Raw genomic sequence first — 97,205 nt, forward strand, 5'->3', positions numbered from 1 at the left:
AATATCGGAATGGCGGCGATGCAGCAGGCTAACCAGTTGTTTGACCGATTCTCGACTGGGGTAGGTCATGCCGTATTCGCTGGCGACCGCCAGAGGCCCAATAATACTGCTACCCGCATCAATAAGCTGCTTCTGCAACTCGTTGTAGCGATGCACAACAAAGAAGGTGCTGAGCAGTGAACCGATCAATAATGTCGGTGCCAGGATCAGGATCATCATGCGCGCGCGTAAGCTGTATTTGGTCATGGGATTCCAATTTGGGAGAATCAGTTAGCTAATCCTAACAATGAACCAGCATTCGATCGACAACTATGGCTCAATTCTACTCTTCCAAACGCCGTGTGACGACCCGAGCAACAACACAATTATTAACCGTAACGGTCATTGAGCTTGATTCATTTGGCCAAGGGGTGGCTCGTTACCAAGGTAAAACCGTCTTTGTGATCGGTGGTAGGGATTGAAGGTGTTGCCACACTGGTTGCTAATGGGCAATATAACGCCCATAAGAATTTACTGATGAATGTGTCATTTTCCATGAGGATCTGGAGGGGGTTGTCGTACAGCAACCTTGGGCAGTTCAAGGGTTTGATAAGGTGATGCTGGATCCTGCCCGCGCTGGCGCTGCCGGTGTGATGTCACATATTGTAAAATTGGCACCAGAACGTGTGGTTTACGTTTCCTGTAATCCATCGACACTGGCTTGTGATAGCAAAGTGTTACTGGCCGCCGATTACCATCTGGTTCGTGTGCGGATGTGGTACCCAAGTTTAATGGAGTTGCAGGTAGGCAGCAAAGGAGTGAGTCTCTGGGAGCATAGATAACTATGTGACCAGTGCGAAGGAGTGTAGCCAACACCGCTGCTGCTTCATTGGTGACGGGTATAGACATGTTTCCACATACGGGGCATCTTGAATCCATGGCGCTGTTTATCAAGGCGTCAGGAGCGCTAAAGTAGGGGATAGTTATGGTTGCGGTAAGAAGTGCACATCTGAATACGGCGGGGGAGTTTGCGCTTGATGATTGGATAGCTAGCTTAAAGCTTCCCAGCCTGCAGTCATGTGAGCGGTTAGCCACAACCTGGAATTATTGTGAGCAACAGACCCAAAGCCACGGAGATAGGCTGTTATTGCTGGGGCGAGGTCTGGAAATGGTGGAGATCCTCTCCACCCTCAGTATGGATAACGACAGTATGCGCGCCGCGCTCCTGTTCCCGCTGGTGGATGCCGGTATTTTGCCGGAAGCGACGCTGACTGAAGAGTTCGGTTCTGATATCACCTCGTTGGTTCACGGCGTGCGTGATATGGATGCCATCCGGCAACTGAAAGCGACACAGAACGATTCGTTGGGCTCAGAACAGCTCGACAACGTGCGCCGTATGCTGCTGGCGATGGTAGAAGATTTCCGTTGTGTGGTGATCAAGCTGGCTGAGCGGATCGCTCACTTGCGCGAAGTGAAAGATGCTCCTGAAGATGAGCGGGTGCTGGCAGCTAAAGAGTGTTTCAATATTTATGCGCCATTAGCCAATCGTCTCGGTATTGGTCAATTAAAATGGGAATTGGAAGATTTCTGCTTTCGTTACCTGCATCCTGACGAATATAAACGTATTGCTACGCTGTTACATGAACGCCGTATTGATCGTGAGCAGTATATCGATGACTTTGTCGCTTTACTGCGTACTGAGATGAATCAGGAAGGGATCAAGGCAGAGATCTATGGCCGCCCGAAACACATTTATAGCATCTGGCGCAAGATGCAGAAAAAGTCGCTGGCGTTCGATGAGTTATTCGATGTGCGTGCCGTGCGGGTGGTGGTAGAACGCTTGCAGGATTGCTATGCCGCATTGGGTATTGTGCATACGCACTTTCGTCACCTGCCAGATGAGTTTGACGATTATGTCGCCAACCCGAAACCGAACGGCTATCAGTCGATTCATACTGTGGTTTTTGGGCCGCGAGGCAGGACGCTGGAGATCCAGATCCGTACCCGTCAAATGCATGAAGATGCTGAACTGGGTGTTGCTGCGCACTGGAAATATAAAGAAGGCGCGGTGGCGACAATACGTTCGGGTTATGAAGAGCGTATTGCCTGGCTACGTAAACTGATTGCCTGGCAAGAAGAGATGGCTGATTCTGGCGAAATGCTCGACGAAGTTCGCAGCCAGGTTTTTGATGACCGTGTCTATGTGTTTACCCCTAAAGGTGACGTGATAGATCTTCCCACCGGTTCCACGCCCCTCGATTTTGCCTACCACATCCATAGCGATGTCGGCCACCGTTGCATTGGTGCCAAAATTGGTGGTCGTATCGTGCCCTTTACCTATCAGTTGCAAATGGGCGATCAGGTCGAAGTGATCACTCAGAAGCAGCCGAATCCTAGCCGAGATTGGTTGAACCCGAACCTGGGTTATATTACCACCAGCCGTGGGCGTTCGAAGATCCACAACTGGTTCCGCAAACAGGATCGCGATAAAAATATTCTGGCCGGGCGGCAGATGCTGGACAATGAGCTGGAGCATCTGGGCATCAGCCTACGGGAAGCTGAAAAGCTGTTGATACCACGTTATAACGTTAACTCGCTGGATGAAGTGCTGGCGGGGATCGGCGGTGGTGATATTCGTCTTAATCAGATGATCAACTTCCTGCAAAATAAGCTTAACCAACCCAGTGCTGAAGAGCAGGATCGCCAGGCATTGCAGCAGTTGACCCAACATAAAGCACCTGGGGCAGGGGTTCGTAGTAAAGATAATGGGCGCGTGGTGGTTGAAGGTGTCGGTAATCTGATGCACCACATCGCCCGCTGCTGTCAACCGATCCCGGGTGATGACATCGTTGGTTTTATCACTCAGGGTCGGGGGATCTCGATCCACCGTTCCGACTGTGATCAACTGGCCGAGCTCCGGTCTCACGCGCCAGAACGTATTGTTGATGCGGTCTGGGGGGAAAGCTATTCCAGCGGTTATTCGCTGGTAGTGCGGGTGTTGGCCAATGATCGTAGTGGCTTGCTACGGGATATCACCACCATCTTGGCTAACGAAAAAGTTAATGTATTGGGTGTTGCCAGCCGTAGCGATACGAAAAAGCAGTTGGCGACAATCGATATGGACATTGAAATCTACAATCAGCAAGTGCTGGGGCGTGTATTGGCCAAGCTCAATCAATTACCTGATGTGATAGATGCCAAGCGCCTGCATGGCAAGTAAGTGCGTTTGGTTTCGTCATTCAAGCGGCTTGGGGCGGTATTTATCCGTTCCCTTTGGTGCTTGGTTTGCCCTGCGTTTGGGGCGTGTTGTGCCTATTTTTGCTGAGATATTAACATGAGCCAAACCTCTTCACTGCAACGCTTGCTGGCCATTATGAGAACCTTGCGCGACCCACAAGCGGGTTGCCCTTGGGACCGCAAGCAGACTTTCGCCAGCATTGCTCCCTATACGCTGGAAGAAACTTACGAAGTGTTGGATGCTATTGAACGCCAGGATTACGCCGATCTGCGCGATGAACTGGGTGATCTCCTGTTCCAGGTGGTGTTCTATGCTCAGATGGGGCAGGAGCAAGGGCTGTTTGATTTCGAACAGGTGTGTAATGCCATCAGCGACAAACTGGAGCGCCGCCATCCACATATCTTTGGTGATGCCCACGCGGCGGATAGCCAGGCCGTTTCTGTGCGTTGGGAACAGCTGAAGGCTGAAGAACGAGCAGAGAAAGCGTTGCATTCAGTGCTGGATGATATTCCCAATGCCTTACCCGCATTAATGAAAGCGCATAAGATTCAGCAGCGTTGTGCGGCGGTGGGGTTTGACTGGCACACCTTGGAGCCAGTCGTGGCTAAAGTGCGCGAAGAGCTTGACGAAGTAATGCATGAAGTACGGCAAGCGGTGGTGGATGAACAGAAACTGCAAGAGGAGATCGGCGATCTGCTGTTTGCTACCGTTAATCTTTCCCGCCATCTTGGGCACAAAGCGGAAAATGCCTTACAGGTGGCCAACCGCAAGTTTGAGCGCCGTTTTCGTCAGGTAGAAGAGATCATACAACAGCAGGGGTTAGCCCTGCAGGAAGCGACGCTGGAGCAGATGGAAGCTGCCTGGCAGCAGATAAAAAAACAAGAAAGCCAGCAGGAAACGTGATGGACAAACCCTGTCGGTTGTTTGATCGCCGACAATACTTGCTTAAGCTGAAACGGTTAAGCTCGGTTGCATGTCGTTGCTGAATCGCGCGGTGGTGATGTTCCGCCGGCCCCATTCAGGTTGCAGAGTGCCAGATGATGGGCGAGACGCTAGCTAAGGTTAACAAACTGAATTTCAGGTGTTTTATAGCGTTTTATAAAGAAATAGTCACAGAAGACGGATTATTGGCTGATTTTTGCTTTATTTTTTGTTTTTAAAGCATTTTTATGATTTCTTGGGCGGCTTTACCTGGATAAACTCGTGGCGGTGATAGAGATGATGGATGGCAAAACGATCATTTGTAGGTCAAGAGAGGTTCGGGTATACTACTTTCCCGTCTTGGTTCTTCCATCGTCTTTAAACCTAAACTCTCAGGTTCAGCATGACAACTAATTATATTTTTGTGACTGGCGGGGTCGTATCCTCTCTGGGTAAAGGCATTGCTGCAGCCTCTCTGGCAGCTATTCTTGAAGCCCGTGGCCTCAATGTTACCATCATGAAGCTGGACCCATATATCAATGTGGATCCGGGCACCATGAGCCCGATCCAGCATGGGGAAGTTTTCGTCACCGAAGACGGCGCAGAAACTGATCTGGATCTCGGTCACTACGAACGCTTTATCCGTACCAAAATGACGCGCCGTAATAATTTCACCACCGGCCGTATCTACTCTGATGTATTGCGTAAAGAGCGCCGTGGTGACTATTTGGGGGCGACGATACAGGTCATCCCTCATATCACTAACGCCATTAAAGAACGCATCATTGAAGGCGGCGAAGGCCACGATGTGGTTCTGGTTGAAATTGGCGGCACCGTTGGCGATATCGAATCCTTGCCGTTCTTGGAAGCTATCCGTCAGATGGCCGTTGGAGTAGGCCGTGAACACACGCTGTATATGCATCTGACGCTGGTGCCTTATCTGGCTGCTGCGGGTGAAGTGAAAACCAAACCGACCCAACACTCGGTGAAAGAGTTGCTTTCCATTGGTATTCAGCCAGATATCCTGATTTGTCGTTCGGATCGCACCGTTCCAGCCAATGAACGTGCAAAAATTGCGCTGTTCTGTAATGTGCCGGAAAAGGCAGTTATCTCCCTAAAAGATATTGATTCTATTTATAAAATTCCTGCGCTATTGAAGTCTCAGGGGTTGGATGACTATATTTGTAAACGATTCGGTTTGACGCCGCCTGAGGCGAATCTCTCTGAATGGGAACAGGTGATTTACCAGGAAGCCAATCCGGGTGGTGAAGTGACGATAGGTATGGTGGGCAAATATGTCGAACTGCCCGATGCCTATAAGTCAGTGATTGAGGCGCTGAAACATGGGGGCCTGAAAAATCGTGTGACCGTCAACATCAAGTTGATCGACTCACAAGATGTGGAAACCCGTGGTGTAGAAGTGCTGAAAGATCTGGATGCTATCCTGATCCCCGGTGGTTTCGGTTACCGTGGCGTAGAAGGCAAGGTAATGACTGCCCGCTATGCCCGCGAAAACAAAATTCCTTATCTTGGCATCTGCTTGGGTATGCAAGTGGCATTGATGGAGTTTGCCCGCAATGTGGTGGGTATGGAAAACGCCAACTCCACTGAGTTTGTGCCAGATTGTAAGTACCCGGTAGTGGCCTTGATTACCGAATGGCGTGATGAAGAAGGTAACGTCGAGGTCCGTACTGAAGAAAGTGATCTCGGTGGCACGATGCGTGTTGGTGGTCAGCAATGTCATCTGACGGACAATAGTCTGGTGCGTAAAATGTATGGCGAACCCACCATTACTGAGCGTCATCGCCACCGTTATGAAGTGAACAATATGCTGTTGAAACCGATCGAAGCGGCGGGTTTACGGGTTGCTGGTCGTTCTGCAGATAACAAGCTGGTTGAAATTATTGAGCTGCCTGACCATCCATGGTTTGTCGCTTGCCAGTTCCACCCTGAATTTACTTCGACGCCACGTGATGGTCACCCGCTGTTTGCTGGCTTTGTCAAGGCAGCGGCCGATTATCAGAAGCGTCAGGAGAAATAAGAGTTTTAGTCGACAGCGCGCGGTAAAACCGCGCGTTGTTTGTCTGGAGTTTTAATTTAACTTGTGACTTGAGGAAAACCTGTATGTCTAAAATTGTGAAAGTCATTGGCCGTGAAATTATCGACTCACGCGGCAATCCAACTGTTGAAGCTGAAGTTCATCTGGAAGGTGGTTTTGTCGGTCTGGCTGCTGCGCCATCAGGTGCATCTACTGGTTCTCGTGAAGCACTGGAACTGCGTGATGGTGACAAGTCGCGTTTCCTGGGTAAAGGCGTGCTGAAAGCCGTTGCTGCAGTAAACGGCCCAATTGCTCAGGCAGTCATGGGTAAAGATGCTAGCGATCAAGCGAACATCGACAAGATCATGATCGATCTGGATGGTACCGAGAATAAATCTCAATTCGGTGCTAACGCTATCCTGGCGGTTTCTCTGGCTAACGCCAAAGCAGCAGCTGCCTCTAAAGGTATGCCGCTGTATGAGCATATTGCTGAACTGAATGGTACTCCAGGCAAATTCTCTATGCCATTGCCAATGATGAACATCATCAACGGTGGTGAGCACGCCGACAACAACGTCGACATCCAAGAGTTTATGATTCAGCCAGTAGGCGCAAAAACCCTGAAAGAAGCGGTACGTATCGGTTCTGAAGTATTCCATCACCTGGCAAAAGTGCTGAAGGCCAAAGGCATGAACACCGCAGTGGGTGATGAAGGTGGCTATGCGCCAAACCTGGGTTCTAACGCAGAAGCATTGGCAGTAATTGCCGAAGCGGTGAAAGCGGCAGGCTATGAGCTGGGTAAAGATGTGACTCTGGCGATGGACTGTGCAGCCTCTGAATTCTATAAAGATGGTAAATACGTCCTGGCTGGCGAAGGTAACAAGGCGTTTACCTCCGAAGAGTTTACTCACTTCCTGGAAGACTTGACCAAGCAATACCCAATCGTTTCCATTGAAGATGGTCTGGATGAGTCTGATTGGGCCGGTTTTGCCTACCAGACCAAAGTGCTGGGTGACAAAATCCAGTTGGTGGGTGACGATCTGTTCGTAACCAACACCAAAATCCTGAAAGAAGGTATTGATAAAGGCATTGCTAACTCTATCCTGATCAAGTTCAACCAGATCGGTTCTCTGACCGAAACCCTGGCTGCTATCAAGATGGCTAAAGACGCCGGCTACACTGCGGTGATTTCTCACCGTTCAGGTGAAACTGAAGATGCGACTATCGCTGATCTGGCGGTGGGTACAGCAGCAGGTCAGATCAAGACTGGTTCTATGAGCCGTTCTGATCGTGTGGCTAAGTACAACCAGTTGATCCGTATCGAAGAAGCACTGGGTAACCGTGCACCGTTTAATGGCCTGAAAGAAGTTAAAGGTCAGTAATCAGTCTTTGATTGTGAGTTAAGTAGAGAGTTAAGTAGATAGTTAAGTGAAAACCCGCCGCAGTATTTGGCGGGTTTTCTATTTTAATGAAATAGGCTGTATCTCTCTATTGCAGCAGGATACAGCCTAAAGAGGTTACGCCTGGCTAGGCAGTAACTTGGCAGGGACCAGAGCGGTCAGTTGGCCGGTCATTAATAGTTGACTGGCCACCTCGATATCCGGGGCGAAGAAACGGTCTTTATCGTAGAAGCTGACGTGTTCTCGTAGCAAGCGACGAGCTTGTTCCAACCCCTCACTGGTTTGCAGACCTTGACGGAAATCGAGCCCTTGGCAGGCCGCCAGCCACTCCACCGCCAGAATACCGCGCACGTTATCCGCCATTTCCCACAGGCGGCGACCGGCAGCCGGTGCCATCGAAACATGGTCTTCCTGGTTGGCAGAGGTAGGGATACTGTCGACACTGGCCGGGTGAGCCAACGCTTTGTTTTCGCTGGTCAACGCCGCTGCAGTCACTTGGGCTATCATAAAGCCAGAGTTCACGCCGCCATTCTCCACCAGGAACGGCGGTAACTGTGACATATGTTTGTCCATCATCAGAGAGATCCGACGTTCAGAGAGGGAACCTATCTCGGCGAAGGCCAGCGCCAGATTATCGGCGGCCATCGCGACCGGTTCAGCGTGGAAATTCCCCCCAGACAACACATCCCCTTGCTCAGCGAAGACCAACGGGTTATCGGAAACCGCGTTGGACTCAATCTCCAGCACTTCTGCCGCTTGACGGATCTGAGTCAGGCAGGCACCCATCACTTGTGGCTGGCAGCGCAGAGAATAAGGGTCTTGTACTTTGTCACAGTTTTGGTGTGAGTTAGAGATGGCACTGTGTGTGCCCAGCAGATGGCGGTAAGCCGCAGCTGCATCGATCTGGCCACGTTGACCACGGACTTGGTGGATCCTCGGGTCAAATGGGCTGCGTGAACCTAATGCGGCCTCAACCGTAAGACTACCGGTGACGGTGGCTGCGGCATACAGATCTTCAGCATCAAACAAGCCACGCAGTGCAAAAGCGGTGGAAACCTGGGTACCGTTTAATAACGCCAAGCCTTCTTTGGCCGCCAGTGTTAAGGGCTTCAGCCCCGCTTTGGCAAGTGCCTGAGTCGCTGGTAACCACTCCCCTTGATAACGGGCTTTACCTTCCCCCAGTAGCACCAGACTCATATGCGCCAAGGGTGCTAAATCGCCAGAAGCACCAACAGAACCTTTTAATGGGATGTGGGGATAGACTTCGGCGTTGACCAATGCCATCAGCGCCTGGATAACCTCCAGACGGATACCTGAGAACCCACGAGACAGACTGTTGATTTTCAGCACCATAATCAGGCGAACCAGATTATCATCGGTTGCAGCACCAACGCCGGCAGCATGTGACAGCACGATGGAGCGTTGCAGATTTTCTAAATCTGCACGGGCGATACGGGTGGAAGCCAGTAACCCGAAACCGGTGTTGATACCATAGCTGGTGTGGTTTTCTGCCACAATGCGTTCAACACAAGCCACGCTCTGTTGGATAGCACCGTAGGCATGGTCATCCAGAGTCAGTGAGACCGGGTGTTGATAAACTTGGCGTAATTCGGCTAGGGTCATTTTGCCTGGGCGAATCGTCAATGATTTCATGCTTTAGCCCCCTGAGTTGCAGCTACCATAGGTAAGTTAAGGCCTTGTTCGCGAGCACAGTCAATAGCGATGTCGTAACCAGCATCGGCATGGCGCATTACCCCGGTCGCGGGGTCGTTATGCAACACACGAGCGATACGTTCAGCGGCTTCATCCGTGCCATCACAAACAATGACCATCCCGGAGTGTTGGGAGAAGCCCATACCGACGCCACCGCCGTGATGCAGAGAAACCCAGGTTGCACCGCTGGCGGTGTTAAGTAAAGCGTTGAGCAATGGCCAATCAGAGACCGCGTCAGAACCATCTTTCATTGATTCGGTTTCGCGGTTAGGGCTGGCAACTGATCCTGAATCCAGATGGTCACGACCTATCACGATAGGCGCAGACAATTCACCACGGCGTACCATTTCATTAAACGCTAAGCCAAGTTTGGCACGCTGCCCCAGACCAACCCAGCATATACGCGCTGGCAAACCCTGGAAACTGATGCGTTCACGGGCCATATCCAACCAATGATGGAGGTGTGCATCGTCAGGGATTAACTCTTTCACCATCGCGTCTGTCTTGAAAATATCCTGCGGATCACCGGAGAGCGCCGCCCAACGGAATGGGCCGATACCACGGCAGAACAACGGGCGAATATAAGCCGGGACGAAGCCAGGGAAATCAAAGGCGTTGTTGACCCCCATTTCTTTCGCCATTTGGCGGATATTATTGCCGTAGTCAAACGTTGGAACGCCCATTTTTTGGAACGCCAACATGGCTTCAACGTGTGTGGCCATTGACTGTTTAGCAGCTTTTACCACTACTGCGGGTTCGCTTTGTGCACGGCGACGATACTCTTCCCAGCTCCAGCCGGCTGGCAGGTAACCATTAAGCGGATCATGGGCACTGGTCTGGTCGGTGACCATATCCGGGCGTACGCCACGTTTAACCAGCTCAGGCAAAATTTCTGCTGCATTCCCACATAGGGCAATAGAAATGGCTTTACCTTCTTGGGTATATTTCTTGATACGTGCTAATGCATCATCCAGATCCTTGGCTTGCTCATCGACGTAGCGGGTTTTTAAACGGAAATCAATACGGCTCTGTTGGCATTCGATATTCAGTGAACAGGCACCCGCCAAGGTTGCTGCCAGTGGCTGAGCGCCGCCCATGCCACCCAGACCGGCGGTTAATACCCAGCGCCCTTTGAGGTTATCATTATAATGTTGGCGTCCCGCTTCCACGAAGGTTTCATAGGTGCCCTGTACGATGCCCTGGCTGCCAATGTAGATCCAACTGCCCGCCGTCATCTGGCCATACATCGCCAGGCCTTTGGCATCCAGTTCGTTGAAATGCTCCCAAGTCGCCCAGTGCGGAACCAGGTTCGAGTTGGCAATCAGCACGCGTGGTGCATTGCTGTGAGTTTTAAACACGCCTACCGGTTTGCCAGACTGCACCAGTAACGTCTCGTCATCTTCCAGTGTTTTAAGCGTTGCAACAATTTTGTCGTAGCAATCCCAGTCGCGGGCAGCACGGCCAATGCCGCCGTACACCACCAGCTCATGGGGGTTTTCTGCCACTTCTGGGTCGAGATTGTTCATTAACATACGCAGTGGCGCTTCGGTCAGCCAACTTTTAGCGTTTAATTGTGTGCCACGTGGTGCACGGATATCAACGTTGCGAATTTTGTTATTTGTCGTCACAGCTATTTCCTCTAGCAGTTTATACCCGTCGCCATTCAAGCTGCAGCAGTGTTGGCTTGCCTCGTTCATGGGATTGACCCATGGTCGGGGCTTGGTTGCGTTGCTGTCGACCTGCAACTTGAATGAACTTAGGTATCGGTACAAATTCCACGACCTGGTGGTGAATAGCAGCACCAAGCCATAACAATGCGGTGGGCTTCTTAACATATACTTGTATGTACAAGCATATGCAACCATGAGGGGTGTAGGCGTAAAAATAAGCAACAAAAAATTATTTTAATTTAAAATCAAATAATTAAATTATTAAAAGATGATGAAATAGGCGTTTTAACCGAGGAAAATAGTGAGATGAACTGCAAAAATCAGTTAAAATAGTGTCGTTTTTGAGCGTTAAGTCACAATGGATTTACATAGTTATTACAATTAAACCGAAGAATAGCGCCAACATATTGCGGATAGCCAAGCTTGATCTCATTCGAGCAAGGTTTACCGGTATCCGGTTTGGTCATCGCGGCGGGATCTGCAATAATCCCTTTTTTTGCCCTTGCCAACATTGAGAATGCCATGCTCTACCCAATTAACGAGATGTTCCAGACTTTGCAGGGAGAAGGTTATTTTACTGGAGTGCCTGCTATCTTTATTCGTTTGCAGGGTTGCCCGGTGGGGTGTAGTTGGTGTGATACCCAACATACTTGGGAAAAGGAAGCACATCAGGAAGTGGATATGCAGCAAATTCTGCTGAAACCCTCTGAAAGCCGCCAATGGGGCAGTGCCAGTGCTGAACAATTGCTGATGTTGATCCAACAGCAAGGTTATACCGCTCGCCATATCGTTATTACGGGTGGGGAACCTTGTATCTATGATTTGATACCACTGACCACCTTGCTCGAGAGCCAGGGTTACAGTTGCCAGATAGAAACCAGTGGTACTTATGAGGTTCTCTGTTCGCCTAATACCTGGGTGACGGTTTCGCCAAAAGTGAAGATGCGTGGTGGCTTGCAGGTCTTGCCACAGGCGCTGATACGAGCCGATGAGATCAAACATCCGGTTGGGCGTGAACGTGATATTGAAGCATTAGATCAACTGCTGGCGGCTTTGCAGGATGAAAAGCGGCGTATTATCGCTTTACAACCCATCAGCCAGCAGGAAGAAGCAACGCGTCTATGTATTGAAACCTGTATTGCTCGTAATTGGCGGCTTTCAATGCAGACGCACAAGTACCTCAATATTGCCTGATACCCTAGCCCATATGGGCTATTTCCTTACAGCCCAATGAGTTACTGACATCGGTTTACTCACCTTTGTACACACAGCCAGCGCTACAGGTCTCTTTGATCATCACCGCCGACAGAATTGGCAGTTGCGGCTTCAGTTGCTGCCAGATCCAACCGGCGAGGACTTCGCTGGTTGGGTTTTCCAACCCTGGAATATCGTTCAAATAATGGTGATCAAGGCGCTGCCAAATCGGTTTGAATATCCCTTTCAGCTCGGCAAAATCCATTACCCAGCCAGTGTGGGGATCGACTTCCCCAGTGATTTCTAAACGCACTGTAAAAGAGTGCCCATGCAGGCGGCCGCATTTGTGGCCTTCTGGTACATGAGGTAGGAGATGTGCGGCTTCAAACTGAAAATCTTTAAACAACGTAGTGACCATTGACCCAGCCTTATTGATTTAAAACTGTCGAATAGTACTGGAAAGCGGTTCCCGTTGCCATCTATACCCATTCAGCAATCAAGCTGCGGCGGTGTTGGTTACAATTATTTGCCTCTTCCCTGAGGCTCACCCCGTTGGGGCCTCGCTCCTTCGGAGCCAGCGCAAGCACTGTTCAAAACGCACTGCGTTTTGTCCTGCAACTTGAATGAACTTGGGTATATGTTAAATAGCCAATCCTCAAGCGCCGATCACGCCACCATCTTCACGAGTAATCATTAACACAGACGAGCGTGGACGTGGGCTATTATGCGGGAAGTGAGAGTCTCCTTCTTCCCCTGGGTGCTGAACGTTAACAAACATCGTTTTATAGTCTGGAGTAAAGGTGAGTCCAGTCAATTCGCATGACTTTGGCCCGACCATAAAGCGGCGGATCTCACCACTTTGCGGATCGCCCGCCAGCATCTGGTTATTGCCTTGCCCCAGATAATCACCTTTGTTGCTGTATTTACCATCGGTTAAGATCCACAAACGGCCAGCACTGTCGAATCCCAGGCCGTCAGGGCTGTTAAAGGTGTTATCTTCCGTAATGTTTGGGGTGCCACGGTTAACGCCTTGCGGATGGGCTAGTGGGTTGCCAGCCAGTGCATACATGTCCCAAGTAAAATTATCGGCTGTCGCATCGCCACTTTCATTCCAGCGAATAATCTGACCATAAACGTTATTGGGGCGAGGATTCGCCGCGTTGAGCGGCATGTTAGCTTCGCCACGTTTGTTGTTATTGGTCAAGGTGCAATAGACACGGCCATCGTGCGGATTGACTGCTATCCACTCAGGGCGGTCCATCTTGGTTGCGCCAACGTGTGATGCGGCTTTGCGCGTGAAAATCAATATTTCCGCTGCATCTTTGAAACCATTTTCCGGTGTTAGGCCATTTTTGCCAAACTCCAAAGCAATCCAACGTCCTGTGCCCTTGAGCGGAGTGCCATTGCTGTCCCCGTCAAACTGAGCCACGTACAAATTACCTTCATCCAAGAGGTTGCTGTTATTTGCCGGGTTGGCGCTATCGAACTTGTTTTTGGAGACAAACTTGTAAATATGCTCCCCGCGCTCATCGTCACCCATATAAATTACGAGACGGCCATCTTTGGCTATCGTCACGGCGGCATTTTCGTGTTTGAAGCGCCCCAGAGCAGTACGCTTTATGGGGGTAGATTTCGGGTTCATCGGATCGATTTCAACAATCCAACCGAATCGGTTGAGCTCGTTGGGGTTCTTCACTACATCGAAACGCTCGTCAAACGTTGACCAGTTACGTTCTGGCTCATTGGCCTTCAATGTATAGCGTTTTTGCTCTGGCGTATTTTTGTAATCAGTTTGCTGAGTGCCAAAATAGGTTTCGAAGTTTTCTTCACAGGTCAAATAGGTGCCCCAAGGGGTTTTGCCGTTGGAGCAGTTATTGAGTGTACCTAGGACACGGCGGCCAGAGGGGTCGGCTGCAGTTTGCAGTAGTGGATGCCCCGCAGCCGGGCCGCTGAGTTGCATTTCAGTATTGGCGGTGATGCGGCGGTTATAGCGCGAAGGACGCTCAACTTGCCAGCGTTGGCTATCACCAATGCGTTTTACCGCAACGATAGACACACCATGTGCGGCTTGGGATTTACGTACATCGTCCAGGCTGGTGGCTTGGGTGCCACCGTGGGCGAACAAGTATTGCTCGTTGACGTATTCGTTATTGATCGCCATCACGCCATGATTTTTATCAATTGGGAAGAAACTCATACCGTCATTGTTATCACCGAACTGTTTTTCTTGGTCGGCTGCACTGTTGCCACCGTTGGCATCGAATGCGGCAGCGCCATTCACCAAAGGGTCACCCCATGAGATCAACACCTCGGCTTTGTAACCTGGGGCAATAACCACCTCATCTGCGGTGGAAGCGGCAATGCCTTTGAATCCCAATAGATTACTGGTTGGTAAGTCAGCTGCTAGCGCTTCACCAGTCATCCCGAGTACACCACCAGCGAGAAAATGGGTGATGCCAATAGCGCTGGCACTACCGATTAACAGTTTGCGGCGAGTAGGATTGCTCAGTGTAGGGTCGTTAAATTGATTCGGATTATTCTTCATGGAGTTAGCTTCCTGCGAGTAGATACCATAAACAAATTTGATTCTTATAATAGTGAGCAATTGTTTCATAAATGTTACACCGCAATATGAAAGCAATTCATTCTTGCTGTTTGGGGGTAATGATAGCTATCAAACTCACTTAAGTGATAACGATGCTAATAGATAGCAATAGATGTCAGTGGAGGGGGTATTTTTCTGTTTTATAAGGTTTTTATGACAGGGCTAATACTAAATAGGCAGTGTGTCCGTCACCGTATATTCAACGTTTAATCAAGATATTGGGGGGCTCGTAATTCGGCGTTCCCCTGAGGCTCATCCCATAGCGCCTGCTATATAGTCATTTTGGTTATTATTTATTGCTATCACTTATTTAGTCATTGCGATGGAGCTGGGTAACTTTACAGACTTCCCTCGGTCTGTTAAGGATAAAGCCTTAAAAATGACAATGAAACAGCTGATACTGGCTAAGCATAGGATATCCATACCACGATGACGACTCAGGTTTCTGCAACATCTTTACTGCCACTGTCAGCGGAACAGTTGACGCGCCTTCAGGGGACGATTAGTGAATACTCACCAACACAGTTGGCGTGGTTGTCCGGTTATTTATGGGGCTTGGTGAATCCGCAAGCGCAGAGTGCGGCTCATGTGCCAGTGGCAGCTGAAGCCGCCAGTATCACCGTGATCTCTGCCTCGCAAACCGGTAACGCACGCCGGCTGGCGGAGCAACTGCGTGACGACCTATTGGCAGCCAAGCTGAACGTCACTTTGGTGAATGCCGGTGATTATAAGTTCAAACAGATTACTCAGGAACGGCTGTTGGTGATCGTAGCCTCGACTCAAGGGGAGGGCGACCCTGCAGAAGAAGCGGTGGCACTACATAAATACCTGCATTCAAAAAAAGCGCCCAAGTTGCTTGAAACGGCCTTTGCGGTATTTGGTCTGGGGGATAGTTCTTATGAGAATTTCTGCCAGTCTGGTAAAGATTTTGATGGCAAACTGGCGGAACTGGGTGCAGAACGCTTGCTAGATCGCATTGATGCTGATGTGGACTATCAGCAACAGGCCGTCGCTTGGCGTCAACAGATTGTGACCATCCTGCAGGCTCGTGCTACAGCGGGAACGCTGGTTCCTGTTACGCCGCTCGGTGATGCGCGCATTCAACCCACCACTTCCCCCTATGATAAACAACACCCATTGACGGCAGAATTGCTGCTGAATCAAAAAATTACCGGGCGCGGTTCGAGTAAGGATGTTCGCCATATCGAAATTGATCTGGGTAGTTCCGGCTTGTGTTACCAGCCGGGGGATGCGCTGGGTGTCTGGTTTGATAACGATCCCGCGCTGGTGGAGGAACTACTGCAACTGTTGTGGCTGAGTGGCGATGAGTTGCTGGCGGTAGAAGGGAAAACTCAATCACTGCGCGATGCTTTGTTGCACCATTTTGAACTGACACAGAACACCGCACCGATTGTGGAAAAGTACGCCGCGCTGTCGCGAGATGAGCGGTTGATAGGCTTGCTGGCGGATAAACCCAGTTTGCAACACTACGCACATTCTACGCCGATCGTCGATATGGTTCGTCAGGCTCCTGTCGATCTGGCAGCGGAGCAATTGGTTGGTTTACTGCGTCCACTGGCACCGCGTTTGTATTCTATCGCCTCCTCACAAGCAGAAAATGAAAGCGAAGTGCATATTACCGTCGGGGTGGTGCGCTATGAGGTGGATGGTCGTGCCCGTGCGGGTGGTGCCTCTAGTTTTTTGGCGGATCGCCTGGAAGAGGAAGCAGAACTGCGGGTGTTCATTGAGCATAACGACAATTTCCGCCTGCCCGCAGATCCACAAATACCGATGATCATGATTGGCGCGGGTACCGGTATCGCGCCATTTCGCGCTTTTATGCAGCAGCGCGAAGCGGTGGGTGCCAAAGGGGATAACTGGTTGTTCTTTGGTAATCCCCATTTTACCGAAGACTTTTTATATCAAGTTGAATGGCAGCGCTATGTGAAAGAAGGGCTGTTAACCCGAATTGATCTGGCCTGGTCCCGTGATCAAGCGCATAAGGTTTATGTGCAGGACAAATTGCGTCAACAGGGGGCTGAAGTTTGGCGTTGGATCCAGCAAGGGGCACATCTTTATGTGTGTGGCGATGCTAACCATATGGCGAAAGACGTTGAAGAGACCTTGGTAGAACTGGTGGCCGAACACGGTGGGATGGATACCGAGCAGGCAGATGAATTTTTAAGTGAGCTGCGCCAAGAGCGCCGTTATCAGCGGGATGTGTACTGATGAATGATAAACACGTTGGGCCTGTACAGGTAACAGGCAAATTGGTTGATGCCGAACGCATGAAGAAAGAGAGTAATTTCCTCCGTGGCACCATTAGCGATGATTTAACTGATGGCCTGACGGGCGGCTTCTCTGGCGATAACTTTTTATTGATCCGTTTCCACGGCATGTATCAGCAAGATGATCGAGACATCCGCGCTGAACGTGCCGAACAAAAACTGGAACCACGCCACGCCATGATGCTGCGTTGCCGCTTACCTGGGGGCATTATCACGCCACAGCAATGGTTAGGTATCGACAAGTTTGCACAGGAAAATACACTGTATGGCAGCATTCGCCTGACCAACCGCCAGACATTCCAGTTTCACGGCATTTTAAAAGGTGACCTGAAATCTGCTCACCAGTTGCTCAATCGCTTAGGGTTGGACTCGCTGGCGACAGCTAACGATGTTAACCGCAATGTGCTCTGCACTTCCAACCCTGTGGAATCTGAGTTGCATCAGCAAGCTTATCAATGGGCGAAGAAAATTTCTGAACATCTGTTACCGCGAACTCGTGCTTATGCCGAAGTGTGGTTAGATAAAGAAAAGATCGCCACCACCGATGAAGAGCCAATCCTCGGTGACACTTATTTGCCACGCAAGTTTAAAACCACCGTGGTGATCCCACCGCAAAACGACGTTGATCTCCATGCCAACGACATGAACTTTGTGGCGATCGCCGAAAATGGCAAGCTGGTGGGCTTTAACCTGCTGGTGGGTGGGGGTTTGTCTATCGATCATGGCAATAAAAATACCTTTGCCCGGACGGCGAGTGAGTTTGGTTATATCCCGTTGGATTATACGCTGGCGGTAGCGGAAGCGGTGGTGACGACCCAGCGCGACTGGGGGAACCGCACCGATCGTAAAAATGCCAAAACCAAATACACACTGGAGCGTGTTGGTGTTGATGCTTTTCGCGCTGAAGTAGAGAAACGGGCAGGCATCACCTTTGAGCCGGTGCGCCCATACCATTTTACTGGGCGTGGTGATCGCATCGGTTGGGTAAAGGGGATCGATAATCAGTGGCATCTGACGTTATTTATCGAAAATGGCCGTTTGCTGGATTATCCCGGCCGCCCACTAAAAACCGGGATGGCCGAGATTGCCAAAGTTCATCAAGGTGACTTCCGCTTGACCGCCAACCAGAATTTAATCGTGGCGGGTGTAAAAGAGGAGCAAAAGGCGCAGATCGAATCGTTGGCGCGTAAATATGGCCTGCTCGACGACGACATCAGTGAGCAACGCAAGAATTCGATGGCTTGTGTTTCTTATCCCACCTGTCCACTGGCGATGGCCGAGGCGGAACGCTTCTTGCCGGAATTTATCACCAAAGTGGAGAGCATCATGCAGCAGCATGAGGTAGGGGATGAGCATATTGTATTGCGTGTTACCGGTTGCCCAAATGGCTGTGCCCGAGCACTGTTGGCGGAGATTGGCCTGGTGGGTAAAGCCCTTGGTCGTTATAACCTCCACCTAGGGGGGAACCGTGAAGGAACGCGCATTCCGCGCATGTACCGCGAGAACATTAATGAAAATGATATCCTGCAAGAGATTGATGACTTGGTAGGTCGTTGGGCACGAGAGCGCACGCTAGGGGAAGGTTTTGGTGACTTCACGGTGCGAAGCGGTATTGTGCGGCCAGTCGTCGATCCTGCGCGGGATTTCTGGGATTAACTTGGGTGATTGTACTCATTTAGGTGAGAGTACACTGCGGTTTGGGCTAAATAACCGAGCCTGATGCTGGTGGGTATGATGCGGAACGCTGACACGCCGTGAACCCCTCCCTGGGGGCTCGTATCGCGCGTCCATGCGCTCCACGGTCAGCTAACCTGCATCATAACCACCTGTAACACGATTAGGCGTAACTATTTGTACCCAAAATAATTCGAGTTGCTTGTAGGCGGCCAGCGATGGAATTCCCAGGAGCATAGCTGACTATGTGACTGGGGTGACAGACAAATCCGCCAGGAGCGGATTTGAACGCTGCTTGCAGCGGCCCCGATACGGGCGAGCCTCAGGGATGAGGCGAGTAAATGCAGCTAACACCCAAGCAGCTTGAAGGATGAAGGGTAGAGTGATGGTCTCTGGAGGTATGCAACATGGTTCAATTCAATTTAGCGGCGTTAAATGCCCAACCAAAATCTGGGCAGGCATTGTCACTGGCGGTCGTCAATGGCCAGTTGGAACAGATGTCTGCACAGCAGCGGGTGGCGTGGGCGTTAGAGCATTTGCCCGGTGAATTTGTGCTCACCTCCAGTTTCGGTATTCAAGCGGCGGTGTGCTTGCATCTGGTCACTCGCATTAAGCCGGATATTCCGGTGATCCTAACCGATACCGGCTATCTGTTTCCGGAAACCTATCAGTTTATCGACCAACTGACTGACCAGTTGCAACTGAACTTGCAGGTATACCGAGCTGAACAGTCGCCCGCCTGGCAAGAGGCGCGTTACGGCAAACTGTGGGAGCAGGGGGTGAGCGGGATTGAACAATATAATCAGCTTAACAAAGTGGAACCCATGGACCGCGCGCTAAAAACACTGGGGGTACAGACTTGGTTTGCTGGTTTGCGCCGTGAACAATCAGATAGCCGCGCCAATCTACCCGTATTGGCGGTACAGCGCGGGGTATTTAAATTCCTGCCGATTATCGATTGGAATAACCGCCAGATTTATCACTATCTGACCGAACATGGCTTGAATTACCACCCGCTATGGGAACAGGGCTACCTTTCCGTGGGCGACACCCACACCACCCGTAAATGGGAAGCGGGCATGAGTGAAGAAGAAACCCGGTTCTTTGGCCTGAAACGCGAATGTGGGCTACATGAGGGATAAATGGAGCGGGAGTCCCCTGATATAGGCAAGTGAGATTGGGGGGAACCTCCTTAATTCTATTCTTTTTTCTATTAGCTCAGACTTGGCCTGATAGTTTTCTCGGGTGGCAGATAATCGAGTGTGGCAGTTGGCTTTGAGCGAAGCGGACATTACTGCCTGCTTGAAGGGTCGTACTCCCAGTGTGATTCATCGCTATAAATCGTACCATCGTCATCCATTACTCGGGCGTTGAGGTGCTTCGCAATTTGCAACATTTTTCTATACAGATTTGTGTCAGGCCACTTGGTGTAAATGTTTCCTGCACTCCAGTCAAGCCATGGCTCATCATAGTGTGATGGCCCTGACCAGAGTGCATTATAATCGCCGTTTTTAGCATTTATACTGAGTTCATCATCGCTATTGATGTAAGCAAGCCATTCATCATGTGTTATTTGGGCTTCGTCATTATCTGCCCAAAACTCAGCTCTTGTGATGTGAAACTCAACGCCCATAGTATCCTCTAAACACAATTTTAGATTGTGATTTTGCCCAATTGATCACAGTTATAACTTGCGCCCATACATTAACATATTGACCTATTAGTAACACCTTCGTTTTAGTGGACAGTATTTGCAAATTCGAAGGTCGTATCGTCAGTTTCTCGTTCATAGCTGTCACAGGGCCGCTATGAGCGAGGAGAGGAAATTAACATATCTGTTAAAGTGGTCAAATTTAGCTATCCATTACATTTACCTCTTTGGTATACTTCATAGTCTATTCTCCGGCAGACTATTCAATGTCGAGAATAATGAAATGGGTTAATAGCTACGGCAAGGTGAGAAGACCGGATGTTTACCAATAATATAGTAATCAGTATGATTTTTGATAATATTCCAACTTCATTATAATCGATAAAATTCGATGTCAGAATGTAGCATGCAACATTCATTTTATTGATAATTTAGCAATTTAGGATTGAAGAAGAGGCTTATCTGTATAAACCTCTTCCTATATTTATTATGATTTAGGCAAGTACTGTTTTAGTTTTTCAATAAATTGTTCGATCTCTGCAGAAGTGAGTTCTGTTAGCTCACGTTTGCATATACCTACTGCATCATCAAATCTCGAAGTTAAAGTTAACCAAATAGCTTTAAACCTTATAAAACTTCCGTATGTTTGAGATTTAGGTGAATCAGTTTTTTCAAGAATTCCAATAGCATACTCTAACTTATCAATTCTTCTATATTGTATAGCTAGATCACAGAGCGTTAAAACGGGATATTTTATATCAGGGAAATCCATGATCCCGTTTTCAATTAGGGTAAATGCTTCTTCAACTTTATTATCAAACCTAGCAAGTGCTTTAGCTTTAGCGGAGCAATAAATTTCCTGTGCGCGTTGGGCTTGATTCGATTTTAGTCGTTCAAGTATTTCCTCTACTAAGCCTGGTTCAATATGTGAATCATCTTTGTAAAAAAGGCAGTTTAAATAGTTATTAGCATTTATTGGATTATTTTTCTGCCTTTCATAAACATCCTTCGCCAATCCCAAAGCAAGTTCGTGCTCATCATTCTGTAAATACAACAAGACCAATTCACTTTTGGAACGGTAATCGTTTGGTCTTTGCCTTAAAACTCGCTTATAGCTCTCAATTGCTCGAGGACGTTGGCGTGTTATTCTAAAATAAAAACCATGCAGAAATGAACTTTCTGGTTCAGGAACATATCGTACTGCATTAAAAAACTCTCGATCATGCAGTCTTGCTAGAGACTGGCATTTCATAAATAATATGTGCTCTATAACATTTGAATGCATATATTGAGAATTTGAAAGAATCTGATCAGCTAATCTCACTGCTTCTTTATAGTTCGAAGATCCACCTTTTTCGTATAATGACCTTATTGTTTTTACAAAATACGAAGGAACTAATACTCGACTATCTATATCTTTACCGGCTTTTATAGCCTCCTGAATGGAAAAAATATAGTCCGATATGTCTCTATTATCGTCTGTATATTCCTCAATGAAGTTCTTAATATGCTTACTCAATACATCATCATATTCACTGGTAGTTCCAAACTTACTTCTTGATATGTAATCCTGTATTACTTGGTTTACTCTGATATAATCATTATTCACACCTAATTGATCACATACAGACATATTTATGAAGCTTTGTGTGATTGGATAAAACTCCACTTCATCTACTAATGAAAAAAGGAACTCATAGCTAATGAATTCAAACTTTGAAAGGAAATATAAAAAATCTAACTTACGCTGATCATGAGAAAAATTTTCAACTATTACCTTTGCCTTATCATCAGCATATTCTCTTATTAAATGCGAGTCTTTTTTTACTGAATAAAGATTCGTGTCCGATATACTATCCACGGCAAAAAGAACTTGTTCTGGATAACCTGAAAGAAGGTCTGAGAAAAAACGCAGATCTTCAGGAGATAAATCTAAACCTTTATATGTAGCATATCTTTTCAAAAGCCCTCGCCTTTCTTGAGTATTCAATTCAGGAATTTCTTCAAAGTAATACTCTGGATTTCCATAAGAAAATGTTTTATTACCTCTAAACTTAGATGCTATACAGAAAGTCAAGTGCCCATAATGTTTAATATGATCTGTAACCCTTACAAACCAACTTACAATTGTACTATCAGGTTGAACTATGGCTCCTTTATCTTCAATTAGGATTCGTTCCTTTTCTTCTATAATTCCTTCTATGAGCTTTACCGCAATATTAACTTTATCGCTTATTGAGGTGGTCATTAAATCATGAATTTTACCAATATCGTATAATCCAAGATCGTCTATTTTTAAGATAAAGTCTTCTATGCTATCTGAAGACTCGATTTGTATTACAGGAAATTCATAAGACTCTCTTATAGCATTAGATTTTATAAGAGCATTCTTCATAAAAGATTTACGGCCAATTGAATCCAAGCCCGAAGCAATAAAAACTACTGGAGGTGATTTATCAAAGTCATCAAAACGTTGCTCAACATTAGTCATTTTATCATTCCTACCCACAAATATTTTTTGTCTTTCTTTCAATGCAGGATGAGTTTTAAATGCAATCTCTCGTAGTCGAGCATTAACTTTTCTAATTGCAACGTTAGGCTTCCGAATTGGCTGAATATTAAAACCTTCCTTCATCCAGGATGGAATCCTTGGATCTGTAAAAGTTATTTTGTCATCTATTATAATTGGATAAATACGTTGTAGATGACCATCCTCTACCTTTTTCTTTGCCAAACGAATTTCTTCTTTCACCCAATCAGACTCTAATGCAGAATCAGAAAGAAATAAAACAAAAAGAGATGTATCATCTAGCCCCTTTAATATTTCCTCTGATGGGGACATGCCTTTTTCAAAAGTCTGCTCATCGAAAATTCTAGTTTCATTTCGAAGCCCTGAAGCAACAACTCGTACATAGTCCTTGTCTTTTGAACTATGTGAAAGAAAACATTTTATCATTTGAATTCCTTTTTTTCATTTTAGGGATTAATTGCCATATTTGTACTTTGCATCTTGCGAGAGTAGGCGAAAAACTGTGTAACTTTCCAATATAATTCTGACACATACAGAAAAAAAATTTGTGAATATTGATCTTTATCACATTTTGTCTGTTTCTTTGTTACACACTTAATGTGAGCTTTTATCTCGACGTACGGGTTTAGATTCTCGTTTAGTTGCCAAAAACAGACTGAAGCAACTGTAACTTAGAGTGTGTACAGTTAAGAATCCCCTCTGGCGGTAATGGCGGGCGACCATTTTTGACAACTCAATCCCATCACCAACTGACTTACCTGTTCCCGGTGATTAACACATTGTGATATCAGCAATGTCCGCTCCTGGCCCTTAGCATCCAACCAAAGATACCGCTGATCCGCTAAGAACGTGAAGCAGGCATCCTTCTGACTCAACCGATTTACCATTAGCGCGGTTCTTGATTTATATTCAGCGCGGCACACAGCTGCCTGCCAGATTAGCTATCGCTCTGTGCTGTAACAGTATCAGCACAGAGCTGATATAACCCTATTTCACCTTCTTACCCTGAACCCCCGCTGCTGGCCGCGCTTGTGCTAGCTGTTTAATCAGAGGCAGCAGGATCTGCACGCTGTCGTGGCTGCGTTTCTCAATCCGCCCTGGGAGATGGGTTTCCAGATATTGCAAATTATCATATTGCAGACGATGCCAGGTGACCCCTTGTGGGAAGCTTGGGCTGATGGCCCGCTGCTGATAGCCATCTTTTGCCCCCAGTAACCAGTTAGTGGCTTCTACGGATAGGAAAGGAATTTTTGCCTGGTCAAACAGTTCTTTATTGGGATCATGCTCTTTTTGACTGTTTTTGCCGTCAGGAACCAGAGCGGCGTCAATGCCGTAGCGGTGGGCAAGGTTTAGTGCCTGATCACGGGATTGCTTAATGATATCCGGTTGGGTGTTATCACCGGATTGGAAATAGAGACGATCCCCGGTAATCAACTTGTCGAGGTTAATCACCAGCAAGGTATTTTCACGCTCTTCCTGCGACATCCGTTGCAGGTAGTTTTTGGTCCCCAACAAATGGAGCTCATCCCCACTGGTCGCGATAAAACGTAGGCTGTAAGTGGTGGGGATATCTTTAAGTCTGTGAGCCAGCTCAAGCATCACACCGACGCCAGAGGCATTGTCGTCCACACCCTGTAACGTCAGCCCCCCCAGATTATTATCCACGTCATCATCACTGACCGGGGTATAAGTATCAAAGTGCGTCATGATAATGATCTGCTTGGGCTGATCACCGTTTTTGGCCGCAATGACCGAGGTAAAGGTAATTTTATGCCAGTTTTCACTGCGGTTTTTGTTGGTATAAAGATAACGGTCGTCAACGGTGCGGGTATCAGCTGGGTAGCCCATCTCTGTAAACTGTTGTTTTAGATAATCTGCCGCAAGCATTTCGGCGGGGCTGCCAGCCATTCGACCAGGAAAGTAGGTAGCGATATAACGTATCTGGCTAGCGGCAAACTGACCCAGCGGCACTTCTTTGTGGGCTTTATCAGGGGCCGCATACAGGTTGGCACTACCGCTGAAAGCGGCTAACAACAGCCCGGTTCTCAGGCATAAGCGGAAAAACATACCGAAAAATCCTTCTGTAACAGAGGTGGAGCCAATATATTTGCAAGTTCAGTATGGGACGTGATGGCGAATTACACAATTTATGTGTTTATTAATTTTGTGGCCAATGTGCAAGTTGCGCTGTTACTCATCCTAGGGTTATTCAATTTACAACTCACCGTTACTCATTTAAATAAATTTGCCGGTATATTCCATTATGGAACTACTCATACTTATTAGTCATTTCATCGAGCAAATCTCACTCCGTATAGTCACACTATCTTTTTGTTATAGGCAAAGGCCACTGTGGACTATTTACCTCTATTTGCTGATCTCAAACAACGTCCGGTGTTGGTGGTGGGGGGCGGTGCGGTCGCTGCGCGTAAAGTGGAGCAGCTTCAACGTGCCGGTGCGGTAATCCATGTGGTTGCCCAGGAGCTGTCTGCCGAACTTAAGCAACTTTATCAGCAAGGGCTGATTTATTGGCTGGGGCAGGCTTTTACCCCCTCGCAATTGGATGGGGTGTTTCTGGTAATTGCCGCCACCGATGACAATGCACTCAATGCCGAAGTCTTTGCCGAAGCAGACAAACGTTGTGTGTTGGCCAATGTGGTTGATGACCAACCCCGTTGCTCCTTTATCTTTCCATCAATTATTGATCGTTCTCCGCTTATGGTGGCCATCTCTTCGGGTGGTCAGGCCCCCGTCTTAGCCCGCATGCTACGGGAAAAATTAGAGGCATTACTGCCTGCCAGCTTGGGGCGCGTGGCTCAATTGGCGGGGAAATTACGTGGTAAAGTAAAACAGCAAGTCGCCTCTTTTAGTCACCGACGCCGGTTTTGGGAAAAGCTGTTTAATGGCCGTTTTGTTTCGCTGGTGGCTCAGGGCCGGGTTGTGCAAGCTGAGCAGCAATTGGAGCAGGAGCTAAGCGCCTTTGTGCAGGGGAGTGAACAAGAGCAAGGGGAAATAGCCTTAGTGGGGGCTGGGCCCGGTGATGTGGGCTTGTTGACCTTACGTGGTTTACAGGTGATGCAACTGGCAGATGTGGTGCTTTATGATCACCTGGTGAGCCAAGAGGTACTGGATTTGGTTCGTCGTGATGCGGAACGTATCTGTGTCGGTAAACGTGCTGGTGCGCACTCGGCTTCTCAGGACGAGATTAATCGTTTGCTGGTTACGCTGGCGCAACAAGGGAAACGCGTGGTGCGTTTGAAGGGGGGCGATCCTTTCCTGTTTGGCCGTGGTGGGGAAGAGCTGCAAGTTGCTGCGGCTGCTGGTATTCCTTTCCAGGTGGTGCCCGGGGTGACTGCCGCAGTGGGGGCGACGGCTTATGCCGGTATTCCACTCACTCATCGTGATTACGCACAAAGCGTGACCTTTATTACCGGTCATTGCCGTGCGGATGAAAATAGCCTGGATTGGGTAGCGTTAGCGCGGGCCCATCAAACCTTGGCGATTTATATGGGCACCCTGAAAGCCGCCGATATCAGCCGTAACTTGATCACTCATGGCCGTGGTGCTGATACCCCAGTGGCGGTGATTAGCCGCGGGACACGCCGAGATCAGCAGGTACAGACTGGTACCTTGCAGCAACTGGAGCAATTGGCTCAACAGGCACCCCTACCGGCGTTATTGGTGATTGGTGAAGTGGTGGAATTACATCATCAGATCGCCTGGTTTGGACATCAAGCGGCGCAGGCGGACTTTTTCACACTGCAGCCAGAAGACCCCAACGTCAACTCAAACCACCGGTCAGATTATGTTGATGTGGTCAATTCTTCCAAAGAGCTGGCATAACGGCAGGGATTAATCGGGTTTATACACTAAATAATTCGTGTTGCAGGAAGGCGGCGACGCAGAGAATCCCCAGGAGCTTACACGAGTAAGTGACTGGGGTGAGCGAGGAAAGCCAACACACATGCAACTTGAAGTATGACGAGTATAGGCAGTAAGGCAATCTATTTAAGGAGCGGTTATGGACCCAAAACGACTCACTCATTTGCGGCAATTGGAGGCGGAAAGTATCCATATCATCCGTGAGGTTGCTGCTGAATTCGCCAATCCGGTGATGCTCTACTCCATCGGCAAAGACTCTTCGGTGATGCTGCACTTGGCACGTAAGGCATTCTATCCTGGTTCGTTACCATTTCCGTTGCTGCATGTGGATACCGGTTGGAAGTTTCGCGAAATGTATCAATTCCGCGATCGTACTGCCAAACAGTACGGTTTTGAGCTATTAGTGCATAAAAACCCCGATGGTGTAGCGATGGGAATCAGCCCCTTTGCTCATGGTAGTGCTAAACATACCGATATCATGAAAACCGAAGGCCTGAAGCAAGCGCTGAACAAATATGGCTTTGATGCTGCCTTTGGTGGGGCGCGCCGTGACGAAGAAAAATCCCGAGCTAAAGAGCGGATCTACTCTTTTCGTGATCGTTTTCATCGTTGGGACCCGAAAAATCAACGCCCTGAGTTATGGCATAACTATAACGGTCAGATAAACCAGGGTGAGAGTATCCGGGTGTTCCCGTTATCAAACTGGACAGAACTCGATATCTGGCAATACATCTTCCTGGAAAAGATCGAGATCGTGCCGCTTTATCTGGCGAAACCGCGCCCGGTGATTGAGCGTGATGGCATGTTATTAATGGTGGATGACGATCGCGTCGACATACAGCCGGGTGAAGTGATCAGCCAGCGGATGGTGCGTTTCCGTACCTTGGGGTGTTGGCCATTAACCGGGGCGGTGGACTCCTCGGCACAGACCCTGCCGGAAATCATTGAGGAAATGCTGCTTTCTACTACCAGCGAACGACAGGGGCGTATGATCGATCGTGACCAGTCCGGTTCGATGGAGTTGAAAAAGCGTCAAGGCTATTTTTGAGGAACCGCCGGATGAATAATCATGTGATTGCACAACAAATTGCACAACAGGGTGGAGTAGAAGCCTATCTGTATGCTCAACAAGATAAAAGCTTGCTGCGTTTCCTGACTTGCGGCAGTGTCGACGACGGCAAAAGCACCCTGATTGGTCGTTTGCTGCACGATACCCGCCAAATCTACGAAGATCAGCTCTCAGTACTGCATACTGACAGTAAACGTATTGGGACTCAGGGCGAAAAACTCGATCTGGCCTTACTGGTTGATGGCCTGCAGGCAGAACGAGAACAAGGCATCACCATCGACGTCGCTTATCGTTATTTCTCTACCGAACAACGTAAGTTTATTATTGCCGATACACCGGGGCACGAGCAGTACACCCGCAATATGGCTACCGGTGCCTCCACCTGTGATTTGGCTATCCTGCTGATTGATGCGCGCAAAGGCGTGCTTGATCAGACGCGACGCCACAGTTTTATTGCTACTTTGCTCGGCATCCGGCATTTGGTGGTGGCGGTGAACAAGATGGATCTGGTGGATTACAGTGAGGCGATCTTTGAACAGTTTAAACAGGATTATCTGACTTTCGCGCAACGCTTACCTGATGATCTGGATATTAAATTTGTGCCGCTGTCAGCGTTGGATGGTGACAATGTCGCCACACCGAGCGCACGGATGCCTTGGTACTCAGGCCCAACCCTGTTGGCGCTCCTGGAAAGCGTTGATGTGGTGAGTGACCGTGAGAATCAACCGTTGCGTTTCCCGGTGCAATACGTCAACCGCCCTAATCTCGATTTCCGTGGTTATGCGGGCACGCTGTCAGCCGGTGTGGTGCATGTGGGGCAGCGTATTAAGGTGCTGCCTTCAGGGGTTGAGTCAACCGTGGCACGTATCGTGACATTTGATGGCGACCTGCAACAGGCGATACCCGGTGAAGCGATTACGCTGGTACTGGAAAACGAGATAGACATTAGCCGTGGCGACCTGCTGGTGGATGCGAGTGAAACATTACAGCCGGTGCAAAGTGCGTTGGTGGATGTGGTGTGGATGGTGGAGCAGGCTTTACAGGCGGGTCAACGCTTTAATGTCAAAATAGCGGGTAAGAAGACCTGTGCCCGTGTTGAGAGTATTCACCATCAGGTGGACATTAACTCCTTGGTACATCATCAGGTTGATGCATTACCGCTCAATGGTATTGGGCTGGTGGAACTCACCTTTGATGAACCGTTGCTATTGGATAGCTATCAGCAGAATCATGATACTGGCAGCTTGATCTTCATTGACCGCTTGAGCAACGTCACGGTGGGGGCCGGATTGGTGCGCCAAGCGTTACACCAGGCTAAGTCAGTCGTGACGGGGGAGTTCAGTGCCTTTGAGTTGGAATTGAACGCTTTGGTACGCAAGCATTTTCCTCACTGGGGGGCACGTGACCTGCTTAAGGGGAGCTCACATGGTTGAAGGGCCAAGAGCAGCCACCGGGCGTGATGATGAGAATATCGTGTGGCATTCACATGCCGTCACACGCACTCAACGTGAAAGCAGTCATGGTCACCAAGGGCTGGTTATATGGTTTACCGGCCTGTCAGGTTCCGGCAAATCGACCATCGCAGGGTTACTGGAGCAAGCGCTACATCAATTGGGGGTACGTACCTATCTGTTGGATGGCGATAATGTGCGCCATGGTTTGTGCAGTGATCTGGGTTTTTCTGACCAGGATCGGCGCGAGAATATCCGTCGGGTGGGTGAGGTTGCCAAACTGATGGTGGATGCTGGCTTGGTGGTCTTAACGGCGTTTATTTCCCCGCATCGAGCCGAACGAGAGATGGTGCGCCATATGCTGGATGAGGGGCGTTTCATTGAGGTATTTGTCGATACGCCGTTGGCAATTTGTGAGGCACGTGACCCAAAAGGCTTGTATAAAAAAGCACGCTCGGGGCAACTGCGAAATTTCACCGGTATTGATGCGATGTATGAGGTACCAGAACGACCTGAGGTGCATCTGGATGGCAAACAATTAGTTACAAATTTGACTGAGCAATTATTAGACGTATTACGCCGTCAGGCTATTATCAGATCTTAAGTTTAAAAAGGGCATGGTGTTTTTTGCCATGCGTCTTTAGACGTTTATTCAAGCTGTAGCTATATATTCAGCTGGGTAGTGATGGATATCGCAGATAAATAACTTGGGAAGCGTATGCAAAATGTCACGCCGATGTCGATATTGATAGCGGCACAACAGGAGCAAGAAGAGCCCGCTTATTTTTTTCTGGGGGGCATCAGTGGATTTGTTTTCTACTGGTTGGCTTTTGCTGTGCCTTTTATGGTCTATGGTGCTAACACACTGTTCTTGTTGCTCTATACATGGCCGTTTTTTCTTTCCTTAATGCCGCTTTCCGTCCTACTGGGTATCGCTTTCAGTATCCTGTTACGGGGGCATGTGGTCTTCACGCTATTATTGACGGGGATCGTAGTGCTAGGGCTATTTTGGTGGGTCTTTAGCTTGTTGAGTGGCTGGTAAGAGAAAGGGCGCTTAGTGCGCGCCCCTGAGATGACAGCGTAGTGTTAAAGATTACAAAACCTTGCTTAAAAATGCTTGAGTCCGTGCATTGGTCGGGTTGCCAAAAATATGCTGCGGTGAACCCTCTTCCTGAATAATTCCCTGGTCGATAAACAGTACACGGTCAGCAACCTCACGGGCAAAACCCATCTCATGAGTCACCACGACCATGGTCATGCCTTCATGGGCCAAAGATTTCATTACGGCTAATACCTCGCCGACTAACTCAGGATCGAGAGCGGAGGTGGGTTCATCGAACAGCATGATTTTCGGTTCCATCGCTAAGGCGCGAGCAATGGCGACACGCTGTTGTTGTCCGCCAGAGAGGCTACTGGGGTAGGCATCAATTTTATCCAGCAGACCCACCTTACGCAGCAGCACTTCAGCCCGTTCTATTGCTTGTTCACGGGACAGCTTTTTCACTTCCATGGGCGCCATAATGATATTTTCCAACACCGTCATATGAGGGAACAGATTAAAACGTTGGAATACCATGCCGACACTTTCACGCATTTTGTTCAGGTTGGTTTTATGGCTGTGAATGGCAAAACCATTCACATCGATCTCACCACCTGAGAGCGTGTCCAGTGCATTAATGCAGCGCAGAAAGGTGCTTTTACCTGAGCCTGAAGGGCCGATAATACACACCACTTCATTGGGCGCGATCTCACAGGAGATACCGCGCAGCACATGGCTTTCGCCAAATTGTTTTTGCAGGTTATGTACGCGAATCACTTTTACCGAACCTTTTTTCCATGTGTTGCACCATTAATGACAGCAGAAAGGTGATGACCCAATAAATCAGTGAAATGGTCAGGTAGGGCTCCCAGTAGGTTGCGTAGGCACCAGAAACGGTGCGTGCCGCATAAGCCAGGTCCGCCAAACCAATGGCGGAAGCCAGAGAGGAGTCCTTCACAATGGCAATCGCGTTGTTACCCAATGGGGGGAGCATACGGCGGAATGCCTGCGGCAGGATGACTTTGCGCATGGTTTTACCATAGCTCATTCCCAGGGAGCGGGAAGCCTCCATCTGACCGCGATCAATTGACTGAATACCGGCACGGAAGATTTCAGAAACATATGCGCCAGCATTGAGCGTGATTGCCACCACGCACGAGAGGAAAGCACCATACTCGGAACGTAACATACGGGCGAAGTCGGCGCTCATCAGGCCACTGTTGATCAGTAAGCCATCACGCGGGTTAATAAATAGCGGTACCAGTGCGAAGTGAACCACCATAATCTGCACAAACAGCGGTGTACCGCGAAAAGCGCTGATATAAATACGTACCGGCCATTGAACGCAATAATGCAGGACGGGTTTCCAGATACCATGTGACGCCTGAGCTAAACGGCCCAACCCCAACAGCAGACCCCAGGTGGTACCTAGCAGCACACAGATAATGGTGCATTTGATGGTCATCCAGGCACCTTCCATAAATAATGGTGCGTATTCCTGAATGATCTCCCAACGGAAATTCAAGGTGACGTCCTTTTTAAAAAATATTCTGATTATACTCGTCATACTTCAAGTTGCATGTGTGTTGGCTTTCCTCGCTCACCCCAGTCACTTACCCGTGTAAGCTCCTGGGGATTCTCTGCGTTGCCGCCTTCCTGCAACTCGAATTATTTAGTGTATAGGGTATGTCGTGCTTGCGGGACGATACCGACTATCAATCAGGTTGCAGCGGCTTGAATGATTGTCGGCATAATTACAGCTGATAACCTAAGGTCGCTTATTCAGCAGGTAAAGTGGGTACATTACCGTCGAACCAGGTCTGGTAAATTTTTGCATAGGAACCATCAGCGATAATTTTCTTCAACCCGCTGTTGATCTTGTTGCGTAACTCATCATTGCCTTTAGCGACAGCGATACCAAAATACTGGCGCTCGAATTTGGCATCAGAGACCAGTTTGAACTCTTTTTCTGGGTGGGTTTTTATGTAGAACTTGGCAACGCCCACGTCGCCAACTGCAGCACCAATGCCGTCTTCATACAGCTCTTGCAACATCAGTGGTGTGTTATCGAAACGCTTGATAGCGGTGCTGTTCTTGCCCAAGGTATCGGAAACCACAATGTCAGCGGTGCTGGAGTTAACGACGCCAACTTTGAGTGTTTTCAGTGCCGCGATGGAGTCGACGGTAGAACCTTTTGGCACTACGATAGCCTGCTCTGCCGGGAAGTAGGGGAGGGAAAAATCCACCATTTGTTTACGTTTATCCGTGATGGTAATACCAGAAATGATCATATCGCGATCACCGGAGTTTAATGTGGCAAAGATCCCTTCCCACGGTGTATTGACCAGCTTCACCTGAAACCCTTCCACCTTGGCGATGGCTTTGATGATATCAATATCAAAGCCTTCTAACTGCTTTTTGCTGTTTTCGAATTCGAATGGGCGGTAAGTCCCCCCTGAGCCGACCACATAGGTTGGTTCAGTCGCCGCATAGGAGGAAACAGAAAAGGTCGCCGCCAGGCAAGCGCCAATCAGAACTAAACGTTTTAACATGAGTCATCCCCGATAATGAGTAGTAAAATTATCTATACCCATCGCCAATGAAACTGCAGGGGTGTTGACTACGCTCATTCGCCCTAGTCACATAGTTGACTATGCTCCCAGGGACTCACTCCCTTGTCGCCTACCTGCAAACTTCATTGAACTTGGGTATATCTGTTGCTATGCAAGTGATGGAAGAGAGCTTTGCGTCGCCAACTGACTTAGCTGAGCAAGTAGTTAGTCTTCCCTTTCTCTCTTACCTGCCTTGAAGCAATGTGGCTATAGATTGCATTTTTTATGCACTTTAGATGCATAAAAATACGCTCACCTGAATAAAAACACAACCCCTGGTGGTGGTTAAACGGAGGCCGGGTTACTTAAAATGCGCGGTGACCAGCATTACTCAACTCAAGAGTGTTGATTGCCCCCGCCTCTACGTGGGGGAAAAGCCGCTCTCGATGTGGAGTCAAACCAAAAGTTGTGCGATGATTAGTCGGTTTTTTAGGGGGCAGAGATGGGAAAACTTACGCTGCTATTGCTGGCATTACTCGGCTGGTTACAGTACTCGCTGTGGCTGGGGAAGAATGGTGTGCACGATTATGTGCGGCTCAAGGAAGACGTCACTGCTCAGCAAAGCAACAATGCTAAATTAAAAGCGCGTAATGATCAATTGTTTGCCGAGATCGCCGATTTGAATGGCGGTCAGGAAGCAATCGAGGAGCGTGCGCGTAATGAACTGGGTATGATCAAGCCTGGTGAGACTTTCTATCGTCTGATCTCAGAGCCCGCTAAGCGTAGTGCGGTATCTTCCACGCCAAATAACCCACAAAAATAACAGTAAATGAATCCTTTTTCAGACCCTTTTTCTCCGGTAATTGCCATTTTACCCGCCGCCGGGATCGGCAGCCGTATGCAAGCCGATTGCCCGAAACAGTATTTAACCATTGGTCATCAGACGATTCTTGAGCACGCCATCCAGGCTTTGTTACGCCATCGGCGAATTAGCCAGGTGATTGTGGTTATCAGCCCCGAAGACCATCAATTTCAAACATTGCCGATTGCCCAGGATCCCCGCGTACAGGTTACCTTGGGGGGCCGACTGCGTGCAGATTCGGTCATGGCTGGGTTACAATTGGCGGGTAATACGCGATGGGTGCTGGTGCATGATGCTGCTCGCCCTTGTCTGCATGCTGATGACCTGGAACGACTGTTGGCGATCACCGAACACAGCCAGGTCGGTGGCATTCTGGCTACCCCGGTGCGTGATACCATGAAACGTGCCGTGGTGGGGCAACCGGCCATCGCACATACCGTTGAACGTCAGGATTTATGGCACGCGCTGACCCCGCAGTTATTCCCACTGGAATTACTCAAACTCTGCCTGCAACGTGCACTGGATGAGGGAGTGGAGGTCACCGATGAAGCATCAGCGATGGAGCATAGTGGTTACCACCCCTTGCTGGTGGCCGGGCGTTCAGACAATATTAAAGTCACGCGACCAGAAGATTTAGCATTGGCCGCATTCTATTTGACACAGTTGAACAACTAAGGAGCGCATGATGCGTATCGGTCACGGTTTTGATGTACATAAATTTGGCGGTGAAGGGCCGTTGGTGATCGGTGGTGTTCGCATTCCTTTTACTCAGGGGCTGTTGGCTCACTCCGATGGTGATGTCGCGCTGCATGCGGTGACCGATGCCCTATTAGGTGCCGTCGCATTGGGTGATATTGGCAAGTTGTTCCCGGATACGGATCCTCAATTTAAAGGGGCCGATAGCCGCGAGTTGTTGCGAGAAGCTTGGCGGCGCGTCTGTGCCAAAGGGTATCGCCTGGGAAATCTGGATGTCACGATCATTGCTCAGGCTCCCAAGATGGCACCACATATTCCGCAGATGCGTGTCTTTCTGGCGGAAGATCTGCAATGTCATATGGATGACGTTAATGTGAAAGCGACCACCACCGAGCAACTGGGTTTTACTGGGCGTGGTGAAGGTATTGCCTGTGAGGCGGTTGTCTTGTTGGTCAAGGAATAGGTCAAGATGGATATGGCAAATCTGACTTGGCAGCACGGTCAACCACGGGCAACCGGTCTTTTAAAGGCTAATCCGGAAGACTTTGTGGTCGTGGAAGATTTAGGTTTTACACCAGATGGTGAAGGTGAGCACCTGCTGGTGAATATTCGCAAAAATGGCTGTAATACTCAGTTTGTCGCTGACTACCTGGCAAAGTTTGCCGGTATTCATGCCCGTTCAGTCAGTTATGCCGGGTTGAAAGATCGCCATGCGGTGACTGAACAGTGGTTTTGCCTGCATCTGCCGGGTAAAGCCTCGCCGGATTTTAGCCAGTTTATGCTTGAAGGGTGCCAGGTATTGCAGACCGCTCGCCATTTACGCAAGTTGCGCATTGGTACGCTGCAAGGGAATGATTTTACACTAGTGCTTCGCCAGATCAGTGATCGCCAGGAGGTGGAGCAGCGTCTGCAAGCTATCGCCGTCCATGGCGTCCCCAATTACTTTGGTCTCCAGCGTTTTGGCCATGGTGGCAATAACCTGGTTATGGCACGCCGTTGGGCCAACGATGAAATACGGGTTAAAGAGCGTAATAAGCGTAGTTTCTATCTTTCCGCCAGTCGGAGCGCGCTATTCAACTTAGTGACCAGCCAGCGTTTGGCTAACCAACAGCAGCGCAAAGTGCTGGCCGGGGATGCATTGCAGCTTGCCGGGCGAGGGAGTTGGTTTGTCGCCAAAGAGGAAGAGCTGCCAACCTTGCAACAACGTCTGGACGCGGGTGAACTGATGATTACCGCGCCATTACCGGGCGACGGTGAACCTGGTACTGCCAACGAAGCCTTGGCATTTGAACAGCATTGTTTAGCACAACAGCCGGAGTTGCTGACACTTTTAAGGCGTGAACGCGTTGAGCCTGCCCGTCGGGCCTTACTGTTATACCCACAGAAGTTACAGTGGAACTGGTGGGATGATGCCACCGTTGAGTTACGCTTCTGGTTACCCGCAGGGAGTTTTGCGACCAGCGTAGTCCGTGAAATGATACAGCAGGATAACAGTGATGCGGATATTGCTGAGTAATGATGATGGTGTCAATGCGCCGGGCATCCAGGTGCTGGCGGCAGCGCTGCGTGAGTTTGCCCAAGTACAGATAGTGGCACCGGATCGTAACCGTAGTGGTTCTTCCAATGCGTTAACGTTAAGGGTGCCGTTGCGCACGCACACATTACCTAATGGTGATATTGCCGTTCAGCAGGGAACGCCGACGGATTGTGTGTATCTCGGGGTTAATGCCTTGATGCATCCAGCGCCAGATATAGTGGTTTCAGGTATTAATGCTGGGCCCAATTTAGGGGATGATGTTATCTATTCAGGCACCGTTGCAGCAGCGATGGAGGGGCGTCATTTGGGCTTGCCTGCGTTAGCGGTGTCACTGAATGGGCATCAGCATTATGACACCGCTGCGGCCATCACTTGTCGCTTGTTACGTGCATTGCTAGGCGAACCGTTGCGCACTGGCAAAATTCTCAATATTAATGTCCCTGATTTACCTCTGGCAGAAATCAAAGGAATACGCGTAACGCGTTGTGGTAGCCGACACCCTGCCGATAAAGTGTTTTGTCAGCAGGATCCCTATGGTGAAAAATTATATTGGATCGGGCCCCCAGGTGATAAATTCGATGCTGGACCCGATACCGATTTTGCCGCAGTCGATCAAGGTTATGTGGCAATTACTCCTTTGCAGGTCGATTTGACCGCTTATAGGGCACAAGAGGTGCTGACAACATGGTTAACCAGAGCAGGGTTTCGTGAGCAATGGTGAACAAGCGCATACAAACATTGCTGAAGCAATTACGCCAGCAGGGCATCAGGGATGAACGCTTGCTCAGTGCCATCGAAAACGTTCCGCGTGAGCGTTTTGTTGACGAAGCGTTTGCACATAAAGCTTATGAGAATACCGCACTGCCGATTGGTTCCGGGCAGACCATCTCTCAGCCTTATATCGTCGCGCGTATGACTGAACTGCTGAATTTACGGCCGACTTCCCGTGTACTGGAAATAGGTACCGGTTCTGGTTACCAGACCGCCGTCTTGGCACATTTGGTACAGCATGTTTATTCTGTTGAGCGAATCAAAGGATTACAGTGGCAAGCCAAGCGTCGCTTGAAACAACTCGATTTACATAATGTCTCCACGCGCCATGGTGACGGCTGGCAGGGCTGGGCCGCTCGGGGGCCATTTGATGCCATTATCGTGACCGCCGCACCACCAGAAATTCCCCAAGCGCTGGTACAACAGTTAGATGACGGTGGGATTCTAGTGTTACCTGTGGGGCAGACACAACAGATGTTGCAGTGTATTCATCGGCGTGGCGATGGATTTACCATTGATACGGTTGAAGCAGTAAGATTTGTTCCTTTAGTGCAAGGTGAATTGGTGTAATTGAGCCTATCTGTTCATTTAGACTGTTAAGTGGTTGTTGTGTCGTGCACGAAATCAATCTGCTGACCACTTGAAAGAACTTGGATAGAGAGTTTCAATAATATTAATTTTCAATAAAATGGCTTTTTTATTGTATAGCAATGCCCAGGTCGTTATATCCTGCATCACTCAAACGGTAAAGATAGTCGTGGAAGTGGGATTGGGTATTGCATTGTGAGTGTTAATTTTTAGTTCCCTGGTAGAGGAATTGTGGGTATTTAAGTTCGTCTGGGGAAATACTTGTTTAAAACTGAGAGAACGTTATATAACCAATTGCATTGGGACAGTGATGTAATGAAGCCGTGTTAGCTCGCTTAAGTAAGCAACAGGGGGACAACGTCTGCTGGTAACATGCAGGTTGAAGAGTATAACGTTTATATTGCTGTCGTGGGGGGAGCATGAGCACGGGAAGCCCAATGATTACTTTGCGCCGAGCGGCGATCTGTATGATGTTAAGTTTGGGGTTGGCGGGTTGTTCGAGTAATAATCCAAATTCAGCGCCGATTAGTAGCGTAGATGGCAGTGGCTCTGTCACATCTGCTAGTCAGGGGAGTGGATCACAAGGGCGTATTGCTTACAATCGCAGTTATAACGCTATACCCAAAGGGAGCTACAGCGGCAGTACTTATACTGTAAAACGGGGTGATACGCTGTTCTATATTGCCTGGATCACCGGGAGTGATTATCGTGATCTGGCCGAGCGTAATAATATCCCGCAACCCTATAATTTAGAGGTTGGCCAAACCATTCAGCTTGGTAATGGTTCTGCCAAGAGTAGTGGTGGCATGTTGGCCGCCACTGATGCAACAAGAGGCGGCGTACCGAAGCCACCTTCGAGCAGCCAGATACAAACAACAGCTGTTGATTCTCAGTCGACGAGCGCGTATTCTGACAACTCAAGTAAACAGAATGTAGGTAAAATGTTACCAGCATCAGGGGCTGTGGCGGTCGCTACCAGCAATGCTCCTGTTATCGCACCAACTGCGACAGTACCAAGCAGTACCGCCAGTAATAGTGCACCAGTAAGTACTTGGAAATGGCCAACTGATGGTAAAATTATCGATAACTTTTCCTCAGCGGAAGGGGGAAATAAAGGTATCGATATTGGTGGTACCCGGGGGCAGCCTATCTTTGCTACCGCCGATGGCCGCGTAGTTTATGCGGGCAACGCTTTACGGGGTTATGGTAATCTGATAATCATTAAGCATAATGATGATTACTTGAGTGCTTATGCTCATAACGACACAATGCTGGTCCGGGAACAACAAGAAGTGAAAGCAGGACAAAAAATAGCAACAATGGGAAGCACCGGAACCAGTTCAGTACGCTTACATTTTGAAATTCGTTACAAGGGGAAGTCCGTAAACCCGCTGCGTTATCTTCCGCAGCGATAGATTGGGCAGAATGCACCCTGTTCTGCTCGTGTTATCACGGGTAGGAGCCGCCTTATGAGCCAAAATACGCTGAAAGTTAATGAGTTACACGATGAAGTAGATTTCGATGAGAATGCCACGGAGGCTGAGTCATTTGATGAACCTGAGCTGGAGGAAGAAACCAGTGAGGATGACTTGGCAGAAGATGAACTCTTGTCTCAAGGTGTTACCCAACGCGTATTGGATGCAACGCAGCTCTATCTGGGCGAAATCGGTTACTCTCCGCTGCTGACCGCAGAAGAGGAGGTCTATTTTGCACGGCGGGCACTGCGCGGAGATGTACCCGCGCGCCGCCGCATGATAGAAAGTAACCTGAGGCTGGTCGTGAAAATTGCACGTCGTTATAGCAATCGTGGCCTGGCACTGTTGGATCTGATTGAAGAGGGGAACCTCGGTCTGATCCGTGCAGTGGAGAAGTTTGATCCAGAACGCGGTTTCCGTTTTTCCACCTATGCGACTTGGTGGATCCGTCAGACGATTGAACGGGCGATTATGAATCAAACCCGTACGATCCGTTTACCGATCCACATCGTAAAAGAGTTGAATGTTTATTTGCGTACTGCACGTGAGCTCTCTCATAAACTGGACCATGAGCCCAGTGCTGAAGAGATTGCACAGCAGCTTGACAGATCGGTTGATGATGTTAACCGTATGTTGCGCTTAAATGAACGTATCACTTCTGTCGATACGCCGCTGGGTGGTGATTCTGAAAAAGCTCTGCTGGATATCTTGGCAGATGAGAAAGAGAATGGGCCAGAAGACACCACGCAAAACGATGATATTAAACAAAGTATCGTTAAGTGGTTGTTTGAATTGAACGCTAAACAGCGTGAGGTGTTGGCTCGTCGTTTCGGTTTGTTAGGTTATGAAGCGGCAACGCTGGAAGACGTGGGGCATGAAATTGGTTTAACCCGTGAGCGTGTTCGTCAAATCCAAGTTGAGGGTTTACGGCGCTTACGTGAAATCCTGCAGATGCAGGGCTTGAGTATTGAAGCTCTGTTCCGCGAATAAATACAGTGACATCAAAATAGAAACGGTGAGTATGATGCTCACCGTTTTTTTTGGCCCTTAACACACTAAGCACTAGCAAGGTCTTTGGGGCGCTAGAAAGGTGTTCGGGGCAGTGATGCTCTATACGCCATCAGTTAAAGCGTCATAGTTAAAGCTCCATAGTTAAAGCGTCATAGTGAAAAGCTGGGCTCAGACCAGTTTTTTTAACTGATAGATCCATTCCAACGCCTGGCGAGGTGACAGGGTATCCGGGTCTAACTTTTCCAATGCCTCGACGGCGGGAGAGACCTCTTCATTCAGTAACGTCATTTGGGTGGCGTCTATCGTCCCAGTCGCTGTTTGGCTAGAAATCATCTCCAATTCGCGCAATTTCTGACGAGCGCGTTTGATCACATCCCGGGGAACTCCCGCCAATGCAGCCACGGCCAAGCCGTAGCTTTTACTGGCCGCCCCCTCTTGCACACTGTGCATAAAGGCGATGGTATCGCCGTGTTCCAGAGCATCCAGGTGAACATTGACCACACCTTCCATTTTCTCTGGCAGGGTGGTTAGCTCAAAATAGTGGGTAGCAAACAGTGTCATGGCTTTGATGCGGTTAGCCAGGTTTTCAGCGCAGGCCCAAGCCAGAGAAAGACCGTCGTAAGTGGAGGTGCCCCGGCCAATTTCGTCCATTAGTACCAGGCTGTTTTCGGTCGCGTTATGCAGAATATTGGCGGTTTCAGTCATTTCCACCATAAACGTGGATCGGCCAGAGGCCAGATCATCAGCGGCCCCAACCCGGGTAAAAATGCGATCGACTGGGCCGATAATCGCTTTGGTTGCCGGTACAAAACTACCGATATGTGCCATCAGGACAATCAATGCTGTTTGGCGCATATAGGTACTTTTACCCCCCATATTTGGGCCAGTAATGATTAACATGCGGCGTTGCGGCGAGAGTGAAACCGGGTTGGCTATAAAGGGTTCACTCAAGACTTGCTCTACCACCGGGTGACGCCCCTCGGTAAGGTGAATACCCGGTTGTTCGCTAATGGTCGGGCAAGCATAGTTCATTGTTTCAGCCCGCTCTGCCAGGTTAGCCAAAACATCCAGTTCAGCTAGCGCGCCAGCGCTTTGTTGCAATGTTTCAAGATGGGGTAACAGCAGGTCAAACAGCTCTTCATAGAGCCCTTTCTCGATAGCTAGTGCTTTCCCCTTCGAAGTGAGCACTTTGTCTTCGTACTCTTTCAGCTCAGGGATGATGTAGCGCTCAGCATTTTTCAGTGTTTGGCGACGAACATAGTGGATCGGCACCAAGTGACTTTGCCCTCGACTCACCTGGATATAATAACCGTGAACGCCATTAAAGCCGACTTTCAGCGTATCCAAGCCCAGCTTCTCACGTTCACGCACCTCTAACCGATCCAAATAGTCACTGGCGCCATCTGCCAAGGCACGCCATTCATCCAACTCGGTGTTATAGCCGCTGGCGATCACACCGCCATCACGTACCAACACCGGTGGCGTTTCAACAATGGCGCGTTCCAGTAGCGCTTGTAATTCGTCAAACTGACCAATTTGTGACAACAGCTGCTGCACATAAGGTGTTGACGAGTTTTCCAGCACTGCGCGGATACTGGGCAACTGCTGAAACGCATGGCGCATACGGGCCAAATCCCGCGGACGGGCGGTTCGCAACGCCAGACGAGCAAGAATACGCTCCTGATCACCCACTTGCCGTAGTGGTGGCTGCAAATCGGCATAGAGATCCTGCAGTGTGGTGATGGCTTGCTGGCGTTGGTGAAGCACGACACTATCGCGCGTTGGCATATGTAACCAACGTTTTAGCATGCGGCTACCCATTGGCGTGACGGTGCGGTCAAGAATGGCCGCCAGGGTATTTTCACTGCTACCAGAAAGGCTTTGGGTGATCTCCAGATTGCGGCGGGTAGCCGCATCCATAATGATCCCATCTTGCTGGCGCTCCATGGTAATAGTACGAATATGGGGCAGTGAAGTACGCTGGGTATCTTTAACATATTGCAGCAGACAACCAGCGGCACGCAGAGCCTGGTGCGCTTGCTCCACACCAAAACCACTCAAATCGCGGGTGCCAAATTGCAGATTTAATTGTTGGCGCGCCGTTTCTAGTTCAAATTCCCACAGTGGGCGGCGGCGCAGACCATGACGTGATTCAATTAGCGCCATCTGCTCAAAGGTTTCTGGGTAGAGCAGTTCAGCAGGATTGGTGCGCTGTAATTCGGCAGCCATCGTTTCCAGGTCTTCAGGTTCGGCAATGCGGAAACGCCCAGAACTGAGGTCCAGGGTGGCATAACCAAAACCGCGGCCATCTTGCCAGATAGCCGCCAGCAAGTTATCTTGCCGCTCCTGCAACAAGGCCTCGTCAGTGATGGTGCCCGGGGTAACGATGCGCACCACTTTGCGTTCAACCGGGCCTTTACTGGTGGCTGGGTCGCCAATCTGTTCACAGATTGCTACTGATTCCCCTTGCTGAACCAGCTTGGCAAGATAGTTTTCTACCGCGTGGTAGGGAACACCGGCCATGGGAATGGGCTCACCTGCTGAAGCGCCTCGCTTGGTCAGTGAGATATCCAACAACTGAGAAGCGCGTTTGGCATCGTCATAAAACAGCTCGTAGAAATCCCCCATGCGGTAAAACAGCAGGATCTCTGGGTGCTGTGCTTTAAGACGCAAATACTGCTGCATCATTGGTGTATGGCCGGTGAAGTCCGTATCAAATGACTCTTTCATATTTGAGGAAACTCGCTTAATCAGTCTGTTGTGTTCTCAGCTAGGTCGGGTGAACATGGCGGCGTAGATTTGAATCAATCAGTGATATCTCATGCTAAACCGTGCCAGGGCATGTTTTATATCCAATCCGCAACCAAAGGCGAATCTTATCACTGATAATCATCGTCATTCACCCACAGGTTTACTGCTGCAATCTGTGTCTTGATTGTTCACCGCTTGAGGTTATCAGAACAATACGAGGTTATGTGCCTGATTTTGAAATTATTGCCCAACCCCGCGAGGCAACCCGCAATTTTGTCCAGGCAGATGAGATAGCCATTTTTATTCAAGCTGCTGCCAGACCCACAATTTAAATGACTTGATGATAAGTCACTTTCATAATTTTACTTTTTCGAAAAAACAACGTGATGCTCACAGAAAAATGCGCGATATATAATACTATATTGCTCGATTTCGAGCTTTTCTCCCCCATTGAGTTCACGTTGGCACCTGGCGACGATGTACTCGTTGTTTGAATAACCTAATAACCAGGATAAGCGGCAAAGTCGTCACAGGGGGAACCGTTCAAATCACTCATAATCGATAAGTATTAATTTGATTCCATTTATTTGATTTTAATAGGATTAGGAAATGAAAAAACATTTAATATCCTTGTTTATCGGCGCAACGCTAGCAGGGGGAATATACCCAGCTTTCGGTACTTCTTCACTGCCGACACTTGATGGGAAAGCACCATTGTTGGTTGGTCACCGTGGTCTACCTGGATTATTCCCAGAAGAGACGGGGCCTGCTTATGAGGCCGCGGCGAAGGCCGGGGCGGATTCATTGGAGTTAGACCTGCATATGACCAAGGATTGTGTATTGGTCGCCCGTCATAATCCCTGGTTGAGTGATAACACCAATATTGCCGACGTTGCCAAAACGAATCCTGAAGTAGCCGCTCGTAAACGTACTGTACCAGGTGTAGCGGTGAACGTTGCTTGGCCAGCCACCGCCGAGAGTGGCCCGAGCACTTATTTGACCGACCTGACAGACCCGCAGGATCCTAAGTCGGTGCTCAAGTCGTTGATTGTGGATGGTGAGGACCATACCAATGACTGGTCAATCAGTGACTTCACGGTGGCAGAACTGAAAAGGTGGATTGGTGGTACCACCTACGATGCGCGTGATCTTCGGCCTTCGAAGGATAATGGCAAGTATCCAGTGCTGACTTTCCAGGAAGTGATCGATATTGCTAACGCACAGAGCAAAGCCACAGGGCGCCAGATATCTGTCTACCCGGAAAGTAAAAACCCCTATTGGAATAATGCTCAGGCGATCGCCAATGGTTGTGGTAAGCCGGGAAGCCACCCGTTCGAGGATGAAATAATCAAAGTGATTGAGAAGAATAAACTTAATCACCAAGATGCGGCGATCTACGTGCAAAGCTTCGACCCTGCCAGCCTGAAATATATGCGTAGCAAAGGGTTGAAAGCGAAAGTGGTGCAGCTTATTGATGGTAACGATGTGAACTATCGAACCGGCGAGATGATTTACAACACTAATGACTCTTCTACTTTTGTCAGCGGACGCCCTTATAGTTGGACGCTGGCCGGTAACCCGGCTTACTTTGGTTCGATGCTCACCCCTGAAGGACTGGCGGAAATCAAAACCTACGCGGACGGTATTGGCCCGTGGAAACCTCAACTGATGGCGTTGAAAGTTTCCCCTTGGAAGGAACAAGGGAAAGAGGGTAAACCTTACAGTGGCTTATTGGCCGATGTGAATAGTGTCGAACCGACTAATGTCATCCGCGACGCTCACCAGGCGGGTCTGTTCGTTCATGTCTTTACTTTCCGCGATGAGCCGAAATACCTTGCCGGCCTTTATCATGGCGATCCTAAGCAGGAGTACCTCAAGTTCTTCCAAGCGGGTATTGATGGTGTCTTTTCTGACTTTACCAACACGGCTTATGCGGCACGTGAGGCCTACTTGAAACAGACTGGGCATTAAGCTGTTATCACCTAAGTTGCTGCTCGGTGGCCATTAGGCGTTCAATAAGCCCGTGTTGCTGTTGGCAGTAAAGATAAGCCTCAAGGACGAGGCTTAATTACGATTGCCAAGTTTGATGCTGAATAACAGTTCTGTAGCCATCATGGTCAACAAATGTTCGGCCATGATTATCCCAATAAGGGTTAAAAGCGGGAATGCATAAAAACCCTGCTTCAATCATGTTATCGCAAACTGTTTGCCACTCAATGTCATCGGGGATATACAAAACCAAAAGATCTTCTACGGAAGGGATTGGGGAGATCGGATGGTCAAGACAAGCGGTAAATTCCAGATGCCATGGAATATCGGCGCGTCCTAGCATATAGCCGCTGAACCCGCTGTGATTTTCAAACCCCCCTATTTTTTGCAGGTTCAATCCATGGCAATACATTTCACAACTTTTATCCAGATGGGTGACAGGGCGGGCAATTCGCAGATGATAAAAATTCATGTTATGGCCCCAAGGTTAATTGCTAATAAAATTTTTTTAGTTTGTGAGTTTTAACGCCATTCTTGGCAAAAAATTTATCCATTTGGGGATATCAAGCGGGGTCGAGCACCGGATAATGACCCGTTTGTGAACGGGTCATTATCACTGACAGCCTTACTTCTCCGGCATGGTGCCTATGTTCTCATCAATGCGTTGGATCATATAAGGGAAGAAAGGGTTAGAGGAGAGACGCATTAGCGAATCCAGCCCGACCACCAGAACGGCACGTTCCCCTCGAGCAGCAAAAGTACCCAAGCTGATACCATATTGATTGCGCGGATCCGGGTAGCGCCCATATAGCGAATCACTTAGAGGGAAGGGGAGCGCCACGTGTGACAGTGAGAAAATATCTGGCAAATAGGTGATACCCAGCGCTTCTCTGGTTTCTGCGGTTTGCCCTGCTGCCACGATACGGGCTTCCGTATCGGTGGTCTCTGAGGTCACGTTAGTGACAATGGTCGCCTTATAGTTGCGTGGTGGTGCAGGTAACAACCGAGGCAGTGCAGTATAGGAAGTGGTTCTGAGCAGTGGACCGAAAGCCACCGCCTGGTTCAAATCGAACAGGACCACTTCGCTACCATTGGCTGGTAGGTGGTTGTACAGTGAAGTAATTACCGCGCGGGTACTGACCGTCGAGTCCATCACGGATTGGAATGTCAGTATCGGTGGTAATTCATTCATCTTGTTATTGCGTGAATCGGTGGCGATCTGATTTTGCAATACTTGGGTCAGTTGGAAAGATTGACGTGCAGCATTCACCGGAAACGAGTTGAACTTGAATGGGTTGAACTCAGGCACAATCCCTAACCAGGCTGCTTTGGCAAAAGCGGGGAAAATGGCAGGCCAACCAGCAAATCCAGCAAAACGGGCAAAACTGGTTACACCAATCATCGGGGAGATCAGTACCACACGTTGCGGTTTTGCCAGCGTCGGATCGTCAAGGGTATCCAGGGTATATTTCATCGCCAGCGCACCACCGTTGGAAAATCCAACGATATGCAGCGGTACATCATCACCAGCAAGACGTTTAGCTTCACGGACGGCCAGGCGGGTCGCGGCCAGCCAGTCCTCCCACGCGACATCAGTCAGGGCTCCAGGCACGGTGCCATGGGCCGGTAAACGAATACCCACTGCTGCATAGCCATACTGACGGTAATTATTAGCAATATGCCGCAGGCTATAAGGGGTATCGGTCAAGCCATGCAACAACACCACCACACCCTTTGGTTTGCCTTCCGGCATCATGGTGTAGGAACGGTTCCAGTTAGTGGCAAATTTTTCGGGGTAGATTGGGCTACCAGAATAGTAGCGATTCAGTGGTGTTTGTTTACTGCTGTCCAGTTTGTCAGTCACATTCAGTTTTACTTCTTTGAATAGATTGTCTTCAACCTTAAGGTAGTCAGCCCAACTGGCTTTGTCGATTTCACTGGCGCGCATTTCATGTGGAACGAAGGTGTGCCAAAGTTGCAGCGATGGCCCACGTTGGGTGTCATAAATACGCCCGGCTAGTGCCCCGATGAGTAACAGCACCATCAGCAGGACAATTCGTTTAATCCATTTGATAAACATTTAACGCTAACTCCGTTTTTTTATTGTAATGAACGAGCCGGATCACTCGCGATTATTCCGTAAGGCAGGATCACTTTGCTATCCTGAACCATCATATACCTGTCATCATTCAAGCGGCAGGGGGATTGAGTTGCTCCATGAGATTGAGCTGATGGGCCTGCGCAACGACTGCTACTGCGCGAATCGGCTGGAAATCACCTCCTTGTGATTTTTGTGGGCGATAACTTGCATCAACCAGATCAAAATTGTGGCGTATAGCTCAGACGGTTAACGCGGTGATACGGTAGTGGTACTGCCATTAGTCACCAGGGCGACACGTTGGCCAACATGAAACTGCGTTGATCCTTGCGCCTGAACCACCACGATGTTGACGCCATCATCACGGCGGACTTCTAGCTCGACACCCGCACTACGATTCATGGCACCTTGCACATTTGAACCTACCATGGCACCACCCACGGCTCCTGCTCCGGTTGCCAGATTGCGCCCAGAACCGCCACCCACGGTATTACCCAGCAGCCCACCCACCACAGCACCACCTATAGCTCCAGCAGTATTATTACCATTGCCACCCTGGATAGTCACAGGACGCACTGTTACCAAAGTGCCATAAGTCACGATATGAGCCTGCCTGGCTTGTGATGCAGTAAACGTATCGCCAGAAGAGGTCTGGTTAGTGGCACACCCACTAAGAACAGCAACAGCAATAGCAATGCCAACGATTGTTTTAGTCATATAAACTCCAAACAGGTTGATTTTACCAGGGAACAATGATTGCTCCGTTAGTAGTTAGTATGGCAGCAACTTGATTTTATTCAGGTAGCATAAGAAAAAATTATATCAGGGTGTCAGTATAAAAACTCGGATTTTTCGTATGTTACCGGGCGTTTTTTTGTTGGATTGGCCGCTTTTATTGATGGCGTGTTATTGCTTAATTAATTGATTATAAAATAAAAAATAGGAATGATGGGATGGGGTGGTTTTCGCGCCACGCTAGGATTTCGATAGGTAAAATAATTGGCGTAGCAGGCAGTAGGTTCATAGCTGCCTGCCATTAGGGTTAGCAGCCTCTGGGGGGATGATGAACCTCATCCGTAAGGTTCATTAGACCGATTGATCATTCACCCGCCAACTTAAACTCACGCTAGTTCTTGAATGATAATGGGCAGTTAGCGACATCCGCGGCCACTATTCATACCCCCTCCGCCCATTCCACCCATTCCACCCATACCTCCTCGGTGACCCATGGCAGGGAGACCGGCTTTGGCCAATTCAGTATCTAAGGCAACACGTTGCTGATACAACTGGTCATGTAGCGCAGAAATTTCTTTGCTGACCGCTAACGTTTTCTGTTCATCAAGGGGCTTACTGGTTAAAAGCGCATTGTATTCAGCTTTCTTGGCGATCAGTTGTTGGCGCAAATTAACCGTTTTAAGCTGGAAGTCATTAAATGCTTTCTGACGGATGGTCTGTTGCTCAGGCGTCAGGTTCGCCATATAGCCGGGTTGATAACCTGCACCTTGGTTCATACCTTGTTGATTGGCCATATTTTGCCCACGGTTACCATTTTGTGCCATTGCAGCCTGACTTAACCCTGCCAACATGGCGATAGAAATGATAGCGGCCAAAGAAGCTTTTTTCAGTTTCATGATTTATTCCTTCTGTTGAGTACCAATGATTATCAAGGGATGCATTTGCATGCGTGTTACAACATGTATTGCAACACGCGTGCCATGATCAAACTGGCATAGGAATTGTATGGTTATAGCGTCGTTATTGATGGCGGTTTTGCTAGGCAAGCAGCGTTATAAAGGGAAGTTCAGTGATAGTCTGACGGCAAGAATAAACATGAGCCGCAGGGCAATCGCTCCTTGCCAGGCGATTACTTCAAAGAAAGTGGGTAATTTTTACTCGCAATATGGCTAGTATGGGTAATATTTACCCATTGAGCCCCTTAGGGGAAGAGGCGCTAATGGCAACAGAATTTAAAAATAAGTTGAAGTTATTGGCGACGCTGCCCGGCTGGATGGTGATGGGGTCACTGCTAATGTTAGTCGCGATCATCATCACATTGGCTTTTAAAGATCTACAGCGTGGGCGAGATCTTGAGCTGCAGACATTGCGTGAAAAAAGTGCGGTATTGATTCGCTCTTTTGAATCTGGAGCGCGGGCCGGGATGGGGATGCGTTGGCACCAGGATCAGCGACAGACTCTGCTGGAAGAGATGGCCTATCAGCCTGGGGTGCTCTATATCGCGCTGACAGATGGTAGCGGGCGTATCTTGGCACATAGTGATCCTCAACGCATTGGTAGTCAGTTGTATACCCCACAACAGCTCGCTGCACTTAACGTAACGGGTTCAGAACAGTGGCATATGACGACGTTGGTCAATTCGCAACATAATCCACAGAATGCTTTTGAGGCCTATCGTTTTTTCAAACCATTAAGGGGGAATAATGGGCGTGCGGGTCATATGATGAATGGGCGCCACTTGGCGCAGAGAGAGGTTAATGAACTTAAAGATGACCCGCAATCGATCATTTTTGTTGCTTTTGATACTGCGGCGCTGGATGCCGCTCAAGAAAGGGGGATGCGGAATACCGTTATCCTGCTGACGATTTTATTATTACTCAGTGTGGTCAGTCTACTCGCGCTGTTCTTGGCCCGGCGTTATCAACGTTCTAACCAGCAATTGCAGGCTTCAAAGGCTTTTGCCAGCGAGATTATCAGCAATTTACCAATTGGCCTGATTACCACCAATGAACAACACCAAATCCGAGTAGTGAACCCGGTGGCTGAGCGTATGCTAGGGTATGATGCAGTAGGTTTGGTTGGTCAGAAAAGCCAGCAGGCCCTGCCCATCGAGTGGAACCAGTGGGTGGAAAAAAATGCTCAAGGGCTAGCGGTTATTGAGCAGGAAATGGAGTACCGATTGCCTGACGGGCAGATGTTGCCGTTGAGTGTTAGTGTGACCAATATCCTCAGCCAGCAGGGGCATTTTCTAGGAAACGTTTTTATCTTTCGTGATTTGCGAGAAGTACGCCAACTGCAAGAGGAAATTCGCCGTAAAGAAAAACTGGCTGCGATTGGGGATTTAGCTGCCGGTGTGGCTCACGAGATCCGTAATCCACTCTCTTCGATTAAAGGCTTTGCCTGTTATTTTGCCGCCCGTTCGTTGCCGGGCAGTGAGGAGCAAGAGCTTGCCAACGTCATGGCGAAAGAAGTAGACCGTCTTAATCGGGTGATTAGCGAATTGTTGGCATTGGTACGCCCTAGCGATTTATGCCTGAAACCGACAGACATTAATGCCGTGATTGAGCATTCATTGTTATTAATTCATCAGGATGCGCAGCAAAAAAACATCACCCTACGCTACTGTTGTCATAGCCCATTACCCAGTGTGGAGATCGATCCTGATCATTTCACTCAAGCGTTGTTGAATTTATACCTCAATGCTATTCAGGCAATGGGAACTGAAGGTGTGCTTGAAGTCGGGGTTGAAACGGTGGGTGATAGGGAATTACATATTACCGTGAGTGATTCAGGGCGTGGTATACCACCAGATGAACTGGCAAAAATCTTTAACCCCTATTTTACCACTAAAGCGACGGGAACAGGCCTAGGGTTGACGATAGTGCAAAAAGTGATTGAGGAGCACCAAGGGACGATCTCGGTGACCAGCCATCCCCAATTGGGCACCTGTTTTGAAATGATTATCCCGCTCAAACATAAAGAACAGTAGGGAAAATATATGGTAACGCCTTGCGCACAAATTCTTCTGGTAGAGGATGACCTCAGTCATTGCACGATTTTACAGGCATTGATGACGGGGTGGGGATATCGAGTCAGTGTGGCTCATCATGGTCTCGAGGCGGTCGAGAAAGTGAAAAGTCAGCCGTTTGATCTGGTATTGAGTGATGTACGTATGGCTGAAATGGATGGCATCGCACTACTCAAGGTCATCAAGGCTTATAATCCTGCGATACCCATATTGATTATGACGGCTTATTCTAATGTTGAGTCTGCGGTGGAGGCGATTAAAGCAGGTGCTTATGATTACCTCACCAAGCCGTTGGATTTCGACATGCTGCGGCTGACGCTTGAGCGAGCACTGGAACATACCTCACTGAAAACTGAGAATCTCGCGTTGAAGCAACGTTTACTGTTTGATGATCAGAATATGATCGGGCGCAGTAAACCCATGCGCCAGTTGATGGAGATGATTGCCATGATTGCCCCTTCTGAGGCGACTGTGTTAATCAGCGGTGAATCGGGTACAGGTAAAGAGTTAATCGCCAAAGTCGTGCATGCGAATAGTCTGCGTAAGGAACAGCCGTTAGTCAGTGTCAACTGTGCTGCATTGAGTGAATCTCTTTTGGAGTCAGAGCTGTTTGGTCATGAGAAAGGGGCTTTCACTGGGGCCGATAAGCGTCGCGAAGGGCGTTTTATGGTGGCCAATGGCGGCACTTTGTTTCTGGATGAGATTGGCGAGATTTCACCATTGATGCAGGTGAAATTGCTGAGAGCCATTCAGGAACGAGAGATCCAGCGGGTGGGTAGTAACCAAACATTATCGGTGGATGTGCGCTTAATTGCCGCCACGAATAGGGACCTGTTGGCTGATGTGGAAGCAGGTAAATTTCGCCAGGATCTTTACTACCGGCTGAATGTGGTGACGGTGGAACTCCCGCCATTACGTCAACGTGGGGAAGATATTCCTTTGCTGGCGATGCATTTTCTGACCAAGTTTGCCGAGCGTAATCGCAAGAGGGTGAAAGGCTTTACACCGCAAGCCATGGATTTACTGGTGAAATACCCCTGGCCAGGTAATGTTCGTGAGCTTGAGAATAGCATTGAGCGGGGGGTGATCCTGCTAACAGGGGATTTTATTAGTGAAAAAGAGTTGCCGCTGAGCATTAGCCAGTGCGCGGAGTCACTGCCTATTCAGTCTGAAAAACAGATGTTAATTCAACCACTTGAACAGTTAGAGAAAGAGGCGATTTTAGCTGCATTGGAAAAGACGGCAGGTAACAAAACTGAAGCGGCCAGGCAGTTGGGTATTACCCGCAAAACATTATTAGCCAAATTGCATAAATAAGAGAGCGGCCTGATGTGACTCAAGTTATTGGGGGGCATAAAGTCCCATCCTTGGGGCAGATATCATTCCGTGATGAATGGCGTTTGGCGGTATAATGGTACCCGCACCAATCAGGCGACGCTTAGGCGAGAAATTCTACTCTGCCGCCATTTAAGTGGTACATACTGCCAACAATCTTTATTTTCCCTTCATCTTCCAGCTTTTTCAGTACCGGGCTGTTTTTGCGAATATCTTCAATGGTCATTTGAACGTTGGTTTTGGCGACAGCATCGACAAAGTCATAATTGCTACCGGTACGCTCTCCTTTATACTCGGTTTTATCGATAGCGGGTTTGATCTTGTGGAGCAGGGATGTCAGGTTACCCAGTTCGGCATGATCAATTGCGCCTTTAACCGCACCGCAGGCAGTATGCCCCATAACCAGTACCACTTTGGCCCCAGCAACGGCACAAGCAAACTCCATACTTCCGAGAATATCAGTATTTTGAATATTACCGGCAACCCGAGCATTAAAGGTTTCGCCGATACCCACATCTAGCAGGATCTCTGCCGGAGCACGTGAGTCAATACAACTTAAAATTACTGCAGCGGGAAATTGCCCATGCTGGCTGGCTTGCTTTTGAGCAACATAATCATGTTGCTGCATTTTTCCCTCACGAAATCTGATATTACCTTGTTTAAAGCTATCAATGATTTCATCCGGTGTCATTTTATCGCGTTCTTCTTTGGTCATCGCGGCGGAAAAGGCTACAGACGGCAGGGTAATGCCGGCAATTCCGGTGATGGCTAATGCAGAAACGGCTGCGGTACGTTTTAATAGCGTGCGGCGCGATGGTTCAGGTAACAGATGCTTACTCATAATGCCTCTCGTGTTATTTAGAGTATACGGTGATCTGATAAGCAGCAGTGATCTTGGCTGCAACAGTAACGATTTTGCCGATAAAAAAAGGAGATGATTTATCCCCTAATACGAATTAATTATAGTGCGCTCACTGGGTGAGTATGGTAATTCCTCAATCATTTTAGTGGATTATGGCAATATAATATCCCGCTAAGATTATTTTTCTCGCTATTTAATGTCATATTGGTGAAAAGTGAATCATTCTTTAGTTTGAATTGTGATGTAGGTTGGGTTTGTGACATTCAATTGGCGAGCTGAGTCGCTTGGTCGAGTGCATATTCCTATTTGTCGATGTTGGACAATGTTCTAACATAGTAGGTATCCCTTTTACTTGGTTTATATGGATATCCAATGCGCTGCCTGGTCACCTTTTTACCTCTTTTTTCTTTACTGGCTGCTTGCAGCAGTCAACCTAAGCCTGTTGCAGAACCTGTTGTTCCTGCTAATAACTCGATTTCACAAAGTGGTTTTGTGCTATCACCGCAACATGCCATACATCCATTAAGTGGTGATTTTGCTGATAATCCGGCGACGGCGCGTTTTATTGACAAAATGGTGCGCGAGCATGGTTTTGAGCGCCAGCAATTGCATGATGTTTTGGCACAGGCTCGTCAATTGGATTGGGTTGTGACTCTGATGGATAAACAAGCGCCTGTTGGTCAACCATCAACTCGTCCAAATGGTGCCTGGATCCGTTATCGCAGCAAATTTATAACGCCGGACAATATCCAAAAAGGCGTCATGTTCTGGAATCAGCATGAAGCAGCACTACAGCGTGCTGAGCAAGTTTATGGTGTATCACCGGAAATTATTGTTGGCATAATAGGAGTAGAAACCGGTTGGGGCCGGGTAATGGGTAAAACTCGCATTATTGATGCCTTGGCGACATTGTCGTTTAACTATCCGCGTCGTGCTGAATACTTTAGTGGTGAGTTAGAAACTTTCTTGCTGATGGCACGTGCAGAAGGTGATGATCCGCTTTCTTTGCAAGGCTCTTACGCGGGGGCGATGGGATATGGTCAATTTATGCCGTCATCATTTAAACGTTACGCGGTTGATTTTAATGGCGATGGTCACATAAACCTCTGGGATCCGGTGGATGCTATTGGCAGCGTAGCGAATTATTTTAAATCTCACGGTTGGACGCATGGCGCAACAGTCGCCGTTCCAGCCAGCGGCCAAGCACCGGGGCTGGACTTCGGGTTTAAGACAAAATACTCGGTTGCTACATTGGCGGCGGCTGGGTTGACGCCTCGCGGGTCATTGGAAGGAAATCAGCAAGCCAGCCTGTTGCGTCTGGATATGGGCAACCGATATGAATATTGGTACGGATTACCTAATTTTTACACTATTACTCGCTATAACCACAGTGTCCACTACGCTATGGCGGTATGGCAATTAGGGGAGGCCGTTGGCCGAGCGCGGCGTGGGCATTGAGCCCAATGAATTTTGCCTTTAATGGCCTGCTCTTTTAGCAGGCCTCACTGCTCAAGTGGGGCCTGTTTTGTCGTCGGTAGTGTTTCGTGAATGATTGGCTCATTAAAGGTTGGTTTCGATGACGGGGAAAGTGGTGCGTCGGATTGGCTGCCTGGCATCGCGCAATGGGGTACTGGCGCATCCGGCACCCTTTGATATCCTGCTTTTGGCATATTTTTGCCGCAGGCCATAATCAACATGCCGCATAAAGCGATAAAGGCGTAGAGAATATTGCCCTCCCAAAACGGGATAAGTGCCCCCACGACTAATGGCCCAATGCTGGCTCCGATGCCAAATGCCATCAGCAGGCAAGCAGCAAGCGAAACACGACGCTTTGGTTCTATTAGGTCATTGGCGAGAGCCACTGCCAATGGATAAAGCGTGAATTGCAGCATGCTGACAATAAAGCCAAGCATCAGCAGCATATGAAAATCAATTTGTGGTAGTAGTGCTAGCGGTAAGGCAGCAATAATCAATAAAAATGCGTTAATCTGCATAAGTCTGGTTCGATTATAGTGATCGGACAACCAACTTAGCGGAAGCTGGGCCACCAATCCGGCAAAAATAGCAATGGCCATAAATAGGCCGGTTTGTTGGGTACTCAGTCCCTGTTTACTGGTATAAACCGGGGCTAGCCCATAAAAGGCCCCTACAGCCATGCCGATAAACAACATCGCTGCCAGTACTCTGGGGATGGCGCTGACAAAATAGCGCAGTTCCATGGGGGCTGGTGACAGGTGGCGCGCATTAGTGCGGGTAGTCAGCGCGATGGGGACCAGACAGAGGGAAAAACACAGAGCGATCAGCAATAGCGTACTGATGTCCAGGCTGGTTTGCAGCATCAGGACGAGTTGCCCTAGTGACATGCCAAGGTAAGATGCCGCCATATAAAATCCAAATACCATACCGCGTTGATTGGACTCGGATTGATCATTCAGCCAGCTCTCTAAAACCATGTACTGACACATCATGCATAGGCCAATAATCAGCCGCAATACGACCCATACTGGAATGTATTCCGTCAAACCATGGGCCAGTACGGCGGCGGTAATGATACCCGCACAGGAAACATAAGCTCGGATGTGACCCACTCGGGCAATCAGAAAGTGCCCCACCTTGCCGCCGATCACCAGGCCAAGATAGTTGGCTGTAACAATGGCGCCAATCAAAGTACCACTGACATTGATAGAGGCTAGTCGCAAGGATATATAGGTTGTCAGTAACCCTGCGCCCAGTAGCATTAACAACGTGGTGGTATACAGTGGAAAGAATACCCCTAATGTTTTTTTCACTCAGCCTTCCTGTTTTAGCTCAAGCGCAGCCCATTATAGAGTGGGCTGGCGGGTCTGTTTCCACATTAATTTATCCTTGGAACCCTTCAAGCTGCAGCGATGTTGGCTGAGTTATATCAGCCTGACATTTAGAACGGTAGTTTGAAATGGCATTCCTGCGAAGCATTATGCATTTCTTTAACAGAGTCACCAGCAGTGCTTGATAAATGTTACAATCAGGCACATATATCCCTGTCTTTGCAAGCGCTGCTCAACACTTTTGCAACTTGAATAATGACCGGGTTATCCCCTGATTCTCCAAGGAGCGATGATGAGTGAGAACCAACTACATAAGCTCAGTATTACTGTTGGGCAAAGATTAAAAAACCGTGGCCAGTGGATCACTTGTGCCGAGTCTTGCACGGGGGGAGGCATAGCCAAGGCGATTACTGATATTGCCGGTAGCTCAGCCTATTTTGACCGTGGTTTTGTCACCTATAGCAATACGGCCAAACACGAATTGTTAGGGGTAGAAAAAGAAACCTTGGAGGTTTATGGCGCGGTCAGTGAACAGGTGGTATGCGAGATGGCGCTGGGTGCTTTATCTGCCGCCAAGGCTGACCTGGCGCTTTCTGTCAGTGGTATTGCTGGTCCGGATGGGGGCAGTGAGCAAAAGCCGGTTGGTACGGTCTGGTTTGGTTTCGCTGAACGTGGTGGTCGGGTACTGGCGTGCAGGAAACAATTTGCTGGCGATCGTGATGCGGTCCGCTTGCAAGCAACGATTTTCTCGCTGCAAAGAGTACTTGAGGAATTTTTGCAAAATTAACCTTGATACTGTATGAGCATACAGTATAATTAGATGCATTCCCTGCTTAACCTATTCCCTGGTTGTAGTAACGTTCAGGTAGCAGTCGTAGGTAGTAATAGGTAGCGGTAACTGAACTAATCCCTAGCAGCTTGAATGGCAATGGGTATACATTCTGTGGCGATGTGGGTCAACCCAACATGGCAAAAAAGGAGCAAAAATGGCTATTGATGAGAACAAACAAAAGGCGTTAGCTGCGGCACTGGGCCAGATTGAGAAACAGTTCGGCAAAGGCTCCATCATGCGTTTGGGTGAAGACCGTTCTATGGACGTAGAAACGATCTCCACTGGTTCTCTGTCACTTGATATTGCATTGGGTGCAGGTGGTCTGCCGATGGGCCGTATCGTCGAGATTTATGGCCCAGAATCATCAGGTAAGACAACCTTGACCTTGCAAGTGATTGCCTCTGCTCAGCGCGAAGGGAAAACCTGTGCGTTTATTGATGCCGAGCATGCGTTGGACCCAATTTATGCCAAGAAGCTGGGTGTGGATATCGACAATTTGCTTTGTTCCCAGCCAGATACCGGTGAACAAGCCCTAGAAATATGTGATGCATTGACTCGCTCTGGTGCAGTTGATGTCATCATTGTCGACTCGGTGGCGGCCTTGACACCAAAAGCGGAAATTGAGGGTGAAATCGGTGACTCACATATGGGCTTGGCGGCTCGTATGATGAGCCAGGCAATGCGTAAGTTGGCCGGTAATTTAAAGAATGCCAACACTCTGCTGATCTTTATTAACCAGATCCGTATGAAGATTGGTGTGATGTTTGGTAACCCGGAAACCACTACCGGTGGTAACGCACTAAAATTCTATGCCTCTGTCCGCCTGGATATCCGCCGTATCGGTGCGATCAAAGAAGGTGACGAGGTGGTCGGCAGCGAAACCCGGGTAAAAGTAGTGAAGAACAAGGTTGCGGCCCCGTTTAAACAAGCTGAATTCCAAATCCTCTATGGTGAAGGGATCAACAGTTGTGGCGAATTGGTCGATCTGGGTGTTAAACACAAAATGATCGAAAAAGCCGGTGCCTGGTACAGTTACAACGGTGAAAAGATTGGCCAGGGTAAGGCTAATGCCTGTAACTTCCTGAAAGAAAACACTGCAATTGCTACTGAGCTGGATAAGAGATTGCGTGATTTGCTGTTGCACAACAATGGCGAGCCGGTGTTAGCTCATGCTAATACGGTAGTGGTAGACGACAATGAGGCAGAAACCAGCGAAGAGTTTTAATTCTGGCTGGTCGTTATGCTCAAGTTGTATATAGCTGCTCAATAGATCTTCACTCGTCCCTGACTGCGTTACGTAGTCAGGGCGCCTGAAACTGCTAACAATAATATTATTGTTTGACTCAGTGTCGTTTGACGCGGTGTTGTTTGAGGCAATATTGTTTGAGTCAATATTGTTTGACGCAATATTGCTTGAAGTCGCGGGAGAGAGTAGATGAAGGAAGTTACTCCCCAACTTTTCGATAAGAAAGAAAATATATTAATAAGCAGAGTGATGCGCTGGTTATCACAGCGAGATCACAGTGAAGCTGAACTGCGTCGCAAACTTGCGGTGCCGCCAAGTGTAGAAAACCTCAGGTTTGGTGCGGCCAAACGTCCTGTTGAACCGACAGCTCCCATTGACCCCGCAATGATCGAACGGCTGATAGCCTATTGTTATCAACATAATTGGCTAGACGACCGGCGTTTTGCCGATAGCTTTATAGCCAGCCGTAGCCGTAAGGGATATGGTGCACAACGTATCGTCTCAGAACTTGTACAAAAAGGTGTTGAGAAGGAAATTGTTCAAGCTGCATTGGCTGAATGCCCAATCGACTGGTGTGAATTGGCCAGGAAGGTTGCGCTGCATAAATTTGGTGATCCACTACCAGTAGAGTGGAAAGAGAAGGCCAAAGTGTTGCGTTATTTGCTCTATCGAGGTTTCTTTCAAGAAGAAATTCAGTCAATTTATCGTGATTTTGTCTGATCTGCGCACTCGGTATTTTACTTCCAACTGAAGAAAATTTATCTTATCCCCACATTTAGTTCGTGAACCCGATGAAAGCGTCTGGGTGTTGTTCCTCTGGTTCACGCATCATTCTCTAGTCTTTCCAGGAAAATTATGAGCAAGAGCACCGCTGAGATCCGTCAAGCGTTTCTCGATTTCTTTCATAGTAAAGGTCATCAGGTTGTAGCAAGCAGCTCTCTGGTTCCTAACAATGATCCGACATTGCTGTTTACCAATGCCGGAATGAACCAATTCAAGGATGTTTTCCTGGGATTGGACAAACGAGCTTACTCCCGTGCAACCACGTCACAACGTTGTGTGCGTGCTGGTGGTAAGCATAACGATCTAGAAAATGTGGGTTACACCGCTCGCCACCACACTTTCTTTGAGATGTTGGGCAACTTCAGCTTTGGCGATTACTTCAAGCATGACGCTATCAGCTATGCATGGGAACTGTTAACGGGTGAAAACTGGTTCAACCTACCAAAAGAGAAGTTGTGGGTAACAGTCTATGAGACTGATGACGAAGCTTTCGATATCTGGCAAAAACAGATTGGGGTGCCTGCAGAGCGTATTATCCGTATTGGTGATAATAAAGGGGCACCTTTTGCCTCTGACAACTTCTGGCAGATGGGCGATACCGGGCCATGTGGTCCTTGTACTGAGATCTTTTTTGATCACGGTGACCATCTCTGGGGAGGACCTCCTGGCAGCCCAGAGGAAGATGGCGATCGTTATATTGAGATCTGGAATGTCGTGTTCATGCAGTTCAATCGCCAGTCCGATGGCACCATGCTGCCGCTGCCTAAGCCTTCTGTGGATACGGGCATGGGGCTCGAGCGTATTGCCGCGGTATTGCAGCATGTGAATTCTAACTACGATATTGATTTGTTTAGTACCCTGATTGCGGCGGTAGCCAAACTGACTGACGCCACTGATCTCGGCAACAAATCCTTGCGGGTTATCGCTGATCATATCCGTTCCTGTGCATTTCTGATTGCCGATGGTGTCATTCCTTCAAATGAAAATCGGGGTTATGTGCTGCGCCGTATCATTCGTCGCGCGATCCGTCACGGTAATATGCTGGGTGCGAAAGAGACCTTCTTCTATAAACTTGTTGCTCCGTTGATTGAAGTCATGGGGCCTGCCGCTGATGAGTTGAAGCGACAGCAGGCACAAGTCGAGCAGGTTTTGAAAACCGAAGAGGAGCAATTTGCTCGTACTTTGGAACGTGGTTTGATGCTGTTGGATGATGAGTTGGCTAAGCTGCAAGGGGATACCCTGGATGGCGAAACGGTATTCCGTTTGTATGATACTTACGGCTTCCCAGTAGATCTTACTGCTGATGTTTGCCGGGAGCGTGGTCTGAAGATTGACGAAGCTGGTTTTGAACTGGCGATGGAGGCTCAGCGCCGCCGTGCTCGTGAATCTAGCGGTTTTGGTGCGGACTACAACAGTATGATCCGTATTGACGGTGCCAGTAAATTTAATGGCTATGAGCGTGTAGAGCAACTGGCGAAAGTAACGGCACTATTCCGTGATGGTAAACCCGTCGATGAGCTTAAGGCCGGTGAAGAAGCGGTCGTGGTATTAGATGAAACGCCATTCTACGCAGAGTCAGGTGGTCAGGTTGGCGACAAGGGCGTGCTGAAAGCAGCGGGTCTTGAATTTGCCGTGAGTGACACACAGAAATATGGTCAAGCTATTGGGCATCTGGGCAAATTGCTCTCCGGCTCGCTGAAATTGAATCAGGGGGTTGATGCGCTGGTCGATAGTGCACGCCGCAATTGCATTCGTCTGAACCATTCGGCAACTCATCTGTTACATGCGGCCTTGCGCCAGGTCTTGGGTGAGCATGTGGCGCAAAAAGGTTCATTGGTTAATGATAAGTATCTACGTTTCGATTTTTCACATTCTGAAGCCATGAAGCCAGAAGAAATTCGTGCGGTAGAAGATCTGGTTAACCAGCAAGTTCGCGGTAATTTACTTATACAGACCGAAGTCATGGCGCTGGATGATGCCAAGCAAAAGGGTGCGATGGCGCTGTTTGGCGAGAAGTACGATGAGCATGTTCGCGTGCTAACCATGGGGGATTTCTCTACTGAGCTGTGTGGTGGCACCCATGCGAGTCGTACGGGGGACATTGGCTTATTCCGGATTCAGAGTGAGTCTGGTACTGCCGCAGGCATTCGCCGTATCGAAGCGGTGACCGGGGAAAGGGCGATAGCTACCCTACACCAGCAAAGTGATTTGTTACAAAATATTGCAAATTTGGTGAAAGGTGATAGTAATAACCTGAACGATAAAGTTCGTGCAGTGCTTGATCGTACCCGTGCTTTGGAAAAAGAACTGCAGCAGTTGAAAGATCAACAAGCCGCCTTAGAAAGTGCTTCTCTGTCGAGCAAAGCGAAACTGGTTAGTGGCGTCAAGTTGCTGGTTAGCCAGTTGGATAATGTTGAGCCGAAGATATTACGTACTATGGTCGACGACCTTAAAAATCAACTGGGTTCGGCGATCATCGTATTGGCAACGCATGACGAAGGTAAAGTCAGCCTAATCGCGGGCGTAACCAAAGATCTGACGGACCGGGTTAAAGCGGGTGACCTAGTGGGTCATGTTGCTCAACAAGTCGGTGGTAAAGGTGGTGGCCGCCCGGATATGGCAATGGCAGGGGGAAGCGATATCAGTGGCCTTCCTGCGGCTTTAAACAGTATAGAAGCCTGGGTGGTTTCAAAACTGTGACTATAAAAAATTAGTATCAATAAATGCCATAACGTATTGTATGATATGGCATTTATTAGCGTGCTAACGCAATGTTGTTATAATTATCGGCACAAAGTTTTTTAGGTTGGCTAAACTTATTCATTAGTCTGGTGTGATAGCAAGTCTATGCCCAAGTTCATTTAAGTTATAGGTAGAAGGCAAAGGTATACATCCCAGTAGGTTTTTGTAATCTATTGATTTATTGGATTAAATCAATCTTGAGCTGAGGCGAGTGTGACTTGCGATAGTTCTGGTTGGGGCTTATGGATGAGGTTAATAACTAAGCACAGATAACTTCTCGGTACCTTACATGATAATGGGTATATTTACATTTATTGTTGTCCATTGACTTACGTTTTCACTGTATATCATGGATAATAGCCGGGAAACTGAGTGACCCGACTCTTTTAATCTTTCAAGGAGCAAAGAATGTTAATTCTGACTCGTCGAGTTGGTGAAACCCTCATGATTGGTGATGAGGTCACAGTTACTGTGCTAGGTGTTAAGGGCAACCAAGTCCGTATTGGTGTGAATGCACCCAAAGAGGTGTCCGTCCACCGGGAAGAAATCTATCAGCGTATCCAGGCCGAAAAGTCTCAACCGACGACTTATTGATTTCTCAATAGCGTCTCGTTAAATAGCGAGACGCTCTCCCTCCCCCCTCTTCAAATATTTCTCCTGATAACCTTTACGTTCTGACTCATTTTTTTGTCTGAGATCACCTGATGAGAGGGTGAATACGTGCTTTTTTTGCCGTCAAATCATCCATCTTGGCTGTGATTTGTGCAAACGCACATCAGTTAGGAAAAATTGTTTGACTTATAAGTCGGGGAAAGTAATATGTGCGCCACGCAGTGCCAATGTGCTTCTCTAAAAAGCAGATCAGGCACAATTCGAAAGAAGCGTGTGGTGAGGTGGCCGAGAGGCTGAAGGCGCTCCCCTGCTAAGGGAGTATGCGGTTAATAGCTGCATCCGGGGTTCGAATCCCCGCCTCACCGCCATTTGCATCCATAGCTCAGCTGGATAGAGTACTCGGCTACGAACCGAGCGGTCGGAGGTTCGAATCCTCCTGGATGCACCATTTTAGCCACATGGTCGTGTTATCAAGGTTGACCCTGGGGTATCAGCAGTATCAGTAATAGTTCTATGCATCCATAGCTCAGCTGGATAGAGTACTCGGCTACGAACCGAGCGGTCGGAGGTTCGAATCCTCCTGGATGCACCATTTTATAAACATCTCTCTAAGAGTGTTCGCCTTCAGATAAATACTATCTGAAAGGTCGCGCAAAAGAGGATAACGTTGCTTAAGCAACGGCCCAAAGGGCACCTCCTCGATGCACCATTTTAGCCGCCTGGTCGAGTTGTTGAGATTGGCCTTGGGGTATCAAAAATAGTTTCTATGCATCCATAGCTCAGCTGGATAGAGTACTCGGCTACGAACCGAGCGGTCGGAGGTTCGAATCCTCCTGGATGCACCATCTTATCAATATTCCTCTGTGTACGTGTTCTCCTTCAGATAAATACTATCTGAAAGGTCTCACAAAGGAGGATAACGTTGCTTCAGCAACGGCCCGAAGGGCGAAGCGCTTGCGCTGAGTAATCCTCCTGGATGCACCATCTTATAAACATCTCTCTAAGTGTGTTCTCCTTCAGATAAATACTATCTGAAAGGTCGCACAAAGGAGGATAACGTTGCTTTACCTCCATTCTTAGTCTGTTCATCGTTACATCAATTTATCTCTCTCCTGTGTGACAACTCATTTTGTACAGTGACATCCCTTACACTCTGGCAGCGACACTCATCATGCTTTACGCTAAAGTAGTCTCCTTTCCACTTATGTTTATGGAGTCCCAATGTACGACGGCTATCAAGGGTTGATCTTCGACATGGATGGCACCATCTTGGATACAGAATCAACGCATCGCCAAGCCTGGCATGAAGTAGTTGCACGCTATGGGATGACCTATGACGAAATGGCTATCGTAAAATTGAACGGTTCACCCACTTGGTGTATCGCTCAGGCGATTATTACAGCGCATCAGGGGGATCTCGATCCTCACTCTCTTGCTGCGGAAAAAAATCGTGTAGCAGAGGGGATGTTGTTGGATACCGTGCGGCCATTGCCGTTGATTGAGGTGGTGAAATCTTATCATGGTCGCCGTCCTATGGCGGTAGGTACTGGCAGTGAACACCGGATGGCAACGATGTTGCTGAGCCATTTAGGGTTACTCCACTATTTTGATGCTATCGTTGGTGCTGATGATGTCCAACACCATAAGCCAGAACCTGATACCTTCCTGCGTTGTGCTCAGTTGATTGGGGTGCTACCACAGCATTGTGTGGTGTTTGAAGACGCTGATTTTGGTATTCAGGCAGCAAGAAGCGCTAATATGGCGGTAGTGGACGTGCGTACGCTGTGAGTAGTACGCTGGCAACGCTATCTTTGTTTGGCAGTAGTTTCCTCAGTGCGACGCTGTTGCCAGGCAATTCAGAGATCGTATTGGTCGCACTATTGACCAGCAGCACGATTTCTCCAACGCTGTTGGTGCTGGCTGCAACGCTAGGAAATACCCTAGGAGGGTTGACCAATGTCATCATCGGGCGCCTGTTGCCGGTATTGAAGCCACAGCGGGGGACGGAAATGTCACTCGGTTGGTTGAAACGGTTTGGTCCGGCGGCGCTTTTACTCAGTTGGTTACCCGTGGTGGGCGATTTGTTGTGTTTGTTAGCCGGTTGGTTGCGTATGCCATGGGGTCTTGTTACGTTATTTCTGTGTGTTGGAAAGGCATTGCGTTACATCATACTTACCATAATTACGCTGCAGGGAATTGCCTGGTGGCAATAGCCAAGTGGATATAGTGGATATATAGTCAGGTTTACTCAAGGTGCCGTAAACAGAACTGAATGCGGGCCCAGAAAGCTTAGTAAACCAGATAACAAGGATGCGTAAGTGGCCTCCATAGCTTGCATAGCGAAGGGGATTGCCTCAAACGCAGGTTCAGAATGCCGACAAGTTGTCGAGTTTAGAAACGAGAGGTCAATTTGATCCCAGACGTATCACAAGCGCTTACCTGGTTGGAAGCGCATCCCCATGCATTAAAAGGGATCCTGCGCGGTATTGAGCGTGAAACATTGCGGGTTACTGCAGAGGGCAAACTTGCCACGACACCTCATCCGGAAAAACTGGGAGCGGCGCTCACGCACCATTGGATTACGACGGATTTTGCTGAGGCGCTACTAGAGTTCATTACTCCAGTGGATGATAATCTCGATCATTTACTGTTGTTCTTGCGTGATATTCATCGTCATGTCGCTCGTAAACTGGGTGATGAACGTATGTGGCCGCTGAGTATGCCATGCTTTATCAATGCTGAGCAGGATATTGAGCTGGCTCAGTTTGGTACCTCTAATATTGGTCGGATGAAAACGCTGTACCGTGAAGGGCTGAAGACGCGCTATGGGGCGTTGATGCAGACGATTTCCGGTGTCCATTACAATTTCTCTTTACCACTGGAGTTTTGGCAGGCATGGGCTGGCGTTAAAGATGCTGAAAGTGGTAAAGAACAAATATCGTCTGGTTATTTTAGGCTGATCCGCAATTACTATCGTTTTGGCTGGGTGATCCCCTATCTGTTTGGTGCTTCACCGGCAATCTGTTCTTCATTTTTGCAGGGGCGGGAAACCACTTTGCCATTTGAGAGTAATGGGCGCGGGATGTGTTATCTGCCTTATGCCACTTCGTTGCGTTTGAGTGACCTGGGTTATACCAATAAGTCGCAAAGCAATTTGGGCATTACTTTTAACGACCTGCAAAGCTATGTGCAAGGTTTAAAGCGCGCTATTGCTACCCCTTCGGCTGAGTACGCCGAGTTAGGGGTAAAAGAGGGTGATCACTATTTACAACTCAATAGTAACGTCTTGCAGATTGAAAATGAGTTTTATGCTCCAATCAGGCCAAAACGTGTAACCCAGGGCAGTGAAACACCATCAGATGCCTTGTTGCGTGGTGGTGTTGAATATATTGAAGTGCGTTCATTGGATATTAATCCCTTCTCACCAATCGGTGTTGATGCGGTACAGGCGCGTTTTCTCGATCTGTTCTTGATATGGTGCACCTTAGCTGATGCCCCCGAAATGAGCAGTGATGAGTTGCAATGTACCCGCAAGAACTGGAATCGGGTGATTCTTGAAGGGCGTAAACCGGGGCAAACTATTGGTATCGGTTGTAATGATAGTCGCCAACCCTTGGATAAAGTGGGTAAAGCGTTGTTTTATGATCTGAAACGCGTTGCCGAAGTGCTGGATAATGAAGCTGGTAATCAACAGTATCAGCAGGTGTGTGAGCAGTTGGTTGCTACCTTTGATGATCCAGAACTGACCTTTTCTGCGCGTATCCTGAAGATGATGAAAGCGGAAGGGATTGGTCGTGTGGGTTTAGATCTTGCGGAGCAATATCGCCAGATATTGGTGTCTGAGCCATTGGAAATCCTGACTGAAGCACAACTGGAACAGGAGCAGAAGTCTTCCTGGCAACGTCAGTATGAAATCGAAGCCGGTGATACATTGACCTTTGACGAGTTTCTGAAGGCAAACGGTGGGGGTTAAAAAAGAAAAGGCCACATCAATGTGGCCAAATATACATCTCTGGTACTAAGGGATGATGATAACAAATGCGCGTCTTTCTGTTAATTAAGACAGGGCAATTTGCAAAAGGTTTCATCGGTAGTAAAAAAAATTCAAAATAAATAGTTTTTTTATCAAGAGGTGATGACATGCCACTATTGGATAGCTTTACTGTAGACCATACCCGCATGGCAGCTCCGGCTGTCCGTATCGCTAAAACCATGCAGACCCCACATGGCGATACGATCACCGTATTCGATCTGCGGTTTTGTCGCCCGAATCAGGAAGTGATGCCGGAGCGTGGAATTCATACGCTGGAGCACCTGTTTGCCGGCTTTATGCGCGATCATCTCAACGGTAATGGTGTCGAAATTATTGATATTTCGCCAATGGGGTGCCGTACCGGTTTCTATATGAGTTTGATTGGTACCCCCCCAGAGCAGCGTGTAGCTGCAGCCTGGGCCGCAGCAATGAGCGATGTGCTGAAGGTGACCGACCAACGTAAAATTCCTGAGTTGAATGAGTTCCAGTGCGGTACTTATCATATGCATTCGTTGGAGGAAGCACAGGAAATTGCCAAGCATATCCTCGACAGTGGTGTGGTGGTCAATCACAATGAAGTGTTGGCGTTATCACCAGAGAAGTTGCAAACACTCCATATCTAATCAGGCAATGTTCAAGTAACTAACCACAGTTAAAAGCAGCTTGGTGGCAAACTAACTCATTTCAAACAGTTATCCCAGAGACACGCTTTTCATATCTTTGGGATTTACTGTTTTTGTACGCTGGATTGCAGTGACTTGATGGGGATAACACGCACCTGTTTAATCATATTATCCTGTACATCGAGAATATCGATATCATAGTGGTGGATGCGTACCCGCGTGCCGACCTTTGGGATATCTTCCAGTTCTTCCAGGATCATACCGTTGATGGTTCGGGCTTCCGTGGCGGGCAGAGTCCAATTGAAGGCTTTATTCAATTCTCGCACGTTGGCCGTGCCATCGATCAGTACCGAGCCATCACTTTGTGGATTTACTTCTTCTGCCAAGGTGGGTGACATGGAAGTGGTGAAATCACCAACAATTTCTTCAAGAATATCTTCCACCGTCACCAGTCCCTGAATATCACCATATTCATCAACGACGATACCGACCTTCTCTTTATTGCGCTGGAATTTTACCAACTGCACACTCAGCGGGGTACCTTCTGGCACATAGTAAATTTCATCAGCGGCGCGCAGCAGGTTTTCTTTATTGAACTCTTTTTTCTCGGTCATCAGCCGGTAGGCTTCACGTACCCGCAACATGCCAATGGAGTCATCCAGCGAATCACGGTACAGCACAATGCGACCATGCGGTGAATGCGTCAGTTGGCGCATGATTGACTTCCACTCATCGTTGACATCAATGCCGACAATCTCATTGCGTGGCACCATGATATCGTCAACGGTGACCTTTTCCAGGTCCAGTACCGAAATAAGCATGTCTTGATTACGGCGTGAAATCTGTGAATGTGATTCGTTCACAATGGTGCGTAATTCATCTTTACTGACGGCACCACTGGCTCGCACATTGGTATGGATGCCGAAAAGACGCAGCACCAGCGTAGTAATACCATTGAGTAACCACACGAGGGGGAACATGACTTTTTGCATCGGTTCCAGCAGAAAACTGCTAGGGAAGGCGATTCGCTCGGGATAGAGTGCGGCAAATGTTTTTGGTAGTACTTCGGCAAACAGTAATACGGCAAAGGTCAGGATACCGGTAGCAATTGCTACCCCCATGTCGCCGTACAAACGCATGCCAACAATAGTGGCTAATGCGGAGGCGAGAATGTTCACCAGGTTATTGCCAATCAACACCAAACCGATCAAACGGTCCGGTTTTTGTAGCAGTCTCTCTACGCGGCGTGCGCTATGGTTACCCTGTTTGGACTGATGGCGTAGGCGATAGCGATTTAGCGTCATCATGCCGGTTTCGGAGGCTGAAAAATAAGCGGAAATCACAATCATAATCACTAGAATGAAGATGAGAGTACCTGTCGAAACATGCTCCAACGCAGTATTCCTTATATAGCTATAGCGGAAAAGAGAGCCCCAGATAACTGGGGAGGATTGATCTTAGTGTACCATCTATTACTGGATTAAGCGGCTACCGAAGTAGGCTAAAGTCAGCAGAAAAGAACCAGCAATACTGAACCAGACAACAGGGCGACCACGCCAGCCCTTATGATAATGCCCCCACAGTAGGACGATATAAACTAACCAGGCCAAGGTTGATAGTACGGTTTTATGGATGTTTTCTTTGTCAAACAGATTATCCATATATAGCAAGCCAGTACAGAGCGTCAACGTGAGCAGTACCACACCGACTTGTGTGATGTGGAACATTTTTCGCTCAATGCTCATCAGGGGTGGCATGTCGGCAGTAAAACCGAGTTTTTTGTTCTTCAACAAATAATCCAGCCAAGCCAACTGTAATGCGTAAAGCGTTGCGATAATCAATGTCGCGTAGGCGAATAGCGCCAGACTGATATGGACCATCAGTTCCGGGCTGGCTTCCAGATGAGTGATATATTCCCCTGGCAGAAAGCAGACAAAGGCCAGGTTAATCATCGCAAAGCTGTAAACAATGGGCAGCAGGAACCAGCCACGATCACGTGAGGCGACCAAGGTCATCACCGAGCAGATGATCAAGCTGACGATAGAACTGATATTCAACAGGCTGAGGTTTTGCCCCGCGCTAACAGCAAAAATATGTTGCTGAAGTGCAATGGCATGGCTGACCAACGCCACTATGGCAGAAACCAGGGCCAACCGACGGTATGCACTGTTCTTCCGCAGCAAGCTGGGAATGATCAATCCAAGGCTGAGCAGGTAGGCTAACAAAGCCACAATAGAGAAAACGAGCATAGCGTTATTGAGCATCTACATAGTTATCGGGTTGTTTAATATACCAGTATAGCGTTGAGCCGTCCCTACTCCAACCAATCTCCAATGCGGTAGCAGAGATTGCCGCTACTTCGTGTTATAATCGCCGCAATTATTTCGCCATTGCGGCCTGACTCTTACGTTGAGCATGAGACGATGTTTGAAAATTTAACTGATCGACTGTCGCGCACTCTGCGCAATATTAGTGGCCGTGGGCGGCTGACTGAAGAGAATATCAAAGATACCCTGCGTGAAGTGCGTATGGCTTTGCTGGAAGCAGACGTTGCATTGCCCGTGGTGCGTGACTTTATCAACCGGGTAAAAGAGAGTGCTGTAGGGCATGAAGTCAACAAAAGCCTGACGCCTGGCCAAGAGTTCGTCAAGATTGTCAAAAGTGAACTGATCGCTGCTATGGGGGAGGTGAACACCGAACTCAATCTGGCAGCACAGCCACCGGCAGTGGTGTTGATGGCGGGGTTGCAAGGGGCGGGTAAAACCACCAGCGTAGCCAAACTTGGTAAGTTTCTGAAAGAAAAACAGAAGAAAAAAGTGCTGGTTGTTTCTGCCGACGTCTATCGTCCCGCGGCGATCCGTCAGTTAGAAACCTTGGCCGAAGGTGTGGGCATTGATTTCTTCCCTTCTGATGTCAAAGAAAAACCGCTCGATATTGTTAACCGTGCGCTGCAACAGGCTAAACTGAAGTTTTATGATGTCTTGATCGTCGATACCGCTGGTCGTTTGCACGTTGACGAAGCGATGATGGACGAGATCAAACAGGTTCATGATGCGCTCAACCCGGTAGAAACCCTGTTTGTTGTCGATGCCATGACCGGCCAGGATGCAGCCAATACCGCCAAAGCGTTTAACGAGGCGTTAGCGCTGACAGGCGTGGTATTAACCAAAGTTGATGGTGATGCTCGTGGTGGTGCGGCATTATCGATTCGCCATATTACCGGTAAGCCGATTAAATTCTTGGGCGTGGGTGAAAAAACCGATGCGTTGGAGCCCTTCCACCCGGATCGCGTGGCTTCGCGCATTCTTGGTATGGGTGATGTGCTTTCGTTGATTGAAGAGATCGAAAGCAAGGTTGACCGTGAACAAGCCGAAAAACTGGCGAAGAAGTTGAAGCAAGGTGATGGATTCGACCTCACCGACTTCCTGGATCAATTGAAGCAGATGCGTAATATGGGCGGAATGGCCAGCATGCTGAGCAAATTGCCGGGTGCGGGTCAGTTGCCAGACAACGTAAAATCACAAATGGACGACAAAGTATTGGTACGCATGGAGGCGATCATTAACTCCATGACGCTGAAAGAGCGGGCCAAGCCTGAAATCATCAAAGGTTCACGTAAACGCCGTATTGCACTGGGGTCGGGTATGCAAGTGCAGGATGTGAACCGTCTGTTAAAACAGTTTGATGATATGCAGCGGATGATGAAAAAGATGAAGAAAGGCGGAATGGCGAAAATGATGCGTGGCATGAAGGGTATGATGCCTCCGGGTTTTCCAGGCCGTTAAAACCGAGCCACATCGGTGATGTGGCTCGGTTTACGGGTTATTGGTTAGCGGTGAAAACTGTCTGAAAATAACCAGAGTGCAAAATGTAATCCCGAGTAATCTACGCTTTAGATTGCTTTTTGCGCCAAAATGAGTAAAATTTTCGAGCTTTTTATATTGCAACCGGGCCCCGTCCCTCAATGGGGCCCGGCTGTTTTATTAACTAAAGAGGATGTTATGGTAACAATTCGTTTGGCACGTGGCGGCGCTAAAAAGCGTCCGTTCTATCAAGTAGTCGTGACCGACAGCCGCAATGCGCGTGATGGTCGTTTCATTGAGCGCGTAGGTTTCTTCAACCCAATCGCATCTGGTCAGGCCGAAGCACTGCGTCTGGATCTGGATCGTATTGAGCACTGGATTGGTCTGGGTGCGACTGTTTCTGATCGCGTTAGCGCGCTGATCAAAGACGCTAAGAAAGCAGCGTAATCTGTTGCGGTGGTGGCAATGAGCAAGCAACTCAAACCGGTGGTTCCTCAGCAACCGATTGTACTCGGCAAAATGGGTTCTACTTACGGCATCCGAGGTTGGCTCAGAGTGTTTTCATCCACCGAGAATGCCGAAAACATATTTGACTATCAGCCTTGGTTTATCCAGCGCTCGGGTCAGTGGCAGCTTGTCGAGTTGGAAGACTGGAAGCGCCATAATCAGGATCTGATCATCAAAATCAACGGTGTTGATGATCGGGATGCCGCGAATTTACTGACGAATTGTGAAATCGTTGTAGATTCTGAGCAATTGCCTTCTCTGGAAGGAGATGACTACTACTGGAAAGACCTGATGGGCTGCCAGGTAGTCACCACTTCAGGATACGAACTGGGTAAAGTCGTTGATATGATGGAAACCGGTTCAAACGACGTGATGGTCGTGCAGGCAAACCTGAAAGATGCATTCGGCATGAAGGAGCGGTTAGTTCCGTTTCTTCATGGGCAGGTTATCAAGAAAGTCGATCTCGCAGCCAAGGTCATCGAGGCTGAATGGGATCCTGGTTTTTGACCTTTGGTTTAATGGCCGAAGCAGATGGAATAACAACACGGGGATTGGCTGGTGTTTATTGGTATTGTTAGCCTGTTTCCTGAGATGTTCCGTGCAATCACCGACTATGGGGTCACTAGCCGAGCAGTAAAAAATGGCCTGCTGAGTGTGCAGTGCTGGAGTCCACGAGACTTCACCCACGATCGGCATCGTACCGTGGATGACCGCCCTTATGGCGGTGGCCCAGGAATGTTGATGATGGTGCAACCTTTACGGGAAGCCATTACTGCAGCAAAAGCAGCGGCAGGCGAGGGCGCAAAGGTGATTTATCTTTCACCTCAGGGGCGCAAGCTGGATCAAACTGGCGTGTGCGAGTTAGCGGCTAATCAGAAGATGATTCTGGTTTGTGGTCGCTATGAAGGGATAGACGAGCGGGTGATCCAAACCGAAATTGACGAAGAATGGTCAATCGGCGATTACGTTCTCAGTGGTGGTGAACTGCCAGCAATGATCCTGATTGATTCAGTCGCCCGTTTTATACCGGGTGTTCTGGGCCATCAGGCATCAGCGGAAGAAGACTCTTTTGCTGATGGGTTGCTTGACTGCCCACACTATACCCGCCCAGAGGTGTTGGAAGGGATGGAGGTTCCAGCAGTTTTACTGTCGGGAAACCATGCCGAGATACGTCGCTGGCGCTTAAAGCAGTCGCTGGGCCGAACCTGGCTTAGAAGACCTGAACTTCTAGAAAGCCTAGCTCTGACTGACGAGCAAGCGGTGTTACTGGCAGAGTTCCAACGGGAACATCTGGCCGAGTAACAGAACCATGAAGGGAACGTCTGAGTATTGTCTCGACGAGACCGATATATCAGTTTACCTAGGGTAAGAGACATATTATGAGCAACATTATTAAGCAAATTGAACAAGAGCAGATGAAGCAAGACGTACCTGCATTCCGTCCGGGTGATTCCGTGGAAGTCAAGGTATGGGTCGTTGAAGGTGCTAAAAAGCGTCTGCAGGCATTTGAGGGCGTGGTTATCGCTATTCGTAACCGCGGTCTGCACTCTGCATTCACTGTTCGTAAGATTTCCAACGGCGAAGGTGTTGAGCGTGTTTTCCAGACTCACTCCCCAGTAATCGACAGCATTACTGTTAAGCGTCGTGGTGCCGTTCGTAAAGCCAAACTGTACTACCTGCGTGAGCGTACTGGTAAGTCTGCTCGTATCAAAGAGCGTCTTAACTAAGATACAGCTAACGCTGCATCCAAAAGTTAATAGCTATCAGGGGCTTATCGTTATGGTAAGCCCCTTTTTTATACAGTCCTCCGCTGGTCAGTGATCTTCCATACACCAATACCCTAATGAGAACTATGGGCTTTTTTGTCTATAGAAAAAGGCGTTGGCTTTATACCAACCCCTTTCCTTTTTAATTCCCACCGAATACTTACGACAAAAAAGAAGAGAAAGTTATAACCCGTACATTAAGGTGATTGAGGTGGCGGTATCCGTGTTTTTAGGCGCAGAAGCGGGTGGCTTGCTGTTGTAGTTTACCGTATAGGCCAGCCGTAAGGAGAAGTCGCTGTTTATAGCGACCGTGAGTGCTGTTTCCGAATTCAGCGTGGTTTGGTCGTTAGCCAGCGCAGAGATACCTTCAGACAGATGAGCATTATCAGTCAGTTTGTAGGAATAGTTGGCTGCACCGTAAGCTAATGCACGAGTCGTTTGACCACCAGCACGGTATTCATCATGGCGTACACCAGGGCCGAATTCGAGACGCAAATCATGAATTGGGTCGTTAAAGATCTGACGACCATAACCCCCGGTGATTGTGGTGCGCGAGTTATAACCGGCAAAACGATCATTTAGCCAGCCTAGCTGACCAAACATGTAATTACGGTCGGTTAGATTGTAACGAGTACGCCCACTGGCTTGATATCTTTCAGAAGAGCGTACATTGGCAGAGGTCGTGTTATTGGCTGAACCCCACAAACTGTAGGCGGTATTATTGTTAAACCAAGTCATCGTGGTATTGGCCAGTAACGCGGAGTTCTGGGAGTTGCCCGATTGCGCGTTATAACCAGCCTGAATATTGCCATCAAAGGGTGTCTTGGCAGTGGCTGGGTCGTCCATCGCAGTAAAAAGAGTATTGTCAGCAAAGACAGAAACACTGGTGAAGGCAGTCAAGCAACTAAAATATAATGGAATGGCGCGACGAGCGCATGAAGAGAGCATTTTGGATCCAGTTGTTAAGAGTGATATTAAGTGATAACGATCACATTATATCGGTTCCCCTCTAGGACAAAAACAGCCTCTGTTAGCTTAATTTTTTTATTTTATACCGTTACTTATTCACTTTTCTTCTACTATGACGTCTTGATTTTAGCAGAGTAAAGCAGTGATGGGTCAGTAGCTTGAGGACGGCGGGGAAGAGCCTGCTCATAACGGCAACGGGAAATATTCCGTTGCCGTCAAGCAGGTAATTACAGGAAGGCCGTGACCAGAAGGTAACCGGTGATACAAGAGCAAAATACACCGATCAAACCTGGGATAATAAAGCTGTGGTTGATGATAAATTTACCGATGCGGGTTGTTCCTGAACGGTCAAAGCCGATACATGCCAAGTCGCTGGGGTAAGTTGGTAAGACGAAGTAGCCATAAGCCGCTGGGAAAAAAGCCAACAACATTTTAGGGTCAACACCTAATTGTAAGGCCATTGGGGCAATGGCTGTCAGTGCGGCAGCCTGGCTGTTAACTAACTTGGAAACAAGGAATAGAACGATGGCATAAGTCCACGGTTGGTTTTTGACGACATCTTCCAACAGCAACTTCAAATCACCCATATGAGCCTGGAAGAATGTATCACTCATCCACGCCACACCAAATACGGAGAAAATAGCGACCATTCCGGCTTTGAATACGGCACCATTAGCGATCTCCGCGGGTTTGACTTTACAACCTATCAGGATAATGGCACCGGCTATCAGCATCATCATCTGGATCACCAGATTCATTGACAGCGGTTTTAGAGCACCTTTGGCATCTGCAAAGGAAGGGCGTAAGTCAGTGAAGGCACCCAGCATAACAACCACAGCGATAGCAGCAAAGAAGATCACCGTTGACCAGTAAGCCTGCTTGGGGAAGGTCTGGTTAAGTAAGGTTTCGGTACCACTGTAAATATAGGCACGTTGTTCAGGATCTTTGATTTTTTCCTGGAACTCTGGGTCTTTATCTAAATCTTTACCGCGACGCAGACTCCATAATGCCGCCATCAGAACACCAACCAGTGATGCCGGGATAGAGATTGCAAGTATTTCCACCAACGAATAGGCTTTGCCAATACCATGCCCAGCAGCAATGATCGATACTAAGGATACAACGGCAACAGAAACCGGGGACGCCGTGATGGCCATTTGGGAAGCGACAGAGGCAACAGCCATTGGGCGTTCAGGACGAATTCCTTTCTTAATGGCAATATCTGCAATGATCGGGAACATGGTGTATACCACATGACCGGTACCGCAGAGAAACGTCAGTGTCCAGGTAGTAAAGGGAGCGAGTAGAGTAATGTGCTGTGGATGGCGGCGCAGTAGTCGTTCGGCGTATTGCATCATGACATTTAAGCCACCAGCTGTTTGCAATACTGAAGCACAACCGATTACCGCTAAAATGGTTAGCATGACATCAACAGGAGGCTTACCTGGTTGCAAACCAAATATAAAGCAAAGCAAGAATAAGCCAATCCCACTTATTAAGCCTAGCCCCATACCGCCAAATCGGGTACCGACTAATAAGCAAAGAATAATGACTGAAAATTCCAGAGTGATCATGTGTTTCCCTTGTAATAAATGAAGAACTGCTAACGCTGACCAAAAAACCTAGGCTATGCGGATTCTATCTGTGTGCCCCCCTAGAAAGAGGTATGAGCGCTTTAGCGTTATAGTTATCCATTTGGCGTGAGATAACTGTGAGATTCCGCAATTTTTATTCACTAAGAGGGGGGAGTTTTCAGTGATAAATAGAGGTAAATAACGAATGAAAAATAAATGCTAGCCAATCGTGTTGCAATTGTATTTCAAATGTTTAATTGGCGTGCGAGCTAATTTTATTCGCTTCAGATTGTTTTTTAATCAGCAATTAAGATGGGAGATTGTTTTTTGTATACCCCTATGTCCAATCTTATTCAAGTTTCTGTCAGTGACAACAGGGGAGTCATTAGGTGGATACTATGACTTGTACAAAACACATTGATGTAAATTAAAGTGTACGAAAATAGTGACTCGCTTAGCTGCTGGGTGACTTTAAGATGTTTATTTTTTTAATAAAAACAACCTATTGAATGCCGATTTTTAACCGAGAGTGATGTTCTTCAGTAGATTTTATTCTGGATTATTTAATTTACACTAAATGGATTGAAATCTTTACACCATGTGGTAATGTAGTCGCACATCATCCTTAATGATCTCACTACGCTCAAACATACGGTAAATGATAGGGAATAGCATCATGCAAAAAGACGCGCTCAACAACGTACATATTATGGCAGAACAGGTACTCATTACTCCGGAAGAGCTGAAGAACCAGTTTCCACTCAGTGTGAGCGATGAGCATGAAATTGCTACAGCTCGTCGCACTATTGCCAATATTCTTAAAGGGCAGGACCACCGCCTGCTCGTCGTTTGCGGACCTTGTTCGATCCATGATCCCGATGCGGCACTGGATTACGCTCGTCGGCTAAAATCCCTGTCGGCTGAATTGAGCGATCAACTGTATATTGTTATGCGTGTCTATTTTGAAAAACCAAGAACCACGGTTGGCTGGAAAGGGCTGATTAACGATCCCTATATGGATGGTTCTTTTGACGTTGAAGAGGGGCTGCATATTGCCCGTCGCCTGCTGTTGGATTTAGTTGGTATGGGATTGCCATTGGCAACTGAAGCGTTGGACCCTAACAGCCCACAATATTTGGGTGATTTGTTTAGTTGGTCAGCGATTGGTGCCCGTACTACCGAATCACAGACACACCGGGAAATGGCTTCTGGTCTTTCGATGCCGGTGGGTTTCAAGAATGGAACTGATGGCAGTTTAGGCACAGCAATCAATGCTATGCGTGCTGCATCCATGGCACACCGTTTTGTCGGCATTAACCAGGCTGGGCAGGTTTGTTTATTGCAAACGCAAGGCAATCCAGATGGTCATGTGATCCTGCGTGGCGGCAAAGCCCCCAACTACAGTGCCGAGCATGTTGCCGCTTGTGAAAAACAGATGCGCGATGCGGGACTCCATCCTTCCTTAATGATAGATTGCAGTCATGGTAACTCAAATAAAGACTACCGCCGTCAGCCGACGGTTGCTGAGTCGGTTGTTGAGCAGATCAAGGCAGGTAACCGTTCGATTACCGGTATCATGCTGGAAAGTAATTTACATGAAGGTAGCCAGTCTTCAGAGCAACCCAAGGTAGATATGCGCTATGGTGTTTCGGTGACCGATGCCTGTATTGACTGGCAAAGTACCGAAACTCTGTTGCGGAAAATGCATCACGAGCTGGGAACTGTGCTGAAGTCACGCATTGGAGAGTAGTGATTTATGGTGGCTGAACTGACCGTATTACGCGATCAAATTGATGAAGTAGATAAAGCGTTGTTAGCTCTGTTAGCAAAACGACTAGAGCTGGTGGCCGACGTGGGTGAGGTCAAAAGTCGCTATGGCTTACCGGTTTATGTTCCTGAACGAGAAGCCGCAATGTTGGCTTCTCGCCGTAAAGAGGCGGAAGGTCTCGGTGTTCCACCCGATTTGATCGAAGATGTCTTGCGCCGCGTAATGCGTGAGTCTTATACCAGTGAAAATGACAAGGGATTTAAAACCCTCTGTCCGCAGTTGCGGCCAATCGTGATTATTGGCGGCAACGGTCAGATGGGGCGTTTGTTCAACCGGTTACTGACGTTGTCTGGCTATCAAGTCAAAGTGCTGGATAGGGAAGATTGGCCGCAGGCAGGGAGCTTGCTGGCGGATGCTGGGATGGTGATAGTCAGTGTCCCTATTCACGTTACAGAACAGGTCATAAACCAACTGCCTCCGTTGCCGGAAGATTGCATTTTGGTGGATTTAGCTTCGGTGAAGAACCGACCATTGCAGGCGATGTTGGCGGTGCACCCTGGCCCGGTGGTAGGTTTACACCCGATGTTTGGCCCGGATGTTGGCAGTGTGGCGAAGCAGGTCGTGGTCTATTGTGATGGTCGCCAACCTGAGGCTTATCAGTGGTTACTCGAGCAACTGCAGGTCTGGGGCGCTCGGTTACACCGCATTAGTGCGGTTGAACATGACCAGAACATGGCTTTTATTCAGGCGTTGCGTCACTTTGCTACTTTTGCTTATGGTTTGCATCTGGCTGAAGAAAATGTGCAATTGGAGTCGTTGCTGGCACTCTCTTCGCCTATCTATCGCTTGGAGCTGGCCATGGTGGGGCGATTATTTGCTCAGGATCCACAGTTATATGCCGATATCATTATGTCGTCGGATGAGAATATCCACTTGATCAAACGTTACTACCAGCGGTTTGGTGAGGCGATTAAGCTATTGGAGCAAGGGGATAAACAGGCATTTATCCAAAGCTTTTGCAAAGTAGAGCAATGGTTTGGTGATTATGCTCAGCGTTTCCTGGTTGAGAGCCGTTCACTATTGCGTCAGGCGAGTGATAATCGTCAGTAGAATATTAATGAAAGGGCTAGTGTTCGGTAAAACTGAACCCTAGCCCAGTGTCATGAGTTAAGCAGGATTAACCGGTACAATATTTTCACTGGGATAGCACCCTAATACTTTCAACGAGCGGGTGAGTGGTGCCAGGTCTTTCAGCGCTTTTTCCATCGTTGCAGAACGCAAGTTAGCTTGCACATCAATATAAAACATCTCTTCCCACGGGTTGCCATTGATTGGGCGAGACTCCAATTTAGTCATGATGATGTTGTTGTCACGCAGCACCAATAAGGCTTCAACCAATGCGCCAGACTGTTGGCCAGTGGCCATAATCAGCGTAGTTTTGGCTGGCACTTGCTCAGAAACATCAATCGCTTTACGTGCCAGGACAATGAAACGGGTAATGTTCTGTTTTTGGTTGGCCAGATTATGCTCAAGGACTTGCAGGTTATACAATGCCCCACCGGCTTCGCTACCCAATGCGGCGATCGTTGGCGAGTTCAGCTTGGCGACTTTTTCCATCGCTGCCGCAGTGCTTTCGCAATACTCAATCTTCCACTGAGGGTAGTGATTAATAAAATGGCTACATTGCTGGAAAGGTTGGGGGTGGCTGTAGACAACTTCTATCTGTTGTAGAGTCGTCGTTCCTGACACTAATACGCAGTGATCAATAGGCAATGTGAGCTCACCGATGATTGATAGGCTGGTATGTTGCAATAGGTCGTACACATCATTGATAGAGCCTGAACTGGTATTTTCGATTGGCACAATAGCGTAGTCAGCTTGCCCCGTTTCTACCTGAGTGAAAATGTCCTGAAATTTTTGACAACCACATTCTATTAGTTGATCGAAATGGCGGGCTGCATATTGGCGAGCTGCCAAATGTGAGTAGGAGCCTTTGGGTCCTAAAAAGGCAATACGTACTGAGTCTTGGCTAATTTGGTTTAGTTGATGTTGCAGCAAGGCTTGTTGAGTCAGTACGGAATCTTCGATGATCAGCTGGAACAGGCGGGTAATATAGAAACCGTCTAAATCATAAGGTTTTGCCGCGCTTACCAGCGCGTTCAGTAGATCGCGCTCCCGTTCTTTATCACGGATCGGGCGGTGTGAATGTAGTTTGGTTTTACCCACTTCAATGGCCAGTTCCCGGCGTTCTGCCAGTAGAGCCAGTAATTTCATATCTAGAGCGCTGATTCGCTCACGTAGTACCAGTAACGGGTTGTCAGTCATAGTCAGTTTTGCCTTGTATTCTATCGCTGAGTTCATGTTCCCACGACCCCACATAACTCCTAGAGGCGTGAACTAGGGCAGGGTTGCAATTTTTTGCCAAGTAACTATAAAAAAAGCACCATAAAAAAAAGCACCATAAAAAAAGCCCCCAGTATCAGGGGGCTTTGTTATTCGTCTTCGCACTTTTTCTCATATGACGAAAAGCCCCCCATTCATGGGAAGGTAAAAAAGAATGCGAAGAGGAACAGGTTATGGCTCATCATTATCTCAAAGGTGTGTGATTGAGTGTTTAAAGTAACCGTTGGCTTTTCTCTCTGTCAATAAAAACTGCGAGACAAAAAACGCGCCCGGAGGCGCGTTCGATAGTAAGCGGCTACTTATTGGGTTTACTTCTCTTCCGGGATCACTTCCGGAGCGAGATCTTTTACACTGGCAGAGGCTCGGCGAGCTTCGCTTTTGTGTTGTACTTTGTTCAACTGACGCTCAAGTTTGGTAATCAGTTCGTTAATGGCAGCATACATATCTTCATGTTTGGCACTGGCAACCAATGGGCCATTAGGTGTAGTAATTGTTGCGTCTACTGCAAACCCCTGCGGTTCTTTAGAGAGAACAATATGGGGGTTAATCAGCTGCGCCTGCCATTTTTCCAGTTTTTTGAGACGGTCTTCGACGTGACTACGGATTGCGGAAGTGATATCCATTTGTTTGCTGGTAATGTTGACTGTCATATAACTTACCTCTCTGTCTTTCCGTCTTGGTTAAATTCAGCATACCGCGCTTTCCAACGAAATGCGTGAGAAAAGTCTTATATTTTTGTCGCTTTTTGCAAAGTTAACTCAATCTGTGATTTAACAGATAAAATCGCTATCTGATACTTGAGTGTCGGCAAAAAATCGCGCATTATCGATAGGTTAAGGGCTCGCATAATTTATCTAATGTTATGTTTTTATGAGTAAAATTTCGCTGTGATGCTTGACGTGGCTGTTTTCAGGCTGGTTGCCCAACGGTGAGGTGGAACCAGCAGACTTCTCCATGTTTGAGCAATATGTCAATGACCCTCGCGTTACGCCACCCGCAGAGCTGCAAACACACCTCTATCTTTTCTATCTTTCGGTGAAGTAATCCTGCCCGACTGTTGCGTTCGAGTTTCGCATCACGGCGATTCGTGGTGTTAACGGACGCTAATTGCCCCGTTTAGTGCGGGGGTTCCCTCTATGTCGTGCTGGCAAGTCACACGTTGCATCAGTGTTTGGATCAGATCAAGCATGGCATGTTGAGTGAGTGTCATGGCTCGGCGGGCACTGGTGGCAAGCGCCAGTCGGGTTGTGAGGGGGGGAGAGCCAATCTGCCGCATATGCAGCAGCTCTGCTTTTTCAAAGCGTACCAATGCCATTTGCGATAATACCGCGCAACCTAGGCCATCACAGACCAGTTCCAGAATGGCTGGGACGCTGTCGATTTCCAGTGCGATATTCGGGTGGTAGCCTTGCTCTGCCAGTGCAGATTCAACCAGCATCCGAATGGAATGTGGCTTGGAAGGGATCACCAGCGGTTTATCTGCCAGTGCCGTAAGCGATACGACATCATCCGATTGAGTAGACGTGGCGCGTTCGATCAAATAGAGCGGCTCATTGCTGATCGGAATGATGTCGATTTCGGTGGTCGGTGTGGGGGTGTATAACAGAGCGATATCCATACGGCCATTACGCAGTGATTCCTGCATATTGCTCGACAACCCTTCACAAATAGCCAGTGAAGCATGTGGCATTTTCTGGTGGAACGCCCGTGTTAACGGAACCGTCAGCAGGCGTGACAGGCTTGGCGGTAGGCCGACAACAACGTGCCCAGATAGCGCACCTTTAGCTTTGCTAACGATCTCGCGGGTACGTTCGACCTGGTGAAGTATCCCGAGCCCATGCTCCAGCAAGGCTTTCCCTGCTTCGGTCATGGTGACACCACGCCCATTGCGCAGTAACAAAGACTGTTGCAGTTCAACTTCGAGTTGGCGGATCTGGCGGCTGATGGCGGACTGGGCAATGTCCAGCATGACGGCGGCTTTGGTAAAGCTGCCTAACTCGGCAACATGGACGAAATACTCGATTTGTTTCAGATCCATACTGATGCTCCTTTTGTCACTCTAGCACTGGCCGCACTTTTCCTGCAATTGCATGACGATGTCGTTTGCTGTGCTCTCGGTCACGCTATCTCAAAATAGCATATCTAATAGTTTGAAATGCCTATTTTACAAGTTGTTTACACACTGAATAATGACCCTATGCACCACTGGGCCATAACCTCATTGCTGCGTATCAGTGCGTTATTCCGCAGCCGATAGTTTCAAAACGCTGTGTTATCAGTCATCGACTCAAGGGAAAAGATGTTATGCAAAAGCCTATCTCAACCCTCTTTATGCGTGGCGGAACATCACGCGGTCCTTTTTTTAACGAAGCGGATTTGCCCACCGATCCCAAACAGCGTGACCGTATCCTGCTTGCGGTAATGGGCTCACCGGATCGTCGCCAGATCGACGGTTTAGGGGGGGGCAACCCGCTGACCAGTAAAGTCGGCATTGTTGGCAAAGGCACAACACCGGGCATTGATCTCACATTTCTTTTTGCACAAGTCGTCCCGGATAAGCCGATTGTTGATACCTCTCCTAACTGCGGCAATATGCTTGCCGCCGTGGTGCCTTTTGCATTGGAGACCGGATTAGTCAGCCCTCAGGGGGAGACCAGCACTTTCCGTGTATTGACACTGAACACCGACATGCAGTGCGACATTACCGTACAAACGCCCAATGGACAGGTGGCGTATGAAGGTCATGTCCGTATTGACGGCGTCCCAGGGACGGCGGCTCCCATCACCATTAACTTTCTCGATACCGCAGGTTCGGTGTGTGCCGAGTTGTTGCCGACCGGCAATGTAATGGATTCGATTGAACTCCCCGGAATGGGGCGGCTTGATGTGACCTGTATTGATAACGGGATGCCGCTGGTGATCATGCGTGCGGCTGATGTTGGCCGCACAGGCCGCGAGTCGGTGGCTGACCTTAATGCGGATATCGAGCTGAAAACACGCCTAGAGGCGCTGCGCCTGCATTGTGGCTATTTGATGGGGTTGGGCGACGTGGCACAAAAAACCTATCCCAAAATGTGTCTGATTGCCCCGCCAGTCAATGGGGGGAGTATTGCGACCCGTTGTTTCATTCCCCATGTCTGCCACGACGCGATAGGTGTGCTGGCGGCGGTAACGGTTGGTACGGCGTGTGTATTAACCGGCTCGGTAGCGGATGGCGTGGCCCAACTGCCTGAAGGGGCGGTCAAGCGGGTGTCTGTTGAACATCCCTCGGGGGAGTTTTCTGTCGATCTGGCGCTCAGTGCGGATGATCCACAACGGGTTGAAAAAGCGGCATTGCTGCGTACTGCACGCTTGATTATGCGGGGGGAGGTGATGGTACCTATCCCCTGACCACACGAAAAAGCGCGATATAGGGGCCCCTGTATCCGATGTTCGATCCGTATATTTGGCAATCGGTTAACCCGTTCGCTATCTGCACGAAGCACTTTGCAAACGCCCATCAACCGGCTTAGCAACCGCTTCAGTGGCGGCACGCCGTGTAACATCAGATTTTTAAAGGATCACTCATGCAAAAAGATATCATTGATGTTCAACACGTTATTGACCAAAGTCGGTTTTCGCCGTTTCAGTGGCTGACTTTTATTTTATGCTTTTTGATCGTTTTACTGGATGGCTTTGATACGGCAGCGATTGGTTATATCGCCCCCTCGTTGCTACAAGAGTGGGGGCTGGAGAAAAAGGATCTGGCTCCGGTATTGAGTGCAGCGCTGTTTGGTTTGGCGGCGGGAGCCCTGTTAGCCGGGCCGTTGGCAGATCGTTTCGGACGCAAGCTGGTGCTACTGGTCTCTGTGTTGTTGTTTGGCGTGTTTAGCCTGACGTCCGCCTATGCCGCAAATCTACACTCTCTGACCGCCCTGCGTTTTTTAACTGGCGTAGGGTTGGGGGCGGCAATGCCTAATGCCGTCACATTGATGAGCGAGTTCAGCCCCAGCCAGCGACGCGCCATGATCACCAATGCCATGTTCTGCGGTTTTCCGCTTGGGGCCGCATTGGGAGGGGGCCTGGCGTCATTGATGATCCCGCAATGGGGATGGCGCAGTGTGCTGATGTTGGGCGGGGTCGTACCGCTAGTGTTGGTATTGGTGATGTTACGCTATCTGCCAGAATCGGTGCGATATCTGGTGGCGAAAGGGAAACCGGTTGAACGTGTGCGCAGTATCCTCTCTCGTATTTCTCCGCATGTTTATTCTGCCAAAGCGTTTGTGCTGACTGAAGTAACCGCAGAGCAGGGGCTGCCAGCCCAGAGCGGTGTGCAGGTGATCCTCTCCCGCCGTTACCTCGTTGGTTCTGTCATGTTATGGCTGACTTATTTTATGGGGTTGGTCATCTTCTACGCCTTGATCAACTGGATGCCAATCCTGTTTCGTGAAGCGGGTTTGACGCCGAAAACCGCATTGCTGATCTCTGCATTATTCCCGTTAGGTGGCGTGGGTGCGGTGTTCTGCGGTTGGCTGATGGACCGCTTTAACGCTGATCGCACCATTGCTGTCTGTTATGCCCTCACCGCCGTGGCCGTAGCTGCTATTGGTCAGATGGCTCACAACGTTGGGCTGCTGGTGGCGGTGGTGTTTGTTGCCGGTACGTTAATGAATACGGCGCAGTCTTCCATGCCCGCGTTGGCTGCGGTTTTTTATCCGACCGCCGGTCGTGCCACTGGGGTCGCCTGGATGCTTGGTCTCGGGCGTTTTGGCGGGATTGCCGGTTCATTTCTGGTGGCTGAATTAGCGCGCCGTCATCTCGATTTCAGTGAAATATTTGTTGTGATCGCCTTCCCTGCATTGATTGCCACTATTGCGCTGTTGATCAAACAGTTCAGCGCACAAGCCAGAGCACGACGTGACCAACAGCAGGCTAAGGTGGCGATGGCGTCTGAGTTGACGGTGAGAGAGTGACTGCCTATTCGCGTGCGACATAGGGATAACACCACAAATTGAGTGATTTTTGAATTGAACAGGATGAACACATGATTATTGATTGTCACGGTCATTACACCACTGCACCTAAAGCGCTCGAAGTATGGCGTAACCAGCAGATTGCGAATCTGGCAACGCCTCATCTGGGGCCGAAAGTGTCATCGCTCAGCATCAGTGATGATGAACTGCGTGAGACGATTGAACAGAATCAGCTACGTCTGCTGAAGGAGCGTGGCCTGGATATGGTGGTGTTTTCACCCCGAGCCAGCTTTATGGCTCATCACATTGGCGATTTCAACACCAGCGCCACCTGGTCGGCTATTTGCAATGAGCTCTGTTTCAGGGTGTCGACGTTATTTCCCGATCACTTTATTGGCGCGGCGATGTTGCCACAGTCACCCGGTGTCGATCCCGCGAGTTGTATTCCAGAACTTGAGCGTTGTATCAATGAGTATGGTTTTGTCGCCATTAACCTGAACCCGGATCCTTCTGGTGGGCATTGGAATTCGCCGCCGCTGTATGACCGCCATTGGTATCCGATTTATGAAAAGATGGTGGAGTACGATATCCCAGCGATGGTGCATGTTTCCACCAGTTGCAATTGCAATTTCCACACCACAGGCGCGCACTATCTGAATGCCGACACCACCGCATTTATGCAGTGCCTGACGTCTGATCTGTTCAAGGACTTTCCCACCCTGCGTTTTGTTATTCCCCATGGCGGGGGAGCAGTACCCTATCACTGGGGGCGTTTCCGTGGGCTGGCACAAGAGCTGAAAAAACCGGATCTGCGTGAACATCTGCTGAAAAATATTTTCTTTGATACCTGTGTCTATCACCAGCCAGGGATAGACCTGCTGACCAACGTGATCCCGGTGGAGAATGTCTTGTTTGCATCAGAAATGATCGGTGCAGTACGCGGTATTGATCCACAAACCGGTCACTACTATGACGATACCCGACGCTACATAGAAGGAGCTGCGCTGACGGATGCACAGCGTGGCCTGATTTATGAGGGCAATGTTCGTCGTGTTTATCCTCGCTTGGATCAGGCGTTGAAAAATAGAGGCCGCTAAATCTGAAGGCGTGCACGGTGTTCGTGAAGGAGAAAAGTGATGAAAAATTTGAATCAACTGGGGGTAGTTCACCGCAGTATTGAACGTGCCGACCCCGAGGCGGTTAAGGCGCTATCGGCTTTTGGGGTAGCGACACTGCATGAGGCAATGGGGCGAGTGGGATTAATGAAGCCCTATATGCGCCCCGTCTATCCCGGCGCAAGAATGTGTGGAATCGCAGTGACCGTGCTGCTGCAACCCGGTGATAACTGGATGATGCATGTGGCCGCAGAGCAACTGAAGAAAGGTGATGTGCTGGTCGCTGCCTGTACCAGCGATTGTGAGGATGGGTTCTTTGGCGATCTGCTGGCCACCAGTTTTCAGGCTCGTGGTGCTCAGGGGCTGATCATCGATGGTGGGGTACGCGATGTGCGTGATCTTGAACAGATGAACTTCCCTGTTTTCTCTCGTGCCATCCATGCCAAAGGCACCATTAAGGCCACGCTGGGTTCAGTGAATATTCCTGTGGTGTGTGCTGGGGCACTGGTGGAGCCAGGTGATGTCATTGTGGCTGATGTGGATGGTGTGGTGGTGGTTCCCTCAGCCAAGGCAGGCCTGGTGGCACAGAAAGCCCACGAGCGTGAAGAGAAAGAGGCAGAGAAGCGGCAATTACTGGCTTCTGGAGTGCTGGGACTGGATATGTACAACATGCGTGAACCGCTCACCAAAGCCGGATTGCGTTATATCGACTGACCGACAGGGGAAAGAGTCTATGGAGCCCGAATTGATTGAAAACGGGTGCATCGGGTTGCTTGGATACGGTGAAGTGGGGCGCATTCTGGCGGAGGATCTGCGTGCCAGGGGGATAAAGCAACTGTGTACCTATGACAGCAAATTTTCCCAGCCAGCAACAGCAGGGCAGGCACTATTAGCACACGCTCAACAACACGGGGTGGTGGCGGTTGAGAGTGCCGCTGCACTGGGCGCTGCCAGTCAATTTATTATTTGCGCAGTGACTGCCGACCAAACAGTCAACGCAGCACAGGCTTGTGCTGGCGGTATCGGTAAGGGTGTTGGGTTTCTCGACTTCAATTCAGCGTCGCCAACATCTAAACAACAGGCGGCAAAGGCAATAGAGGGCGCTGGTGGCCTCTATGTAGAAGGTGCGGTGATGACCTCTGTCCCACCGTATCGCATCCGAGTGCCACTGCTGCTGGGAGGGCCGGCGGCGCACTGCATGCTGCCGACTCTGCTGGCGTTGGGGTTTGATGCCAAAGTGGCGTCCGAAACACTGGGGGTAGCCTCGGCCACCAAGATGTGCCGCAGTGTGATGATCAAGGGGCTGGAAGCGCTGGTGATTGAGAGTTTTACCGCAGCCCGCGCCTACGGTGTGGAAGATCAGGTTTTGGCCTCACTGGCAGAGACGTTTCCCAGTATTGATTGGCAGCAGCAAGGCAGTTATTTCTTTCAGCGGGTGATTGAACATGGACGCCGCCGCGCAGAAGAGATGCGTGAAGTGGCTGCCACCATAAGCGAGATCGGCCTAGAGCCTGCAATGGCATCAGGCACGGTAGTACGCCAGGCGTGGATAGCGGATCAGGCTGAGCAAGGGATTTTTGGTGCCCGTTCTGATGCCGCTTTTGCGCGCAGTACAGATTGGCGAACCGAAGCGGACCGACTACTCAATGATATCGCTAAAAAACCACCAGGGGGAGTGCATGAAGTTTGAAAAGACACCGGGATGGCTTGACTGGTATGCCAACCCATCGAAACCACATTTTGTTCTACCGCCCGGCAGTGTGGATGCTCATTGCCATGTGTTTGGCCCAGGCGAGCACTTTCCATATGCCGAAGAGCGGAAATACACGCCCTGTGATGCCAGCAAACAGCAGCTGTTTGCGTTGCGTGATCACTTGGGTTTTTCTCGCAATGTGATTGTGCAGGCCACCTGCCATGGCGCGGATAACCGCGCGATGGTGGATGCTTGTCTGGCTGCTAATGGCAAGGCCCGTGGTGTGGCGACTGTACGGCGCGATGTGTCAGATGAGACGTTACAAGCGTTACATGCCGCGGGGGTGCGTGGGGTGCGCTTCAATTTTGTTAAACGGTTGGTGGATTTCACCCCAAAGGCGGCATTGCAGGAAATTGCCGCCCGCATTGCCCCACTGGGTTGGCATATCGTGGTTTATTTCGAAGCGCAGGATCTCGGTGAGTTACGCGACTTTTTTACTGCGTTACCCACAGTGGTGGTGGTGGACCATATGGGGCGGCCCGATGTTCGCCAACCGGTGGATGGGCCGGCGTTCTCCGCGTTTGTCGAATTGATGACACAGCATCCGCATATCTGGTCAAAAGTGAGCTGTCCAGAGCGTTTGTCGGTGACAGGCCCAGCCGCACTGAATGGTGAACGGCAGAGTTACCGGGATGTAGTGCCGTTTGCTCGGCACTTGGTCGAACAGTTCCCCGACCGTGTGCTATGGGGGACGGACTGGCCACACCCCAACCTGAACAACTCTATGCCAGATGATGGACTGCTGGTGGATTTCATTCCACTGATTGCAGAAACGGCACTGTTGCAGCGCAAGCTGCTGGTCGATAACCCGATGCGGCTTTACTGGCCGGAGGAAATCTGACATGGCACTTGATAAACCGTACCAAGATGTTCCAGGAACCACCATTTTTGACGCAGACCAGTCACGCAAGGGGTACTGGCTTAACCAGTTCTGCTCTTCTTTGATGAAGCCAGAGAACCGCGCGCGTTTCAAAGCGAATGAACGTGCCTATCTTGATGAGTGGGCGATGAGTGATGAGCAAAAACAGGCGGTGCTGGCACGTGACCTGAATCGCTGTATTGCCTTGGGAGGCAATATTTATTTTCTCGCCCGCATCGGTGCCACAGATGGATTAAGTTTTCAGCAAATGGCGGGCAGCATGACGGGAATGGATGAAACCGCATACCGTGACATGATGATCCTCGGTGGACGCGCTATCGAAGGCAACCGTTATCAACATGAGTGGGAGGAGAAAAAGTAATGGCCCATATTTCTGCGAGTGTCTATACCTCCCATGTACCTGCGATTGGTGCAGCCCTGGATCTTGGCAAGGCCCATGAACCCTATTGGGCCTCGGTATTCGATGGCTATGCGTTTTCCAAGGCATGGATCCGCGACAACCCGCCCGATGTGATCTTTCTGGTGTATAACGACCACGCCACTGCCTTTGACCTCGATATCATTCCCACCTTTGCGCTCGGTACTGCGGCAGAGTACCCGATAGCAGATGAAGGCTGGGGGCCACGCCCGGTGCCCACTGTGTATGGGCATCCCGAATTGGCCGCTCATATTGCACAGAGTGTGATCCGTGATGATTTTGACTTGACGCTGGTCAATCGGATGCCGGTTGACCATGGTCTGACGGTACCTCTATCGCTGATGTTTGGCCAGCCATCTGCCTGGCCCTGCAAAGTGATCCCGCTGGCGGTGAACGTGGTGCAGTATCCCGTTCCTTCCGGTCAGCGCTGTTTCCAGTTGGGGCAGGCGATCAGCCGTGCTGTGGCGTCGTTTGATGAGGATCTGAATGTGCAAATCTGGGGCACTGGCGGTATGAGCCATCAGATACAGGGGCCACGCGCTGGGCTCATCAACTCACCGTGGGATAACCACTTTCTTGACCAACTGATTGCTGATCCGGCGGCGTTGGCCACTATGCCGCACATTGATTATGTACGTGAAGCCGGATCGGAAGGTATTGAATTGGTGATGTGGTTGATTGCCCGTGGTGCCATGGCGGATGTGGCTGGCGGGGCGACGCCTCGGCTGGCACATCGCTTCTACCACGTTCCGGCATCTAATACTGCGGTGGGTCACTTGATTTTGGAGAATGTCTTATGAGCAACACACTTAAGGTCGCCCTCGCCGGGCCAGGTGCCTTCGGCATTAAACACCTGGAGGCGATTAAAGCGATTCCTGATGTGGAAGTGGTGTCACTGATTGGCGCACGTCTTGATGCTGCCAATGCCGTGGCCGAACAATATGGTATCCCCCATGTCACTACCCAGTTGGCGGACACACTGGCCCTGCCAGAGGTCGATGCGGTGATCCTGGCCACTCCCACCCAATTGCATGCCTCTCAGGCGATAGCCTGTATGCAGGCAGGAAAACACGTTCAGACCGAAATTCCTTTAGCGGATTGCTGGGCAGACGCCCAAGCGGTTCTGGCCGCACAACAGGTGACCGGCAAAGTCGCCATGGTGGGGCACACTCGGCGTTTTAATCCCAGCCATCAGTGGATTTATCGCCGAACCGTTGCTGGCGAGTTCAACCTCCAGCAAATGGATGTTCAGACCTATTTTTTCCGACGTACCAATATGAACGCGTTGGGGCAGCCCCGTAGTTGGACAGACCATCTTCTTTGGCACCATGCCGCGCATACCGTTGATCTGTTTGCCTACCAGACTCGCTCACGTATCGTCAAAGCCAATGCCATTCAAGGGCCGATCTCGGCTGCTTTAGGGATTGCCATGGACATGTCAATTCAACTTAAGGCTGAAAATGGTGCCATCTGCACCTTGTCTCTCTCATTCAATAATGATGGCCCGCTCGGCACCTTCTTCCGCTATATCGGTGATAGTGGCACTTACCTTGCCCGTTACGATGATTTGTACAGCGGTAAAGAAGAAAAAATCGACGTTTCTGATGTTGATGTCTCGATGAATGGCATCGAATTGCAGGATCGCGAATTTTTTGCCGCGATCCGAGAAGGGCGTGAGCCCAATGGCAGTGTGGCGCAAGTGCTCGATTGCTATCGAGTATTACATGAACTTGAACAGCAATTGCAGGATAAGTAACAGGTTGATTTTCTGATAAATATCTCGTCTATATCCAAAATGATTCGGGTTGATTGCTGTGGCCCCATTAGGGGAGAGGCTCAGGAAGAGCCGAGTATTTAGGCGTAGCCAACTCGACTGCCCCTTGAAGTATCACAGGTATACCCGTGGGTTGTATAACGGCTTGAGGAGAACGTGATGAAAACACAAATCGCTATTATTGGCGCAGGACCTTCAGGGTTGTGTCTGGCACTGTTACTGAGCCAGAAAGGTATCAAGAGTGTGGTATTGGAAAGACAGACGCGCGACTATGTCGAAGCGCGCGTGCGCGCCGGGATACTGGAGCAAGGTATGATAGATCTCATTCGCCATGCCGGCGTGGGGAGTCGAATGGACAAGGAAGGCTTGCTTCATGAGGGTTTCAGCCTGGTGTTTGATCATCAGATCAAACGGATCGATCTCGCGGGTTTGAGTGGTGGAAAAAAGGTCATGGTCTATGGTCAGACTGAATTGACTAAAGATTTGTACGATAAGGTATTGCAGGACGATAACATCCAAGTCATTTTTGAAGCGCGGGATGTGTTGCCGACAGGCTTTTTTGACAATAAACCCACCATCAGTTTCATCGCCAACGGTGAACCGCAGGTATTGCACTGCGACTATATCGCCGGTTGTGATGGCTACCATGGCGCATCACGTGCCGCGGTACCGAAGGATCGTTTGCGGGAGTATGAACGCGTTTATCCTTTTGGCTGGCTGGGGCTGCTGGCAGAGACTCCGCCAGTCCATGAAGAGTTAATTTATGTCAATCACCCGCGTGGCTTTGCATTGTGCTCCATGCGTTCTCATACCCGCAGCCGCTATTATCTGCAAGTTCCGCTGACTGATCAGGTGGAAGCGTGGTCAGATGACGCATTTTGGCATGAGTTGCGCCTTCGCCTGCCAGAACCTTATGCCAGCACACTGGTCACTGGGCCATCATTCGAAAAAAGTATTGCACCGTTGCGTAGCTTTGTGGTTGAACCTTTGCGCTTTGGCTCTTTGTTCCTGGTGGGTGATGCTGGGCACATTGTGCCGCCAACTGGGGCTAAAGGATTGAATTTGGCAGCATCCGATGTGCACTATCTGTCAACTGCGTTGATCGCTTGGTATGAGGCGGGGCGTCAGGATCTGCTTGATCGTTACTCCGAAACGGCGCTGCGTCGTATTTGGGCAGCGGTGCGCTTCTCATGGTGGTTTACCTCTGTGATGCACAAATTCTCCGATGACCCGATTGAGCAGAAAATTCAGGTGGCTGAGTTGGAATACCTGATGCGGTCACAAGCAGGTCAAACGACGATTGCTGAAAACTATGTTGGGTTAGATTTTGCCGCAGATTTTGTCTAATCCAGTCACTGTACGATAAGGATGGCGAACTCGGCATCCTTACTCCTGAGTCTATGGTACTACCCCAATGTGGCTGTCTTGCCCAGCAAGATGAACATCGTACATACCAGCCCCATCCGTTCCAGCGTTACTAATGAACCACCATATACAAAACCGTATCTACGGTGGTGTGAGAGGACGGCGGGAGTGTGCCCGCCTCCTATTCGATTTTCAGTAAATATTTAAACCGGATTAGCGGTGATGATTTTCGCCACCTTGTCTGCTTGGGCATTCAACTGCAACTGGCGGTAAGCATTTTCCATCAACGGCAATGCATCGCGTGTTGCTTGAGTGTCCGGGAAATCGCGCATCATTTGCTCAACACGATTAACCACCGCGACGTAGGCACCACGTTTAGTGTAGTATTCCGCTACTGAGAGCTCATGCTTAGCGAGACGGTTTTTCAGGAACACCTGCCGTTTATAAGCATCTGCTGCATATTGGCTATCAGGAAACTGTTGAAGGAGTTGGCTAAAGTCGCGAAACGCGGCGCGCCCATGCTGTGGATCACGGTCCGAACGATCAACGCCGAAGAAGCCCTGTAGTGCGTTGTCATCTTGGGCCATGTTGGTCAGGCCACGCATATACATGACATAATCGATGTTTGGGTGCGTCGGATTCAGGCGCATAAAACGGTCGATCGAGGCTTGTGCCAACGGTAAATCGTCAGATTTATAGTAGGCATAAATCAAGTCCAACTGAACCTGCTGGGAGTACTGCCCGAAAGGATAGCGGTTATCTAACGCTTCGAGTTGCGTAATCGCAGCCTTAAAGTTACCTTCTTGTAGTTTTTGCTGGGCAGTAGCATAGATTTCCGAAGGTGGATTGTCGGGAACCACATCTTTGGATGTGGAGCAACCTGCCAGCATCAGACTCAATGTGGCTGCTGCCACCAGATATTTCATACGCGTCATGACGTTTTGATTATCCTCAAGGTGTTATTCCGGAAACTGTCCGTTAAGTTTCCGGCAAAAGACCAGTTATACCCATTACCTTTCAAATTTCAGGGGTATTGGCTGCCTGTACTTACCCGAATGATTAACTGCTTTATGCTTATCGGGCTTTACTCCGTTGCCACTTATCTGCATCTTGAAACAACATCGGTATACAATAGTACATTATATTAAACGGCATCGCCGCGAAAACCCAACGTTAATGAAGAAGTGACATATGGTACAACAAGTACAACTCACCGCAACGGTGGCCGAAACTCAACTCGGACAACGTTTAGATCAGGCTTTGGCAGAATTGTTCCCTGATTATTCCCGATCTCGCATAAAAGATTGGATACTGGAAGATCGTGTGCAGGTCAATGGAAAAACAGCAAATAAACCTAAAGAGAGGGTTTTGGGAGGGGAAACTGTTGCTATTGATGCACAAGTAGACGAAGAGGTTCGTTGGGAGCCACAGGATATTGCACTGGATATTGTCTATGAAGATGCCGATATTTTAGTGATTAACAAACCGCGTAACCTGGTGGTGCACCCTGGTGCGGGTAATCCAGATGGTACAGTGCTTAATGCCTTGTTACATTATTTCCCCGCAATTGCCGACGTACCTCGTGCCGGGATCGTCCATCGTTTGGATAAAGACACCACCGGTTTGATGGTTGTGGCAAAAACGATTCCAGCGCAAACACGCTTGGTTGAAGCTTTGCAGGCACGTGAGATTACCCGTGAGTATGAGGCAGTGGCAATCGGTACCATGACTGCGGGGGGCACCGTGGAGGAGCCGATAGCGCGTCACTCTACTAAACGTACTCATATGGCAGTACACCCGATGGGTAAACCTGCCGTAACCCATTATCGTATTATGGAGCACTTCCGCGCGCATACCCGTCTACGCTTGCGTTTGGAAACAGGGCGCACGCACCAGATCCGAGTACACATGGCGTACATTGGTCATCCGCTGGTGGGGGATCAATTGTATGGTGGCCGGCCACGTCCACCTAAAGGTGCTTCCGAAGCATTTATCAATACGCTACGTGGTTTCGATCGTCAGGCGCTACATGCCACTATGTTGCGTCTCTACCACCCGATCAGCGGTATTCAGATGGAATGGCATGCGCCATTGCCACCGGATATGGTCGAGTTGATTGAGGCATTAAAAGCTGACACCAAAGAATTTAGAGATCAGATGGATTGGTAATGAATTCACTTATTGTGCCTGATTGGCCTCTGCCTGCTGGGGTTAAAGCCTGTAGTACGACTCGACTCGGTGGTATCAGTTTACCTCCCTATGATTCCCTGAACTTGGGGGATCATGTTGGTGATGATATTCAGGCTGTGGCCCATAACCGCCAATTGCTGGTGGCATTGGCTGGTTTGCCGCAAATGCCATTGTGGCTTGAACAGGTGCATGGCACAAAAGTCCTGATGTTGGATGGACAAATGCCGCAAGACAAGCAAGCTGACGCGGTTTATAGCAATAAGGTTGGCCAGGTGTGCGCAGTGATGACGGCAGATTGCCTGCCAGTTCTCTTTGCATCACTGGCGGGTGATGAGGTTGCTGCTGCACATGCAGGGTGGCGAGGTTTATGCAATGGCGTGTTGGAAAATACCGTTGCACACTTTGCCGCTGAGCCAGCACAGATCATCGCGTGGCTTGGTCCGGCCATAGGCCCACGTCAATTCGAAGTCGGTCCTGAAGTCAGAGAGGCATTCATTGCGGTTGACCGTGCTGCGGCTGCAGCATTTATTCCCCATGGTGAAAAGTTTCTCGCGGATATCTATTTTTTAGCCAAACAGCGGTTACAGCGTGCTGGTATTTTAGCCATTTATGGTGGAAACCGTTGCACTATGAGCGAAATGAGTCATTTTTTCTCCTATCGGCGCGATGGATTAACCGGACGTCTGGCAAGTTTGGTTTGGGTGATATAACCTACTACCCTAGGACGATCCACAGATGCATAACGTTGTACTCATAATTAGTGTTGAAATAACCTTGAAAATTTGAGGAATGACCTCATTTGATCTCCAGTAGCAATTTCAACCTATATTGGAGGTGTTATGCGTCTGGATCGTCTTACTAACAAATTCCAGCTTGCCCTCGCCGACGCTCAATCTCTAGCCCTTGGGCGCGACAATCAATTTATTGAACCGTTACATCTTATGAGCGCGTTGCTCAATCAAGAGGGGGGCACGGTTCGTCCATTATTAACGGCTGCCGGAGTCGATGTTGCGCATCTGCGCACAGGCATCGATCAGGCTTTGGCTCGTCTGCCGCAAGTAGAAGGTACTGGTGGGGATGTTCAGCCCTCAAATGAACTGGTACGTGTTCTTAACCTCTGTGACAAGTTGGCGCAAAAGCGAGCCGATAAGTTTATTTCTTCCGAGTTGTTTGTGCTGGCGGTGCTTGAAGAACGCGGTACTTTGACCGACCTACTGAAAGCGTCCGGTGCAACAGTGGATAAAATATCCAAGTCTATTGAGCAAATGCGGGGTGGTGACAGCGTGGATGACCAAGGTGCAGAAGATCAACGTCAAGCATTGAAAAAATACACAATTGATCTCACTGAGCGTGCAGAGCAGGGCAAACTTGATCCGGTGATTGGTCGCGATGAAGAGATCCGCCGAACCATTCAGGTCCTGCAACGTCGTACCAAAAATAATCCGGTATTGATTGGTGAACCGGGTGTCGGTAAAACTGCCATTGTTGAAGGTTTGGCTCAGCGCATTATCAATGGTGAAGTGCCTGAGGGGCTGAAACATAAGCGAGTGCTTTCCCTTGATATGGGGGCGTTGATTGCCGGTGCTAAATATCGCGGTGAGTTTGAAGAGCGCCTGAAAGGGGTGTTGAGTGATCTTGCCAAGCAGGAAGGTAGTGTCATTCTCTTTATTGATGAATTACACACCATGGTGGGTGCTGGCAAAGCAGATGGGGCGATGGATGCCGGCAACATGCTTAAACCCGCACTTGCCCGTGGTGAGCTACATTGCGTCGGTGCCACAACCTTAAATGAGTATCGTCAGTATATAGAGAAAGATGCCGCACTTGAGCGACGTTTCCAAAAGGTCTATGTGGCGGAACCTAGCGTTGAGGATACCATTGCCATATTGCGTGGTCTGAAAGAACGTTACGAACTGCATCATCATGTTCAGATTACTGACCCGGCGATTGTCGCGGCGGCGACTCTGTCGCATCGTTATGTTTCCGATCGTCAGTTACCGGACAAAGCCATCGACTTGATCGATGAAGCCGCATCCAGTATCCGCATGCAGATGGATTCTAAGCCAGAGTCACTTGATCGTCTTGAGCGCCGTATTATTCAACTTAAACTCGAGCAACAGGCGCTGAATAAAGAGTCAGATGATGCCAGTAAAAAACGACTGGAAATGCTGAGTGGTGAACTGGAACAGAAAGAGCGGGAATATTCTGAGCTTGAAGAGGAGTGGAAAGCAGAGAAAGCTTCCCTTACTGGTACGCAGAATATTAAGGCTGAACTGGAACAAGCCAAGATTTCACTGGAGCAGGCCCGTCGTATGGGTGACCTGGCTCGGATGTCTGAATTGCAGTATGGCAAAATCCCAGATTTGGAAAAACAGCTTGCAGCAGCAACCCAAGCTGAAGGCAAGACCATGAAGTTGCTGCGTAACCGGGTTACCGATGCGGAAATTGCTGAAGTGTTGGCCAAAGCAACGGGGATTCCAGTGGCCAAAATGCTGGAGGGAGAACGCGACAAACTGCTGCGTCTTGAACAAGAACTGCATTCCCGGGTGATTGGGCAGGATGAAGCGGTGAACGCGGTAGCTAATGCTATTCGTCGTAGTCGTGCAGGTCTTTCGGATCCTAATCGACCAATCGGTTCATTCCTGTTCCTAGGGCCTACCGGGGTCGGTAAAACCGAACTGTGTAAAGCCTTGGCTTCGTTCCTGTTTGACAGTGACGATGCCATGATACGTATTGATATGTCGGAGTTTATGGAGAAGCACTCCGTATCGCGCTTGGTAGGGGCTCCTCCGGGTTATGTGGGTTATGAAGAGGGCGGATATTTGACAGAGGCTGTTCGCCGCCGTCCTTACTCAGTCATTCTGTTGGATGAGGTGGAAAAAGCCCATCCCGATGTATTCAATATTTTATTGCAGGTGTTGGATGATGGGCGCCTGACCGATGGTCAGGGCCGCACGGTTGATTTTCGCAATACGGTGGTGATCATGACTTCTAACCTGGGTTCTGACCTGATCCAGGAGCACTTTAGTGAGATGAATTATACGCAAATGAAGGAAGCGGTCATGGAGATGGTCACTCATCATTTCCGTCCGGAATTTATCAACCGTATAGATGAAGTTGTGGTCTTCCATCCGCTGGGTCAGAAACATATCGCGCAGATTGCCAAGATCCAGTTGGCTCGCTTGTACAGACGTCTGGAAGAGCGAGGCTATGAAGTCAACATGACGGAACCAGCGTTGGAGCTGTTAGGTAAAATAGGCTACGATCCAGTTTATGGTGCTCGGCCATTGAAGCGAGCAATTCAACAGGAAATAGAAAACCCGTTGGCGCAGCAGATCTTGTCTGGGCAATTGCTTCCAGGCAGACCAGTAACGTTGGATGTGGAAAACGATCATATCGTCGCTAAACAATAAATGAATGATTGTGATTAATGATAGGGGTGGATTACCACCCCTATATTATTTGAACGGGCAGATGGGCTTTTGATTGGCAATAATCTGCAAATGACGAATCAATTGCTCAAATAACAGTCGATAATGGTGGTTTTGATTGTTATTTGAACGGTTGGATCTTTTTTTGAATTTAGGGGTTGCGGTGAACTGAGAACTCCCTATAATGCGCCTCCACTGCTCGGGAACAACGGCTGACAAGTCGCCCT

Annotated in this window: 82 protein-coding genes, 4 tRNA genes, 2 pseudogenes and 1 other annotated feature (1 of these 89 running past the window's edge); of the genes and pseudogenes, 61 read left to right on the top strand and 27 right to left on the bottom strand. The window is 49.0% G+C overall.

The annotated features are described in order from the left end of the window. Positions 1-246, bottom strand: partial view of a two-component sensor histidine kinase BarA gene (gene barA, locus AC2A06_RS02615; protein ID WP_484379258.1) — the 5' end (the start) only. The gene continues 2,493 nt to the left of window position 1, outside the view; the window shows 246 of its 2,739 coding nt (coding positions 1-246); it begins with the start codon at positions 244-246; its stop codon lies off the left edge, out of view. A gap of 65 nt (positions 247-311) precedes the next feature. Here barA and AC2A06_RS02620 point away from each other — a divergent pair, with 65 nt between their 5' ends. From AC2A06_RS02620 to eno, 7 genes and pseudogenes are all read left to right on the top strand, one after another. Next, entirely contained in the window at positions 312-461 is a 150-nt protein-coding gene (locus AC2A06_RS02620) for a hypothetical protein (protein WP_484379259.1), read from the top strand. Beyond that, positions 448-755, top strand: a pseudogene (gene rumA, locus AC2A06_RS02625) (23S rRNA (uracil(1939)-C(5))-methyltransferase RlmD); the annotation flags it as partial. The gene AC2A06_RS02620 and the pseudogene rumA, both read left to right, overlap by 14 nt. Positions 756-871: 116 nt before the next feature. Continuing rightward, positions 872-955 (top strand): annotated as a pseudogene (locus tag AC2A06_RS02630) (23S rRNA methyltransferase); the annotation flags it as partial. A 9-nt stretch (positions 956-964) separates the two neighbouring features. Further along, positions 965-3,199, top strand: coding sequence for a GTP diphosphokinase (gene relA / locus AC2A06_RS02635; RefSeq protein WP_484379260.1), 2,235 nt, complete (start codon positions 965-967; stop codon positions 3,197-3,199). A 114-nt stretch (positions 3,200-3,313) separates the two neighbouring features. Further along, positions 3,314-4,120 carry a nucleoside triphosphate pyrophosphohydrolase gene (gene mazG, locus AC2A06_RS02640; protein WP_484379261.1) on the top strand — a complete coding sequence of 269 codons (807 nt, stop codon included), beginning with the start codon at positions 3,314-3,316 and terminating at the stop codon, positions 4,118-4,120. A gap of 421 nt (positions 4,121-4,541) precedes the next feature. After that, positions 4,542-6,179, top strand: coding sequence for a glutamine hydrolyzing CTP synthase (gene pyrG / locus AC2A06_RS02645; RefSeq protein WP_023490908.1), 1,638 nt, complete (start codon positions 4,542-4,544; stop codon positions 6,177-6,179). Between the two features lie 83 nt (positions 6,180-6,262). Then, on the top strand, positions 6,263-7,558 hold the full coding sequence (eno, locus tag AC2A06_RS02650) for a phosphopyruvate hydratase (RefSeq protein ID WP_023490907.1): 1,296 nt from the start codon (positions 6,263-6,265) through the stop codon (positions 7,556-7,558). Positions 7,559-7,693: 135 nt separating this feature from the next. Here the strand turns inward: eno and hutH are convergent, their stop codons facing one another. Both hutH and hutU read right to left on the bottom strand, forming a co-directional pair. Continuing rightward, on the bottom strand, positions 7,694-9,229 hold the full coding sequence (gene hutH, locus AC2A06_RS02655; protein ID WP_484379262.1) for a histidine ammonia-lyase: 1,536 nt from the start codon (positions 9,227-9,229) through the stop codon (positions 7,694-7,696). Further along, positions 9,226-10,917: a urocanate hydratase gene (gene hutU, locus AC2A06_RS02660; protein ID WP_023490905.1), complete on the bottom strand. Its 1,692-nt coding sequence runs from the start codon at positions 10,915-10,917 to the stop codon at positions 9,226-9,228. Before hutU ends, hutH begins: the two co-directional genes overlap by 4 nt. 564 nt (positions 10,918-11,481) lie before the next feature. Between hutU and queE the strand changes: the two genes are divergently transcribed. After that, complete coding sequence (queE, locus tag AC2A06_RS02665; RefSeq protein WP_484379312.1) at positions 11,482-12,153, top strand: 7-carboxy-7-deazaguanine synthase QueE; 672 nt, start codon at positions 11,482-11,484, stop codon at positions 12,151-12,153. A 55-nt stretch (positions 12,154-12,208) separates the two neighbouring features. On the opposite strand, the gene queD is transcribed toward queE, so the two are convergent. Continuing rightward, entirely contained in the window at positions 12,209-12,571 is a 363-nt protein-coding gene (gene queD / locus AC2A06_RS02670; RefSeq protein WP_484379263.1) for a 6-carboxytetrahydropterin synthase QueD, read from the bottom strand. Positions 12,572-12,808: 237 nt separating this feature from the next. After that, entirely contained in the window at positions 12,809-14,698 is a 1,890-nt protein-coding gene (locus tag AC2A06_RS02675; RefSeq protein WP_484379264.1) for a PhoX family protein, read from the bottom strand. A 489-nt stretch (positions 14,699-15,187) separates the two neighbouring features. Between AC2A06_RS02675 and cysJ the strand changes: the two genes are divergently transcribed. The 3 genes from cysJ (at position 15,188) to AC2A06_RS02690 (ending at position 19,862) form a co-directional block, all read left to right on the top strand. After that, the gene (cysJ, locus tag AC2A06_RS02680) at positions 15,188-16,987 is read left to right on the top strand and encodes an NADPH-dependent assimilatory sulfite reductase flavoprotein subunit (RefSeq protein WP_484379265.1); all 1,800 of its coding nucleotides are present in this window, start codon (positions 15,188-15,190) and stop codon (positions 16,985-16,987) included. After that, positions 16,987-18,702, top strand: a complete 1,716-nt coding sequence (cysI, locus tag AC2A06_RS02685) for an assimilatory sulfite reductase (NADPH) hemoprotein subunit (protein WP_484379266.1) — start codon at positions 16,987-16,989, stop codon at positions 18,700-18,702. Before cysJ ends, cysI begins: the two co-directional genes overlap by 1 nt. Positions 18,703-19,127: 425 nt before the next feature. Beyond that, positions 19,128-19,862, top strand: a complete 735-nt coding sequence (locus AC2A06_RS02690; protein WP_484379267.1) for a phosphoadenylyl-sulfate reductase — start codon at positions 19,128-19,130, stop codon at positions 19,860-19,862. Positions 19,863-20,011: 149 nt separating this feature from the next. Here the strand turns inward: AC2A06_RS02690 and AC2A06_RS02695 are convergent, their stop codons facing one another. From AC2A06_RS02695 to AC2A06_RS02705, 3 genes are all read right to left on the bottom strand, one after another. Further along, entirely contained in the window at positions 20,012-20,353 is a 342-nt protein-coding gene (locus tag AC2A06_RS02695) for a hypothetical protein (RefSeq protein ID WP_484379268.1), read from the bottom strand. A gap of 505 nt (positions 20,354-20,858) precedes the next feature. Next, entirely contained in the window at positions 20,859-23,327 is a 2,469-nt protein-coding gene (locus tag AC2A06_RS02700) for a TIR domain-containing protein (protein ID WP_484379269.1), read from the bottom strand. A gap of 561 nt (positions 23,328-23,888) precedes the next feature. Further along, a complete protein-coding gene (locus AC2A06_RS02705) occupies positions 23,889-24,968 on the bottom strand; it encodes an aminopeptidase (RefSeq protein WP_484379270.1) in 1,080 nt (359 codons plus the stop codon). Between the two features lie 285 nt (positions 24,969-25,253). On the opposite strand from AC2A06_RS02705, the gene cysG reads away from it, so the two are divergent. The 5 genes from cysG (at position 25,254) to AC2A06_RS02730 (ending at position 30,345) form a co-directional block, all read left to right on the top strand. Beyond that, complete coding sequence (gene cysG / locus AC2A06_RS02710) at positions 25,254-26,744, top strand: siroheme synthase CysG (protein WP_484379271.1); 1,491 nt, start codon at positions 25,254-25,256, stop codon at positions 26,742-26,744. Positions 26,745-26,922: 178 nt separating this feature from the next. Further along, entirely contained in the window at positions 26,923-27,831 is a 909-nt protein-coding gene (cysD, locus tag AC2A06_RS02715) for a sulfate adenylyltransferase subunit CysD (protein ID WP_484379272.1), read from the top strand. An 11-nt stretch (positions 27,832-27,842) separates the two neighbouring features. Then, positions 27,843-29,285: a sulfate adenylyltransferase subunit CysN gene (gene cysN / locus AC2A06_RS02720; protein ID WP_484379273.1), complete on the top strand. Its 1,443-nt coding sequence runs from the start codon at positions 27,843-27,845 to the stop codon at positions 29,283-29,285. Further along, positions 29,278-29,907 (top strand): adenylyl-sulfate kinase, encoded by a 630-nt coding sequence (cysC, locus tag AC2A06_RS02725; protein ID WP_473195989.1) that lies wholly within the window; start codon positions 29,278-29,280, stop codon positions 29,905-29,907. Before cysN ends, cysC begins: the two co-directional genes overlap by 8 nt. A 114-nt stretch (positions 29,908-30,021) precedes the next feature. Then, positions 30,022-30,345, top strand: coding sequence for a DUF3561 family protein (locus AC2A06_RS02730; protein ID WP_037385925.1), 324 nt, complete (start codon positions 30,022-30,024; stop codon positions 30,343-30,345). Between the two features lie 51 nt (positions 30,346-30,396). On the opposite strand, the gene AC2A06_RS02735 is transcribed toward AC2A06_RS02730, so the two are convergent. From AC2A06_RS02735 to AC2A06_RS02745, 3 genes are all read right to left on the bottom strand, one after another. Further along, positions 30,397-31,119 (bottom strand): amino acid ABC transporter ATP-binding protein, encoded by a 723-nt coding sequence (locus tag AC2A06_RS02735; protein ID WP_023490931.1) that lies wholly within the window; start codon positions 31,117-31,119, stop codon positions 30,397-30,399. After that, complete coding sequence (locus tag AC2A06_RS02740; RefSeq protein ID WP_473198042.1) at positions 31,103-31,822, bottom strand: amino acid ABC transporter permease; 720 nt, start codon at positions 31,820-31,822, stop codon at positions 31,103-31,105. The genes AC2A06_RS02735 and AC2A06_RS02740 overlap by 17 nt, the downstream gene beginning before the upstream one ends. Positions 31,823-32,120: 298 nt before the next feature. Next, complete coding sequence (locus tag AC2A06_RS02745) at positions 32,121-32,894, bottom strand: basic amino acid ABC transporter substrate-binding protein (RefSeq protein ID WP_473195988.1); 774 nt, start codon at positions 32,892-32,894, stop codon at positions 32,121-32,123. A 502-nt stretch (positions 32,895-33,396) separates the two neighbouring features. Between AC2A06_RS02745 and ftsB the strand changes: the two genes are divergently transcribed. The 8 genes from ftsB to rpoS all read left to right on the top strand — a co-directional run bounded on the left by ftsB (position 33,397) and on the right by rpoS (position 39,813). Then, positions 33,397-33,717, top strand: coding sequence for a cell division protein FtsB (gene ftsB, locus AC2A06_RS02750; RefSeq protein WP_023490925.1), 321 nt, complete (start codon positions 33,397-33,399; stop codon positions 33,715-33,717). A gap of 6 nt (positions 33,718-33,723) precedes the next feature. Continuing rightward, positions 33,724-34,431, top strand: a complete 708-nt coding sequence (gene ispD / locus AC2A06_RS02755; protein WP_037385926.1) for a 2-C-methyl-D-erythritol 4-phosphate cytidylyltransferase — start codon at positions 33,724-33,726, stop codon at positions 34,429-34,431. A gap of 10 nt (positions 34,432-34,441) precedes the next feature. Beyond that, entirely contained in the window at positions 34,442-34,915 is a 474-nt protein-coding gene (gene ispF, locus AC2A06_RS02760; protein ID WP_023490922.1) for a 2-C-methyl-D-erythritol 2,4-cyclodiphosphate synthase, read from the top strand. A 6-nt stretch (positions 34,916-34,921) separates the two neighbouring features. Next, positions 34,922-35,968 (top strand): tRNA pseudouridine(13) synthase TruD, encoded by a 1,047-nt coding sequence (gene truD, locus AC2A06_RS02765; RefSeq protein WP_484379274.1) that lies wholly within the window; start codon positions 34,922-34,924, stop codon positions 35,966-35,968. After that, the gene (surE, locus tag AC2A06_RS02770; protein WP_484379275.1) at positions 35,949-36,710 is read left to right on the top strand and encodes a 5'/3'-nucleotidase SurE; all 762 of its coding nucleotides are present in this window, start codon (positions 35,949-35,951) and stop codon (positions 36,708-36,710) included. The genes truD and surE overlap by 20 nt, the downstream gene beginning before the upstream one ends. Further along, complete coding sequence (locus AC2A06_RS02775) at positions 36,704-37,330, top strand: protein-L-isoaspartate(D-aspartate) O-methyltransferase (RefSeq protein ID WP_023491284.1); 627 nt, start codon at positions 36,704-36,706, stop codon at positions 37,328-37,330. The genes surE and AC2A06_RS02775 overlap by 7 nt, the downstream gene beginning before the upstream one ends. 455 nt (positions 37,331-37,785) lie before the next feature. Next, positions 37,786-38,763 carry a murein hydrolase activator NlpD gene (gene nlpD / locus AC2A06_RS02780; RefSeq protein ID WP_484379313.1) on the top strand — a complete coding sequence of 326 codons (978 nt, stop codon included), beginning with the start codon at positions 37,786-37,788 and terminating at the stop codon, positions 38,761-38,763. Positions 38,764-38,817: 54 nt separating this feature from the next. Then, positions 38,818-39,813, top strand: a complete 996-nt coding sequence (gene rpoS / locus AC2A06_RS02785; RefSeq protein WP_023491770.1) for an RNA polymerase sigma factor RpoS — start codon at positions 38,818-38,820, stop codon at positions 39,811-39,813. A gap of 189 nt (positions 39,814-40,002) precedes the next feature. On the opposite strand, the gene mutS is transcribed toward rpoS, so the two are convergent. Beyond that, positions 40,003-42,564 (bottom strand): DNA mismatch repair protein MutS, encoded by a 2,562-nt coding sequence (gene mutS, locus AC2A06_RS02790; protein ID WP_484379276.1) that lies wholly within the window; start codon positions 42,562-42,564, stop codon positions 40,003-40,005. Positions 42,565-43,194: 630 nt separating this feature from the next. On the opposite strand from mutS, the gene AC2A06_RS02795 reads away from it, so the two are divergent. After that, on the top strand, positions 43,195-44,556 hold the full coding sequence (locus tag AC2A06_RS02795; RefSeq protein ID WP_484379277.1) for a glycerophosphodiester phosphodiesterase family protein: 1,362 nt from the start codon (positions 43,195-43,197) through the stop codon (positions 44,554-44,556). Positions 44,557-44,653: 97 nt separating this feature from the next. Here AC2A06_RS02795 and AC2A06_RS02800 read toward each other — a convergent pair whose 3' ends face one another. The 4 genes from AC2A06_RS02800 to AC2A06_RS02815 all read right to left on the bottom strand — a co-directional run bounded on the left by AC2A06_RS02800 (position 44,654) and on the right by AC2A06_RS02815 (position 48,303). Then, positions 44,654-45,046, bottom strand: a complete 393-nt coding sequence (locus tag AC2A06_RS02800; RefSeq protein ID WP_484379278.1) for a VOC family protein — start codon at positions 45,044-45,046, stop codon at positions 44,654-44,656. 153 nt (positions 45,047-45,199) lie between these two features. Next, the gene (locus AC2A06_RS02805; RefSeq protein WP_484379279.1) at positions 45,200-46,654 is read right to left on the bottom strand and encodes an alpha/beta hydrolase; all 1,455 of its coding nucleotides are present in this window, start codon (positions 46,652-46,654) and stop codon (positions 45,200-45,202) included. A gap of 267 nt (positions 46,655-46,921) precedes the next feature. After that, positions 46,922-47,389, bottom strand: a complete 468-nt coding sequence (locus AC2A06_RS02810) for an outer membrane lipoprotein (RefSeq protein ID WP_473195980.1) — start codon at positions 47,387-47,389, stop codon at positions 46,922-46,924. A gap of 434 nt (positions 47,390-47,823) precedes the next feature. Next, on the bottom strand, positions 47,824-48,303 hold the full coding sequence (locus AC2A06_RS02815) for a periplasmic heavy metal sensor (protein ID WP_484379280.1): 480 nt from the start codon (positions 48,301-48,303) through the stop codon (positions 47,824-47,826). 323 nt (positions 48,304-48,626) lie between these two features. Here AC2A06_RS02815 and AC2A06_RS02820 point away from each other — a divergent pair, with 323 nt between their 5' ends. Further along, on the top strand, positions 48,627-50,396 hold the full coding sequence (locus AC2A06_RS02820) for an ATP-binding protein (protein ID WP_484379281.1): 1,770 nt from the start codon (positions 48,627-48,629) through the stop codon (positions 50,394-50,396). 9 nt (positions 50,397-50,405) lie between these two features. Beyond that, on the top strand, positions 50,406-51,752 hold the full coding sequence (locus AC2A06_RS02825; protein ID WP_484379282.1) for a sigma 54-interacting transcriptional regulator: 1,347 nt from the start codon (positions 50,406-50,408) through the stop codon (positions 51,750-51,752). A 121-nt stretch (positions 51,753-51,873) separates the two neighbouring features. Here AC2A06_RS02825 and AC2A06_RS02830 read toward each other — a convergent pair whose 3' ends face one another. After that, positions 51,874-52,611, bottom strand: coding sequence for a carbonic anhydrase (locus AC2A06_RS02830; protein WP_484379283.1), 738 nt, complete (start codon positions 52,609-52,611; stop codon positions 51,874-51,876). Positions 52,612-53,004: 393 nt separating this feature from the next. On the opposite strand from AC2A06_RS02830, the gene mltB reads away from it, so the two are divergent. Next, positions 53,005-54,090 (top strand): lytic murein transglycosylase B, encoded by a 1,086-nt coding sequence (gene mltB, locus AC2A06_RS02835; RefSeq protein ID WP_484379284.1) that lies wholly within the window; start codon positions 53,005-53,007, stop codon positions 54,088-54,090. Positions 54,091-54,134: 44 nt separating this feature from the next. Here mltB and AC2A06_RS02840 read toward each other — a convergent pair whose 3' ends face one another. Further along, positions 54,135-55,421, bottom strand: coding sequence for an MFS transporter (locus AC2A06_RS02840; protein WP_473195974.1), 1,287 nt, complete (start codon positions 55,419-55,421; stop codon positions 54,135-54,137). A gap of 310 nt (positions 55,422-55,731) precedes the next feature. Between AC2A06_RS02840 and pncC the strand changes: the two genes are divergently transcribed. From pncC to luxS, 13 genes are all read left to right on the top strand, one after another. Next, complete coding sequence (gene pncC / locus AC2A06_RS02845; RefSeq protein ID WP_484379285.1) at positions 55,732-56,226, top strand: nicotinamide-nucleotide amidase; 495 nt, start codon at positions 55,732-55,734, stop codon at positions 56,224-56,226. Between the two features lie 199 nt (positions 56,227-56,425). Continuing rightward, positions 56,426-57,496: a recombinase RecA gene (recA, locus tag AC2A06_RS02850; protein WP_473195972.1), complete on the top strand. Its 1,071-nt coding sequence runs from the start codon at positions 56,426-56,428 to the stop codon at positions 57,494-57,496. Positions 57,497-57,706: 210 nt separating this feature from the next. After that, positions 57,707-58,237, top strand: a complete 531-nt coding sequence (recX, locus tag AC2A06_RS02855) for a recombination regulator RecX (RefSeq protein WP_484379286.1) — start codon at positions 57,707-57,709, stop codon at positions 58,235-58,237. Positions 58,238-58,372: 135 nt separating this feature from the next. Further along, entirely contained in the window at positions 58,373-61,000 is a 2,628-nt protein-coding gene (alaS, locus tag AC2A06_RS02860) for an alanine--tRNA ligase (RefSeq protein ID WP_484379287.1), read from the top strand. Positions 61,001-61,450: 450 nt separating this feature from the next. Next, a complete protein-coding gene (csrA, locus tag AC2A06_RS02865) occupies positions 61,451-61,636 on the top strand; it encodes a carbon storage regulator CsrA (RefSeq protein ID WP_002209449.1) in 186 nt (61 codons plus the stop codon). 293 nt (positions 61,637-61,929) lie between these two features. Next, positions 61,930-62,022 (top strand) — tRNA-Ser (locus AC2A06_RS02870). 3 nt (positions 62,023-62,025) lie between these two features. Further along, positions 62,026-62,102, top strand: a tRNA-Arg gene (locus AC2A06_RS02875). 67 nt (positions 62,103-62,169) lie between these two features. After that, positions 62,170-62,246, top strand: a tRNA-Arg gene (locus tag AC2A06_RS02880). 176 nt (positions 62,247-62,422) lie between these two features. Further along, positions 62,423-62,499: transfer RNA gene (locus tag AC2A06_RS02885), tRNA-Arg, on the top strand. Between the two features lie 376 nt (positions 62,500-62,875). Beyond that, complete coding sequence (yqaB, locus tag AC2A06_RS02890) at positions 62,876-63,442, top strand: fructose-1-phosphate/6-phosphogluconate phosphatase (protein WP_484379288.1); 567 nt, start codon at positions 62,876-62,878, stop codon at positions 63,440-63,442. Further along, the gene (locus tag AC2A06_RS02895; RefSeq protein ID WP_484379289.1) at positions 63,439-63,867 is read left to right on the top strand and encodes a YqaA family protein; all 429 of its coding nucleotides are present in this window, start codon (positions 63,439-63,441) and stop codon (positions 63,865-63,867) included. Before yqaB ends, AC2A06_RS02895 begins: the two co-directional genes overlap by 4 nt. Positions 63,868-64,064: 197 nt before the next feature. Beyond that, complete coding sequence (gshA, locus tag AC2A06_RS02900; protein ID WP_484379290.1) at positions 64,065-65,627, top strand: glutamate--cysteine ligase; 1,563 nt, start codon at positions 64,065-64,067, stop codon at positions 65,625-65,627. A 167-nt stretch (positions 65,628-65,794) separates the two neighbouring features. After that, positions 65,795-66,310 (top strand): S-ribosylhomocysteine lyase, encoded by a 516-nt coding sequence (gene luxS / locus AC2A06_RS02905; protein WP_023492020.1) that lies wholly within the window; start codon positions 65,795-65,797, stop codon positions 66,308-66,310. A gap of 104 nt (positions 66,311-66,414) precedes the next feature. Here the strand turns inward: luxS and AC2A06_RS02910 are convergent, their stop codons facing one another. Beyond that, positions 66,415-67,704 (bottom strand): HlyC/CorC family transporter, encoded by a 1,290-nt coding sequence (locus AC2A06_RS02910; RefSeq protein WP_023492021.1) that lies wholly within the window; start codon positions 67,702-67,704, stop codon positions 66,415-66,417. A 78-nt stretch (positions 67,705-67,782) separates the two neighbouring features. Further along, positions 67,783-68,559 carry a cytochrome C assembly family protein gene (locus tag AC2A06_RS02915; protein ID WP_473195967.1) on the bottom strand — a complete coding sequence of 259 codons (777 nt, stop codon included), beginning with the start codon at positions 68,557-68,559 and terminating at the stop codon, positions 67,783-67,785. A gap of 174 nt (positions 68,560-68,733) precedes the next feature. Between AC2A06_RS02915 and ffh the strand changes: the two genes are divergently transcribed. From ffh to rplS, 5 genes are all read left to right on the top strand, one after another. Continuing rightward, the gene (gene ffh / locus AC2A06_RS02920) at positions 68,734-70,095 is read left to right on the top strand and encodes a signal recognition particle protein (RefSeq protein WP_023492023.1); all 1,362 of its coding nucleotides are present in this window, start codon (positions 68,734-68,736) and stop codon (positions 70,093-70,095) included. A 216-nt stretch (positions 70,096-70,311) separates the two neighbouring features. Then, positions 70,312-70,560 (top strand): 30S ribosomal protein S16, encoded by a 249-nt coding sequence (rpsP, locus tag AC2A06_RS02925; protein WP_004877236.1) that lies wholly within the window; start codon positions 70,312-70,314, stop codon positions 70,558-70,560. 18 nt (positions 70,561-70,578) lie between these two features. Then, the gene (rimM, locus tag AC2A06_RS02930) at positions 70,579-71,127 is read left to right on the top strand and encodes a ribosome maturation factor RimM (RefSeq protein ID WP_023492024.1); all 549 of its coding nucleotides are present in this window, start codon (positions 70,579-70,581) and stop codon (positions 71,125-71,127) included. A 51-nt stretch (positions 71,128-71,178) separates the two neighbouring features. Continuing rightward, positions 71,179-71,922 (top strand): tRNA (guanosine(37)-N1)-methyltransferase TrmD, encoded by a 744-nt coding sequence (gene trmD, locus AC2A06_RS02935; protein WP_473195965.1) that lies wholly within the window; start codon positions 71,179-71,181, stop codon positions 71,920-71,922. A 77-nt stretch (positions 71,923-71,999) separates the two neighbouring features. Beyond that, complete coding sequence (gene rplS, locus AC2A06_RS02940) at positions 72,000-72,347, top strand: 50S ribosomal protein L19 (RefSeq protein ID WP_023492026.1); 348 nt, start codon at positions 72,000-72,002, stop codon at positions 72,345-72,347. A 222-nt stretch (positions 72,348-72,569) separates the two neighbouring features. On the opposite strand, the gene AC2A06_RS02945 is transcribed toward rplS, so the two are convergent. Next, the gene (locus AC2A06_RS02945) at positions 72,570-73,334 is read right to left on the bottom strand and encodes a DUF481 domain-containing protein (protein ID WP_484379291.1); all 765 of its coding nucleotides are present in this window, start codon (positions 73,332-73,334) and stop codon (positions 72,570-72,572) included. A 248-nt stretch (positions 73,335-73,582) separates the two neighbouring features. Continuing rightward, complete coding sequence (locus AC2A06_RS02950) at positions 73,583-74,929, bottom strand: anaerobic C4-dicarboxylate transporter (protein WP_023489796.1); 1,347 nt, start codon at positions 74,927-74,929, stop codon at positions 73,583-73,585. Positions 74,930-75,605: 676 nt separating this feature from the next. Between AC2A06_RS02950 and AC2A06_RS02955 the strand changes: the two genes are divergently transcribed. Together AC2A06_RS02955 and tyrA are read left to right on the top strand one after the other, a co-directional pair. Next, positions 75,606-76,679, top strand: a complete 1,074-nt coding sequence (locus AC2A06_RS02955) for a 3-deoxy-7-phosphoheptulonate synthase (protein ID WP_484379292.1) — start codon at positions 75,606-75,608, stop codon at positions 76,677-76,679. Between the two features lie 6 nt (positions 76,680-76,685). Beyond that, positions 76,686-77,807, top strand: a complete 1,122-nt coding sequence (tyrA, locus tag AC2A06_RS02960) for a bifunctional chorismate mutase/prephenate dehydrogenase (RefSeq protein ID WP_484379293.1) — start codon at positions 76,686-76,688, stop codon at positions 77,805-77,807. A 57-nt stretch (positions 77,808-77,864) separates the two neighbouring features. Here tyrA and pheA read toward each other — a convergent pair whose 3' ends face one another. From pheA to AC2A06_RS02975, 3 genes are all read right to left on the bottom strand, one after another. Further along, on the bottom strand, positions 77,865-79,022 hold the full coding sequence (gene pheA, locus AC2A06_RS02965; RefSeq protein ID WP_484379314.1) for a bifunctional chorismate mutase/prephenate dehydratase: 1,158 nt from the start codon (positions 79,020-79,022) through the stop codon (positions 77,865-77,867). Positions 79,023-79,157: 135 nt separating this feature from the next. Then, positions 79,158-79,283: a sequence feature (Phe leader region), on the bottom strand. Positions 79,284-79,408: 125 nt separating this feature from the next. Further along, positions 79,409-79,750 (bottom strand): ribosome-associated translation inhibitor RaiA, encoded by a 342-nt coding sequence (gene raiA, locus AC2A06_RS02970; RefSeq protein ID WP_484379294.1) that lies wholly within the window; start codon positions 79,748-79,750, stop codon positions 79,409-79,411. Between the two features lie 443 nt (positions 79,751-80,193). After that, positions 80,194-81,138: a LysR family transcriptional regulator gene (locus tag AC2A06_RS02975; RefSeq protein WP_484379295.1), complete on the bottom strand. Its 945-nt coding sequence runs from the start codon at positions 81,136-81,138 to the stop codon at positions 80,194-80,196. A gap of 266 nt (positions 81,139-81,404) precedes the next feature. On the opposite strand from AC2A06_RS02975, the gene AC2A06_RS02980 reads away from it, so the two are divergent. The 10 genes from AC2A06_RS02980 (at position 81,405) to pobA (ending at position 91,339) form a co-directional block, all read left to right on the top strand. Further along, positions 81,405-82,490: a 4-oxalomesaconate tautomerase gene (locus AC2A06_RS02980; RefSeq protein WP_484379296.1), complete on the top strand. Its 1,086-nt coding sequence runs from the start codon at positions 81,405-81,407 to the stop codon at positions 82,488-82,490. 176 nt (positions 82,491-82,666) lie between these two features. Further along, positions 82,667-84,052: an MFS transporter gene (locus AC2A06_RS02985; RefSeq protein ID WP_484379297.1), complete on the top strand. Its 1,386-nt coding sequence runs from the start codon at positions 82,667-82,669 to the stop codon at positions 84,050-84,052. Positions 84,053-84,123: 71 nt separating this feature from the next. After that, on the top strand, positions 84,124-85,149 hold the full coding sequence (locus AC2A06_RS02990; RefSeq protein ID WP_484379298.1) for an amidohydrolase family protein: 1,026 nt from the start codon (positions 84,124-84,126) through the stop codon (positions 85,147-85,149). A 39-nt stretch (positions 85,150-85,188) separates the two neighbouring features. Further along, a complete protein-coding gene (ligK, locus tag AC2A06_RS02995) occupies positions 85,189-85,881 on the top strand; it encodes a 4-carboxy-4-hydroxy-2-oxoadipate aldolase/oxaloacetate decarboxylase (RefSeq protein WP_484379299.1) in 693 nt (230 codons plus the stop codon). A 19-nt stretch (positions 85,882-85,900) separates the two neighbouring features. Further along, the gene (locus AC2A06_RS03000) at positions 85,901-86,857 is read left to right on the top strand and encodes a DUF1932 domain-containing protein (RefSeq protein ID WP_484379300.1); all 957 of its coding nucleotides are present in this window, start codon (positions 85,901-85,903) and stop codon (positions 86,855-86,857) included. After that, positions 86,847-87,761 (top strand): amidohydrolase family protein, encoded by a 915-nt coding sequence (locus AC2A06_RS03005; RefSeq protein WP_484379301.1) that lies wholly within the window; start codon positions 86,847-86,849, stop codon positions 87,759-87,761. Before AC2A06_RS03000 ends, AC2A06_RS03005 begins: the two co-directional genes overlap by 11 nt. Position 87,762: 1 nt before the next feature. Beyond that, the gene (ligA, locus tag AC2A06_RS03010; RefSeq protein ID WP_484379302.1) at positions 87,763-88,161 is read left to right on the top strand and encodes a protocatechuate 4,5-dioxygenase subunit alpha; all 399 of its coding nucleotides are present in this window, start codon (positions 87,763-87,765) and stop codon (positions 88,159-88,161) included. Then, positions 88,161-89,018 (top strand): class III extradiol dioxygenase subunit beta, encoded by an 858-nt coding sequence (locus AC2A06_RS03015; protein ID WP_023491047.1) that lies wholly within the window; start codon positions 88,161-88,163, stop codon positions 89,016-89,018. Before ligA ends, AC2A06_RS03015 begins: the two co-directional genes overlap by 1 nt. Beyond that, on the top strand, positions 89,015-89,974 hold the full coding sequence (locus tag AC2A06_RS03020; protein WP_484379303.1) for a Gfo/Idh/MocA family oxidoreductase: 960 nt from the start codon (positions 89,015-89,017) through the stop codon (positions 89,972-89,974). The genes AC2A06_RS03015 and AC2A06_RS03020 overlap by 4 nt, the downstream gene beginning before the upstream one ends. A 177-nt stretch (positions 89,975-90,151) precedes the next feature. Beyond that, positions 90,152-91,339, top strand: coding sequence for a 4-hydroxybenzoate 3-monooxygenase (pobA, locus tag AC2A06_RS03025; RefSeq protein ID WP_484379304.1), 1,188 nt, complete (start codon positions 90,152-90,154; stop codon positions 91,337-91,339). A 221-nt stretch (positions 91,340-91,560) separates the two neighbouring features. Here the strand turns inward: pobA and bamD are convergent, their stop codons facing one another. Beyond that, positions 91,561-92,292, bottom strand: a complete 732-nt coding sequence (gene bamD / locus AC2A06_RS03030; protein WP_484379305.1) for an outer membrane protein assembly factor BamD — start codon at positions 92,290-92,292, stop codon at positions 91,561-91,563. A gap of 256 nt (positions 92,293-92,548) precedes the next feature. Here bamD and rluD point away from each other — a divergent pair, with 256 nt between their 5' ends. The 3 genes from rluD (at position 92,549) to clpB (ending at position 96,960) form a co-directional block, all read left to right on the top strand. After that, positions 92,549-93,526: a 23S rRNA pseudouridine(1911/1915/1917) synthase RluD gene (rluD, locus tag AC2A06_RS03035; RefSeq protein WP_023491043.1), complete on the top strand. Its 978-nt coding sequence runs from the start codon at positions 92,549-92,551 to the stop codon at positions 93,524-93,526. After that, positions 93,526-94,257, top strand: a complete 732-nt coding sequence (gene yfiH, locus AC2A06_RS03040) for a purine nucleoside phosphorylase YfiH (protein WP_023491042.1) — start codon at positions 93,526-93,528, stop codon at positions 94,255-94,257. The genes rluD and yfiH overlap by 1 nt, the downstream gene beginning before the upstream one ends. A gap of 129 nt (positions 94,258-94,386) precedes the next feature. Continuing rightward, complete coding sequence (gene clpB, locus AC2A06_RS03045; RefSeq protein WP_473195952.1) at positions 94,387-96,960, top strand: ATP-dependent chaperone ClpB; 2,574 nt, start codon at positions 94,387-94,389, stop codon at positions 96,958-96,960. Between the two features lie 45 nt (positions 96,961-97,005). Here clpB and AC2A06_RS03050 read toward each other — a convergent pair. Then, positions 97,006-97,205 (bottom strand): hypothetical protein (locus AC2A06_RS03050; RefSeq protein WP_484379306.1); only part of this gene is annotated, 200 nt, incomplete at its 5' end.

The organism is Serratia sp. HNCC26DJ244 (assembly GCF_057180565.1).

What these genes read in the sequence shown, in the direction of transcription:
- AC2A06_RS02620 (WP_484379259.1), top strand. Translation starts at nt 312, where the DNA reads ATGGCTCAATTCTACTCTTCCAAACGCCGTGTGACGACCCGAGCAACA.
- relA (WP_484379260.1), top strand. Translation starts at nt 965, where the DNA reads ATGGTTGCGGTAAGAAGTGCACATCTGAATACGGCGGGGGAGTTTGCG.
- mazG (WP_484379261.1), top strand. Translation starts at nt 3,314, where the DNA reads ATGAGCCAAACCTCTTCACTGCAACGCTTGCTGGCCATTATGAGAACC.
- pyrG (WP_023490908.1), top strand. Translation starts at nt 4,542, where the DNA reads ATGACAACTAATTATATTTTTGTGACTGGCGGGGTCGTATCCTCTCTG.
- eno (WP_023490907.1), top strand. Translation starts at nt 6,263, where the DNA reads ATGTCTAAAATTGTGAAAGTCATTGGCCGTGAAATTATCGACTCACGC.
- hutH (WP_484379262.1), bottom strand. Translation starts at nt 9,229, where the DNA reads ATGAAATCATTGACGATTCGCCCAGGCAAAATGACCCTAGCCGAATTA.
- queE (WP_484379312.1), top strand. Translation starts at nt 11,482, where the DNA reads ATGCTCTACCCAATTAACGAGATGTTCCAGACTTTGCAGGGAGAAGGT.
- queD (WP_484379263.1), bottom strand. Translation starts at nt 12,571, where the DNA reads ATGGTCACTACGTTGTTTAAAGATTTTCAGTTTGAAGCCGCACATCTC.
- AC2A06_RS02675 (WP_484379264.1), bottom strand. Translation starts at nt 14,698, where the DNA reads ATGAAGAATAATCCGAATCAATTTAACGACCCTACACTGAGCAATCCT.
- cysJ (WP_484379265.1), top strand. Translation starts at nt 15,188, where the DNA reads ATGACGACTCAGGTTTCTGCAACATCTTTACTGCCACTGTCAGCGGAA.
- cysI (WP_484379266.1), top strand. Translation starts at nt 16,987, where the DNA reads ATGAATGATAAACACGTTGGGCCTGTACAGGTAACAGGCAAATTGGTT.
- AC2A06_RS02690 (WP_484379267.1), top strand. Translation starts at nt 19,128, where the DNA reads ATGGTTCAATTCAATTTAGCGGCGTTAAATGCCCAACCAAAATCTGGG.
- AC2A06_RS02695 (WP_484379268.1), bottom strand. Translation starts at nt 20,353, where the DNA reads ATGGGCGTTGAGTTTCACATCACAAGAGCTGAGTTTTGGGCAGATAAT.
- AC2A06_RS02700 (WP_484379269.1), bottom strand. Translation starts at nt 23,327, where the DNA reads ATGATAAAATGTTTTCTTTCACATAGTTCAAAAGACAAGGACTATGTA.
- AC2A06_RS02705 (WP_484379270.1), bottom strand. Translation starts at nt 24,968, where the DNA reads ATGTTTTTCCGCTTATGCCTGAGAACCGGGCTGTTGTTAGCCGCTTTC.
- cysD (WP_484379272.1), top strand. Translation starts at nt 26,923, where the DNA reads ATGGACCCAAAACGACTCACTCATTTGCGGCAATTGGAGGCGGAAAGT.
- cysN (WP_484379273.1), top strand. Translation starts at nt 27,843, where the DNA reads ATGAATAATCATGTGATTGCACAACAAATTGCACAACAGGGTGGAGTA.
- cysC (WP_473195989.1), top strand. Translation starts at nt 29,278, where the DNA reads ATGGTTGAAGGGCCAAGAGCAGCCACCGGGCGTGATGATGAGAATATC.
- AC2A06_RS02730 (WP_037385925.1), top strand. Translation starts at nt 30,022, where the DNA reads ATGCAAAATGTCACGCCGATGTCGATATTGATAGCGGCACAACAGGAG.
- AC2A06_RS02740 (WP_473198042.1), bottom strand. Translation starts at nt 31,822, where the DNA reads ATGGAAGGTGCCTGGATGACCATCAAATGCACCATTATCTGTGTGCTG.
- AC2A06_RS02745 (WP_473195988.1), bottom strand. Translation starts at nt 32,894, where the DNA reads ATGTTAAAACGTTTAGTTCTGATTGGCGCTTGCCTGGCGGCGACCTTT.
- ftsB (WP_023490925.1), top strand. Translation starts at nt 33,397, where the DNA reads ATGGGAAAACTTACGCTGCTATTGCTGGCATTACTCGGCTGGTTACAG.
- ispD (WP_037385926.1), top strand. Translation starts at nt 33,724, where the DNA reads ATGAATCCTTTTTCAGACCCTTTTTCTCCGGTAATTGCCATTTTACCC.
- ispF (WP_023490922.1), top strand. Translation starts at nt 34,442, where the DNA reads ATGCGTATCGGTCACGGTTTTGATGTACATAAATTTGGCGGTGAAGGG.
- truD (WP_484379274.1), top strand. Translation starts at nt 34,922, where the DNA reads ATGGATATGGCAAATCTGACTTGGCAGCACGGTCAACCACGGGCAACC.
- surE (WP_484379275.1), top strand. Translation starts at nt 35,949, where the DNA reads ATGCGGATATTGCTGAGTAATGATGATGGTGTCAATGCGCCGGGCATC.
- AC2A06_RS02775 (WP_023491284.1), top strand. Translation starts at nt 36,704, where the DNA reads ATGGTGAACAAGCGCATACAAACATTGCTGAAGCAATTACGCCAGCAG.
- nlpD (WP_484379313.1), top strand. Translation starts at nt 37,786, where the DNA reads ATGATTACTTTGCGCCGAGCGGCGATCTGTATGATGTTAAGTTTGGGG.
- rpoS (WP_023491770.1), top strand. Translation starts at nt 38,818, where the DNA reads ATGAGCCAAAATACGCTGAAAGTTAATGAGTTACACGATGAAGTAGAT.
- mutS (WP_484379276.1), bottom strand. Translation starts at nt 42,564, where the DNA reads ATGAAAGAGTCATTTGATACGGACTTCACCGGCCATACACCAATGATG.
- AC2A06_RS02795 (WP_484379277.1), top strand. Translation starts at nt 43,195, where the DNA reads ATGAAAAAACATTTAATATCCTTGTTTATCGGCGCAACGCTAGCAGGG.
- AC2A06_RS02800 (WP_484379278.1), bottom strand. Translation starts at nt 45,046, where the DNA reads ATGAATTTTTATCATCTGCGAATTGCCCGCCCTGTCACCCATCTGGAT.
- AC2A06_RS02805 (WP_484379279.1), bottom strand. Translation starts at nt 46,654, where the DNA reads ATGTTTATCAAATGGATTAAACGAATTGTCCTGCTGATGGTGCTGTTA.
- AC2A06_RS02810 (WP_473195980.1), bottom strand. Translation starts at nt 47,389, where the DNA reads ATGACTAAAACAATCGTTGGCATTGCTATTGCTGTTGCTGTTCTTAGT.
- AC2A06_RS02815 (WP_484379280.1), bottom strand. Translation starts at nt 48,303, where the DNA reads ATGAAACTGAAAAAAGCTTCTTTGGCCGCTATCATTTCTATCGCCATG.
- AC2A06_RS02820 (WP_484379281.1), top strand. Translation starts at nt 48,627, where the DNA reads ATGGCAACAGAATTTAAAAATAAGTTGAAGTTATTGGCGACGCTGCCC.
- AC2A06_RS02825 (WP_484379282.1), top strand. Translation starts at nt 50,406, where the DNA reads ATGGTAACGCCTTGCGCACAAATTCTTCTGGTAGAGGATGACCTCAGT.
- AC2A06_RS02830 (WP_484379283.1), bottom strand. Translation starts at nt 52,611, where the DNA reads ATGAGTAAGCATCTGTTACCTGAACCATCGCGCCGCACGCTATTAAAA.
- mltB (WP_484379284.1), top strand. Translation starts at nt 53,005, where the DNA reads ATGCGCTGCCTGGTCACCTTTTTACCTCTTTTTTCTTTACTGGCTGCT.
- pncC (WP_484379285.1), top strand. Translation starts at nt 55,732, where the DNA reads ATGAGTGAGAACCAACTACATAAGCTCAGTATTACTGTTGGGCAAAGA.
- recA (WP_473195972.1), top strand. Translation starts at nt 56,426, where the DNA reads ATGGCTATTGATGAGAACAAACAAAAGGCGTTAGCTGCGGCACTGGGC.
- recX (WP_484379286.1), top strand. Translation starts at nt 57,707, where the DNA reads ATGAAGGAAGTTACTCCCCAACTTTTCGATAAGAAAGAAAATATATTA.
- alaS (WP_484379287.1), top strand. Translation starts at nt 58,373, where the DNA reads ATGAGCAAGAGCACCGCTGAGATCCGTCAAGCGTTTCTCGATTTCTTT.
- csrA (WP_002209449.1), top strand. Translation starts at nt 61,451, where the DNA reads ATGTTAATTCTGACTCGTCGAGTTGGTGAAACCCTCATGATTGGTGAT.
- yqaB (WP_484379288.1), top strand. Translation starts at nt 62,876, where the DNA reads ATGTACGACGGCTATCAAGGGTTGATCTTCGACATGGATGGCACCATC.
- luxS (WP_023492020.1), top strand. Translation starts at nt 65,795, where the DNA reads ATGCCACTATTGGATAGCTTTACTGTAGACCATACCCGCATGGCAGCT.
- AC2A06_RS02915 (WP_473195967.1), bottom strand. Translation starts at nt 68,559, where the DNA reads ATGCTCGTTTTCTCTATTGTGGCTTTGTTAGCCTACCTGCTCAGCCTT.
- ffh (WP_023492023.1), top strand. Translation starts at nt 68,734, where the DNA reads ATGTTTGAAAATTTAACTGATCGACTGTCGCGCACTCTGCGCAATATT.
- rpsP (WP_004877236.1), top strand. Translation starts at nt 70,312, where the DNA reads ATGGTAACAATTCGTTTGGCACGTGGCGGCGCTAAAAAGCGTCCGTTC.
- rimM (WP_023492024.1), top strand. Translation starts at nt 70,579, where the DNA reads ATGAGCAAGCAACTCAAACCGGTGGTTCCTCAGCAACCGATTGTACTC.
- rplS (WP_023492026.1), top strand. Translation starts at nt 72,000, where the DNA reads ATGAGCAACATTATTAAGCAAATTGAACAAGAGCAGATGAAGCAAGAC.
- AC2A06_RS02945 (WP_484379291.1), bottom strand. Translation starts at nt 73,334, where the DNA reads ATGCTCTCTTCATGCGCTCGTCGCGCCATTCCATTATATTTTAGTTGC.
- AC2A06_RS02950 (WP_023489796.1), bottom strand. Translation starts at nt 74,929, where the DNA reads ATGATCACTCTGGAATTTTCAGTCATTATTCTTTGCTTATTAGTCGGT.
- AC2A06_RS02955 (WP_484379292.1), top strand. Translation starts at nt 75,606, where the DNA reads ATGCAAAAAGACGCGCTCAACAACGTACATATTATGGCAGAACAGGTA.
- tyrA (WP_484379293.1), top strand. Translation starts at nt 76,686, where the DNA reads ATGGTGGCTGAACTGACCGTATTACGCGATCAAATTGATGAAGTAGAT.
- pheA (WP_484379314.1), bottom strand. Translation starts at nt 79,022, where the DNA reads ATGACTGACAACCCGTTACTGGTACTACGTGAGCGAATCAGCGCTCTA.
- raiA (WP_484379294.1), bottom strand. Translation starts at nt 79,750, where the DNA reads ATGACAGTCAACATTACCAGCAAACAAATGGATATCACTTCCGCAATC.
- AC2A06_RS02975 (WP_484379295.1), bottom strand. Translation starts at nt 81,138, where the DNA reads ATGGATCTGAAACAAATCGAGTATTTCGTCCATGTTGCCGAGTTAGGC.
- AC2A06_RS02980 (WP_484379296.1), top strand. Translation starts at nt 81,405, where the DNA reads ATGCAAAAGCCTATCTCAACCCTCTTTATGCGTGGCGGAACATCACGC.
- AC2A06_RS02985 (WP_484379297.1), top strand. Translation starts at nt 82,667, where the DNA reads ATGCAAAAAGATATCATTGATGTTCAACACGTTATTGACCAAAGTCGG.
- AC2A06_RS02990 (WP_484379298.1), top strand. Translation starts at nt 84,124, where the DNA reads ATGATTATTGATTGTCACGGTCATTACACCACTGCACCTAAAGCGCTC.
- ligK (WP_484379299.1), top strand. Translation starts at nt 85,189, where the DNA reads ATGAAAAATTTGAATCAACTGGGGGTAGTTCACCGCAGTATTGAACGT.
- AC2A06_RS03000 (WP_484379300.1), top strand. Translation starts at nt 85,901, where the DNA reads ATGGAGCCCGAATTGATTGAAAACGGGTGCATCGGGTTGCTTGGATAC.
- AC2A06_RS03005 (WP_484379301.1), top strand. Translation starts at nt 86,847, where the DNA reads ATGAAGTTTGAAAAGACACCGGGATGGCTTGACTGGTATGCCAACCCA.
- ligA (WP_484379302.1), top strand. Translation starts at nt 87,763, where the DNA reads ATGGCACTTGATAAACCGTACCAAGATGTTCCAGGAACCACCATTTTT.
- AC2A06_RS03015 (WP_023491047.1), top strand. Translation starts at nt 88,161, where the DNA reads ATGGCCCATATTTCTGCGAGTGTCTATACCTCCCATGTACCTGCGATT.
- AC2A06_RS03020 (WP_484379303.1), top strand. Translation starts at nt 89,015, where the DNA reads ATGAGCAACACACTTAAGGTCGCCCTCGCCGGGCCAGGTGCCTTCGGC.
- pobA (WP_484379304.1), top strand. Translation starts at nt 90,152, where the DNA reads ATGAAAACACAAATCGCTATTATTGGCGCAGGACCTTCAGGGTTGTGT.
- bamD (WP_484379305.1), bottom strand. Translation starts at nt 92,292, where the DNA reads ATGACGCGTATGAAATATCTGGTGGCAGCAGCCACATTGAGTCTGATG.
- rluD (WP_023491043.1), top strand. Translation starts at nt 92,549, where the DNA reads ATGGTACAACAAGTACAACTCACCGCAACGGTGGCCGAAACTCAACTC.
- yfiH (WP_023491042.1), top strand. Translation starts at nt 93,526, where the DNA reads ATGAATTCACTTATTGTGCCTGATTGGCCTCTGCCTGCTGGGGTTAAA.
- clpB (WP_473195952.1), top strand. Translation starts at nt 94,387, where the DNA reads ATGCGTCTGGATCGTCTTACTAACAAATTCCAGCTTGCCCTCGCCGAC.